Annotated in this window: 115 protein-coding genes and 1 pseudogene (1 of these 116 running past the window's edge); 53 read left to right on the top strand and 63 right to left on the bottom strand. The window is 29.4% G+C overall.

The window, feature by feature from the left end:
- On the bottom strand, nt 1-9 hold the 5' portion of the coding sequence (locus tag Q0997_RS13660) for a DEAD/DEAH box helicase (protein WP_299889795.1). It extends 1,302 nt beyond the left edge of the window; only the first 9 of its 1,311 coding nucleotides appear in the window; it begins with the start codon at nt 7-9; its stop codon lies beyond the left edge, outside the window.
- A gap of 142 nt (nt 10-151) precedes the next feature.
- Nucleotides 152-2,971: a pitrilysin family protein gene (locus Q0997_RS13655; protein ID WP_299889794.1), complete on the bottom strand. Its 2,820-nt coding sequence runs from the start codon at nt 2,969-2,971 to the stop codon at nt 152-154.
- A 112-nt stretch (nt 2,972-3,083) separates the two neighbouring features.
- On the opposite strand from Q0997_RS13655, the gene Q0997_RS13650 reads away from it, so the two are divergent.
- The 3 genes from Q0997_RS13650 (at nt 3,084) to Q0997_RS13640 (ending at nt 6,876) form a co-directional block, all read left to right on the top strand.
- Entirely contained in the window at nt 3,084-5,264 is a 2,181-nt protein-coding gene (locus Q0997_RS13650) for a T9SS type A sorting domain-containing protein (protein WP_299889792.1), read from the top strand.
- 5 nt (nt 5,265-5,269) lie between these two features.
- Entirely contained in the window at nt 5,270-5,551 is a 282-nt protein-coding gene (locus tag Q0997_RS13645) for a DUF3817 domain-containing protein (RefSeq protein ID WP_299889790.1), read from the top strand.
- 98 nt (nt 5,552-5,649) lie between these two features.
- The gene (locus Q0997_RS13640; RefSeq protein WP_299889788.1) at nt 5,650-6,876 is read left to right on the top strand and encodes a TlpA disulfide reductase family protein; all 1,227 of its coding nucleotides are present in this window, start codon (nt 5,650-5,652) and stop codon (nt 6,874-6,876) included.
- Between the two features lie 7 nt (nt 6,877-6,883).
- Here the strand turns inward: Q0997_RS13640 and Q0997_RS13635 are convergent, their stop codons facing one another.
- Entirely contained in the window at nt 6,884-8,578 is a 1,695-nt protein-coding gene (locus tag Q0997_RS13635) for an AraC family transcriptional regulator (RefSeq protein ID WP_299889786.1), read from the bottom strand.
- A 269-nt stretch (nt 8,579-8,847) separates the two neighbouring features.
- Here Q0997_RS13635 and Q0997_RS13630 point away from each other — a divergent pair, with 269 nt between their 5' ends.
- From Q0997_RS13630 to Q0997_RS13620, 3 genes are all read left to right on the top strand, one after another.
- A complete protein-coding gene (locus Q0997_RS13630) occupies nt 8,848-10,455 on the top strand; it encodes a vitamin K epoxide reductase family protein (RefSeq protein WP_299889784.1) in 1,608 nt (535 codons plus the stop codon).
- A gap of 143 nt (nt 10,456-10,598) precedes the next feature.
- A complete protein-coding gene (locus Q0997_RS13625; protein WP_299889783.1) occupies nt 10,599-10,772 on the top strand; it encodes a hypothetical protein in 174 nt (57 codons plus the stop codon).
- Between the two features lie 17 nt (nt 10,773-10,789).
- Nucleotides 10,790-11,026, top strand: a complete 237-nt coding sequence (locus Q0997_RS13620; RefSeq protein WP_299889781.1) for a hypothetical protein — start codon at nt 10,790-10,792, stop codon at nt 11,024-11,026.
- Between the two features lie 306 nt (nt 11,027-11,332).
- On the opposite strand, the gene Q0997_RS13615 is transcribed toward Q0997_RS13620, so the two are convergent.
- Together Q0997_RS13615 and Q0997_RS13610 are read right to left on the bottom strand one after the other, a co-directional pair.
- Entirely contained in the window at nt 11,333-11,719 is a 387-nt protein-coding gene (locus Q0997_RS13615; RefSeq protein ID WP_299889779.1) for a hotdog domain-containing protein, read from the bottom strand.
- Nucleotides 11,720-11,722: 3 nt separating this feature from the next.
- Nucleotides 11,723-12,628, bottom strand: a complete 906-nt coding sequence (locus Q0997_RS13610; RefSeq protein ID WP_299889777.1) for a DUF72 domain-containing protein — start codon at nt 12,626-12,628, stop codon at nt 11,723-11,725.
- 106 nt (nt 12,629-12,734) lie between these two features.
- Between Q0997_RS13610 and Q0997_RS13605 the strand changes: the two genes are divergently transcribed.
- The 3 genes from Q0997_RS13605 to Q0997_RS13595 all read left to right on the top strand — a co-directional run bounded on the left by Q0997_RS13605 (nt 12,735) and on the right by Q0997_RS13595 (nt 14,600).
- Entirely contained in the window at nt 12,735-13,151 is a 417-nt protein-coding gene (locus tag Q0997_RS13605; RefSeq protein WP_299889775.1) for a glyoxalase, read from the top strand.
- 68 nt (nt 13,152-13,219) lie between these two features.
- A complete protein-coding gene (locus Q0997_RS13600; RefSeq protein WP_299889773.1) occupies nt 13,220-13,801 on the top strand; it encodes a TetR/AcrR family transcriptional regulator in 582 nt (193 codons plus the stop codon).
- 49 nt (nt 13,802-13,850) lie between these two features.
- Entirely contained in the window at nt 13,851-14,600 is a 750-nt protein-coding gene (locus Q0997_RS13595; RefSeq protein WP_299889771.1) for an SDR family NAD(P)-dependent oxidoreductase, read from the top strand.
- A 56-nt stretch (nt 14,601-14,656) separates the two neighbouring features.
- Here the strand turns inward: Q0997_RS13595 and Q0997_RS13590 are convergent, their stop codons facing one another.
- Both Q0997_RS13590 and Q0997_RS13585 read right to left on the bottom strand, forming a co-directional pair.
- Nucleotides 14,657-15,340 carry a DUF2461 domain-containing protein gene (locus Q0997_RS13590; protein WP_299889770.1) on the bottom strand — a complete coding sequence of 228 codons (684 nt, stop codon included), beginning with the start codon at nt 15,338-15,340 and terminating at the stop codon, nt 14,657-14,659.
- A gap of 39 nt (nt 15,341-15,379) precedes the next feature.
- Nucleotides 15,380-16,168 carry a tRNA pseudouridine(38-40) synthase TruA gene (locus tag Q0997_RS13585; RefSeq protein WP_299889768.1) on the bottom strand — a complete coding sequence of 263 codons (789 nt, stop codon included), beginning with the start codon at nt 16,166-16,168 and terminating at the stop codon, nt 15,380-15,382.
- 84 nt (nt 16,169-16,252) lie between these two features.
- Here Q0997_RS13585 and Q0997_RS13580 point away from each other — a divergent pair, with 84 nt between their 5' ends.
- Nucleotides 16,253-16,675 carry a hypothetical protein gene (locus tag Q0997_RS13580; protein WP_299889766.1) on the top strand — a complete coding sequence of 141 codons (423 nt, stop codon included), beginning with the start codon at nt 16,253-16,255 and terminating at the stop codon, nt 16,673-16,675.
- Between the two features lie 62 nt (nt 16,676-16,737).
- Here Q0997_RS13580 and Q0997_RS13575 read toward each other — a convergent pair whose 3' ends face one another.
- The 10 genes from Q0997_RS13575 to hisG are packed head-to-tail and all read right to left on the bottom strand — an operon-like array spanning nt 16,738 to nt 25,496.
- Nucleotides 16,738-18,150, bottom strand: a complete 1,413-nt coding sequence (locus Q0997_RS13575) for a right-handed parallel beta-helix repeat-containing protein (protein ID WP_299889764.1) — start codon at nt 18,148-18,150, stop codon at nt 16,738-16,740.
- A gap of 54 nt (nt 18,151-18,204) precedes the next feature.
- On the bottom strand, nt 18,205-18,801 hold the full coding sequence (hisIE, locus tag Q0997_RS13570) for a bifunctional phosphoribosyl-AMP cyclohydrolase/phosphoribosyl-ATP diphosphatase HisIE (protein ID WP_299889762.1): 597 nt from the start codon (nt 18,799-18,801) through the stop codon (nt 18,205-18,207).
- Entirely contained in the window at nt 18,798-19,133 is a 336-nt protein-coding gene (locus tag Q0997_RS13565; protein WP_299889760.1) for a cyclic-phosphate processing receiver domain-containing protein, read from the bottom strand. Before Q0997_RS13565 ends, hisIE begins: the two co-directional genes overlap by 4 nt.
- Nucleotides 19,130-19,885 carry an imidazole glycerol phosphate synthase subunit HisF gene (hisF, locus tag Q0997_RS13560; RefSeq protein WP_299889758.1) on the bottom strand — a complete coding sequence of 252 codons (756 nt, stop codon included), beginning with the start codon at nt 19,883-19,885 and terminating at the stop codon, nt 19,130-19,132. The genes Q0997_RS13565 and hisF overlap by 4 nt, the downstream gene beginning before the upstream one ends.
- A 1-nt stretch (nt 19,886) precedes the next feature.
- Nucleotides 19,887-20,603 (bottom strand): 1-(5-phosphoribosyl)-5-[(5-phosphoribosylamino)methylideneamino]imidazole-4-carboxamide isomerase, encoded by a 717-nt coding sequence (gene hisA, locus Q0997_RS13555; protein WP_299889756.1) that lies wholly within the window; start codon nt 20,601-20,603, stop codon nt 19,887-19,889.
- A gap of 1 nt (nt 20,604) precedes the next feature.
- The gene (hisH, locus tag Q0997_RS13550; protein ID WP_299889754.1) at nt 20,605-21,186 is read right to left on the bottom strand and encodes an imidazole glycerol phosphate synthase subunit HisH; all 582 of its coding nucleotides are present in this window, start codon (nt 21,184-21,186) and stop codon (nt 20,605-20,607) included.
- A complete protein-coding gene (hisB, locus tag Q0997_RS13545) occupies nt 21,186-22,319 on the bottom strand; it encodes a bifunctional histidinol-phosphatase/imidazoleglycerol-phosphate dehydratase HisB (protein ID WP_299889752.1) in 1,134 nt (377 codons plus the stop codon). Before hisB ends, hisH begins: the two co-directional genes overlap by 1 nt.
- On the bottom strand, nt 22,320-23,354 hold the full coding sequence (gene hisC, locus Q0997_RS13540; protein ID WP_299889751.1) for a histidinol-phosphate transaminase: 1,035 nt from the start codon (nt 23,352-23,354) through the stop codon (nt 22,320-22,322).
- Nucleotide 23,355: 1 nt separating this feature from the next.
- Nucleotides 23,356-24,639, bottom strand: a complete 1,284-nt coding sequence (gene hisD, locus Q0997_RS13535) for a histidinol dehydrogenase (RefSeq protein ID WP_299889749.1) — start codon at nt 24,637-24,639, stop codon at nt 23,356-23,358.
- Nucleotides 24,639-25,496: an ATP phosphoribosyltransferase gene (hisG, locus tag Q0997_RS13530; RefSeq protein WP_299889747.1), complete on the bottom strand. Its 858-nt coding sequence runs from the start codon at nt 25,494-25,496 to the stop codon at nt 24,639-24,641. Before hisG ends, hisD begins: the two co-directional genes overlap by 1 nt.
- Nucleotides 25,497-25,762: 266 nt before the next feature.
- Between hisG and Q0997_RS13525 the strand changes: the two genes are divergently transcribed.
- The gene (locus Q0997_RS13525) at nt 25,763-26,281 is read left to right on the top strand and encodes a thioredoxin family protein (protein WP_299889745.1); all 519 of its coding nucleotides are present in this window, start codon (nt 25,763-25,765) and stop codon (nt 26,279-26,281) included.
- 72 nt (nt 26,282-26,353) lie between these two features.
- Here Q0997_RS13525 and Q0997_RS13520 read toward each other — a convergent pair whose 3' ends face one another.
- The 12 genes from Q0997_RS13520 to Q0997_RS13465 form a co-directional block, all read right to left on the bottom strand.
- Nucleotides 26,354-27,169 (bottom strand): prohibitin family protein, encoded by an 816-nt coding sequence (locus tag Q0997_RS13520; RefSeq protein WP_299889743.1) that lies wholly within the window; start codon nt 27,167-27,169, stop codon nt 26,354-26,356.
- A gap of 18 nt (nt 27,170-27,187) precedes the next feature.
- Entirely contained in the window at nt 27,188-29,221 is a 2,034-nt protein-coding gene (locus tag Q0997_RS13515) for a VWA domain-containing protein (RefSeq protein ID WP_299889741.1), read from the bottom strand.
- A gap of 3 nt (nt 29,222-29,224) precedes the next feature.
- Nucleotides 29,225-29,971: a 3-oxoacyl-[acyl-carrier-protein] reductase gene (fabG, locus tag Q0997_RS13510; RefSeq protein WP_299889740.1), complete on the bottom strand. Its 747-nt coding sequence runs from the start codon at nt 29,969-29,971 to the stop codon at nt 29,225-29,227.
- A gap of 155 nt (nt 29,972-30,126) precedes the next feature.
- The gene (locus Q0997_RS13505; RefSeq protein ID WP_299889738.1) at nt 30,127-33,099 is read right to left on the bottom strand and encodes a pitrilysin family protein; all 2,973 of its coding nucleotides are present in this window, start codon (nt 33,097-33,099) and stop codon (nt 30,127-30,129) included.
- 135 nt (nt 33,100-33,234) lie between these two features.
- Nucleotides 33,235-34,107, bottom strand: a complete 873-nt coding sequence (gene sucD / locus Q0997_RS13500; protein WP_299889736.1) for a succinate--CoA ligase subunit alpha — start codon at nt 34,105-34,107, stop codon at nt 33,235-33,237.
- Between the two features lie 62 nt (nt 34,108-34,169).
- Nucleotides 34,170-34,577 carry a nuclear transport factor 2 family protein gene (locus tag Q0997_RS13495; protein ID WP_299889734.1) on the bottom strand — a complete coding sequence of 136 codons (408 nt, stop codon included), beginning with the start codon at nt 34,575-34,577 and terminating at the stop codon, nt 34,170-34,172.
- Nucleotides 34,578-35,513 carry a UDP-3-O-(3-hydroxymyristoyl)glucosamine N-acyltransferase gene (locus tag Q0997_RS13490; RefSeq protein ID WP_299889733.1) on the bottom strand — a complete coding sequence of 312 codons (936 nt, stop codon included), beginning with the start codon at nt 35,511-35,513 and terminating at the stop codon, nt 34,578-34,580. It abuts the gene before it with no gap.
- Nucleotides 35,514-35,518: 5 nt separating this feature from the next.
- Nucleotides 35,519-36,085: an elongation factor P gene (efp, locus tag Q0997_RS13485; RefSeq protein WP_299889732.1), complete on the bottom strand. Its 567-nt coding sequence runs from the start codon at nt 36,083-36,085 to the stop codon at nt 35,519-35,521.
- Between the two features lie 17 nt (nt 36,086-36,102).
- Nucleotides 36,103-36,888: an acyl-ACP--UDP-N-acetylglucosamine O-acyltransferase gene (lpxA, locus tag Q0997_RS13480; RefSeq protein WP_299889731.1), complete on the bottom strand. Its 786-nt coding sequence runs from the start codon at nt 36,886-36,888 to the stop codon at nt 36,103-36,105.
- Between the two features lie 83 nt (nt 36,889-36,971).
- Nucleotides 36,972-38,384, bottom strand: coding sequence for a bifunctional UDP-3-O-[3-hydroxymyristoyl] N-acetylglucosamine deacetylase/3-hydroxyacyl-ACP dehydratase (locus Q0997_RS13475; protein WP_299889730.1), 1,413 nt, complete (start codon nt 38,382-38,384; stop codon nt 36,972-36,974).
- Nucleotides 38,371-39,399: a UDP-3-O-(3-hydroxymyristoyl)glucosamine N-acyltransferase gene (gene lpxD / locus Q0997_RS13470; protein WP_299889729.1), complete on the bottom strand. Its 1,029-nt coding sequence runs from the start codon at nt 39,397-39,399 to the stop codon at nt 38,371-38,373. Before lpxD ends, Q0997_RS13475 begins: the two co-directional genes overlap by 14 nt.
- A gap of 24 nt (nt 39,400-39,423) precedes the next feature.
- The gene (locus tag Q0997_RS13465; RefSeq protein ID WP_299889727.1) at nt 39,424-40,653 is read right to left on the bottom strand and encodes an HD domain-containing protein; all 1,230 of its coding nucleotides are present in this window, start codon (nt 40,651-40,653) and stop codon (nt 39,424-39,426) included.
- Between the two features lie 38 nt (nt 40,654-40,691).
- Between Q0997_RS13465 and Q0997_RS13460 the strand changes: the two genes are divergently transcribed.
- The 6 genes from Q0997_RS13460 (at nt 40,692) to Q0997_RS13435 (ending at nt 45,300) form a co-directional block, all read left to right on the top strand.
- Entirely contained in the window at nt 40,692-42,245 is a 1,554-nt protein-coding gene (locus tag Q0997_RS13460) for a bifunctional response regulator/alkaline phosphatase family protein (protein WP_299889726.1), read from the top strand.
- 107 nt (nt 42,246-42,352) lie between these two features.
- On the top strand, nt 42,353-42,766 hold the full coding sequence (tsaE, locus tag Q0997_RS13455) for a tRNA (adenosine(37)-N6)-threonylcarbamoyltransferase complex ATPase subunit type 1 TsaE (RefSeq protein WP_299889724.1): 414 nt from the start codon (nt 42,353-42,355) through the stop codon (nt 42,764-42,766).
- A gap of 174 nt (nt 42,767-42,940) precedes the next feature.
- Entirely contained in the window at nt 42,941-43,084 is a 144-nt protein-coding gene (locus Q0997_RS13450) for a hypothetical protein (protein WP_299889722.1), read from the top strand.
- Nucleotides 43,047-43,568 (top strand): hypothetical protein, encoded by a 522-nt coding sequence (locus Q0997_RS13445; protein WP_299889720.1) that lies wholly within the window; start codon nt 43,047-43,049, stop codon nt 43,566-43,568. Before Q0997_RS13450 ends, Q0997_RS13445 begins: the two co-directional genes overlap by 38 nt.
- A 65-nt stretch (nt 43,569-43,633) precedes the next feature.
- On the top strand, nt 43,634-44,833 hold the full coding sequence (locus tag Q0997_RS13440) for an alanine dehydrogenase (RefSeq protein WP_299889718.1): 1,200 nt from the start codon (nt 43,634-43,636) through the stop codon (nt 44,831-44,833).
- 92 nt (nt 44,834-44,925) lie between these two features.
- Nucleotides 44,926-45,300: a hypothetical protein gene (locus tag Q0997_RS13435; RefSeq protein WP_299889716.1), complete on the top strand. Its 375-nt coding sequence runs from the start codon at nt 44,926-44,928 to the stop codon at nt 45,298-45,300.
- Here Q0997_RS13435 and Q0997_RS13430 read toward each other — a convergent pair.
- Nucleotides 45,297-46,469 (bottom strand): proline dehydrogenase family protein, encoded by a 1,173-nt coding sequence (locus tag Q0997_RS13430; RefSeq protein ID WP_299889715.1) that lies wholly within the window; start codon nt 46,467-46,469, stop codon nt 45,297-45,299. The two genes, Q0997_RS13435 and Q0997_RS13430, sit on opposite strands and share 4 nt — an antisense overlap.
- Nucleotides 46,470-46,563: 94 nt before the next feature.
- Between Q0997_RS13430 and aroB the strand changes: the two genes are divergently transcribed.
- Together aroB and Q0997_RS13420 are read left to right on the top strand one after the other, a co-directional pair.
- A complete protein-coding gene (gene aroB, locus Q0997_RS13425) occupies nt 46,564-47,631 on the top strand; it encodes a 3-dehydroquinate synthase (RefSeq protein ID WP_299889713.1) in 1,068 nt (355 codons plus the stop codon).
- An 85-nt stretch (nt 47,632-47,716) separates the two neighbouring features.
- The gene (locus Q0997_RS13420) at nt 47,717-48,004 is read left to right on the top strand and encodes a hypothetical protein (protein WP_299889712.1); all 288 of its coding nucleotides are present in this window, start codon (nt 47,717-47,719) and stop codon (nt 48,002-48,004) included.
- On the opposite strand, the gene Q0997_RS13415 is transcribed toward Q0997_RS13420, so the two are convergent.
- The 3 genes from Q0997_RS13415 to Q0997_RS13405 form a co-directional block, all read right to left on the bottom strand.
- The gene (locus Q0997_RS13415) at nt 48,005-48,520 is read right to left on the bottom strand and encodes a DinB family protein (RefSeq protein ID WP_299889710.1); all 516 of its coding nucleotides are present in this window, start codon (nt 48,518-48,520) and stop codon (nt 48,005-48,007) included.
- An 84-nt stretch (nt 48,521-48,604) separates the two neighbouring features.
- The gene (locus Q0997_RS13410) at nt 48,605-49,084 is read right to left on the bottom strand and encodes a winged helix-turn-helix transcriptional regulator (RefSeq protein WP_299889708.1); all 480 of its coding nucleotides are present in this window, start codon (nt 49,082-49,084) and stop codon (nt 48,605-48,607) included.
- 72 nt (nt 49,085-49,156) lie between these two features.
- A complete protein-coding gene (locus tag Q0997_RS13405; protein ID WP_299889706.1) occupies nt 49,157-50,302 on the bottom strand; it encodes a M14 family zinc carboxypeptidase in 1,146 nt (381 codons plus the stop codon).
- Between the two features lie 304 nt (nt 50,303-50,606).
- Between Q0997_RS13405 and Q0997_RS13400 the strand changes: the two genes are divergently transcribed.
- The 7 genes from Q0997_RS13400 (at nt 50,607) to Q0997_RS13370 (ending at nt 55,388) form a co-directional block, all read left to right on the top strand.
- Entirely contained in the window at nt 50,607-51,071 is a 465-nt protein-coding gene (locus Q0997_RS13400; RefSeq protein ID WP_299889704.1) for a helix-turn-helix transcriptional regulator, read from the top strand.
- Nucleotides 51,072-51,357: 286 nt separating this feature from the next.
- Complete coding sequence (locus Q0997_RS13395; RefSeq protein ID WP_299889702.1) at nt 51,358-51,972, top strand: TMEM175 family protein; 615 nt, start codon at nt 51,358-51,360, stop codon at nt 51,970-51,972.
- A 68-nt stretch (nt 51,973-52,040) separates the two neighbouring features.
- The gene (locus tag Q0997_RS13390) at nt 52,041-52,430 is read left to right on the top strand and encodes a DNA topoisomerase IV (protein ID WP_299889700.1); all 390 of its coding nucleotides are present in this window, start codon (nt 52,041-52,043) and stop codon (nt 52,428-52,430) included.
- Between the two features lie 5 nt (nt 52,431-52,435).
- Entirely contained in the window at nt 52,436-53,047 is a 612-nt protein-coding gene (locus Q0997_RS13385; protein ID WP_299889698.1) for a hypothetical protein, read from the top strand.
- A gap of 407 nt (nt 53,048-53,454) precedes the next feature.
- A complete protein-coding gene (locus Q0997_RS13380; RefSeq protein ID WP_299889696.1) occupies nt 53,455-53,892 on the top strand; it encodes a hypothetical protein in 438 nt (145 codons plus the stop codon).
- A gap of 31 nt (nt 53,893-53,923) precedes the next feature.
- Complete coding sequence (locus Q0997_RS13375) at nt 53,924-54,760, top strand: hypothetical protein (protein WP_299889694.1); 837 nt, start codon at nt 53,924-53,926, stop codon at nt 54,758-54,760.
- A 52-nt stretch (nt 54,761-54,812) separates the two neighbouring features.
- Nucleotides 54,813-55,388, top strand: coding sequence for a hypothetical protein (locus tag Q0997_RS13370; protein ID WP_299889692.1), 576 nt, complete (start codon nt 54,813-54,815; stop codon nt 55,386-55,388).
- Nucleotides 55,389-55,486: 98 nt separating this feature from the next.
- On the opposite strand, the gene Q0997_RS13365 is transcribed toward Q0997_RS13370, so the two are convergent.
- From Q0997_RS13365 to ychF, 10 genes are all read right to left on the bottom strand, one after another.
- Nucleotides 55,487-56,149, bottom strand: coding sequence for an ATP-binding cassette domain-containing protein (locus Q0997_RS13365; protein ID WP_299889690.1), 663 nt, complete (start codon nt 56,147-56,149; stop codon nt 55,487-55,489).
- A 364-nt stretch (nt 56,150-56,513) separates the two neighbouring features.
- Nucleotides 56,514-57,203 carry an alpha/beta fold hydrolase gene (locus Q0997_RS13360; protein WP_299889688.1) on the bottom strand — a complete coding sequence of 230 codons (690 nt, stop codon included), beginning with the start codon at nt 57,201-57,203 and terminating at the stop codon, nt 56,514-56,516.
- 43 nt (nt 57,204-57,246) lie between these two features.
- On the bottom strand, nt 57,247-59,895 hold the full coding sequence (locus tag Q0997_RS13355) for a DNA gyrase/topoisomerase IV subunit A (protein ID WP_299889686.1): 2,649 nt from the start codon (nt 59,893-59,895) through the stop codon (nt 57,247-57,249).
- Entirely contained in the window at nt 59,895-61,754 is a 1,860-nt protein-coding gene (locus Q0997_RS13350) for a DNA topoisomerase IV subunit B (protein WP_299889684.1), read from the bottom strand. Before Q0997_RS13350 ends, Q0997_RS13355 begins: the two co-directional genes overlap by 1 nt.
- Nucleotides 61,755-61,880: 126 nt before the next feature.
- Nucleotides 61,881-62,735, bottom strand: coding sequence for a biotin-dependent carboxyltransferase family protein (locus tag Q0997_RS13345; protein ID WP_299889682.1), 855 nt, complete (start codon nt 62,733-62,735; stop codon nt 61,881-61,883).
- Nucleotides 62,728-63,456, bottom strand: a complete 729-nt coding sequence (gene pxpB, locus Q0997_RS13340; RefSeq protein ID WP_299889680.1) for a 5-oxoprolinase subunit PxpB — start codon at nt 63,454-63,456, stop codon at nt 62,728-62,730. The genes Q0997_RS13345 and pxpB overlap by 8 nt, the downstream gene beginning before the upstream one ends.
- Complete coding sequence (gene pxpA / locus Q0997_RS13335) at nt 63,457-64,191, bottom strand: 5-oxoprolinase subunit PxpA (RefSeq protein WP_299889679.1); 735 nt, start codon at nt 64,189-64,191, stop codon at nt 63,457-63,459.
- Nucleotides 64,191-65,417 (bottom strand): Nramp family divalent metal transporter, encoded by a 1,227-nt coding sequence (locus Q0997_RS13330; RefSeq protein WP_299889677.1) that lies wholly within the window; start codon nt 65,415-65,417, stop codon nt 64,191-64,193. The genes pxpA and Q0997_RS13330 overlap by 1 nt, the downstream gene beginning before the upstream one ends.
- A 51-nt stretch (nt 65,418-65,468) precedes the next feature.
- Nucleotides 65,469-65,918: an SRPBCC family protein gene (locus Q0997_RS13325; RefSeq protein WP_299889674.1), complete on the bottom strand. Its 450-nt coding sequence runs from the start codon at nt 65,916-65,918 to the stop codon at nt 65,469-65,471.
- A gap of 81 nt (nt 65,919-65,999) precedes the next feature.
- Nucleotides 66,000-67,094: a redox-regulated ATPase YchF gene (gene ychF / locus Q0997_RS13320; RefSeq protein ID WP_299889673.1), complete on the bottom strand. Its 1,095-nt coding sequence runs from the start codon at nt 67,092-67,094 to the stop codon at nt 66,000-66,002.
- A gap of 217 nt (nt 67,095-67,311) precedes the next feature.
- On the opposite strand from ychF, the gene Q0997_RS13315 reads away from it, so the two are divergent.
- On the top strand, nt 67,312-68,787 hold the full coding sequence (locus Q0997_RS13315; protein ID WP_299889671.1) for a carboxypeptidase-like regulatory domain-containing protein: 1,476 nt from the start codon (nt 67,312-67,314) through the stop codon (nt 68,785-68,787).
- Between the two features lie 54 nt (nt 68,788-68,841).
- On the opposite strand, the gene Q0997_RS13310 is transcribed toward Q0997_RS13315, so the two are convergent.
- Nucleotides 68,842-69,195, bottom strand: a complete 354-nt coding sequence (locus Q0997_RS13310) for a 4Fe-4S dicluster domain-containing protein (protein ID WP_299889669.1) — start codon at nt 69,193-69,195, stop codon at nt 68,842-68,844.
- Nucleotides 69,196-69,356: 161 nt separating this feature from the next.
- Here Q0997_RS13310 and Q0997_RS13305 point away from each other — a divergent pair, with 161 nt between their 5' ends.
- The 9 genes from Q0997_RS13305 to Q0997_RS13265 all read left to right on the top strand — a co-directional run bounded on the left by Q0997_RS13305 (nt 69,357) and on the right by Q0997_RS13265 (nt 77,849).
- Nucleotides 69,357-70,415, top strand: a complete 1,059-nt coding sequence (locus Q0997_RS13305; protein WP_299889803.1) for an acyl-CoA reductase — start codon at nt 69,357-69,359, stop codon at nt 70,413-70,415.
- A gap of 81 nt (nt 70,416-70,496) precedes the next feature.
- Nucleotides 70,497-71,558 carry a 3-phosphoserine/phosphohydroxythreonine transaminase gene (gene serC / locus Q0997_RS13300; RefSeq protein ID WP_299889667.1) on the top strand — a complete coding sequence of 354 codons (1,062 nt, stop codon included), beginning with the start codon at nt 70,497-70,499 and terminating at the stop codon, nt 71,556-71,558.
- Nucleotides 71,559-71,622: 64 nt separating this feature from the next.
- The gene (locus Q0997_RS13295) at nt 71,623-72,573 is read left to right on the top strand and encodes a D-2-hydroxyacid dehydrogenase (RefSeq protein WP_299889665.1); all 951 of its coding nucleotides are present in this window, start codon (nt 71,623-71,625) and stop codon (nt 72,571-72,573) included.
- Between the two features lie 123 nt (nt 72,574-72,696).
- On the top strand, nt 72,697-73,344 hold the full coding sequence (locus tag Q0997_RS13290) for a DUF937 domain-containing protein (protein WP_299889664.1): 648 nt from the start codon (nt 72,697-72,699) through the stop codon (nt 73,342-73,344).
- A gap of 99 nt (nt 73,345-73,443) precedes the next feature.
- Nucleotides 73,444-73,881, top strand: coding sequence for a DUF6146 family protein (locus Q0997_RS13285; RefSeq protein ID WP_299889662.1), 438 nt, complete (start codon nt 73,444-73,446; stop codon nt 73,879-73,881).
- 26 nt (nt 73,882-73,907) lie between these two features.
- Nucleotides 73,908-74,402 (top strand): DUF6787 family protein, encoded by a 495-nt coding sequence (locus Q0997_RS13280; protein ID WP_299889659.1) that lies wholly within the window; start codon nt 73,908-73,910, stop codon nt 74,400-74,402.
- A complete protein-coding gene (locus Q0997_RS13275) occupies nt 74,402-74,734 on the top strand; it encodes a hypothetical protein (RefSeq protein ID WP_299889657.1) in 333 nt (110 codons plus the stop codon). The genes Q0997_RS13280 and Q0997_RS13275 overlap by 1 nt, the downstream gene beginning before the upstream one ends.
- Nucleotides 74,735-74,766: 32 nt before the next feature.
- Nucleotides 74,767-77,205: a TonB-dependent receptor gene (locus Q0997_RS13270; protein WP_299889655.1), complete on the top strand. Its 2,439-nt coding sequence runs from the start codon at nt 74,767-74,769 to the stop codon at nt 77,203-77,205.
- A 35-nt stretch (nt 77,206-77,240) separates the two neighbouring features.
- The gene (locus Q0997_RS13265) at nt 77,241-77,849 is read left to right on the top strand and encodes a hypothetical protein (protein ID WP_299889653.1); all 609 of its coding nucleotides are present in this window, start codon (nt 77,241-77,243) and stop codon (nt 77,847-77,849) included.
- A gap of 209 nt (nt 77,850-78,058) precedes the next feature.
- On the opposite strand, the gene Q0997_RS13260 is transcribed toward Q0997_RS13265, so the two are convergent.
- Nucleotides 78,059-79,573 (bottom strand): hypothetical protein, encoded by a 1,515-nt coding sequence (locus Q0997_RS13260; protein ID WP_299889650.1) that lies wholly within the window; start codon nt 79,571-79,573, stop codon nt 78,059-78,061.
- Nucleotides 79,574-79,900: 327 nt separating this feature from the next.
- Between Q0997_RS13260 and gcvT the strand changes: the two genes are divergently transcribed.
- From gcvT to Q0997_RS13210, 10 genes are all read left to right on the top strand, one after another.
- A complete protein-coding gene (gcvT, locus tag Q0997_RS13255) occupies nt 79,901-80,971 on the top strand; it encodes a glycine cleavage system aminomethyltransferase GcvT (RefSeq protein ID WP_299889648.1) in 1,071 nt (356 codons plus the stop codon).
- Nucleotides 80,972-80,979: 8 nt separating this feature from the next.
- A complete protein-coding gene (locus tag Q0997_RS13250) occupies nt 80,980-81,894 on the top strand; it encodes a glutaminase (RefSeq protein WP_299889647.1) in 915 nt (304 codons plus the stop codon).
- A gap of 22 nt (nt 81,895-81,916) precedes the next feature.
- On the top strand, nt 81,917-82,750 hold the full coding sequence (locus Q0997_RS13245) for a sugar nucleotide-binding protein (RefSeq protein WP_299889646.1): 834 nt from the start codon (nt 81,917-81,919) through the stop codon (nt 82,748-82,750).
- A gap of 59 nt (nt 82,751-82,809) precedes the next feature.
- On the top strand, nt 82,810-83,100 hold the full coding sequence (locus Q0997_RS13240; RefSeq protein WP_299889644.1) for a 4a-hydroxytetrahydrobiopterin dehydratase: 291 nt from the start codon (nt 82,810-82,812) through the stop codon (nt 83,098-83,100).
- A gap of 61 nt (nt 83,101-83,161) precedes the next feature.
- A complete protein-coding gene (locus tag Q0997_RS13235) occupies nt 83,162-85,216 on the top strand; it encodes a carboxy terminal-processing peptidase (RefSeq protein ID WP_299889642.1) in 2,055 nt (684 codons plus the stop codon).
- Nucleotides 85,216-86,250, top strand: a complete 1,035-nt coding sequence (locus tag Q0997_RS13230) for a hypothetical protein (RefSeq protein ID WP_299889640.1) — start codon at nt 85,216-85,218, stop codon at nt 86,248-86,250. Before Q0997_RS13235 ends, Q0997_RS13230 begins: the two co-directional genes overlap by 1 nt.
- 128 nt (nt 86,251-86,378) lie before the next feature.
- Nucleotides 86,379-87,101 carry a YebC/PmpR family DNA-binding transcriptional regulator gene (locus tag Q0997_RS13225; RefSeq protein WP_299889638.1) on the top strand — a complete coding sequence of 241 codons (723 nt, stop codon included), beginning with the start codon at nt 86,379-86,381 and terminating at the stop codon, nt 87,099-87,101.
- Nucleotides 87,102-88,309: 1,208 nt separating this feature from the next.
- A complete protein-coding gene (locus tag Q0997_RS13220; RefSeq protein ID WP_299889636.1) occupies nt 88,310-89,341 on the top strand; it encodes a hypothetical protein in 1,032 nt (343 codons plus the stop codon).
- 230 nt (nt 89,342-89,571) lie between these two features.
- Nucleotides 89,572-90,177 (top strand): hypothetical protein, encoded by a 606-nt coding sequence (locus tag Q0997_RS13215; RefSeq protein WP_299889634.1) that lies wholly within the window; start codon nt 89,572-89,574, stop codon nt 90,175-90,177.
- Between the two features lie 65 nt (nt 90,178-90,242).
- Nucleotides 90,243-90,743, top strand: a complete 501-nt coding sequence (locus tag Q0997_RS13210) for a hypothetical protein (RefSeq protein ID WP_299889632.1) — start codon at nt 90,243-90,245, stop codon at nt 90,741-90,743.
- 193 nt (nt 90,744-90,936) lie between these two features.
- Here Q0997_RS13210 and bcp read toward each other — a convergent pair whose 3' ends face one another.
- Complete coding sequence (bcp, locus tag Q0997_RS13205; protein ID WP_299889630.1) at nt 90,937-91,392, bottom strand: thioredoxin-dependent thiol peroxidase; 456 nt, start codon at nt 91,390-91,392, stop codon at nt 90,937-90,939.
- A gap of 34 nt (nt 91,393-91,426) precedes the next feature.
- Between bcp and nth the strand changes: the two genes are divergently transcribed.
- Nucleotides 91,427-92,083: an endonuclease III gene (gene nth / locus Q0997_RS13200; RefSeq protein WP_299889628.1), complete on the top strand. Its 657-nt coding sequence runs from the start codon at nt 91,427-91,429 to the stop codon at nt 92,081-92,083.
- 32 nt (nt 92,084-92,115) lie between these two features.
- On the opposite strand, the gene Q0997_RS13195 is transcribed toward nth, so the two are convergent.
- Entirely contained in the window at nt 92,116-92,259 is a 144-nt protein-coding gene (locus tag Q0997_RS13195; protein WP_299889627.1) for a hypothetical protein, read from the bottom strand.
- 94 nt (nt 92,260-92,353) lie between these two features.
- Nucleotides 92,354-92,938, bottom strand: coding sequence for a sigma-70 family RNA polymerase sigma factor (locus Q0997_RS13190; RefSeq protein ID WP_299889625.1), 585 nt, complete (start codon nt 92,936-92,938; stop codon nt 92,354-92,356).
- 237 nt (nt 92,939-93,175) lie between these two features.
- On the opposite strand from Q0997_RS13190, the gene uvrA reads away from it, so the two are divergent.
- Nucleotides 93,176-95,962 carry an excinuclease ABC subunit UvrA gene (gene uvrA / locus Q0997_RS13185; RefSeq protein ID WP_299889623.1) on the top strand — a complete coding sequence of 929 codons (2,787 nt, stop codon included), beginning with the start codon at nt 93,176-93,178 and terminating at the stop codon, nt 95,960-95,962.
- Nucleotides 95,963-96,017: 55 nt separating this feature from the next.
- Here the strand turns inward: uvrA and Q0997_RS13180 are convergent, their stop codons facing one another.
- Nucleotides 96,018-97,097, bottom strand: a complete 1,080-nt coding sequence (locus tag Q0997_RS13180; RefSeq protein ID WP_299889621.1) for a DUF3667 domain-containing protein — start codon at nt 97,095-97,097, stop codon at nt 96,018-96,020.
- A gap of 173 nt (nt 97,098-97,270) precedes the next feature.
- Between Q0997_RS13180 and Q0997_RS13175 the strand changes: the two genes are divergently transcribed.
- Complete coding sequence (locus tag Q0997_RS13175) at nt 97,271-97,993, top strand: hypothetical protein (RefSeq protein WP_299889619.1); 723 nt, start codon at nt 97,271-97,273, stop codon at nt 97,991-97,993.
- Between the two features lie 80 nt (nt 97,994-98,073).
- Here Q0997_RS13175 and Q0997_RS13170 read toward each other — a convergent pair whose 3' ends face one another.
- From Q0997_RS13170 to Q0997_RS13130, 9 genes and pseudogenes are all read right to left on the bottom strand, one after another.
- On the bottom strand, nt 98,074-98,472 hold the full coding sequence (locus tag Q0997_RS13170) for a heme-binding protein (RefSeq protein ID WP_299889617.1): 399 nt from the start codon (nt 98,470-98,472) through the stop codon (nt 98,074-98,076).
- 130 nt (nt 98,473-98,602) lie between these two features.
- Nucleotides 98,603-99,442, bottom strand: coding sequence for an AraC family transcriptional regulator (locus Q0997_RS13165; protein ID WP_299889613.1), 840 nt, complete (start codon nt 99,440-99,442; stop codon nt 98,603-98,605).
- A gap of 131 nt (nt 99,443-99,573) precedes the next feature.
- Nucleotides 99,574-100,119, bottom strand: coding sequence for a DUF4287 domain-containing protein (locus tag Q0997_RS13160; protein WP_299889611.1), 546 nt, complete (start codon nt 100,117-100,119; stop codon nt 99,574-99,576).
- A gap of 3 nt (nt 100,120-100,122) precedes the next feature.
- Nucleotides 100,123-100,710: an SRPBCC domain-containing protein gene (locus tag Q0997_RS13155; protein WP_299889610.1), complete on the bottom strand. Its 588-nt coding sequence runs from the start codon at nt 100,708-100,710 to the stop codon at nt 100,123-100,125.
- 61 nt (nt 100,711-100,771) lie between these two features.
- Nucleotides 100,772-101,008: pseudogene (locus Q0997_RS13150) on the bottom strand (helix-turn-helix domain-containing protein); the annotation flags it as partial.
- 12 nt (nt 101,009-101,020) lie between these two features.
- On the bottom strand, nt 101,021-101,602 hold the full coding sequence (locus Q0997_RS13145; protein ID WP_367180220.1) for a DUF6597 domain-containing transcriptional factor: 582 nt from the start codon (nt 101,600-101,602) through the stop codon (nt 101,021-101,023).
- A gap of 74 nt (nt 101,603-101,676) precedes the next feature.
- The gene (locus tag Q0997_RS13140; protein WP_299889607.1) at nt 101,677-102,585 is read right to left on the bottom strand and encodes a radical SAM protein; all 909 of its coding nucleotides are present in this window, start codon (nt 102,583-102,585) and stop codon (nt 101,677-101,679) included.
- The gene (locus Q0997_RS13135) at nt 102,569-103,291 is read right to left on the bottom strand and encodes a DNA alkylation repair protein (protein WP_299889605.1); all 723 of its coding nucleotides are present in this window, start codon (nt 103,289-103,291) and stop codon (nt 102,569-102,571) included. Before Q0997_RS13135 ends, Q0997_RS13140 begins: the two co-directional genes overlap by 17 nt.
- A 109-nt stretch (nt 103,292-103,400) precedes the next feature.
- Nucleotides 103,401-104,012 carry a DEAD/DEAH box helicase gene (locus Q0997_RS13130; RefSeq protein WP_299889603.1) on the bottom strand — a complete coding sequence of 204 codons (612 nt, stop codon included), beginning with the start codon at nt 104,010-104,012 and terminating at the stop codon, nt 103,401-103,403.
- A gap of 127 nt (nt 104,013-104,139) precedes the next feature.
- Here Q0997_RS13130 and Q0997_RS13125 point away from each other — a divergent pair, with 127 nt between their 5' ends.
- On the top strand, nt 104,140-105,264 hold the full coding sequence (locus Q0997_RS13125; RefSeq protein WP_299889601.1) for a hypothetical protein: 1,125 nt from the start codon (nt 104,140-104,142) through the stop codon (nt 105,262-105,264).
- 59 nt (nt 105,265-105,323) lie between these two features.
- A complete protein-coding gene (locus Q0997_RS13120; RefSeq protein ID WP_299889599.1) occupies nt 105,324-105,773 on the top strand; it encodes a hypothetical protein in 450 nt (149 codons plus the stop codon).
- A gap of 102 nt (nt 105,774-105,875) precedes the next feature.
- On the opposite strand, the gene Q0997_RS13115 is transcribed toward Q0997_RS13120, so the two are convergent.
- The 4 genes from Q0997_RS13115 to Q0997_RS13100 all read right to left on the bottom strand — a co-directional run bounded on the left by Q0997_RS13115 (nt 105,876) and on the right by Q0997_RS13100 (nt 111,460).
- Nucleotides 105,876-107,330 (bottom strand): lipopolysaccharide biosynthesis protein, encoded by a 1,455-nt coding sequence (locus Q0997_RS13115; RefSeq protein ID WP_299889597.1) that lies wholly within the window; start codon nt 107,328-107,330, stop codon nt 105,876-105,878.
- 42 nt (nt 107,331-107,372) lie between these two features.
- Complete coding sequence (locus Q0997_RS13110; protein WP_299889595.1) at nt 107,373-108,662, bottom strand: glycosyl transferase family 1; 1,290 nt, start codon at nt 108,660-108,662, stop codon at nt 107,373-107,375.
- Nucleotides 108,655-111,114, bottom strand: coding sequence for a YfhO family protein (locus Q0997_RS13105; protein ID WP_299889593.1), 2,460 nt, complete (start codon nt 111,112-111,114; stop codon nt 108,655-108,657). The genes Q0997_RS13110 and Q0997_RS13105 overlap by 8 nt, the downstream gene beginning before the upstream one ends.
- Nucleotides 111,115-111,196: 82 nt before the next feature.
- Complete coding sequence (locus tag Q0997_RS13100; RefSeq protein ID WP_299889590.1) at nt 111,197-111,460, bottom strand: DUF4834 family protein; 264 nt, start codon at nt 111,458-111,460, stop codon at nt 111,197-111,199.
- A 117-nt stretch (nt 111,461-111,577) separates the two neighbouring features.
- Between Q0997_RS13100 and Q0997_RS13095 the strand changes: the two genes are divergently transcribed.
- Together Q0997_RS13095 and Q0997_RS13090 are read left to right on the top strand one after the other, a co-directional pair.
- The gene (locus Q0997_RS13095; RefSeq protein ID WP_299889588.1) at nt 111,578-112,651 is read left to right on the top strand and encodes a transporter; all 1,074 of its coding nucleotides are present in this window, start codon (nt 111,578-111,580) and stop codon (nt 112,649-112,651) included.
- Nucleotides 112,652-112,703: 52 nt separating this feature from the next.
- Nucleotides 112,704-113,825, top strand: coding sequence for a GTP cyclohydrolase (locus Q0997_RS13090; protein ID WP_299889587.1), 1,122 nt, complete (start codon nt 112,704-112,706; stop codon nt 113,823-113,825).
- 58 nt (nt 113,826-113,883) lie between these two features.
- Here the strand turns inward: Q0997_RS13090 and Q0997_RS13085 are convergent, their stop codons facing one another.
- Nucleotides 113,884-115,143 carry an aminotransferase class I/II-fold pyridoxal phosphate-dependent enzyme gene (locus Q0997_RS13085; RefSeq protein WP_299889585.1) on the bottom strand — a complete coding sequence of 420 codons (1,260 nt, stop codon included), beginning with the start codon at nt 115,141-115,143 and terminating at the stop codon, nt 113,884-113,886.
- Between the last annotated feature and the right edge of the window lie 200 nt (nt 115,144-115,343).

The raw sequence follows: 115,343 nt of genomic DNA, 5'->3' as shown, positions 1-115,343 counted from the left end.
ACTCATCATACTTAATATAATAGTTTACAAAGATACGCACACTTTATTCGTTATATAATAGTAAAAACAAATTCAATTTTATTATTCATAAAAAAAGGAGAAAATACCAATAGCTTTCTCCTTTCTCCATTTAATGTATAAAGTATATTAATTACTTTTCATTGCCATATATATCTAATTCTATAATGTTTTTACCTAATTGTTTAACTTCTTCAAATTGAGTTGCCTTATCTCCTACTACAACATATATCATATCTTCTTCATTTAAGTATTTTTTAATAATAGCTTTATAATCAGTTAAGGTCATTGCAACTAGTTCTTTTTGATCCTCTTCCGTAAAAGTATTAGACAAATTATACTTGCTAATATTTCTTAACATTCCTAATTGTGCACCTAAACTTTCATATGCTCTAGTACTTGCTTTTAAAACTTTATTTTTAGTTAATTCTACTTCAGTTTGAGAAAAATCGTCTGCATAATTAGTGACCATATCTTTAATAATATTTAAAGATTTTAAAGTAGCATTAGCTCTTACACTACTTCTAATTGTAAAAGGAGCTATCTCATTACTATTATTAATTCCAGAATATGCGCCATAAGTATAACCTTTCCCAATTCTTAAAGTTTGAAATAGCTTACCGCTAGAACCTCCACCAATAATTTCGTTTGCAAATCTCAAATTATTTGAATCATCATTTGTTCTTGATAATGCCAATTTTCCAATATTTAAAACAGATTGCTTTGCACCAGGAAAATCAATAAAATAAAGTGTGTTCTTTTTTGTTGTTTTTGGTAGCTCATATTTTGGCAATACAGAACTTTCAGTATTCCAATCATTTAAAGAAGCTAAAGATTTTTCTATTTTTTCTTTTTTAATCGCACCAGCTATATGAAAAACGGCTTTTTTAGGTGATAAGTTTTTATAATACTGTTTTAGATCTTCTAATGTTATATCTTTAGTTGTTTGAAGAGTGCCAGAACTTGGAATAGCAAAAATATGATCTGCTCCATATAACAATTGATTATAAATACTAGAAGCTATAAAGTTAGGATTAGCTTCTCTATCCTTTAAATTAGTTTCTAAAGCCTGTTTAATTCGATTAAACTCTTTCTCATCCCAACGTGGTTCTAATAAAATTTCTTTTACTAAAGCAATAGTAGCATCGAAATTTTTAGACAAACAAGATCCTGTTATATGAAAATCTTCTTTTGCAGAATATATACCAATACTAGCGCCTAGTAATCCTATAGCTTCTTCTAAATCTGCTGGTGTTTTATTAGCTGTACCTTCCATCATTAAATCACTTAACAAGTTTGCTACTCCAGACTTCCCTTTTGGATCTAGCAAATGCCCACCTGGAATTGTTACATCGAATTGTACCAAAGGCACTTCATTATTCTCAATACCATATATAGCCATTCCATTATTTAAATTCCCACTCCAAACAGTTGGTGATTTAAATAAGGGCAATTCTCCATAACCAGGTTCACTTCTATCATATTTTGAAGGTGTTTTTTCATAAACAGCTTCTGCCCCTTGACTTACTTCTTCATTAGCTACATCTTTCTTTACTTCTTCAATCCATACTTTTGCTTCTTCAGCATTGGTTATGGCTAAATCTAATGCTCCTTTAGGAACAACACTAGTCATCACGTAATTTTTATTTTTGATGTATTGGTTATATACTCGCATAACATCTTCTGGGGTAACAGCGTTTGTTAACTTTGCTGTTTGTGTAATATAACTTGGGTCTCCAATAAATTCATTATCCTCAACTAATTGAAATGCTTTATTTAGAACAGTACTAATTCCTCTATACAAACTTGTTTCAAGCTCAGCTTTAATACGTTTTAAATCATTTTCATTTACACCATTCTTTTCAAAACAATCTAAACCTTCATCTATAGCAGACTTTACATCATCTAAATCCTTACCAGCATTGGCACGTACTCTAAATATAAATTCTCCTGCTAATTCACTACTAAACTGAAAAGTTCCTATACTAGGCGCTAGTTTTTGTTCTTCTACAACAACATTATATAAAGGAGCTTTTTTACTTCCACTTAATAGTTGTCCTAAAATTTGTAATGCATAGCTATCCTTATGATATTCTTCTACTGAAGGAAAAGTAATTCGTAATTCTGGCAATTTAGCAAATCCATCTTCAAAATATAAAGATTTCGTCTTTTCAAGAGTCACAGGCATTGCTGGTAAATCTTCTACTTCTGGCCCACTAGGTATTTCTCCAAACCACTGCTCTACTAGTTTTTTAGTTTCCTCAATATCAATGTCTCCCGCAATAACTAAAGAGGCATTACTAGCACCATAATATTTTGCATAAAATTCTTTAACATCATCAATTGTAGCAGCTTGTAAATCTGGTAATGCTCCAATAACTGTCCAATTATAAGGATGACCTTCAGGATATAGGTTTTTTCTCTTTATCTCATCTGTATAACCATAAGCAGCATTATCAACACGTTGTCGCTTTTCATTTTTAACAACTTGTTTTTCTCTTTCTAAAGCTTCTTTTGTTACTGTATTAATCATATAACCAAACCGATCAGAATCAATCCATAAAATTTTTTCAAAAGCGTCTTTAGGTACAACTTCATAGTATACAGTATAATCATTAGATGTACCTCCGTTACGACTTCCTCCCCATTCTGGAATCATTTTACGGTTAGCACCTACAGGTACATTCTCACTATCATTAAAACTCATATGCTCAAAAAAGTGAGCAAATCCAGTTTTTCCTGGTTTTTCTCTATTCGATCCTACATGCATCATTGTGGCAACTGCAACAATAGGATCGCTATGATCTTCATGTAAAATAACCTCCAAACCATTATCAAGTGTGAATTTTTGATAATCAATTTTAAATTCTTTATCCTTTGCCTCTGAAAAATTTGAATTACAAGATGTAACAAGTCCTAAATAAAGAACAAAACTGAGCTTTAACAATCGCATACTATAAGTGGTTTTTTGATTAAACTTTAAAGATAATTATTATAATGAAATTGTTTCTAATCTTATGTCTTTTTATTATGTTTACTTAACCTATCATAACAAATAAAAACTTGTGAAAAAACTAATCCTATTTAATGTTGTTTTTTTAACAATATTAAACACACTAACCGCACAACAATCTATTGCTAGAGAATGGAATGAAGAGCTATTAAGTGCCATCCGTTTAGATTATGCAAGACCTACTGTACATGCTAGAAACTTATTTCATAGCTCTATAGCTATGTATGATACCTGGGCTCTTTTTGACTCAGAAGCTGAAACTGTTTTTTTAGGAAAAACATATGCAGGTTACACCTTTAATTTTAATGGCATTGCGACTCCAAGTAATCTTGATGATGCCAGAAGAGAAATAATGAGTTACACTCTATTTCGTTTGCTTAGTCATCGCTTTGCAAATGCTCCAAACGCAGCTACTACTCTAGCATCTTTATCATCATTTTTTGCAAACTTGGGGTATGATGAAACTATTACTACTACAGATTATAGTAATAATTCTTATGCTGCATTAGGTAATTATTTTGCTTCTGAAATAATTAATTTTGGATTACAAGATGGCTCTAATGAACAAAACGATTATGCAAATGAACATTATATAACTTCTAACCAGCCTTTAATATTAGAATTATATGAAGACAACACTTCTATAGACCCAAATAAATGGCAACCATTAGCATTTGATGTATTTGTTGACCAAAGTGGTAATACTTTTCCTTTAAACACTCCTGACTTCTTAAGTCCAGAATGGGGAGAAGTGATTCCTTTTTCTCTTAAAAATGAAGACTTAAACATTATAAATAATGGTTTTGATTGTTATGTGTATAATGATCCTGGAGCTCCAGATTATATTCAAAATTCTAATGAAGATGGTATTGACGACCCTTATAAATGGTATTTTTCATTAGTAATAGCTTGGTCTGCACACTTAGATCCTAACGATGCAACTACAATAGACATTTCACCTGCGTCTATTGGTAATGTTGATATATCAAATTATCCAGAAACATTTTCTGAGTATCAGGCTTTTTATAATTTCGCTAATGGTGGTGATTCTGGAATAGGACATTCTTTAAATCCAAAAACGGGCTTACCATACGCGGAGCAATTAGTTAAAAGAAGTGATTATGCCAGAGTTTTGGCTGAGTTTTGGGCTGATGGCCCAGATTCTGAAACGCCTCCTGGACATTGGTTTACAATTTTTAATTACGTAAGCGACCATCAAGCTACCATAAAAAAAATTAGCGGACAAGGTAGTATAGTAAGTGATCTAGAATGGGACGTAAAAGGTTACTTATCTTTAGGTGGAGCGATGCATGATTCAGCAATTAATACATGGGGCATTAAAGGTTATTATGATTATATACGTCCAGTTTCTGCAATTCGTTATATGGCAGGAAAAGGGCAAAGTACAGATGCTAGTTTGCCAAATTATGATCCACATGGTTTACCATTAATTTCTAATTTAATTGAACTTATTCAAACTGGAGACGCATTGGCTGGCACTAATGATGAAAACGTTAACAAAATAAAAGTTAGAGCTTGGAAAGGTCCTGATTACATAGTAAATCCAGATACTGATGCAGCTGGTGTAGATTGGATTCTAGGAGAACATTGGTGGCCATATCAAAGACCCACATTTGTTACTCCACCATTTGCAGGATATCTATCAGGACATTCTACCTTTTCTAGAGCTGCAGCAGAAGTTTTAACACTATTTACTGGAGATGCTTTTTTTCCAGATGGTATGGGGACATTTAATGTAACCCAAAATGATTTTTTAGTTTTTGAAGAAGGCCCAACTCAAGATTTTACTTTACAGTGGGCAACTTATAGAGATGCATCAGACCAAACAAGTTTATCTAGAATTTGGGGAGGAATACATCCTCCTATAGATGATATTCGCGGTAGACAAATTGGAGAACAAATAGGGATAGATGCTTTTAATTTGGCCATTACTTATTTTGATGCCACACTTTCTACTTCTGAACAAGAAATAAACGAGCCTATATTTAAATTATACCCTAATCCAGTAAAAGATAATTTGAGTATTAAAAATAACGAAAACTCTATCTCAATTCTAGAAATTTATAGTTTGAATGGAATAAAATTATTATCGCATAAAATTTCTGGTAATTCTAATATAAATATTTCGTCATTACAAAGTGGCGTATATTTGGCATCGCTAAAAAATAAAAACAATACCATTATTTCAACAGAAAAAATAATAAAAAAATAATATCAATGTTAAAGACTTTTAGAATCGTAGCCTTTTTAGAAGGTGTATCTTATCTCCTATTAATGGCTGCTTCAATATACAAGCGTATACCATCAGGAAGTGATGAATATGTAGAATTATTAGGTATGCCTCATGGTTTATTATTTGTAGCCTATATAGCTTTAGCTGTATTTTTACGATCTACATACAAATGGGATACAAAAACTTTTATTATTATCTTATTAGGTTCTCTTATTCCTTTTGGCACTTTTTATGTAGATAGTAAATACCTCAAACCATTATCATAATAACTTAAATGAGTTGTTTATTTCATGTTAACAAAAAAATACAGTTGATAAATATCTAACTTTAAAAAATTGTAATATAGTGTTATAATACACTATACATGTATAAACAAATTCATCTATTATTACTTTTTTTTAGCTTTTCTTTTTTTGGTTGTGACCAATTATCTAAGACCAAACAAGTACCAATTATAGACAATAAAGCTATTCTTAAAGACGACTCTAAAGAGCATAAATTAGAAGCAAATACTTTTTTAATTAGTGGAATTTCATTTACTCCTGATAACACTAAAATATTTTTATTTGAAACTAAAAATGGCTCATACAAATTAGCAGATTCTACTATTGTTTATAATTCTAAATTTAACTTTAAAGGTCGAATTGAAACACCAAAAATGTATCGTGTTTCTCAAATAAAAAATAAGAACAAAGGCTATCCTCTTTTAGTAGATAATTCTAGAATTCATGTCTTTTTGAATCGTCGAATAGACTTTTCAACTGCATACTCTAATTCTACCATTCAAAAAGAATATCGTGAATATACTTCTCAAATGACTACTTTTAAAGACAAAGGCATGTCACTTTATTATAATTTAAAAGGCAACTTTTCTTCAGAAAACATTAAAAAACTGAGAAAAGAACGATTAGAACTTTTTTCAAAACAAAATAACTATATAAGATCTTTTATAAATAAACATCCCAATTCCTATTTATCTTTAATATTAATAAAAGACAATATTAAAACCTATAGTTCTAAAACTTTAAGGGAGTTATATAGTGGTTTATCTCAAGATATTAAAGCTTTATCTTTTGCCAGTTCGATAGATTCTTTAATTAAAGGAAAAGAATCAAAAATTAAAGAAAGATTACCTGTAGTGGCAATAAAAAAAGTTTCAGAAAATTATAAAGGAGACTATAGACCATTGGCTTATAAAATTAATGGTTTAAATCCATATGGAGAATCTATATCCCTCAATTCTATACCTAAAGGAAAAGTAATATTAGTTGATTTTTGGGCAAGTTGGTGCGCACCTTGTAGGGCAACAAACCCAAATCTAGTAATATTACATCAAAAATATAAAAATCAAGGTTTTGAAATATTAAGTGTTAGTGAAGATAAAGGAGAATCTGAATGGCTTAACGCTATTAATAGTGATAATTTAACTTGGGATTATCATGTTATTGATAAAAATAAAATATTAGCGTTTCGTTATGGTGTTGAATCTATTCCTTTTAAATTATTAATTGATAAAAAAGGACGCATAGCAAGTGAAAATATTTCTGGAAAGGCTTTAGAACAAAGAATACAAGAGCTTTTAGCAGAATAGCGTTTCACTAAGCTTTATTATCATTTTTATTTAATTCTTTAATAAAATCAGAAGGGTTAACACCTGTGTTTTTTTTAAATATCTTTGAAAAGGAAGAAGCATTTGAATACCCTAAATCTTTAGAAATAGCATCTATAGAAAATTTTCTAAGAGATGGTTTTTCCTTCAATTCCTTCATAATATATTCAATTCTCAAGTTATTGATATACTGTTTGAAAGATTTCCCTCTATAATGATTAATAACTTTCGAAACATATGATGTATTGCTGTTCAACTTTTTTGCTATATATGGTAAATTAAAATCGTCATTTAGAAACTCTTTTTCTTTTTCAAGTTGTTCTAATCCTTTGATAATTTTATGTACAATATCTTCATTAATACTAATTTTAGATTGTCCTATACCTTTTATAAGGTCTTTCTTAACTATTAATTCGTTAGTAACACTCAATAAATTGTTGCTTTTAATCATTTTCTTATATATATAGTTGCGATATATAAAAACTAGTAAAACAATAACAAGAAGAGTTAACAACACTTTGTAAACACCCCATTTAATATTCTTTTTATTTAAAAATACTTGATTTTCATTATGTATTTTTTTTAAATTAATAAGGTTTAACTTTTCTATTCCATTCACTTTTAACCGCCCTATCTTCTTAAATTCATCTAAAGCAATGGAAGAATGTTCATAAGCTTTATTGTATTGTTTGTTTTCATTAAAAGAAGAAGCTAATATGTTATGTGTTTTTAACAGCAAATTATTATTTCCAGGATAATTATTATATTTTTTAAGAAATTGATTTGCATAGTAAATTGAAGAATCAAACTTATTTAAGTTATGGAAGGCTTCAGACATATAAAAATCTATCTCCTGATTGGTAAAATGCTTTTGTTCAATAAGATTTATACTCTTTGCTTTTCTTAAATAGTATAAGGAAGAATCATATCGACTATTATATGATGATATGATTCCTTTTTTTATGTTGTATAACTTTTGGGTATACTTAACTTGTGATTCAATTTGTGTTGATAATTCGTAATGTTTTTTATAATATACTCTTGCTGAATCTAAAAAACTTTTATTTAAATATTTTTCATAAAATTTTAAATATGAATCCCCTAAAGCTACATATATGGATGAATGTGTTAATTTATTATAAGCTTCGTGTGGAAAGCTCTTAATCTTATTAAGCAATGCTATAGCCTTTTTATATTGTCCAAGTTTAATATAGATTAATGCAGATTTATAGTTAAGCACCAGTTCATGGTTTTTAGAATATTGACTATAATGCTCATTTAAGACTCTACATTTAGAAATGTATTCTAAAGCTTTATGATAATTTCCTAAACATTTTTCAGCATATACAATTCTTCCTAAAACATTATATTTTAAAAAAAAATAACAACTATCACTTAATATTGATGCTTGCTGCTCTATCTTACTTAATGTTCTCAAACTCAGTTTTTTTGAAGAGTCACATTCCCTTTTAAAATATATACTATTAGCCTCATATGCTAAAGCATACATTTGTTCACAAGGAGAATTAGCATGCATTTGCATTTTCTTAGAATAAAAAATAGCACTATCATTATTAACTCTATAAAATTCTAGCACTTTTTTATGCCAAGGGAGCTTAAAAGATTCATTTTTTTGAGAATATCCCAAAAAAAAGAAAAGGAAAGCGAAGAACGTTAATTTCATATAAGCAAAACTGTATTTTTTAGTATAAAAGTACAACAAATGATGCATCAATAAGTAAAAAAACATCATGTTGATTTATAAATAGACATTCTTTTTCCTATGTCTATTTATGAATAGACATTACTGTCTCTTTCATTATCAATCAAGACGAAATAGATTTGTTTTGAATACCGGAATAAGTGTTATTAAAGTTTGAGCCCAAAAAAAATATTCATGTAATAACCATCTAGTTGAAAATTATAAATAAAGATTGATAATTCTATCCCTATATGGAAAACACATTAGTAAGCATATTAGAAAAGCTTCTGAAAAAAAATCAAATTCCTTTTGATAAAAAAGAATTATCGTTCCAGATTCAAAGCCATCCATCTTACCCTAGTTTACATGCTATAACTGGTGTTTTAGACCATTTTAATATAGAAAACATAGCAGCAGATGTACCAGTAAATGTTGATACATTATTGCAACTACCAAACTACTTTATTGCCCAAATAAACACAAATAAAGGGCAATCCTTAACTCTAGTAGAAAAAAAGAATCTAGAATATTATATTTTTAATACAGAAAGTAAAAAACAAGTAATAACAACTAAAGAGTTTTTAAATAAATTCACAGGTATTATTGTAGCTGTAGAAAAAAAACTTACTAATGAAGAAAAATCATCTAATAGAAATATTTTTAAACATCTAGGGTTTATTTTTATTTCTATACTCTCTTTATTTTTAATATTTAACAATTTAGCTTCAATAGGAACAGCTACTATTTTTCATTTAGGATTATCAATTATTGGTCTTATAACAAGTATTGCTATTGTTAAACAAGAATTAGGACTACAAACTTCAATTGGAGATGCTTTTTGTTCAGGTGCAGATGAGAAAAAAGATTGTGATGCAGTGTTGACTTCGAATGGTTCTAAAATTATTAAAGATTATAAATTAAGTGATTTTAGTATACTCTATTTTGCAAGCTTAACCTTACTAACTTGCTTTCAAATTTCTAATCCCGTAATTTCTTTTTCTATAAACTTACTAACAATACCTGTAACCTTATATTCAATATATTATCAATATGCTATTGTAAAAAAATGGTGCCCTTTATGTTTAGTTATAGTTGGTGTATTATGGTTACAAGTCACGACTCTAATAATAGCAAATACTTTTATAAGTGATTTTGTAATAAATGATTTTTTAGTTTTTGGATTAACGACTATAAGTGTCTATTTAGTTTGGAGTTATATTAAACCTATGCTTACAAGTATTAATAAGTTAAAAAAAGAACAAATTGAGAATGTAAAATTTAAAAGAAATTTTGCATTATTTGAAAACTTATTACAGAAATCATCTCAAGTAAGCACTACTATTAACGATGCAGAAGAAATTGTTTTTGGGAACCGAAGTTCTAATTTAGAAATCGTACTAATCACGAATCCTTTTTGTGGACATTGTAAACCAGTTCACAAACAAATAAATAACATATTACATAAATATCATGACAAAGTGAACATAAAAATTCGCTTTAATGTTAATGTGAAAAATGAAAATACCGATCTCTTAAAAGTCACAAGTAGACTACTTGAAATATATAAAGAAAAGGGAGAGCAACACTGCTTACAAGCAATGAATGATATTTATAAAAATGGAAATACTATTACATGGTTAAAAAAGTGGGGAGAAAATAAAATCATTTTCATGTCGGAATTAAAAAAAGAAGGAATTTGGTGTAAAAATAACACTATCAATTTTACTCCTGAGATTTTGATAAATGGTCAGGCTTTTCCCAAAGAATACAATAGAACTGATTTAATCTTCTTTATTGAAGAATTAGAAGAAAAGTACAATCAAACTTTAATTCCGGTTAAAAAGACACAAACAACTTAAACAAACATATTCACATTTACACAACATGTGATTTATAGTTTTTTAAACTCTAAAAACATAAAAGTATTCTCTCGCGAGGAATAGACATAATTCTTGAATGTCTTAAAATAATCAAGGAATTAAATTAATTAAAATACGTAGAAATGAAAAAATCAATTTTAAACTTAGGAAAAACTTTAAATAAAGCAGAACAAAAAGCCATTAATGGTGGCGGTATGGGAATGTCTTGTGAAGAACTGGGCTGGAATGAAACAACTTGTGCAAACGGCTGGGATCCAGAAGGCCAACCAGATAGTAATTACTTTAAATGTTGTTAATCTTTAATTATAAAAAAATGAAAAAATCAATTTTAAACTTAGGAAAAGTTTTAAACAAAGCAGAACAAAAATTAATTAATGGAGGTCAAGTACCTAACTACTGTTTTAATAACACTGCAGGATATGAAGCAGAGTGTAGAGAAATAGCTTTAAATAATTTTATGAGTGGTGACTGCCCTACTTGGAACCCTTGCTTTAGCTCTGGACCAATGGGTTGTACAGATATGTGCCTTAGTACTCCTAATCCAAGGTAAATAATTATACCGTATGATTGAATATTTTAAAAGCAAACCTAAGCTTTACACATTTAGATCATAGGTTATTTTATAATATGACTGTAGTTCCTTTTATAAAAAAAATAACTACAGTCATATTCAAAACATAATACCGTTTTAAAAATTGTTTCTCTTAATTTATACTAGAAATATATAAGCTACTAAAACTTATAGAAGAAAAAGAAAATTAAGTCACAAACAGTTATTTACTTGTTGTAACAATACCTTTATAATAGCTTTAGAAAAGTAAATTAACTCGCTATAAAAATATTGAACATTAAAAACCTATTTTAAACGATCTTTCACATATTCAATTTTAGTTTTACCATGAGCTTCAGGTTTTCCATTAACGCCTAAATTAACCATAATAATATTGTCTACAGTAATAATTGTTTCTCTAGTCATCATATTTCTAACTTCACATTTAAGTGTTAATGAACTATTTCCAAATGCTTTAACCTCCATTCCTATTTCAACAATATCTCCTTTCACAGCCTTACTTGTAAAGTTAATTTCAGACATATACTTAGTGACAATTTTAGGGTTATCTAATTGTACAATAGTATATAAAGCAGCTTCTTCATCTATCCATTCTAACAATCTACCTCCAAATAATGTCCCATTTGGGTTTAAATCTTCCGGTTTTACCCATTTTCTTGTGTGAAATCTCATATATTAAAATAAGTTTTGTTGTACATTATTGTTTTTCTCATCGTCTTCTTTCGGTACTTTTAAATTGCAATCTAATTCAGCGTTTAATTTCTTTATAAAATAAGCCGAAAGCAAAGGTGATTCTTTTTCAATATTTTGGTGAATAAAGAAATTAATTTCTTTAATACCACTGTCTTTCCATTCTTTTAAACGCAAGACCCAATCATCTAATCTAGAATAATCACTTGGATGGTTAGCGCCTACATAACGTACAAAAGCAGTGCTATTTGTTAAACGCATATGCATAATATCTCTTCTGCCTGCTGTATCAACAATAATATTAGAGATATTATTTTTTTCTAATAAATCGTACAACTCATTAGCAACACTTTCATCATTATACCAATTAGTATGTCTAAACTCGACAGCTAATGGTATTTCTTTTGGCCAACTTTCAATAAACTCTACAACTCTATTAAAATCTTTAGGAGCAAAATTACTATGCATTTGCAAAAAGATAGTTCCCAGTTTTTCTTTTAAATTAACAGCAGAATATAAATAGTTTTCAACTACTTCTTTTGTGTCCTGCAATCTTTTCCAATGACTTATCTCTTGATTAAGTTTAGGAAAAAATTTAAAATTAGCTGGCGTTTTTTCATACCACTTTGCAAATTGCTCTGGCGGAAAAATACGGTAAAATGTTGCATTCAATTCAATAGCATTAAACTGAGACGCATAATATATCAATTCGTCTTTAGTACCTCTTGGATAAAACCCTTTTAAATCTGCCCTATTCCATTTAGCACAACCTACATATATATCTGGTATATTATCGTCTTTTACTAAATTTAAAACACGTTTAGTTTCTTTATGATCCTTAGGAAATGTAAAATCTATTAGTTCTGGATTGTCTACGCTACCAAATTTCATTTCTTTTTTTATATAAAGATATATGTTCATAACACAGTTAACAAGTAAATTCTTAATGAAAATTTTAAACGGACTTTATGTCTATTTTTATTAAAACCCTACAAATATGAGTGCTAGAGATCAACATTTATTAGCCATTAGGCCAATTATTTCTTCGATAAGAATTTCTGATAATATGAGTAAAGATGAACGTTTTCAGAATATAACCTTACGACCAATTATTAAACTTCAAAACGATTTATTTATTGAAGTATTTAGAAATTATATTAAAAAGCACAAAAATGTGTTTTATGAATTAACCTTAGAAAGGAGACAACACTATATAGACAATGCCATACATAAAGACATAAAATTTAGAAATTCTTTAAAAGGGATGGTTATTGGACAATTTACAACAAATGAATATAGTATATATATTGAAAATTCTTCTGCACTAAATAAACGTATGATGAATATAGTAATACAGCGTTTACAGAGCAATATTCAATTGTTTGAAACTCCAGAAATGCTAAAAGCTGTTTAAATTTATTATTATTTTAACATTTAGATATTAATAATTACACTAATTTTGAAACGTTCATTTCAAATAAAATGCCAAAAGTAGAAGTATTTAATAAAGATTATGTTTTAGAACAAGCTAGTAATGTTTTTCATTTAAAAGGTTACAATGCAACCTCTATGCAAGATTTAGTTGATGCTACTGGTTTAAACCGATCAAGCATTTATAATTCGTTTGGTAACAAATTGAGTTTGTTTTTAGAATGCTTAAAAAACTATCAAAACAAGTACAGTAAAATAACTGCCTCTACACTTATCAAGTCTGAAAATTCACTTGAAGCGATTGAGTCTATTTTTAACCTGTATTTATCTGAAATATTATCTGACAAAGATAGAAAGGGATGTTTAATTACTAATTGTAAATCTGAAATGGCCAATCAAGATTTATTAATTAATAATTTTTTAAACAATAATCAAGAACAGACTTTACAGCTTTTTGAAAGTTTAATATCTCAAGGACAGAATGAAGGACTTATTAATAAGAATCAAACAGCAAAAAATTATAGTTTATTCTTATTTTCTTCTATTCAAGGATTTAGAATGACTGGTATTTTAATTAATGACAAAAAACAACTGCAAGGTATTATAAAAATGACTTTGCAGATATTAAATTAATTTTTTTTAACTCAATTTGAAACGATTGTTTCAAATAAAAACAAAAACTATGAATAAATTAAAAAACAAAGTAGCAGTAATAACTGGAGCAAATAGCGGTATAGGTTTAGCTACTGCAAAATTATACCTGCAAGAAGGCGCAAAAGTAGTGTTATCTGGAAGACGTCAAGAAGCATTAGATGCAATAGTAAAAGATCTTAGTGGTGATTTTATTACTGTATTAGCCGATGTATCTAAGCCAGAAGATAATGTTAACCTAATAAAAGAAGCTACAAATAAATTCGGAAAAATTGATATTCTATTTTTAAATGCTGGTATTGCGCCTCCTACACCAACAAATGAAATAACAGAATCTCATTACAACGAAATTTTCGATATTAATGTAAAAGGGCCTATTCTTGCTGTAAAAGAAGCCTTACCACATATTAATGATGGTGGTTCAATATTATTTACAAACTCAATTGTACATCAAAAAGGGTTTGATGGATTAGGTGTATATTCTGCAAGTAAAGGTGCTTTACGTGCCTACTCTAGAGTATTAACATCTGAAGTGAAATCAAGAGGCATACGTGTAAACTCTATTGCTCCTGGACCAATAGACACCCCAATATATGGAAAAATGGGATTACCTGAAGATGTTGTTGAAGACATGGGAAAAGGTTTTGCTCAACAAGTACCATTAGGTCGTTTTGGAAAATCTGAAGAGGTAGCTAACACAGCATTATTTCTAGCTTCGGATGAAGCCTCTTACATTAATGGAATTGAAATTGAAGTTGATGGTGGATTAAGTCAAGTATAAAACTAAATAAAAGTAAAATTAGATAAGGCTGAGTAAAAATACTCAGCCTTATCTATTTAGTCTTTAAGCATCGAAACACCATTTAAATCTGTAGTTAATACATCACTCATATAATCAAAATATGGCCGTATGGTTTTAAAAGATTTATTAACATCATCTATAAACCCTTTTGATAATACTTCTTTATCTGAATAGTTCTTAACGAAGATAAATTGTTTTTTTCTAATTAAATCTATAGCAGAATGCTCTTTATCAAAACCTTTAGGAGCTGTTTTCAATTCATCTCCAACAAAATCTCCCCAAATAGATTTAAACGTTTTGTCATTAATAATATCTCTAATCTCTTGATCGTCCATTTCAAACTCTTTACGAATACGCAATAAATCTTCTTTAGCTGGATCCCAAAAACCTGTAGCGATAAAACTCTTATTATTTGGTTGAATTTGCAAATAGTAACCACCTCTTAGTCTAGGCTTTGTGCGATGAAATGAACCGCCAAGATTGTTTTTGTAAGGCAACTTATTTTTTGAAAAACGTACGTCTCTATAAATTCTAAAAATCTTTAACTTGTCTATTTCATCATGACTGTTTAACTGCTCTAAAACAGTATTATAAAATGCTTTAGCTTCAGCTTCAATCCTTTTAAACTCTGGTTTGTTCTCTGTAAACCATTCACGGTTATTATTCTTTTCTAATTTATCTAGAAATGTTAAAATGTCTTTTGAAACTGTATTACTCATTATAATTGAAATTATTTTTTTAAATATAGTGGTTATTATCTATTCAAATTCAACTGATTTTAAAATTAGTCCAGAAGCTGGAGCTATATATTCCATTTTAACAGTGTTATCTGGTAACAATGAATTTTCAATATCCTTAAGTGATAATTTATTTTTCCCCAAATCGATTAATGTACCCATCATTAATCTAATTTGATTTCTCATAAAACCTTTACCTCGAATACGCAACAAATAACTCTTTTTAGGAAAAAAGTTTGCTGTATAAATAGTATTCTCTACAATTTCACAAGTTAAAATTTCACGTTTATAAATACCATTATCTGAAGGCTTATAACAATACGTTTTTAAATAATGTTCACCTTCAAACAATTTAGCGCCTTGTTTCATAAGGTTAACATCTAAATCATCTAATATTGTTGTTAATATTGGCGCGCAAAAAGGATGAAATTTATCGCCAAAAGCAAACAAATACAAGTACTCTTTCACTTTAGGGTTATTAATAATATTAAACTTCTCATCGACTTCTTTAATAGTTAATGCTCTAATATCTTGAGGTAAATTAGTATTAAATAGTTTTAGAAAAGCATTTTTATCTGTTATAGGTTCATATAGAAATAATTCAATGGCAGTTTCTTCTGCAGATACCATTGCATCTGTTCTTCCAGAGGCCAAGCTTTTAAAACGTTTTCCTTCTAGAATAAAGTTTAATGTTCGATCTACCATAAGATGTAATGTTTTTACATCTGGTTGCTTTTGCCAGCCATGAAAACGATAGCCTAAATATTGAATAGTAATAAGGTAATAGTACTTTTTATTAAATGCGCTCATAGAAGCAGCAAGTAACCCATTTTAACAGATATGACAAAATTTTTATACATTGTAGTTAAAATTAACCAACAAAACCTTAAAATTATGACAGAAAATGCAACACAAAAAATACCTGTATGGTATTGGATCGTAGCCGTTTTAGCCTTACTATGGAATGGACTAGGCGTTATGGCTTATGTAGGAAGGGCCATTATGACAGATGAAATGATAGCAGCTTTACCAGAAGAACAACAAGCAGAATTTTTAGTAGAATATCCAGCTTGGTATACTGCAGCATTTGCTTTGGCTGTATTTTGTGGCTTTTTAGGAGCAGTTTCTTTATTAATAAAAAAGAAATGGGCTTATATTCTATTTATAATTTCTGCTATTGCAGCTATAGTACAACATGGTTATATATTTGCAAATGTTGAAGTAAAGAGTTATGTAATGCCAATACTAGTTATTGTTGTTTGTATAGCTTTAGTATTTTTAGCTAAATCTGCTATTGAGAAGCATTGGATAAAATAAGATTAGTAACACTTAAATAAGAAAAAGGCATTAGAAATATTTCTAATGCCTTTTTTGCTATACTAATTTATCCAACATCCATCCCAAGGTATATTATCTTCTAATGGTATGCTAAAAGCTTCTCCGTTATATGTATTTCCCGATGCACTTCCACTAACTTCAAGAAAACGATATGCCCAACACTCATTTGGATGCTCTACTATATTATTTTCAAGAGTAAGATTATCCATTTTCCAAAACGCTAAATGCCCTTTATTAAAATAATTATCTCTTATCTCTAAATCTGCACCTTTATACATATACATTCCAGAATTATTTAGAGTATTATTATAGATAAAAGTTGTTGCAGGATTTGTTTTTGGGTTATCATTAGAATACATAATAATTCCATTCCAATTATTAACTGATACTGTACGCATAGTAATTGTATTATTTCTTATAGTCCAATCTGCATTTTTCCAATATACTATTGGGCCATCAATATACTCACTATCATCTCCTTGTAATAGAATATTATCCTCTAGCAAGACATTTTTGCCATCTGTATTTACAATATCTCCACCTCTATTATTATGAAAATAATTATTTCTAATAGTAATGTTTTCATTTAAACGTCCTGCGCCTTCTAAATCTATTCCAAATTGAGGAGATGTACCGTTTGTATGATGAATTTCGTTGTTTTCTATTAAAATTTCAGAACTTCCAACTAACGAAATACCTTGTCTCCTATTATCTGAAAAATTATTACGTCTTACAGTAATGTTTTTTAGGTTCTGCTCTAATGAACCACTTGGACTACCTACCATTAAAATCCCATCTCCATTTGCTTTGCCTAAGGTTACATTCTCAATAGTTACATATTCGTTTTCGCCTTCAATGCAAATTAAATGACCTTCGTCATGTGCAATTGCTCCATCACTTTCTCTAGGCGTAAATTCATGATTTTCTCTATCTCCAAGTATTTTACCTCCGGAAATTACGACATAAGATTTTCCGCGAACTGCTATTGCACAATAATTCCATTTATTATTTGGAGCCATTTCTATAATAGCATTTTGATCTAATAAAAAAGCCATATTACTTCGAAGCTCTATACCTGCCTGATAAATATCATTTCCATATTTACCAATTAAATAATGACCAGCTGGTAAACACACTTCTCCATAACCTTCTGCAACAGCCCAATCTATCGCTGCTTGAATATTATCTGTCGTTTTTATTGGTTCTGTTCTGTTATTTGGTATATCCCATACTTGCAAATCTATACAATAGCGATTACTTGATATTTGAGCATAAGGCATTGTTTCTATAGCAGGCATAACTCCTGTAAAAGGGTTTGGGTTATTAGGATCTGTTGCACTTAAAGGTGTATTTGTATTTGCAGATTGCAAATCATCTTCATCTTCAAAACAAGATGAAACAGAAACAATTAAACAAAAGATTAATAAGTAGTTTAATAAAGAGTGTTTAGTCATGTTAGAATGTATTTAATATTCTATTTACGAAGAATTACTACAAAAAGATTATACTTATTTTTCTCTATTTTTTAATACTTCTACAACATCGTTAAGTTTATATCCTTTAGCCTGTAAGAGCATTAAATAATGAAATAATAAATCTGCACTTTCATTTAGAAATAAATTGTCGTCATTATCTTTTGCTTCTATTACTACTTCTACCGCTTCCTCTCCTACTTTTTGAGCTATTTTATTAATTCCTTTTTCAAATAATGATGCAACATAAGATTTTTCACTACTAGCATTTGTTCTCCTATCTTCTATTACTGTTTCTAGCTTAGAAATAAAACCATAGTTCTCATTATTAGTTTCTGCCCAACAAGTATCTGTACCTTTGTGACACGTAGGTCCTTTTGGGCTTGCAGTAATTAATAATGCATCATTATCACAGTCATTTTTAATACTAACTAAATTTAAAACGTTTCCACTTTCTTCTCCTTTTGTCCACAAACGTTGCTTACTTCTACTAAAAAAAGTAACCAAATTAGTTTTTAATGTTTTATCTAATGCCTCTGCATTCATATAACCAAGCATTAATACTGCTTTAGTATTTTCGTCTTGTATTATTGCAGGGATTAATCCTTGTGTATTGTATTTTATATTCTTCATTTTTTATTTAAATATTCTATGTAATTATTTAAAAGCCCTTTTATTTGTTCTGCAGCTACTGGATTTGCAGAATGCACTTTATAATTTAATTTTCTTAAATCTAAACCAGAATCATATACTAACCATTTTGCAGCTGCATATCCATCTAAAGCAACGTTTCCCTGTTCATCTAAACCAAGGTCATTATCAAAGCTTATAAACTCTGGAAGCCCATTATTTATAATATATTCAACAAATGCATGATAGGTTCTAACAATATCAAATTCATTTTCTGTAGATTTATCATAAACCATTTCTATGGTTCTAATATCATCTAAAAATAATTTTTTCATAACCTTACTGGTATATCATTATTCTGTAATTCTTGTTTTAATTCTAGAATTGGTATTTCACCAAAATGAAATACGCTTGCAGCTAATGCCGCATCTGCTTTTCCTACTTTGAAAGTATCTATAAAATGCTGGATAGTTCCTGCTCCACCAGAAGCTATTATAGGAATATTTAATTCACTTGATAACTTTTCTAAAGCTTCATTAGCAAATCCTGCTTTAGTTCCATCATTATTCATTGAAGTGAATAAAATCTCGCCAGCACCACGTTGTTCTACTTCTTTAGCCCAAGTAAATAAATTTAATTGAGTAGGAATACTTCCGCCTGCCAAGTGTACAACCCATTCATTGTTAATTTGTTTAGCATCTATAGCTACAGTAATACATTGACTTCCAAATTTCTCTGATAATTCACTTATTAGTTCTGGTCGTTTTACTGCTGAAGAATTTATTGATACTTTATCTGCTCCAGATTTTAGAAGTCTATCTACATCTTCAATAGAAGAAATACCACCTCCAACAGTAAATGGAATATTAACTTGTTCTGCAACTTTAAGAACCATTTCTAATGTAGTATTTCTTCCTTCTAATGTTGCAGAAATATCAAGAAACACCAATTCATCTGCTCCTTCAAGAGCATATTGTTTTGCTAATTCTACAGGATCACCTGCATCTATTAAATTCACAAAATTTACTCCTTTTACTGTTCTTCCGTTTTTAATATCTAAGCAAGGGATTATTCTTTTTGTTAGCATATTAGATAAGTGTTTCTAATTGTTTTAAACTTATTTTATTCTCATATATAGCCTTACCAATAATAACACCTTCACAGCCCATTTCTTTAAGCTTTGGCAACTCATTAAAAGTAGATATTCCTCCAGACGCAATCAATTTAACATTATCTACATCACTTAAAATACGCGTATACAACTCAAAAGAAGGACCTTCTAACATCCCATCTTTCGCTATATCTGTACATATAACATAATCTATTCCTTTAGCTTGATAATTTTTAATAAATGGAATAACATCTAATTCACTCTCTTCTTGCCAACCATTTATGGCAATCTTTTCATTATTACAATCCGCGCCCAAAATAATTTTATCAGGTCCATATTTAGTAATCCATTTATTAAAGACCTCAGGATTCTTTACTGCTATACTTCCTCCTGTAACTTGATTTGCACCAGAATTAAAAGCGATATGTAAATCTTCATCAGATTTTAATCCTCCACCAAAATCAATTTTTAAATTTGTTTTTGTGGCTATTTCTTCTAAAACCTTATAATTTACAATATGTTTAGCTTTTGCACCATCTAAATCAACAACGTGTAAATATTGAATTCCTGAAGCTTCAAATGCTTTTGCTATTTCTAAAGGGTTTTCATTATATATTTTTTTAGTACTATAATCTCCTTTTGTTAATCTTACGCACTTCCCTTCTATTATATCTATTGCTGGTATTATTCTCATATTATAACTCTAAAAAATTCTTTAAAATTTGTTCTCCATCTATACTACTCTTTTCTGGATGAAATTGTACACCGTAAAAATTATCTTTTTGTAATGCGGAAGCATAATTCAACCCATAATTGGTAGTTGCTATACTTTGTGTATTAGCTTCTGCATAATAACTATGTATTAAATACATAAACGCATCTTCTTTAACATTTTCAAATAATTTAGACTTCAAATTTGTTACAGTATTCCAACCCATTTGCGGTACTTTTACTTTATTTGAAAATCGTTTTACTTCCACATTAAAAACTCCTAAGCCAATTGTATTTCCTTCTTCTGTAGATTTACAAAGCAATTGCATTCCTAAACAAATGCCTAAAACTGGTTGTTTCAATTTAGGTATTAATATATCTAAACCGCTTTCTTTTAGTTTTTGCATTGCTGAACTAGCTTCTCCAACACCAGGAAATATAACTTTATCCGCCCTTTTAATTTCTTTAGGGTCACTTGATAATATTGCCTTATAGCCTAAGCGTTTAAAAGCGAATTGAATGCTTTTAATATTTCCTGCTCCATAATCTATAATTACTAATTTCATTACAGCATACCTTTTGTAGATGGCAAAATCATTTTTTCTACATCTCGTTTTACTGCCATTTTAATAGCTTTTGCAAAAGCTTTAAAAATAGCCTCTATTTTATGATGTTCATTTGTGCCTTCTGCTTTTATATTTAAATTACATTTTGCGCCATCTGTAAAAGACTTAAAAAAATGAAAAAACATTTCAGTTGGCATTTTGCCTACCATTTCGCGCTTAAAATCTGCTTCCCATACTAACCAATTTCTTCCACCAAAATCAATTGCAACTTGAGACAGACAATCATCCATTGGTAAACAAAAACCATAACGTTCAATACCTAATTTGTTTCCTAGAGTTTCTGCAAAAACTTCACCTAAAGCAATTGCTGTATCTTCAATGGTATGGTGCTCATCGACTTCTAAATCTCCATCTACTTTAATATTTAAGTCTAATTGACCATGCCTAGCAATTTGATCTAACATATGATCAAAAAAAGCAATACCAGTATCAATTTTACTTTGTCCAGTGCCATCAAGATTTAAATCAATTTCTATTTTAGTTTCGTTTGTATTTCTAATAATACTTCCTGTTCGTTCTTCTGCTTTTAAAAACGTATAAATAGCTTCCCAATCATTAGTTTCTAAAGCAATATATTGCTCTAAAGCTTCGCGCTTAACAGTTATTTCATCTGTTCCTAAATTTGTATTATCATTAATAAAAACACCTTTAGAGTTTAAATTTTTAGCTAATTCAATATCTGTTAAACGATCTCCAATTACAAATGAATTTGCAAGATCGTATTCATTAGAAAAATACTGTGTTAATAAGCCTGTATTTGGTTTACGAGTGGGCGCATTGTCTTTAGCAAAAGTTCTATCTATAAATTGCTCCTTAAATTCTATACCTTCAGCTTTAAAAGTTTCTATTATAAAATTATGCACTGGCCAAAAGGTCTGCTCTGGATATACTTCTGTTCCTAATCCATCTTGATTAGTAATCATTACAATTTCGTAGTTTAATTCTTTTGAAATTCTAGCTAAATATTGAAATACTTTAGGGTAGAAAATTAACTTTTCAAACGAATCAATTTGTTCATCTGCTGGTTCTTTTATTATTGTTCCGTCCCTGTCTATAAATAGTACACGTTTCATTTATAATGTTTTTAGTTCTTTAATTAGTTTGTTATTTTCTATAGAAGTACCAACAGTAAATCTTAAGCAATTTTCGCATAAAGGCTGATTTGTTCTATTTCTAACAACAATCCCTTTTTGTATTAATTGATTATAGCGTTTATTTGCATCATCCACTTTTACTAAAAGAAAATTCGCATCTGAAGGATAGATCTTTTTTATTAAATCTATTGTTTCTAATTCTGAAACTAGCCTTTCACGTTCTTCCTTTACTATCTTAATTTCGTTTTTAACGCCAGAAATATAACTCATTCGCTTAATCGCGCGTTGTTGAGTAAGTTCATTTATATTATATGGCGGTTTTATTTTTTTTAAGGTATCAATAATTAATTCAGAACTATAACAAATCCCCAATCGTATTCCTGCTAAACCATAAGCTTTTGAAAGTGTCTGAGTTACTATTAGGTTTGGAAATTCATTTAATCTACTAATCCAACTGGCTTCATTAGAAAAATCAATATAAGCTTCATCTATAACAACAATACCTTTAAAGTTCATTAAAAGCTTTTCAACTTTATTACTATCAAAACTATTAGCAGTTGGATTGTTAGGAGAGCATAAAAACAAAATCTTAGACTTACTATTTGCGGCTTCTATAACAGCTTCATAATTAGGCTGAAAATCTCTAGTTAATTCAACTTTAATAACATCTACAGCGTTAGTATTAGCTAATACTTCATACATACCATAAGTAGGTGGCAAAGTGACTACGTTATCTTCTTTTGGTTCACACAAAGCTCTAAAAATAAGATCAAGAACTTCATCACTTCCATTACCTAACAATATGTTTTTTGATGACACTCCTTTTATCTTACATAGTAAGTCTTTAACTTTTATTTGATGTGGATCTGGATACCGATTAACACCATTATTAAAAGGGTTTTCGTTTGCATCAAGAAAAACCATAGCTTTAGTCACGCTATTATATTCGTCTCTTGCAGAAGAATAAGGTTTTAATGCCTTAATATTGTCTCTTATTAAGTTTTCTATATTCATATTACAATAGGTCTTTTAAACGAATTGATACTGCGTTTTTATGTGCTTGTAATCCTTCGGCTTCAGCCATTAATTCAATAGTATTACCTATATTGATTAAGCCTTTTTTAGTTATTTTCTGAAAAGTTATACTCTTAGTAAAACTGTCTAAATTAACTCCTGAATAGGCTTTAGAATAACCATTAGTAGGTAATGTATGGTTTGTTCCTGAAGCATAGTCTCCTGCACTTTCTGGAGTATAATTACCAATAAATACGGAACCTGCATTACTTATTTTATTAACATATAAGTCCTCATCTTCACAACAAATAATAAAATGCTCTGGCCCATATTCGTTTATTAACTCTAAAGCAGTATTATCATTTTCTACATAAATGAGTTTAGAATTTTTAATAGCTTGTTCCGCAATATCTTTTCTTGGTAATTCTACTATTTGTTTTTGGACTTCAATGTTTACGTTTTTAATGAGTTCTTTTGAAGTTGACACTAAAATCACTTGACTATCTGTTCCGTGCTCGGCCTGACTTAATAAATCTGAAGCGACATAACTAGCATTTGCTGTATTATCTGCAACAACTAATAACTCACTTGGTCCAGCAGGCATATCTATAGCAACACCATACTTTGTTGCTATTTGTTTTGCTACGGTAACAAATTGATTTCCTGGGCCAAAAATTTTATAAACTTGAGGTATTAACTCTGTACCAAACGTTAAACCAGCAATGGCTTGAATACCACCAACCTTTACTATTTTAGTGACACCACATAATTGTGCTGCATATAAAATTTCGTTAGCAATTTTACCTTCACTATTTGGAGGCGTACACAAAACTAATTCTTTACAACCAGCAATATTAGCAGGAACAGCCAACATTAAAACCGTTGAAAACAATGGTGCAGTACCGCCTGGAATGTACAACCCAACCTTTTCTATTGGTCTTTTTTCTTGCCAACATTGAACACCACTAATTGTTTCTACAGAAACTCTTTTTGTTATTTGTGCACTATGGAATGCTTCTATATTAGCTTTAGCTTGTTGTATTGCCGTTTTTAAGACATTAGAGACTTTATTTGAAGCGTTTTCTATTTCTTCAACAGAAACAATAGAAGTATCTAATTTAACACCATCAAATAACGCTGTGTATTTTGCTATAGCAGTATGGCCATTTCTTTTAATATCATCAAATATTTGATTAACCGTTGTTTCAATATCATCAACTGTTTGTGTTGGTCTTTTTAACACTTCTTTCCAATCACTTTTATTTGGGTTTTCTATTATTCTCATTACAATACCATTTTTTCTATTGGACATACTAAAATACCTTGGGCACCATTTACTTTTAATTCATCTATAACATCCCAAAATTGATTTTTATCAATTACAGAGTGTACAGAACTCCATCCTTCTTGAGCTAATGGTAAAACCGTTGGGCTTTTCATGCCTGGGAGAATGCTAATTATATCGTCAAGTTTTTCATTTGGAGCATTAAGTAATACGTATTTTGAATTTTGCCCTTTTAATACAGATTGAATTCTAAATTGAATTCTTTTTAATAAGGCATCCTTTTCAGAAGATAACTTTGGAGATTTTGCTAAAACTGCTTCCGATTTTAAGAGTACTTCTACTTCTTTAAGTCCATTTTTAAATAAGGTACTTCCACTTGAAACAATATCACAAATACCATCTGCTAAACCAATATTTGGAGCTATCTCTACAGAACCATTAATAATGTGAAGATTGGCCTTAATACCATTTCTATCTAAAAACTGATTAACCGTATTAGGATAAGATGTTGCAATACGTTTTCCTTCTAAATCTTTTAAACTAGTAGCGTTAGATATTTTAGGTACTGCAATAGATACTTTGCATTTTGAAAAACCTAAACGCTCAACAATTGGTAAATCATTGCCTTTTTCAATTAAAACATTCTCTCCAATAATAGCTATATCCACTACGCCATCTCTTAAATACTGTGGTATGTCACCATTTCGTAAATAAAAAACTTCTAAAGGGAAATTTTGAGCGGAAGCTTTTAATTGGTCTTTACCATTATCGATAGAAATCCCAATGTTTTTTAGGAGTTTCATTGAATCTTCATTCAATCTACCAGATTTTTGAACTGCGATTTTTAGTTTACTCATTTCTTTTTTTATTTGAATGAGCTAAATCAAAATAGGCTTATAGAAAATAAAAAACCCGTTTGATTTGCTCAAACGGGTTTAAAAATATGTTGATTTTATTCAATACACTTTCAGCTCGCTTGATTGCAAGTATGAAAATGATGATGATGTAATTGAATAAAGTTCATGTCTCTTTTTGTTCTTTACAAAGATTGTGAAATTAAATTTACAAATCCTAACATCTTTGAATTTAATTTCTATTTTTATGAAAATATAAATATATAACTATGAAAATTAAACATATTCTATTGGCTTTTACTCTAGTATTAAGTACTCAACTAATAACAGCTCAAGAAACTACCGAAAACATTATGAAAGCAGCTCAAGAAACTGCTAAAAAAGAAGGCAAAAATGTTTTTATTATGTTTCACGCTTCTTGGTGTACATGGTGTAAAAAAATGGATAATAATATGATGTCTAAAGCCACCAAAGAACTATTTGAAGAGTATTACGTTATTGAACATCTTGTTGTTAAGGAATCTAAAAAAAATAAAAATCTTGAAAACCCAGGAGCTTTAGAACTTTTAAAAAAGTACAAAGGAGAAAATTCTGGTATTCCTTTTTGGTTAATTTTTGATAGTGACGGAAGATTATTAACTGATTCTTATGATGTTAAAGGCAACAATTTAGGTTGTCCTGCAAGTCCGAAAGAAGTTGAACAATTTGTTGAAAAATTAAAATTAACTTCTGAATTAACTGATAATCAACTTAAAATAATAACAGAACAATTTGTTATAAAAAAATAACACCTGTTTATAATATCTCATAAAAAAAGCGCAGTTATAATAGCTGCGCTTTTTTTATCAAATTAGAAAACATTATTGGTTTCCTAATATAATAGGCATTCCACTATCTCCAGAGCCTATAACTATAACTTTACTGTTAGAAGATTCTGATAATTTAATTGTAGCTTCAATTCCTTTATCTTGTAATATCTTATCTGTTAAAGATGCACTTAAAATTTTATTAGCATCTGCTTTACCTTTAGCTTCAATAATTTGTTTTTCAGCTTCTTTTGCAGCAGTTACTAATCTAAATTCATACTCTAAAGACTCTTGTTCTTGACGCAGTTTACGCTCAATAGCTTCTTTAATTGTATTTGGTAATGTTACATCACGAACTAGTACTTCATTAAGCTGAACGTACTGTTTTTCAAGTATTTTCTTTGTTTCTGTAAAGATTTCATCTTGAATAGCATCTCGCTTACTAGAATATAATTGCTCTGGTGTATAACGACCAACAACACTACGAGCAGCACTACGAATAGCTGGCTGAATTACACGTTGTAAATAGCCTTCTCCTAGTGTTTGATGTAAGTTTCCTAATTCACCATAAACTGGTTGATACCATGCAGAAGCATCAATTTGTATTTCTAATCCATTAGATGATAACACTTTCATTTTTTCAAATAATTCTTGCTGTCTTACCTCGTAAACATGTACTTTATTCCATGGAGCAATAACATGAAAACCTTCTCCTAAAGGCGGTTCATCTGTAACTACACCTCCACCAAATGTTTTATATAATACGCCTGCTTCACCAGAATCTATAGTTACTGCAGATTTAGCCAAAAGAATTACTAGTATTATTACTACAATTAAAATTGGCAATCCTATTTTTGGTAATTTTTCCATAATATTTTTAAGTTAGTTTTATATTAATCCGTTATATTTTCTCATAAACCATTCTATAGCAAGAGTTAATGCTATAATAGCTAATAAGTATTTCCAATCTATTAAAGGTACAATATTTTTGCTGCTTTTTTGAATTGGTTTATAGCGCTCATCATTTATTAAGTCATTAACCAATACTTTATAATTATCTACAAAATAACTAGAACCTTTACTATTAGTAGCTACTTTACGTAACTTTGTTACATCTGCATTTAAAAATTGTTGTTCTACGTTGTATTCCAGTATTTTAAAAGTTCCCGATTTAGAAATGTTTTCACTCGTTGCTTTAACAGTGAAATCATAATCTGAAGCTGGTAAACTACTTAAGTCTACTTGATAATTATTATTTTTTAAAATAAAGGGAACAGTTTTTACTGTTTCAGAAATTTTATCTTTTAGGGTTATTTTTAAATTCTCTTTAGCATCAAATTCATAATTTTTATTAAAAAATTGGGCTGAGATAATTACATTATTATTACCCTCATAAAATGATTCATACTCTATATCCAACCTATTTTTTCGTTTGTTCGAAGCTAAATATTGAATTAATTTACCTATAAAATTGTCAAATTCATTAAACCCCTTATTATTCACATAGCTTTGAGCTCTCCATTTCCATATATTTTCACCAAATAAAACAGCCTCTCGTCTTCCTCCTATCTCAAATGTTGACAATAGTGGTTCTTCAGTCTCTATACTTCCTACTTTTTTATATAATATTGTTTCTACAGGTACAGAAAACGTTGGTTCTCCAAAACTTGATAATAATGGTGGAAAAGAATTAAAGTTTAAATTTTCAACAATAAATGTATTATAATTCGCATTTAAAGTTGCTTGATAATCTTCAGTCTGGTTAGTAATATCTAACTTATAAGATTCATTTACAGAGTTAAGAAAACTCCAATCTGTTTTTGGGCCAGAAACAATAAATTTATTTCTATTTTTAGTTTTTAAAACCTCAAAAACACTTTTAAACGAATTGTTTGGCTGATACAGCACAACCAATTGAAAATCATCAATTTGATCAATTAACTCACGAGGTTTCAACAACGTCGCTTTTCGTTGCTCATTGCTTTCTATTGATTTTTTTATCGCCCCCAAATCGGGATGTAAAATAGAACTAACTATTGCTACTTTTGTTTGCTCATCGATAACTTCAACTGCAAAGTTTTTACTGTTATTAACTTTATTTTTTTCATTAACCGAAGACTCTATACTTGCTCTATATGTTTTTACTCCAATAGTATTTGCCGGCAAATTAAAATTTAAAATCTCTGAGCTCTTTTCTTTTGAAAAGCGAACATTTTTAGAATACACTACAGTATTACCAGATTTTATCTCAAATTTTGAGTTTAATGATTCATCTCCGTTATATACTAATATTACTTCAACAGGAAACTTGTTTTTTAAATATGCATATTTATTTACATTAAGCTGTTTAATCTTTAAATCAGAATAACGTGTAGTATCGCCTAATACTACTGGAAATATAGCCTGTTTATACTTACTAACAACATATTCATAATCACTACCATACGTTTGGTTTCCATCTGTTATTAATAGAGTTGGAGACAATGTGTTTTTATAAATTTGATTTAACTCATTAAAAGCTTTATCTATATTTGTTTGCCTTTCATTAAAAACTAATGAATCTGTTGTATTTAAAGATTTACCAAAAGAAAAAACATCTATGTTAAATTTATTATTTAATTCCTCGCTATTTGATATGTAGTTAACAATTTCCTTAGCATTTCCTTCTTGATTTAATTGTACTATAGAATTAGAATTATCTACAGCAACTACTAGATTTGGTTTTTCATTATATACTGTAATTTGTTCAAACTTGGGATTAATTAATAGTAATAATACTCCAAAAATGCTTAAAAAACGTAAAAAAGCAAAAAGAGCATTGTTTTTAGACGCTCTTTTTACTTTAAATTTATATTGGAAAAGCGCTAGTAAAAGCGCTACAATTCCAGCTAATATTATATATAATAGTGTTTGTGTAGACATTAATTAAGTTAACATTCCTCCATCAACATTTAATGTCTGTCCAGTTACATAAGCAGACATATCACTTGCTAAAAACACACAGGCATTAGCAATATCTTCAGGGCTACCACCTCTTTTTAAAGGGATAGCACTTCTCCAACCTTTAACAGTTTCCTCGTCTAATTTAGCTGTCATCTCAGTTTCTATAAAACCTGGAGCAATAACATTACTTCTTATATTTCTTGACCCCAATTCTAACGCAACAGATTTAGAAAAACCAATGATTCCTGCCTTAGAAGCAGCATAATTTGTTTGCCCAGCATTACCTTTAACTCCAACAACAGAACTCATATTAATAATTGAACCCTTACGTTGTTTTAGCATTGTTCTCTGTACTGCCTTAGTCATATTAAAAACAGATTTTAAATTGACTTCTATAACTTTATCGAAATCTTCTTCACCCATTCTCATTAATAAATTATCTTTAGTAATACCTGCATTATTTACTAAGATATCTATACTTCCAAACTCTTTAAGCACCTCTTCTGCTAAAGTTTGTGCTTCATTAAAATCAGCAGCATTACTTTTATATCCTTTAACTTTTACGCCTAAATTATTTAAATTTTTTTCAAGCGCATTGGCTGCATCTACAGATGAACTGTATGTAAATGCGATATTTGCTCCATGTTGTGCAAATACCTCAGCGATACCTTTACCTATTCCTCTACTAGCTCCAGTAATTATTGCTGTTTTACCTTCTAATAACTTCATTGAAAATTAGTTTTATATTTCTTTAACATCTGCATTATATACAGATTTCATTTTATTAATTAGTCATTCAAATATAGTAATTACTATGTGTTTTGAATAAAAAAAACCTCACAAATTATACGATTGTGAGGTTTAATTCTATTAATAAATGTTTTCTACAACTTAACTTCTTGAGGCTTTTCGTAATTGAATAAATAATCGATATCCATTTCCTGTACATCTCCTAACTTTTTAAGCGACTTAAAATCAATATCTTTTTTATTACCAATAACCATTACATTATAGTTTTCTCCTTTAATATTTTCATTAAAGAACTTACGTAAATCTGCCATTGTCATATTCTTAATAGCATTATACATTGCTTCACGATTATCTTCATTAATACCTAATTTCTGAAGTCTTTCGTATGACCAAAACACATTAGATTTAGTAATTCGTTGAGACGCTAATTTCTTTAATGTAGATTCTTTTGCTGCATTAAATTGATCTTCAGATTCTGGCATATTACTCATTAAATCCATCATAGCATCTACTGCCTGTGGCATTTTATTAGCTTGAGTACCTATATAAGCCATTACATAATTTGCATCTTCTTTTTTACGTGCTGTTGAATAACTCGACCACGCTGAATATGCTAATGATTTTGATTCACGAATCTCCTGAAATACAATAGAAGACAAACCTCCTCCAAAATAAGTGTTAAATAAAGTAGAAGCAGCCATGTTTTCTGGCTTAAAAGGTTCTCCTTTTGCTAAAAACATCATTTCACTTTGTACCATATCATAATCTACAAAGTATACATTTCCTCCAGTTTCTTTTTCCATGTAAGCCATAGCTTCAGGATACTCAATAAGTTTATCAGTAATTTTATGATATGTGTTTAAAGCTCCAACCGCAGCATCAACATCTTTACCATAATAAAAAATACGCTGTTTATAATCTTTCATACTCTTAGTTAAATCTACTAACTCTTGAGGATTAATTTTTTGCATATCACTTACAGAAATAATATTACGCAATCTTGAATTCTCACCGTATTTTGCGTAGTTTAATAAACCTGAACGTAAAATTCTTCCTTTACTAGTTTTATTATTCTGTCTTCCTTTTGCAATAGATTCAACATACTTACCATAAGCTTCTGCATTTGGAACAGCATTTTCCCATAAATGCTCTAACAACTCTAACCCTTTAGGTAAGTTTTCTTTCAATCCACTTAAACCAACATAAGTTTGTTCTCCTTGAGCACTTACGTAATAATCAATACCTAACTTGTAAAACTCTTTCTTTAATTCTTCTGCTGTATACTTTTCTGTTCCTAAATACTCTAAATAACCAGCGGCTAAACCTAGTTTTTTATCGCTATCACTTCCCATATCAAAGATGATATTCATATCAAATAAGTCATTACTCTCATTTTCAATATAAGATACATCCAAACCACTATCTGTTTTTGTTTTCTTAATAGCTGAAGCATAATCAACATACTTAGGCTCTAATGGTTTAGACTGCTTAGCATTAAATGCCTTAATATAAGCTGAAGAATTCTCTCTATTTAAGTTAACTGGAGTTATTCCTGGGTTAGATACTTTTACAATACTATTATCCTCACCTTTTCTCTTATAAGTAACAACATAATTATCCTTATAAAAAGTATTTGCAAAATCAATAACTTCTTGTTTAGAAACGGCTTTTAAAGCATCTAAAAATTTAACTTTATCTTCCCAATTTTCATGATGAATAAACGCATTGAAATATGCTGATGCTAAAGCTGTACTATTCTCATATTGCTGTAATTGAGATTTTTTTAAATCATTTACAACAGCATCTATCATCCAATCATCAAACTCTCCTTTTTTTAATTTCTCGACCTGGCTTAAAATTAATGTCTTTACTTCATCTAAAGATTGACCTTCCTTTGGAGAGCCACTAAAACTATGGTAACCATAATCATTTAAAAAAGTTGTCGAACAACCTGCTCTCTGAACTAATTGTTGTTGGTTTAAGTTTAAATCTATTAAACCTGCGTTTCCATTTGCTAAAATCATATCGCAAAGTGTAACCATTATTTCATCTTTAGTATTCACACCACCAGACCTAAAAGCAATAGAAACACTTTCTGCTGTTGGCCCAAACACTTCATTTGTAACAACACTAGTAATAGCTTCTTCTTTAGGTAATACAGGATGCGTTACTTCTTTTTTCTTTAAATTTCCAAAAGTTGCATTTACCTTTTTAATAGTATCATCAAAATCTAAATCTCCAACTAGCACCATTGCCATATTATTAGGCACGTAATACTTGTCGAAATAATTATTAATATCTACTAAAGAAGGATTTTTTAAATGCTCTGCAGTACCTATTGTTTTTTGCTGTCCATATGGATGATTAGGAAATAATCCCTCTAACATTGCTGCATAACGTTTTCTCCCATCACTATCCTGGCCTCTGTTAAACTCCTCAAAAACAGCCTCTAATTCGGTGTGAAATAGACGTAATACTAATTGACTAAAACGCTCTTCTTCTAATTCTAACCACTTTTCTAATTCATTAGCAGGGATTTTATTCTTGTAAACAGTTTCTTCGAACCAAGTATGAGCATTTGTGCCTGTTGCACCAAGAGAGCTCGTCATTTTATCATATTCATTTGCAACAGAGTAATTTGACGCTTCTAAAGACACTTTATCAATTTCTCTGTACAGTTCTAATTTTTTATCAGGATCTGTTTCTGCTCTATGCTGCTCATATAGTGCTGAAATTTTATCTAGATATACTTTTTCTTTCTCCCAATCTACAGTTCCTATTTCATCTGTACCTTTAAAAACCATGTGCTCTAAATAATGAGCTAATCCAGTCGATTCTTTAGGATCGTAATTAGAGCCTGCTCTTACTGCAATATAGGTTTGGATTTTAGGCTCGTCTGTATTCTTACTTAAATACACCTTAAGTCCATTCTCTAAAGTATATAAACGTAACCCAGTTGGGTCATTATTTACTGTTTCGTATTTAAAACCACTAGCATCTGTTTGAGACTCGGTTTTAAAAGCTATTTCTTTGTTTACATTGCCTTCTTTACAACTGTAGACAAACGCTACAAGCATAAGCAAAACAACTAATTTTAAATGTTTCATTTTTAATTATTTTTGATTGAGTTTAGTTTAAAAAAAAAGTTCGTCAGCTAATTTACAGCCAACGAACTTATAACGTTAATATATTATATATATTTTAACAGAATTTAACTATTAAAATACTAACAGCAAGGTTGTTTACCCTAAAACCTCAGCTACTTTCTTTCCAATCTCTGCAGGAGAATCTACAACATGAATCCCACAACTTCTCATAATTGCCTTTTTAGCTTGAGCAGTATCGTCGCTTCCGCCAACAATTGCTCCAGCATGTCCCATTGTTCGACCTGCAGGCGCTGTTTCACCAGCAATAAAACCAATAATTGGTTTCTTACTTCCGCTTTCTTTATACCAGTTTGCTGCATCAGCTTCTAACTGACCACCAATTTCACCAATCATAACAACACATTCCGTTTCAGTATCGTTTATTAATAACTCAACAGCTTCTTTAGTTGTAGTTCCAATAATTGGATCTCCTCCAATACCAATGGCAGTAGTAATTCCTAAGCCTTGTTTTACAACTTGATCTGCGGCTTCATATGTTAATGTTCCAGATTTTGAAACAATACCTACTTTACCAGACTTGAATACAAATCCTGGCATAATACCAACTTTTGCTTCACCTGGCGTAATAACACCTGGGCAGTTAGGTCCTACTAAGCGACAATCTTTACCTTTTATATAGTCTGAAGCTTTAATCATATCTGCAACAGGTATACCTTCAGTAATACAAATAATAACTTTAATTCCAGCATCCGCAGCTTCCATTATAGCATCTGCAGCAAAAGCTGGCGGCACAAAAATAATAGTTGTATCTGCTCCTACTTTCTCTACTGCTTCTTCTACAGTATTATAAACTGGCCTATCTAAATGAGTTTGACCACCTTTTCCTGGAGTAACACCTCCAACAACATTTGTTCCATACTCAATCATTTGTCCAGCATGAAAAGTACCTTCACTACCAGTAAAACCTTGAACTATAATTTTTGAATCTTTATTTACTAAAACGCTCATTTGTATATTTTTTGAATAATGCCACAAAAGTAAGTTTTTGATAGCTATTTTTTTAATCTATTTTAAATTTTTATTTCTAAAAATGTATTTGATTCTAAAGTTTTTTCATCTGCTTGCTGACTAATTTCATAACAGCGATATAATTTATCTTCTTTAACCTCCCAAACAGCAGTAAAATGCGCCAAAGCAACTTCATTATCTGGGTTCTCAATTGTATGAGCATATAAAGTATGTCTACTTGTTACAAACTCATTATCTTCCAATAAATGACTAAACTGAAAACGAAGTGTATTGTATGATTCACGTGTGCCTTTAAAAAAATCTTCAATTTCTTTATATTTAAGAATCATAAACCCATGACTACTATTCCAATGTAATTCACAATCATCATGGAAAAATTTAGAAACTACAGATTCATCATTTGCTAAATCTGAATCATAAAATGCTTTAACTATTGCTTTAGATGACATCTATTTATTTTTTAATTGATCTATTATATTAGGAATCTGCTTAACATAAGCTAATTCTTTTAGTTTTACTCTAGATTCTTCAATAGGTGTTCCAAAATAACTCTTACCACCTTGAACGGATTTTGTTACACCTGTCTGACCTAAAATAACGGCTTTTTTTCCTATTGTAATTCCGCTGTTTGTACCTACTTGTCCCCAAATAGTAACCTCATCTTCAATAATACAACATCCTGCTATTCCAACTTGAGATGCTATCAAACATTTTTTACCAATAACAGTATCGTGACCAACTTGAATTTGATTATCTAATTTAGATCCAGCTCCAATAGTTGTGTCTCCAGTTACACCTTTGTCTATTGTACAAAGCGCACCAATATCTACATTATCTTCAATAACGACTCTTCCACCAGAAACTAATTGATCAAAACCTTCTGGCCTATTTTTATAATAAAAAGCACTTGCTCCTAAAATACTACCAGAATGAATTGTTACATTATTACCAATAATGGCATCATCATATATAGTAACATTAGCATGAATAATACAATTATCACCTATAACAACATTATTACCAATAAAACAATTTGGCTGAATAATAGTGTTCGTTCCTATTATAGCAGACTCAGAAATACTTGAGTTTGCTGCCTGAAAAGGTTTAAAATGATTTGTTAGTTTATTAAAATCACGAAAAGGATCATCACTAATTAGTAATGCTTTTCCTTCTGGGCATTCGACATTTTTATTTATTAATACTATTGTTGCTGCAGATTGCAAAGCTTTATCATAGTATTTAGGATGATCTACAAAAACAATATCTCCAGATTCTACAACATGAATCTCATTCATACCAAGAACAGGAAAATCTTCATTGCCAACATATTCACAACCTATAAGTTGTGCAATTGCTTTTAAAGTATGTGGTTTAGGAAACTTCAATAAAACTACTCTTTAACACGTTCTTTATAAGTACCCTTTTCTGTTTCTACTTTAATTTTATCTCCTTCATTAATAAACAAAGGCACATTAACCGTTGCACCTGTCTCAACAGTTGCTGGCTTAGTAGCGTTTGTAGCTGTATTACCCTTTACTCCAGGCTCTGTTGCAGTAACTTCTAATACAACACTTGCTGGCAAATCAACAGATAAAGGTGCATTATCTTCAGAGTTAATAATAACAGTAACAACTTCTCCTTCTTTCATTAATTCAGGCTTATCTAAAGCAGATTCTGTTAATTGAATTTGAGTATAATCTTCTTGATTCATAAAATGATAGAAATCTCCATCATTGTATAAAAATTGAAACTTATGTGTTTCTACACGTACGTCTTCTAGTTTATGTCCTGCAGAAAATGTATTATCAATTACTTTTCCATTAGTTACACTTTTTAATTTTGTTCTAACAAATGCAGGTCCTTTTCCTGGCTTAACGTGTAAAAATTCTATTATTTTATAAATATCATGATTATACTTAATACATAATCCGTTTCTAATATCTGATGTAGATGCCATAAATTTCTTGTCTTTTATTAATTTGATTTGAAGTAACCCTTCATAATTCCGCGATGTGAATTCTTTATAAATTGAAGAATTTCATCACGTTCGGTAGTTGCTTCCATTTCAGCTTCAATAATATTGTAAGCTTGAGTATTATTATAATTTTTTTGATATAATATTCTAAATATATCTTGAATCTCTCTAATTTTCTCTGTCGTATAACCTCTTCGTCTTAATCCAACAGAATTAATACCTACATAAGATAAAGGCTCTCTTCCTGCTTTCACAAATGGAGGCACATCTTTTCGTACTAAAGATCCTCCAGTTACAAAAGCATGATTACCTACCGAACAAAATTGATGGACAGCTGTCATACCCGCTAAAATAACATAATCACCTATAGTAATGTGTCCCGCAAGGGTACTATTATTTGAAAATATACAATTACTACCAACAATACAATCGTGAGCAATATGGCAATACGCCATAATTAAGCAATTATCTCCCACTACAGTTTTCATTCTATCTGTAGTACCTCTATTAATAGTAACACACTCTCTAATAGTTACATTATCTCCAATTTCTGTAGTAGTATCCTCATCATTATATTTTAAATCTTGAGGCACAGCAGATATTACTGCTCCTGGAAAAATGTTACAATTCTTTCCTATTCTAGCACCTTCCATTATAGTTACGTTACTTCCTATCCAAGTGCCTTCACCAATGGTAACATTATTATAAATGGTTGTAAATGGTTCAATAACCACATTTTTTGCGATTTTTGCTCCTGGGTGTACGTAAGCTAATGGTTGATTCATTTTTTGTTATAATAATTTTAAAATGCGTTCGCAATTTAATGCTTTAGTTTAAAATAAAAACGAAAGCCTCACTTGTTTCATTTTTATGATTCTTTCACTTTGGTAATTTGAGCCATTAATTCTGCTTCTGCACACAGTTTCCCATTAGCATAAGCATAACCTTGCATGTGACATATACCTCTTCTTATTGGTGTAATTAACGAACATTGAAATATTAATGTATCACCAGGAACTACTTTTTGTTTGAATTTTACTTTATCAATTTTCATGAAAAAGGTTAGATAATTCTCTGGATCCGGAACAGTACTAAGTACTAGAATTCCTCCCGTTTGTGCCATTGCTTCAACAATTAACACACCAGGCATTACTGGTGCTCCTGGAAAGTGACCTGCAAAAAATGGCTCGTTCATGGTAACGTTTTTCATACCAATTACATTTTTTTCGGTCAATTCAAAGATTTTATCTATTAACAAAAATGGCTGTCTATGCGGTAACATGTCCATAATTTGATTAACATCCATTAATGGTGCTTGATTCAAATCTATTTCAGGAACATTATTACGTCTTTCGTTTTTTATAATTTTAGATAGCTTCTTAGCAAATTGTGTATTCACAAAATGCCCTGGCTTATTAGCTATTACTTTACCTCTTATTCTAGTACCTATAAGTGCTAAATCACCTACAACATCTAACAATTTATGTCTTGCTGCTTCATTAGGGTGGTGCAATGTTAAATTATCAAGAATACCATTTGGTTTAACAGCAATCTTTTCCTTTCCAAAGGCTACTTTTAATTTTTCCATTGTGTCTGAAGATAATTCTTTATCAACATATACAATTGCATTATTTAAATCTCCTCCTTTTATTAAACCATGCTCTAAAAGTGATTCTAATTCATGTAAAAAACTAAAAGTTCTTGAGTCTGAAATATCTTTCTTGAAATCTGAAATATGATTTAACGTTGCATTTTGAGTCCCTAACACTTTAGTACCAAAATCTACCATTGTAGTAATTTGATACTCTTTTGCAGGCATCACTAAAATTTCACTTCCTGTTTCTTCATCTGTATATGAAATAACATCTTTTACTATAAATTCTTCTCTAAAAGCATCCAACTCAACAATACCAGCTGCCTCAATTGCTTCTACAAAAAATTTAGATGAACCATCCATAATTGGAGGCTCAGATTGATTTAATTCAATAACAGCATTATCAATATCTAAGCCTATAAAAGCTGCAAGAACATGTTCACAAGTTTGAATAGTAACCCCGTTTTTTTCTAAACAAGTACCACGTTGTGTGTTTGTAACATAATTAGCATCAGCCTCAATAATTGGCGAACCTTCTAAATCTATTCTCTTAAAAGCAAAACCTGAATTTTCAGGCGCAGGTTTAAAAGTTAAGGTTACATCTTTACCAGTATGTAATCCTACACCTTTTAAAGAAATTTCTTTTTCTATAGTTTTTTGCTTGACTTCCGAATTAACTATTGCCATGTTCTTTTTTTTCTAATTCGTTTATTGTTTTTGCCAATTTAGGCAAGTTTTTAAAGTATACATACGACTTGTTCCAGTCTCCATAACCAAATGCAGGTGAGCCTTGTAATATTTCATTGTCTTTAATATTCCTACCTATTCCAGACTGCGCTTGAATTTTAACACCATTACCAATAGTTAAGTGTCCTGCAAAACCTACTTGCCCTCCTATTTGGCAATTTTCTCCAATTTTTGTAGAACCAGCTATACCTGTTTGAGCTGCTATAACTGTATTTTTACCTATTTCTACGTTATGCGCTATTTGAATTTGATTATCCAACTTAACACCTTTTCTTATAATAGTAGAACCTAGAGTTGCTCTATCAATAGTAGTAGCAGCACCAATATCAACAAAATCTTCAATGACTACATTACCAATTTGTGGAACCTTAGTATATTCTCCAGATTCGTTAGGTGCAAAACCAAAACCATCAGCGCCAATTATTGCTCCTGAGTTAATAACACAATTACTACCTACGGTACATTCTGAATAAATCTTAGCACCTGAAAAAATCACAGTATTATCTCCAATTATTACATTATCACCAATATATGAACTTGGAAAAATCTTAACATTCTTTCCGATTTTAACATTATCTCCTACATAAGTAAATGCTCCTACATAAATATCTTCGCCTAAAATTGCAGATTGAGAGATATACGAAGGTTGTTCTACACCAAATTTATTAAGCTTTACTTGATTATAATATTCAAGTAATTTAGAAAAAGACTTGTAAGCATCTTCAACCTTAATTAAGGTTACAGAAACCTCTTGTTCTGGTTCAAAATCTTTTCCTACAATAGCTATAGATGCTTTTGTAGTATATATATATGGTGTGTATTTAGGATTAGCTAAAAATGTTAGCGCACCTTCTACTCCTTCTTCAATTTTAGATAGTTTAGAAACTTCAGTCTGTGGATTACCCACAATATCACCTTCTAATATACCTGCTATTTGTTCTGCTGTAAACTTCATCTGACGCAAAAATAGAAAAAATAATCACAATTTTTCCTTTGGATAACAGATATAATATTTAGTCACTGGTTTAGATAGTGCTTTGAGATTTAATTGATCTGAAGCTTTAACTATATCTTCAATTTTTCCGTTTTTATGCAAAATACTTATACCTTGTTTTTTTTGTGTGTAAGCTTGATTTGAAATTTCTCCTGTAAAAACAAAATAATCTGCTTCATCTTCAGATATAGAATATTTTTCAATTAAATCTTTTTTATGCTGTAACAACAACGCCGGTTTTATACTTTTTTTCTTTATTTTAACCTTAAGTAAGTCTCTATTAATAATCATATAGCACAAATTCTTTAAAACAAAATCATCATGATATTGCCAATCTTTCATTGCAGAAACAATATCATAATCATCTAGTTTTGAAAAAGTTCCTAATACTTCTAAAGAAAAATCTTTTATATTGATTTCATTATCCAAAAAGTATTTTAAAGACTTACTTGCTGGCAATTCTATTCCTTTTTTTGTTAATTCCTTAGCGCGTTTTAATACGCGAATAAGCAATTGTTCGGCAGATAAACTCGTTTTATGCAAATAGACTTGCCAATACATTAAACGTCTAGCAACAAGAAATTTTTCAACAGAATAAATACCTTTATCCTCTACTACTAACTCATCATTTTTAACATTAAGCATTGTTATTAAACGTTCACTATTAATGTTACCTTCTGCTACTCCGGTATAAAAGCTATCTCGTTTTAAATAATCTGCTCTATCCATGTCTATTTGACTTGATATTAATTGGCACATAAATTTCCTGTGATACTCTCCCTTAAATATTTTAATAGCTAAAGTTAAATCGTTGTTAAATTCTGCATTCAAAGCCTCCATAAAAAGCATTGATATATGCTCATGAGAAACACCATTAACTATACTATGTTCCATAGCGTGAGAAAAAGGCCCATGTCCAATATCGTGTAATAAAATAGCCACTAATAATGCATTTTCCTCTTCGTCGCTAATTTCAACACCCTTAAAACGAAGTACTTGAATAGCTTTTTGCATTAAATGCATACAACCTATCGCATGATGAAAACGTGTGTGATGCGCACCTGGATAAACCAGATAACTCATACCCATTTGGGTAATACGACGTAGTCGTTGAAAATATTTATGTTCTATTAAATCGAAAATTAAAGAATTTGGGATAGTAATAAATCCGTAAATTGGGTCGTTTAATATTTTAAGTTTGTTACTTGTCTGCAAACTGAGAATTTTTCAATGATTTATATAAACAAATATACATGGATAAAATAAATATACTTTGGGTTGATGATGAAATCGATTTATTAAAACCACATATTCTTTTTTTAGAGAAAAAAAATTATAATGTTTCTACTTGTAATAGCGGAACAGAAGCAATAGAAATTCTTGATGATCAAAAATTTGACATTGTTTTCTTAGATGAAAACATGCCTGGTCTTACAGGGTTAGAAACCTTACATGAGATTAAAGAAAAACAAGATTCTCTTCCTGTAGTTATGATTACTAAAAGTGAAGAAGAGTATATAATGGAAGAAGCCATTGGTAATAAAATTGCTGATTACCTTATAAAACCTGTAAATCCGAATCAAATTCTATTAAGCTTAAAGAAAAACCTTGATCATTCTCGATTAGTTTCTGAAAAAACAACTTCTAATTACCAACAAGAATTTAGAAAAATTGCGATGGATATGGCGATGGTAAATTCTTATGAAGAGTGGACTTCTCTATACCAAAAATTAATTTATTGGGAAATGCAACTAGAGGATATTGAAGATACTGGCATGTTTGAAATATTAGAATCTCAGAAGAATGAAGCCAATATTCAATTCGGTAAATTTATAGATAAAGAATACCCAACTTGGTTTGAACCAAATACAGATGCTCCAACATTATCTCATGTCTTATTTAAAGATAAAGTCGCGCCAGAACTTAGTAAAGAACAACCAACTTTATTAGTAGTTATTGATAATTTACGATACGATCAATGGAAAGCTTTTGAACCTATAGTGTCTAACCATTACAAAAAGAAAACAGAAATTCCTTTTTTTAGTATACTTCCAACTGCAACGCAATATGCTAGAAATGCCATTTTTTCTGGATTAATGCCTAGTGACATGGAAAAATTACATCCTGAGTATTGGAAAAATGATACAGATGAAGGTGGTAAAAACATGCATGAAGCAGATTTTTTAAATGCACAAATGAAACGTTTAGGCATTAATAATTTAAAACACGAATACTACAAAATAACAAACTTAAGAGATGGTAAAAAATTAGCCGACAACTTTAGAGGACTAAAAGACAACGATTTAACCGTTGTGGTATACAATTTTGTTGATATGTTATCGCACTCTAAAACAGAAATGGATGTTGTAAAAGAATTAGCCTCAAATGATAAAGCTTACCGTTCACTTACCCAAAGTTGGTTTAAAAATTCTCCATTACTAGAAATGATACAACAAGCTCAACAAATGGGGTTTAAACTTATTTTAACTACTGATCATGGCACAATTAACGTAAAAAACCCTTCAAAAGTAATTGGAGATAGAGATACTAGTTTAAATTTAAGATACAAAACTGGCCGCAGTTTAAGCTATGAAAGCAAAGATGTATTAGCTGCTAAAAACCCAAAAACCATTCATTTACCATCTTTATCAATGAATAGCTCTTTTATTTTTGCAAAAAGTGATTTGTTTTTTGCTTACCCAAACAATTATAATCACTACGTAAGCTATTATCGTAATACTTATCAACATGGAGGTGTTTCGCTAGAAGAAATGATTATTCCATTTGTAGTACTAGATCCAAAATAATACTACAAACTATAAACAACTATGGTTATATGCCAGATATTATAATTAAATAAAATTAGTATGAAATCATAGTTGTTATTACTTATTTTTGAAAAAAAAGTAAAACATTGGAAAGAATCTACACTTTAAAAGATATAGAAACTGTAGCAAAGCAAATAATTGATATAGCTACATCTAACATTTTTCTATTTCATGCAGACATGGGAATGGGAAAAACTACTCTAATTAAAGCAATAGTAAAAGCATTAGGTTCTAAAGATAGGGTTAGCAGCCCAACATTCTCACTAGTAAATGAATATAAAACAGAAGCAAATTCCATTTATCATTTCGACTTATATAGAATTGAGAATGAAGAAGAATTATATGACTTTGGAATTGAAGATTATTTAAATAAAAACGCCATTTTATTAATTGAATGGCCGGAAATAATTACTCCTTTATTAAATAAAAATTACAATATAATAGAAATTACCTCTCCAAATATTGAAGACAGAAAGCTCTCGTTTCTTAACATATGTTAAGGCTTACGGTATTTTTTCTTATCATTAAAAATTGTATTTTTGAAACATTACGGTTTTAGCCGTAATGAAATTTAAACAAAAATGTTTTTTTAACATATTTTTAACATATACAAGCAATATTGCTTAGTGATTTATATAAATTAGGACTATTAATTAATTTAAATCCCTAACATTATGAGAACTAAAAAGTATGTAATAGCTTTGGCTATTTTCGGTGGTGTTTTATTCACTGCAAACGCAACTAACATTATTGACTTAAATGACCAAAAAGAAACAGGAGTTGACAAAAGAAAAATCAAAGTTCCAACACACGGATAAAAACAATTTTATCAAAGGGTCAATTATCGCAACTATTATTGCCTTAACACCTTTGCTATTTCAAATTTATAAAAGTGTTCCAAAAACTAAAATTTGGGACACTTTTTTATTTACATATAATAGCGCATATTATGAAGATGCAAATGTTGCTTTTTGGGTGCTATCTGGTAAGTTAATACCTTTAATATTACTAATTATTTGGTTTTTTACTTGCCGACATTGGTGGCATCATGCAATAATAGTACCTATTACCCTTTATATTTATCAAGCGATAAATGCTATTAATGATGATTTAGTTTTTTTTGACGAAGTAAATTTCTTAGACTTACTACCTGTAATGATAATAATTATACCATCAATATACCTAGTACGGGCTAGAATTTTCTACAAACTAAACACTGTAAACAAAACAACTCAAGAATTAGAAGATGAGCTAACTTTTAAGCCTAGAACTATTTGGGAAAAAATCAAACAGTATTTTTAAGGATAATTCTACATTTCAATATTTTATTCGTAATTTAATTCCTTATAAAACTCGAATAATAAACAATGGCAAAATCCATTACCCCATTTTCTAAAGCACAATTATTACCACAGGAGGAAACTTTAGAAATTTTAAAACACAAAAGCTCTTTATTTATAGGTATTCCAAAAGAAACCTCATTTCAAGAAAAACGAGTATGCCTAACTCCAGATGCTGTTTCAGCAATTGTTAATAACGGCCATCGTGTACTAATAGAATCTGGCGCTGGTGAAGGTTCAAAGTTTAGTGATAGAGATTATAGTGAAAATGGAGCTGAAATCACTAATGATGTAGCTAAGGTCTATGGATGCCCTATGATATTAAAAGTTGAACCACCAACTATCGAAGAATTAAAACTAATAAACCCGCAAACGATATTAATTTCGGCATTACAATTAAAAACTCAGAACAAAAAGTATTTTGAAACTCTAGCTTCGAAACGCATAACAGCACTAGCTTTTGAGTTTATTAGAGATGATGATGGTGCTTATCCTGCTGTTCGTGCTTTAAGCGAGATTGCAGGTACGGCTTCCGTTTTAATTGCTGCCGAATTATTAAGTAATTCTAATAAAGGAAATGGTTTAATGTTTGGAAACATTAGTGGTGTACCACCAGTTGAAGTTGTTATTTTAGGAGCAGGAACTGTTGGCGAATTTGCAGCAAGAAGCGCTATTGGTTTAGGTGCAAACGTTAAAGTGTTTGACAACTCTATCACAAAATTACGTTGTATACAAACCAATTTAGGGCGCACTCTATACACCTCCACTCTACAACCTAAATATTTAAAAAAAGCATTGAGACGATGTGATGTTGTTATTGGTGCAGTTCGTGGAAAAGATCGTGCACCAATTATAGTTAACGAGGATATGGTTGAACAAATGAAAAAAGGTTCGGTTATTATTGACGTTAGTATAGACATGGGTGGCTGCTTTGAAACTAGTGAAGTCACTACACACAAACAACCTACATTTAAAAAGCATGGTGTTACACACTATTGTGTACCAAATATTCCTGCACGTTATTCTCGTACAGCTTCTGCTGCAATTAGTAATATCTTTACACCATATTTACTTAAGATTGCCGAAGATGGTGGTTTAGAACATTCTTTAAGAGTAGATCGTGGACTTAAAAATGGCCTATATTTTTACCATGGTATTTTAACAAATAGAGCTGTTGGCGAATGGTTTGACCTAAAATATAGTGATGCTAATCTTCTAATATTTTAATTCTTTTATTTTATTTAATAAACACTACTCTAAGTGAGAATAAATAACGAATTTTGCAGCTATTATAAATTAGAATAGTAAAGTTTTTTTCAATGAATTTACTTAAACGATTTGGTTATTATTTTGGCGGATTTGCCATTGGTTTAGTGCTATTAGCATTTTTTTTAAATGGAAAAAAAGTATCTTGTGATTATGGACCAGACGCTAGAGTTTTAAAAAATATAAACTCTAAAGAAATTGTTTATTCAAGTAGTGCTACAGAGTTTATTACATCAAAAAACATAGACACTACAGATATAAATTATATTCTATACAAAGGTGACATTAACTTTTCTAAAAGCGAAAGTAGAAAGAAACCATGTGGCATTTACCAAATTGAGGGAGAAATAAACAAAAAAGAAGCAGCAATCACTGTCGAAAACTGTGAAAAAACTGCAACTTTAAAATCTATTGAATTTTTAGATTAAGCCTTTCTGCGCTTACGTTCTTTTTTAATTAACGCTAATTCTCTTCCTGTTTGTCCTGCCACACTAGTATTTTCTTCTGCACGACGAATAAGATAAGGCATCACATCTTTAACTGGACCAAACGGTAAGTATTTAGCAACATTATACCCTAAATCGGATAAATTATAACTAATATGATCACTCATCCCATATAATTGTCCAAACCAAACACGCTCATCTGCTGATTCTATATTTAAAGTTTTCATTAATTGCATAGCAAGAAAAGTACTTTCTTCATTATGAGTACCAACAAAAATTGAAATAGTATTCAGATTATTCAAAATATACTCTAAGCAAGCATTAAAATTATCATCAGTATCTTGTTTGGTTTCACAAATTGGAGACTTATACCCTTTTTCACTAGCTCTTGTTCTCTCTTTTTCCATATAAGCGCCTCGAACAATTTTAAACCCCATTTTAAATCCTTTTTCTTCAGCTCTATTATGTGACGCTTTTAAAAATTCTAATCGATCCCAGCGATAAGTTTGCAAAGTATTATAAACAACTATAGCGTCCTTATTATAACGCTCCATCATTTGCTCAACCAACTTATCTGCTGCATCTTGCATCCAGCTTTCCTCGCCATCAATCAATACTTCCACCTTTTTTTCTTTAGCTAGTTTACATACTTGATCAAAGCGATTTACAATTCTACTCCATTCTTCTTGCTCTTCACTTGCTAGCTCCTGCTTCTCTCCTATCTTTTGAAACAATGCAAACCTTCCAAATCCAGTTGGTTTAAATACCACAATAGGAATTGCTTCTTTTTCATCAGCAAAATGAATAATATCCAATATTTTTTGTGTTGCATCATCAAAAAAAGCTTCTGTTTCTTTTCCTTCTACCGAATAATCTAAAACAGAACTCACACCTTTACTATACATTTTATCTATAGCCGGAATACAATCTACTTCTGTTACTCCTCCACAAAAATGATCAAAAACAGTAGCTCGTATTAAGCCTTCTATTGGTAAATTCGCTTTTAAAGCAAAATTTGTTGCAGCGGTACCAATACGAACCAAAGGTTCTTTTGAAATCATTTTAAATAAAAAATAAGCACGTTCTAGCTCTGAATCACTTTTCAAAGCAAATGCAACTTGGGTGTTATCGAATGTGTTTTCTGAAATCATTTAAATACAAAATAATATTTGCACAAATATAAATGAACAAAGTCTAAATTCTTTAAAAACTCCTTATTTTTACATCACATATAATACACTATTAATGACCTCAATTACAACCCAAGATTATACTATAGATTTTAATAACGCTGGTTACGAAGCTTTAAATAAGCATATAAAAAAATCTAACTATTCTAAAATCTTTATCCTTGCAGACGAAAACACCAATATAGATTGCGTACCACATGTTCTAGCAAATTTAAGTGCAGATATTGAATATGACATTCTTGAAATAGAACCTGGAGAAGAACAAAAAAACTTAGATATATGCTTAGGCCTTTGGGAAGCATTATCCGAATATGGCGCAGACAGAAAAAGTCTAATTATTAATATTGGCGGTGGCGTAATAACTGATTTAGGTGGCTTTATAGCCTCTACTTTTAAACGTGGTATAGATTTTATTAATATTCCTACATCACTTTTAGCAATGGTAGATGCTTCTATTGGCGGAAAAACCGGTATAGACTTAGGGACTTTAAAAAATCAAATTGGAGTTATAAACACGCCTGAATTAATTGTAGTGGATATCAACTTTCTTGAAACACTTCCTCCATTAGAAATTAGATCTGGACTAGCCGAAATGCTAAAACACGGTTTGATTTATTCTGAAGATTATTTTAATCGTTGCTTAAATATTAGAAATTTAAACCTTGAAGAATTAGGTGGACTAATTCATGAATCTATTACTATAAAAAAGAATATTGTAGACAAAGACCCTAAAGAACAGAATTTAAGGAAAACCCTAAATTATGGACATACGTTAGGTCACGCTATTGAATCTTACTTTATGGAAACAGAAGGCAAAGAAAGACTACTTCATGGAGAAGCTATTGCTATTGGAATGGTATTAGCCAACTACCTTTCTGTTGAAACACTTGGTTTTTCTGAAGAAAAAAACAAAAGCATTAAAAACAATCTTAAAGAATTATATGGTCATATTGAATTTTCTAACGAAGATTTACCTCCTATTATTGAACTTCTTAAGTATGACAAAAAAAACGAACACGGAAATATTAATTTTGTCCTATTAAAATCTATAGGCAATCCTAAAGTTGACTGTATAGTTGACAATGAATTAATTATTAAAGCCTTCAATTTTTATAGCAGTTAATTCATTTTAATTAAAAAAAATTGTAATTTTATAAGGACGCTTACTATCTAATCTAAACTTATCTATTAACATAAAATTTCTAGTTATGAAAAGAGTAATTGTTGATTATAAGAAGCTAACGCCTAACGTGTTAAATTTACTTACACAAAGATTCCCAGATGGTTATGGTGATAAAGACATTATTGTTTTTGACAACCATAAAAACGAAACTATTGAAGCCGTAGAAGTTAAAACAGAAAACACAATCTACTTAGTTAAAGTAAATAGTAAATTACATTACACTATGGCTAATTTTAATAAAGATGACGTTTTAGAACTTAACGATAATGGTCACATTATTGTTGACGAATCTTTACTAAAAGAAGAAGACTAATTATAAATATCTTTCTTCTATTATTCTGCAGTGATGTTTTTCGTGCCCAATAATTAAAAACCCTAAAGCACGAACAGACACTTCACCAGAACCTGCAATACCTTTATTTAACAGTGTCTTCCTAGCAAAGCTTTTAAACATGCATATTGTAGACTGTCTTAACACTACAAATTCTTCTATTAAGTCCTCGATGGATCTAGCATTAGACTCACTATTTGCAACATAGTCATCTTGCTCAAATCCTGAAACAGGCGTTTTATCCTTTCTTGAAAACCTTAAAGCGCGATAACAAAATATACGTTCTGTATCTAATAAATGAACTATAACTTCTTTAATAGTCCATTTACCTTCAGCATACCTATATTCTAACTTATCTTTTGGAATAGATTGATAAAATGTCTTTATTTCATGTAAGCCATTTTCTAAACCCTCAATCAACTCAATATTCCCAACTTGATTAATATAATTTTGAAAATATGGTAAATATTCTGTAGTACTTAAATCTTTAATAGTCATAGCCTGTATTTTTTCAAATAAATGTAATAAAAAAACCCCTATAGTATAGATACTAAAGGGGCTGATTTATAAAAATAATTAAAATTATAGTTTTGTAAAGATATCATGCATTAAACGCTTCTTATCGTTTAAGCTCTCTTCTAAAGAAATCATAGTCTCTGTTCTATAAACACCTTCTATATCGTCTAACATAAAGATAACATCTTTAGCATGCTCAGTGTTTCTAGCCCTTATTTTACAGAAAATATTAAATTTCCCTGTAGTTACATGTGCTACAGTTACATATGGTATTTCATTAATACGTTCCAAAACAAATTTGGTTTGCGAAGTGTTTTGAAGAAATACTCCTACATATGCAATAAAAGAGTATCCTAGTTTTTTGTAATCTAATGTTAATGAAGATCCCTTAATTATACCAGCATCTTCCATTTTCTTAACTCTTACATGAACAGTTCCTGCAGAAATTAATAATTTTTTAGCGATGTCTGTAAAAGGAACTCTTGTGTTATCGATCAACATATCAAGAATTTGATGATCAATCTCATCTAGTTTAAATTTAGCCATTTACGTTTGTTTTATTAAATAAAAAGCAAAAATAATACATTTACAATGAATTATCTACATTAAAAACTAAGATTAACCAATATTTAATGATAATTTTACATTTTCGATATATACGAAATCGATTTCGTTACCTACAAACAAATGCTCTTTTTTTAAGTTGTAAACACTGTTATTATTGGCATTTAAATAGTTATGAGCATAAAAGCCATCTAGTTTTTCGATTTTTTCAACTTTAGGCACAAAATGCAGCTTATTTTCTATTAATTTTTCTTGATACTGTATAGCCACATCAAGAATTTCTCCATTAAAATCTACATCTTGAATAATTATATCGTAAAACAGTTTTTCATTTTCTGGTATTAACAAATACAACTTATCATCATTTACATCTATAGTATTAAGTACAATTGCTTGTAAAGCTACTATGTAAGATTGAAAAATTAAACGCCTCACCTCTTCTCTATTATAGTCGTTAGCTAAATGACCGGCTTCAAAAAGCACAGTAGGCACATTAAACCTTTGAAAGGTATCTCCAACACAGTTAATATTAAAAGCATCATCATAAATACCAACTTTATTTGGTATTTCACTTTGTAACATAGTATTCATCTTAACTATTATAGACATTGCTTTTCTGCGATTATCTGTAATAGTACACTCAATATCTTGAGCAGGAGATAAAAAAGACAAAGCAGCTGTATTACTTGTATTACCAGCACTAAATATAGTACGTTGCCCATGTAAATTAAAGCAATAATCGGGCTGAACTTTATTATACAGATCTCTCAGCACATTACTTTCTGGCTGAGTTAAATCTTGTGCATCACGATTTAAATCAATTTTATTTGCATTTAAACGCGTATAAGCTTTAGCACCATCTGGATTTAAAATAGGTATTATAACAATTGTAATAGACTCTAAAATTGATCTAGAGTAATCTTTGTCTTCGCAAAAGAAGTTTAATAAGTCGAATATTGCCTTGGTAGTTGTCGATTCGTTTCCATGCATTTGAGACCACATTAACACTTTTTTGGATCCAGTACCTAAAGTAATAGAGTATATATTTTCTTTTAACACAGACTCACCAATCACTTCAATTTTAAAATGCTTAGTATGTTTTTCTAAAAGAGGTTTAATGTTTTTAGTATGTATATAACGCCCAAAAAGCGAAGCTTCGAAGTGCTGTTTATATAGTGATTTTAAATCTTCAATTGTCATATGTAAATTAATAGTGATACAAATGTAAACATTAATAAATTTACAATTGTAAACTCATTTGTTTACAATTGTTGTTTACATCTGTCTACAAATAATAGTCTTTTAATCTAGATTTGTTTATTAAAAGTATTTTGTGTTTTATAATTATTTAATTTTCTCTTTAATAATTTATAAATCAGATAACTATAGTTGTTTATGTAAAGTAAAAGTTTACAATTGTATCATATTTAATGTATTTATCTTGCATAGCAAAAACAATATGTTTACATTTGTAACGTTCTAAATTCAATAATCACTGTTTACAATGATAAACAACGAAGCATTTACTAAAAGACTCAAAAAAGTCATAGAATATTATGGAGAAAGTGCCTCTTCTTTTGCAGAAAAAATTGGTGTGCAACGTTCAAGTATATCTCATATTTTATCTGGTAGAAATAAACCCAGTTTAGAATTTGTTCTCAAAGTACTCTCCTCTTTTCCTGAAGTAGAATTGTATTGGTTAATGAATGGCAAAGGAAGTTTTCCTGCTAAAAAAGTTTCTGAAGAAAAAATAATAGAAAAACCAATTTCACAAAATCAAGATTTATTTTCTAAAACTGAAATTAAAATTGATCCAGATGAAAAAACAAAAACTGAAATAAAAACTGAAACTGAAAAATTTCAAAACCAAAATTCTGAAATAAAGCAAATAGTTTCAAATTCAAAAAAAGAAATTGAGCGTATTGTTATTTTTTATAAAGATGGTAGTTTTTCAAATTTTGAAAATTAAGTACTACGGATTAATAATTTTCAAATACGCGATTTATACGTAATACCAAATACAACACAAAATAAGACTAATAATTAATTTTATTTCCTATTTCTTCTTCGTTACAAAATTGAACAATAGCTAATGCTATTTTTAAATTTCACGCCTTGAATAAACGGAAATAAATTTCAATTCTATACGACTCATTTTATATTATATTTGGTATAATGTTTTTACATCTAAAATATTGCTTCAATAACTTTAGATAAACTTTTTTTTCGATTTTCATTTTATCTATATTCGACTCATGAATGATATAGTTTATGATAAAGGTCGAGTTGCTTCATTTTGTGATGCTGTTTTCTCTATTGCAATGACCTTACTTGTTTTAGAAATTGAAATTCCAGAAACTCAAAAAATATACGATGTTGGGATTATGGAATTGCTAAGTAATAGGATTCCTAGTTTTATTGGTTTTTTTGTTAGTTTTTTAGTAACTGCTCTTTACTGGGTTTCTCACTTACGTATTTTTAAATACGTAACAAAAATTAATGATAAACTGTTATGGATAAATATATTCTTATTATTGTTTGTTGTACTACTTCCATTCTCAACTGCTTTATATGTAGAAGGATTTAATACTAATGGACCATTTATTTTATATAGTATAAACTTGACTTGTATTGGTGTTTTTAATTTTTTACTAATTCAAAATATTTCTAAAAATGAAATGGGCAAATTAGGTATGACTCCAATATTAGCAAAGTGGTTAAAATTTCGTTCCTTAAATGCTATTTTTGTTTGGCTACTATCTATAATCATTTCGCCTTTATTACCTCTAACCGCTCGCATGCTATTTGTTTTAATTTTTGTTTTTCAAATATTTGCTGACCGCTGCTATTTTAAAAAGAGAATGGTTTAATATATTTTAGATTCTTTTTCAGTTTAAAAATTATAGTATTCATTAAATTTGTTAGAAATTATTAAGCTATGAAAAACATATATTTTCTAATTGTATTACTAGTAACTTTTACTAGTTGTTTGAATACATCAAAACGTGATTGCAAAGATTATAAAATTGGAACATTTACATTTGAATATATAGTAAATGGAGAATCTAAAACCGGGTATATTACTAGATCTAAAAACCTACAAATTGAAACTTACGATAACAAAATAGATTCATCTGAAGTTAGATGGGTAAACGATTGTGAGGTTATTTTTAAAACTATTAATCCAAAACGTATGGTAGATAAAAATGACATTCATTTAAAGATATTAACAACAACAGATTCTAGTTATACTTTTGAGTATTCGTATGTTGGGAAAACTCAAAAACAAAAAGGTATTGCTTTCAAAACAAAACTTAAAAAGAAATAATAATTATGAGCAAACTACTACGCTGTACATTTATATTTTTCTTTTTAGGGTGTTTCTTTTTATCTGCTCAAGAAAAACAAGACACTATTCTTAAATACCCAAAACATTGGCGTTATGAAAAAGTGAACTTACCTCTTGATTTTGCACCAAAAATGAAACACAAAGGTTTTGAAGAATTGCGCTTTGCTCCTGGTATGTTTGACACTAGTGCCGAAAAATATTTTACTTATGTTTTTGTAATTGCTATAGATGATGAAACTAATTTTTCTAAACGCAAAACGAAAAAACTATTGTATCAATATTACAGAGGTTTGTGTGCTATAGTAGCAAAATCGAGTAAGCAAGATGTAGATGTTTCTAAAATTAAAATTTGCTTAAAAAAAACAAAACAGCCTATAAAATCTAAAAAAACATATTTAGGAGAAATACAATACTTCGATACTTTTAACAAAGGAGAAGCCATTCTTTTAAATATAGAATTAGAAACTATTACCGATAAGCTAGCCAATAAAACTTACATAATAGGACTCGTTTCCCCTACAAAAAAGGATTCTGATGTTTGGAAAGAATTACATACTATTAGAAAAAATATATACTATTTTAAAGGAGGATTATAGTATGTTTTTTTTATCAGAAATGATGTTTTTAATAATTTTCTCCTAACAAAAAGCATATTTATTTTAGTATTTATTCTTTTTTATTAAAATCACTATTTTATAATAACAACAACGTTTAGCACATGTTTTTAATATGTCTAAATTCATGAATCTAGACATATGTTTCTTGATTTTAAACATTAAATTAATGTATGTTTGTTATAGATAGTAGTTTTAAATATTAAGTAACATATTTATAAAACTTTATACTAATAAGGTAAAATTAGTTCATTTTTTTTCTGAATTATATGCTTAATAAGCATATAAAATTTAGTTAGTTATGTTTTTTATTAAACAAGAAACAAAATTATAGAAAAACCCCTTTTCAAGTAGCCAAGACAATTATTCACGAAGCAATACACGCATATTTGTTTGTTAAAATACTAGATTGCGACCAAGGAAGCGCAATAACTCAAATAAACCAATCTACTTTTGAAGATTTACTAAATATTTACTTTGAAGACAATTGCACTCAAGACCAAGGACAACACGATTTTATGATTACTTCTATGTTGCCCGTTATGATGCAAATATTGTCCGAAGTAAAAGATAGTCTTATACCAGAAAATCAGCAAGAAAGTATAGAAGGATTTGATTTCTTATCACTAACAGAGAATCAAACAGACCCTCTTTTAACAGAAAGTACAATATTCAACTGGTCAAGCATGTACTATTATCTTTCTCTTACCGGTCTTCACACTGTTAATTCTTTTGATGAAATAATACCAGATGGTACAGCAAGTCATTTTTTATGGCAAGCTTATCGAGCAAAACTAAACACGTTAAGTAAAAATTGCTACGAATAAACTTTGGTTCGATTTTTGAAAAATATATAATATGAAAAAAACAACCCTAATATTTGTGTTACTATTTATATCAAGCAAATTGTTTGCTTGCGACTGTGAGACTCCTAAAATAGCTTTAGAAGCTTATAATTCAGACTATGTTTTTAAAGGAAAAGTTACTCAAAAATTTTTCAGCAAAGATTTATCTTTATATACTATAACTGTTAAGGTTCTTAAGCACTATAAGAATAGTGACAGTTTACCTCAAGAGTTTAAGTTCACATTGCCCTCTAGACACAACATAGAAAAAACTTCTTGCGATTATTTTATAGATAAATACGAAGAATTGTTATTATATATTAAGAAAAAAGAAGATTTATCTTACGGGTTCGATTTAATGTGTTCAAACTCTAAAAAAATAACAAATAAACAGATAAGAAAAACGGAGATGTTAATTTTAGAAAACATTAATCAATTTGATATAGATAACTATGTTTTAGAATATGCAAGAGGCTTTAACTCCCCAAAGCCTCTTGTTAATGTCGATTCAATCATTAATTTATTTAACGACAATAAAACCGAACCTCAAAAATTCTCGATTGTCACTATTGATTTAGACAAAGAAGGCAAACTAATTAAAGCCAACTTAACACACAGGGAAGGGCGAATCAAATACAATGTTGTTGACACAATTTTCGGGTTAAACTACATCAAGAATGAACAATACCACAAGCCTAGAAATAACTTTGAAGAATTAATTTTAAAAATTTCTGAAAAAATAACATATTGGACTCCATATAAAAACTTAAGAACAGGTAAAGCCGTACGTTTTAGAAAATTTCTCATATTTCAATCAAATAACAAAGGAGAAATAACAGTTGAATATTAAAGACACATACATATCTCTGTATATATACAACAGGGTTTTCCTCTTTCTTTTTATGAGTCTTGCGATTATTTTTTTGGGTTGCAATAAAGATAATGAGAGACAAATAGAACATGCTAAATGGGAATATTTAAATATTAAAATAATTTCATCTTTAGCCGAAGAGATATGTGCAAAACAATCAAGCAAAATAGATTCACTACATAATTATATTGAGATTGACGGAGGACGTATTGGTAATGAAATAAAGTTTAAAAGATTTATAGAAGCATATCGAAAAAAGGAAAACCCTGCTATTGCTTTTTATTCAGAATTAATAGACTCTATTTTTACAAAAGAAAATATAGATTTCTTTAAAACTCAATACTTGGTAAAAAAAAACTACATAAGTTTAATAAATGAAACTGATTGTATAAAAAACAGGCAAAAAGAGTTTCCAAACGAAAGAATAGAACACCTCTCCTTACTTAAAGTAAAAGGTTTCGGTAAAATTTTGTTTACTAAAGATTACAAATACGGGTTCTTAAATTTTTTTGATTACAATGGAGCAGGTTTTTATATTTTTAAAAAAAACGAAGATAACTATAAAGTATATAAAAGAACTTATACGGTATTTCATCATGCACAATAACTAAAAACAAAAACTCAAGTCTTATTTTTTTAGGGCTTGGATTTTATATAAATTAAAACGATATAAAAACTACTACTACCGTTACTTAGTCTTTTAAACTAATCCAATTTAACAAAATAACCAAGCTCAACTAATTGCTTTCTATCTTTAATTTCTCTTAAAAAACCATCTTTTAAAAACACTATATTATCTGCTAAATTTAGAACATTTTCATAATCATGATCGGTTATAACAACACCTTTTTCGTGTTTAACAGCATTAATACACTCAACTATATAGTCTTTAAGAATAGGACTTACGCCATTAAATGGCTCATCTAATAAAATGAATTTAGACTTTGAGTGTACTATTAATAATATCTCAACAATTCGTCTTTGTCCACTAGAAAGCTGTTTGCTTGTTTTACCCAGCAAAGGTTTAACAAACTCATTATTAATTAGTTTACGACTGTATTGTTTTACAAGAAATAGTTTTATTATCGTTTTTATTTTCACCCCATTTGGCAAAAAATGCTGTTGCGGCAAATAAGAAATTAATCCATTTGTATCTCCTACGGTTTTCACTAACTTATTACCAACCTTAACAAATTTGTATTCTGCACTTTCAACTCCAAAAATTACTTTTAGTAAAGTAGATTTCCCTGAACCATTTCTACCTATTAACCCTTTAACTTCTCCTCTTTTACAAGACAAGAAAACATCTGTCAATATTTTTTTATTGTCATACGCCTTTTCTATACTATCCACATACAACTCGCTCATAATAAAGAAAATAAAATTAAATTAAGAACGCCAAATACAATGGTAGAGCACCAAAGTTTAAGCTTTGTTAAACCTAGGTTATAATAATAGAAATACTCATTTTTTCTTTGTATTTCATAAACATAGAAATGCATCATTGGTAAGATGACTATAAATGCAACACCAATTAGCTTTATATTACCAAAAATTAAAGCTATTGGAGCAGATATTATATAAGAGATAAAGAATAATTTCTTTTGAAAAAGTAGTATGTTTTTAAAAAGCCTCAGTAGATAACTATTTTTTTAATAAAAATAATTATCGCCAATTTAAAACATCAAAATATTAAGTTAATTCTTTTACCTAAAGCAGTCTTGCTGCCTTTTTATTTTATGAAATCTAAAATAATATTCGATAATTGCTTTGGATCAATCTTTTCGATTGGGTGTTGGAAATTTTCTATAATTTTTAAGTTGCCATTATCTAAAATAGTGGCTATTTTTTCTGATTCTTCTATGGTAACCATTGCATCTAAAGTTCCAATTCCAATTAAAACAGAATGTTTAATTTGTTTAAAATCGTCATTGTTTAGCTTCTCTTTATCAGCTAATTGAATCATCATATCTGCAGTCTTATTTACAACATGTTTCCAATTATTTGCACGATGCAATTCATTAAGTCTATTTGCAAACTTTGGCACTTTTTCTTCTATAACATTAGGGTTTAACATTTTTACTTCGCGTTCTGCAGAATCCTTAGACCAATTAAATTTTGTTCCTAGTGTTACAATATTATCTACCATTTCTGGGTTTTGCAGCGCAAAATTTAAAGCCACATAGCCTCCCATACTATACCCAAAAATATTTATTTTAATAATGTTTAATTTAGAAAGGGTATCTAAAACATTTTTAGTAAATAATGCTATTGAAAATTTGTTGTTAGAAGCCTCACTGCCGTGACCTTCAAAATCTATACTATATACATTATAATTATTTGAAAGTAAGCTCTTTATTGATTCAAGTTGAACTTTACTTCCTAAAGCACCATGTAGTAATAAAAGGTTATTTTTTTTCATTTATTATAATGCGTTAATAATGCTTTTATAAACACAAAGTATATTAGAATAAAGTAACTTGTCCATCATCATCTTTATCATGATTTGAGTTTTCACTAGATTTAGTATCTTTATTTTCTTCTCCTGTAACCTCTGTTTCTTCTACTACTTCAATATCTTCAGCATGAACATCTTCAGGAGCTTCAAAAGGTAAAGGCTCTAATAAATTAATTGCATTTACTTTATATTTTGTTAATTGATTTCCTAATGCAGAAATACCTTTTACAGCTATAAACTCCTCTATATTAACTTCTTCATTATCTCTTCTATCCTTACCTCTTTCTTTGGCAAATACAATTTCGGCAATTGGCTTCCAATCTGTAGATACAATTTCTAATTGAGAGTTTTCATGATCTGTAATAAAGCTTTCTTCTTTACTTTCATTTTCAATTAAAAAACGCTTCACATAATATTTCTCATTCTTACCATCAAAATAAATGGCAGAAATTGGTTTTTTAGGAATCCATTTTTCAATTGTAATCATGTTATTATCAAAGTGAAGTGTTACTTCTGGAGTAACTGTTTTAACAATTCCTTTTTGACTAATGATTAATAACTTGTCTTCTCCTCTAAATTCGCCAATTAAATCTCCTCGACCATCAACGTTTATACGTTGCACAGTATCATCGAACCATATTTTTCGAGGTTTAAGTGTAGATACACCTTTTTCTTTTAATTCTATTTTTTTAATTGGGTATTTAGTAACTACATTACCTTTAGAAGCACGTCCTTTAATTAAAATATCTGCAAAATTAATATCCCATTTTAACTTCTTTACACTACCAACTTGACGTAAAAAAACAGAAATCACTTCTGCTTCTCCATTTGGATTAGCAGAGAAATACCATAATTTAGAGCTCTTATTGCCATTAGTTAAATCATACTCTTTATCACGTGTAATAGAGGTTACAGCAAAACGTTTAATATAACTAGTACCTTTTCCTCCATCTCTATAAATCAGATTATAAATGGTACGTTTGTCTTTCTTTTTAAACACTGCAACGTGTATAATATCTTTGCCTATAAAGGTTTTAGAATCTACTTTGGTTACCATCATTTTACCAGAAGCTGTAAAAGCAATAATATCATCTATATCACTGCAATCTCCAACATACTCATCGCGTCTTAAGGAAGTACCAACAAAGCCTTCTTCTCTATTAACATATAGTTTAGTATTACGTATTACTACTTTTGTAGCATCTACATCTCCAAACGTTCTTATTTCTGTTTTACGCTCTCTTCCTTCTCCGTATTCTTTCTTTAAACGTGTAAAATACGAGATAGCATAATCAATTAAATTTGCTAAATGATGCTTTACTTCTGCAATTTGTTCTTCTAAAGCGTCTATTTTTTGTTGCGCCTTATCTATATCAAATTTTGAAATTCTCTTAATTCGAATTTCAGTTAAACGTGTAATATCTTCAACAGTTACCGCTCTTTTTAAATGTTTTATATGTGGCTGAAGCCCTTTATCTATTGCATTAATTACACCTTCCCAAGTTTCTTCTTCCTCTATATCACGGTAAATTCTATTTTCAATAAATATACGTTCTAAACTGGCAAAGTGCCATTGTTCTTCTAATTCTCCAAGTTTTATTTCAAGCTCTTGCTTTAATAACTGAACAGTATTATCTGTACTTCTTTTAAGCATTTCAGAAACACCAATAAATAACGGCTTGTTATCTTCAATAACACAACCTAAAGGAGAAATTGAACTTTCACAACTCGTAAATGCGTATAAAGCATCTATAGTTTTATCTGGTGATAAACCTGAAGGCAAATGGATTAATATTTCAACTTCTGCTGCAGTATTATCTTCAATTTTCTTGATCTTGATTTTACCTTTATCATTCGCTTTTAAAATAGAATCAATAAGTGACGATGTGGTTGTTCCAAAAGGAATTTCTGTAATAGCTAATGTATTTTTATCGACTTGAGATATCTTTGCACGAACACGAACTTTACCACCTCGTAAACCATCATTATAATTAGAAAAATCTGCAACTCCAGCAGTTGGGAAATCTGGCACTATTGTAAAACGTTTGCCTTGTAAATGTTTTATAGAGGCATCAATTAGTTCTATAAAATTGTGTGGTAATATTTTAGTAGATAAACCTACGGCGATACCTTCGCCTCCTTGCGCTAACAATAGCGGAAACATTACTGGTAAATTTACTGGCTCTTTTCTTCTTCCATCATAACTTGCTTGCCACTCAGTAATTTTAGGGTTATAAACAACATCTAAACCAAACTTAGAGATACGTGCTTCAATATAACGAGATGCAGCTGCTCTATCTCCTGTTAATATATTTCCCCAGTTACCTTGGGTATCTATTAATAAATCTTTTTGACCAATTTGAACCATTGCATCTGCAATACTCGCATCACCATGTGGATGATACTGCATAGTATGACCTACAATGTTTGCTACTTTATTGTAACGCCCATCATCAAGGTCTTTCATAGAATGCATGATACGTCGTTGTACAGGTTTAAAACCATCTTCAATCGCTGGTACCGCACGTTCTAAAATTACATAAGACGCATAATCTAAAAACCACTCTTTATACATACCAGTAATTCTGGTAATAGTCTCTTGCGGTTCTTGATTTTCTATATTATCGTTAGTTAGGTCGTCGTTTTCTTCTATCATTATTTTTCCTCTTCAATTAAATCTAATTCCACTTTTAGATTATCAATAATAAACTCTTGTCTTGTTGGTGTATTTTTCCCCATATAGAATGACAATAATTCTTCTATAGACATATTGTCATCTAACATTACTGGATCTAAACGAATATCTTCACCAATAAAATACTTAAATTCATCTGGTGAGATTTCACCTAAACCTTTAAATCGTGTAATCTCTGGTTTTGGTTTTAATTTCTCAATTGCATCTCGGCGTTCGTCTTCAGAATAACAATAAATAGTTTCTTTTTTATTACGAACCCTAAACAAAGGTGTTTGCAATATATACAAATGCCCTTCTTTTATGACTTCTGGAAAAAATTGAAGAAAAAATGTTATTAGTAATAAACGAATGTGCATTCCATCTACATCGGCATCAGTTGCAATAACAACATTATTATATCTTAAATCTTCTAATGACTCTTCAATATTAAGAGCTGCTTGAAGCAAGTTAAACTCTTCATTTTCGTATACAATTTTCTTTGTTAAACCATAACAGTTTAACGGTTTCCCTTTTAAACTAAATACTGCTTGAGTATTAACATCTCGAGACTTTGTAATACTACCAGATGCCGAATCTCCCTCGGTAATAAACAGTGTAGATTCTAGGTTTCTTTCATGTTTTGCATCTCCAAAATGAACCCGACAATCGCGTAATTTTTTATTATGAAGACTCGCTTTCTTTGCTCTATCTTTAGCTAATTTTCTAATACCTGATAACTCTTTACGCTCTCGTTCTGCTTGAAGAATTTTACGTTGAATTTTCTCTGCAGTATCTGGATTTTTATGTAAAAAATTATCTAAATATGTTTTTAAGAAATCGTTAATATATGTTCTTACAGTTGGCAAATCGCCACCCATATCTGTAGAACCAAGCTTTGTTTTTGTTTGACTCTCGAAAACGGGCTCCATCACTTTTATTGCGATTGCAGATACTATTGACTTTCTAATATCTGAAGCATCATATTGCTTACCAAAAAAATCACGAATAGTCTTTACTATAGCTTCTCTAAACGCATTTAAATGCGTACCTCCTTGCGTTGTATTTTGTCCATTAACAAAACTATTGTATTCTTCGCTATATTGCGTTTTACTGTGAGTAATCGCTACTTCAATATCGTCACCTCGCAAATGAATAATAGGGTACAATAAATCTGTTTCCGCTATTTTTTCAGATAAAAGGTCCTTTAATCCATTTTCACTATAATATTTTTCGCCATTAAAAACTATAGTTAAGCCTGGGTTTAGGTATACATAGTTTTTAAGCATTTTTACTACGTATTCTGGTCTATATTTATAGTTTTTAAATATAATATCATCAGGAATAAAAGATACTTTTGTTCCTTTTCTCCTACTTGTTTCTTCTAAAAGCTCTTGATTTATTAAGTTTCCTTGCTCAAAATCTGCAGAAGCACTTTTACCATCACGAGATGATTCTACTCTAAAATAAGAGGATAAAGCATTTACCGCTTTTGTACCAACACCATTTAATCCAACAGATTTTTTAAAAGCTTTAGAATCATACTTTCCTCCTGTATTCATCTTAGAGACAACATCTACAACTTTTCCTAATGGAATACCACGACCATAATCTCTAACAATTACTTTAGCACCTTGAATAGAGATTTCTATCGTCTTTCCTGCTCCCATTACAAACTCATCTATAGAGTTATCTAAGACTTCTTTTAATAGAATATAAATACCATCATCTGGAGAAGAACCATCACCCAGTTTTCCAATATACATTCCTGGACGCATACGAATATGTTCTTTCCAGTCAAGTGAGCGTATATTATCTTCGGTATATTTGGTTTGTTCAGACATAGAATTGAGTAAGATTTCGTGATAGAATGCTAATATAATATATCACTTTAATAAATAAAATAGGCTTCTAGGAAAGTAATTAACAATAAAAATGCAATGTTGTTGAGAACATTGTGATTAAGGTAGTTAATTAAGATCTATTACATTAAATTTAACAGTATCATTAGTTGTTTTTTGAGACAACATATTAATTGCATTATTTTCAAGTTGCAAAACTCTAGGATAGCCACCAGTAACCTGACAGTCTCTCATTAAAACAATTAATTGTCCCGATGGTGTTAATTGTACTGTTCCAGATAATACTGCAGAAGTAAGCATTGATTTTAAATTGTTCTCTATGGTTTCGTTTAATTGATACGCCATTCTATTATTTGCCTTAGCTATAGTAAAAATAGTCTCCTCGAGTCTTTTCTTTTGAAAATGGGACAGCAAATTATATTCTGGCCCTTTATAACAATCGATTATTTTAGAATTAAAGTGATTAGCATTTTGTTTTACAGCAGTATATGTAGGTTCTAAAGAATCTTGTGGAGCATTAAAAGGAAGTAAATCTCCTTTTTTTACAATTGAAAAATTTGTGACACCTTGATAAAAGCTTTTACTATTTAAAACCACATCTGTTTGAAAGCCTCCAAGAACAGAAATATATGATCTCACCCCGAATTTATGCCTGCCAAATGATAATACATCATCTTTAAAGATTTTTATAACTGTATTTAGTACAATGGGCATTTTGTTTATTTCAGCACTGAAATCTGCTCCAGAAATACAGATATATGTTTCTTTTTCAAAAACAAATTTACAATGACCAAAAGTAATTTCAAGTACGGCTTCATTTTCATTATTATGGAGAATATTATTAGCCAATTTCATGGAATAATGGTCCATAGCTCCAGAAATAGGTACGCCAATATTTGCAAAACCTTTTCGTCCTAAGTCTTGAATACTTGTTAAAAAACCTGGAGATATAACTCTAATCATTTTCAATACACTTTAATTCATAAAGTCCATTTTTTATGCTTTCTTCTAAAAAATAATATTCCTTTTTAGTTATAGAAAAAAAATGAATTTTGTCTCCAGACTTAGCAAAACATGGTTCTTGTTTAGAGACATCAAAAAAAGAAATAGGTGTTTTACCTATAATATTCCAACCTCCAGCACTTTCACTAGGATAAATACCTGTTTGAGAGCCTCCAATACCTACAGAACCTTTACTAACAGTTAAACTTGGTGTATTTTTTCTATTACTATGGATTTTTCTATTTAATACACCTAAATAAAGGAAACCTGGAAGAAAACCAATAAAATAAATAGTATAGATAGTTTTTGAATGCACATCGATGATTTCTTCAATAGGTCTATTTTTATCATGAGAAATCTGTTTTAAATCAATACCAAATTCTTCGTCATAACACACAGGAATTAACCATGTTTTTGTTTTCTTGTCTAATCTTAAATCTAGCTTTATATAGGTAGCTTTTAAACGAGCTATTTCTTCTTGAAAATTTAAGACACTATTATTATATATTATAGTTAATGAGTTATACCCTATAATTAAGTCTTCAATCTTAATCGCTTGTTCAGATTCAATTTTATTTTTAAAAGACAAAATATCATTTAAAATAGCTTCATTAATTTTTTCTGGCCATTCGATTAATAGTGCTTGATTTCCATACTGCTTGTATTGTAAATCATAATTCATTTACGCTATTTTAATGCCTTTATTTTTTAAAGCTCTTGAAACATATTTTAATATATACTCCGCTTTTTCATTATCGCCATGAATACAAAAAGTATCTGCTTCAATTCTCACATTTCTGTTTAATACAGTATTAACTCTACCCTCATCAATCATTCTATATAGGTGATTAAATGCTTTTTCTGGTTTGCTAATTATTGCATTGCTTAAGTTTCTAGAAACTAACGTTAAATCTTCATTATAATTCCTATCTATAAATGCTTCGCGTTTAATAGGAATTCCGTTTTGTTTTGCAATAGTTTCAATAACAGAATTATATGGCACGTACAACAGGATATTCCCTACTGTGTTTTGCATTGCTTGTATAATAATATTTGCAATGTCTTCATCTACAGTAGATAAGTTATACAAAGCACCGTGTACTTTAACATGATTTAGTTTAACATTTTGTAAAGCTGCTCTTTCTACTAACAAATTAATTTGAAACTCTAGACTTTCTTGTAATTCTTTAGAAGACATTTCTACATACTTACGTCCAAAATTCTCTGTATCAGGAAATGAAGGATGCGCTCCAATTTTTACATTATTTTGTTTTGCTATTGCTATTGTTTCATCAATAGTTTGAATAGTTCCTGCATGACCAGTACAAGCAATATTACAAGATGATAAATAAGGCATTAGCTTATCCTCATTGTTAAAACCTTCTCCAACATCACAATTTATATCTATTGTTTGCATTATATTAAATTAAAGACTTTAAAAATACTTTTTAAACCTAGAAAGATACTAACAGCTAAAATAGTATAACCAAATATATTTTGAATTATACTGTTTTTATACTTCCCAAGAACAGATGTTTTATTCATAATCCAAAGTAAAATTCCTGCAATTATAGGTAATAACATCCCATTAGCAATTTGAGCGAATTTTATAATCTCTATTGGTTTTATTCCTATTGATGAAAAAAGAACACCTAATAGTAAAATAAACATCCAAACAGCTCTAAAACGTTTTGTTTTTAAACCACCAGACCAACCCAAACAACCTTTAGCAACATAAGCAGCAGCCAATGGCGCAGTAATTGCAGATGTTATACCTGCAGCAAATAAACCAATAGCGATAAAGTATTTTGAAAAATCACCATATAAAGGTGCTAAACTTTTTGCTAAATCGGCACCATTAGAAATCGTCATATTTTGTATAGACGCAGCAGAAATTATTATGGCTATTGATACCAATCCACCTAAAACAATCGATATAATAGTATCTTTTCTAGCATAAGCTAAATCATTAGTAGACTGCCATCTTTCTTTTACTAATGCTGCATGCAAAAACAAATTATATGGCACAACGGTTGTCCCAATTAAACCTATAATAGTTAATAAACTTTTTTCTGGAAACGTAGGTACAAATAAGCCCTTAATTATATCTAGAACATTGGGTTTCGTTATAATAGCTGTTATTATAAACGATACACTCATTAATATTACTAATGAAATTAAAGCACGTTCTAAAAACTTATAATTACCAATATATAATAAAGCAAAAGCAATTATCCCAATAACTAAGCTCATTATATTTAATGAAATACTTCCAATTTGGATAGTAGAGTATCCAAATAAGGTTTCTAATCCTAAAATACCACCACTAATATTTCCTGCTTCATATGAAGCATTTCCAATAACAATAGCCGCAAGTATTAAAACCGTGATACATTGTTTTATAAATGGGTGTTTTATTTCATTTCTTATAACTTCAGAAAGGCCTTTTTGAGAGACAATACCTAAACGTGCTGCCATTTCCTGTAAAACAATAGTAGCAAGTATAGACAAGAGCATTGCCCATAATAAATTAAGTCCAAAATTAACTCCTGCTAACGTACAAAGTGTTACTGTTCCAGGGCCAATAAATGCTGCAGCAACTAATGTTCCAGGACCAATATTTTTAAACCAGTTTTTTATCACAAAAAATAGACTTTAATTAATTAGTAAGAATATAAAAGTATTAAAAGGAAATTACTTTTCTGCTTTTAGTTTTAAAAACTGATTTCTAGTTTTAAGAAGATTAGTCATATAGCGTTTTAAAAATAATGCATTCGCTAATTTACCTAAGACTCCAAGAGGTGATTTAAAGTCAAATTTATCTGTCATTATTGTTTTTTCACCTTTAGAAATAAAAATATGTTCATGCTTAAAGCTTTTAAAAGCCCCAGAAACCATTTCATCAACAAAATAATTTGGTGGATCAAATTCTGTAATTTTAGACGTTAATTGTTGCTTAACTCCAAAATGAACAGCTTCCCATGTTACCCATTCGTTTAAACCGATTAATCCAGACGTTTTACCTGCAATTGCTTTTTCTTTAGAATGTTCTAAAGATTCTTTATGAAAATCAATATTACGAGATAGATCAAAACACGTTTGAATATTGGCGTTAATAACAGTTTTTAGTTCAATTAAAGGCATTCATTAAATTTATTATAAAAATACAAAAACGCCATAACGAAATAGATCATTATGGCGTTTGGTATTATAATTTAAACTGTTTTACACATTAAATAAGAAATGCATCACATCTCCATCTTTAACTGTATAGCCTTTACCTTCTACTCTCATTTTCCCTGCTTCTTTAACTTTAGCTTCACTACCAAGTTCAACATAGTCATTATATCCAATAACCTCTGCACGAATAAACCCTTTTTCAAAATCGGTATGTATAACACCAGCTGCTTGTGGTGCTGTAGATCCAATATTTATGGTCCAAGCACGAACTTCTTTAACACCAGCTGTAAAATATGTTTGCTGATTTAATAACTTATATGCTGATCTAATTAATTTAGCAGAACCAGGTTCACTTAAACCAATATCTGTTAAAAACATTTGTCTTTCTTCGTAATCGTCAAGTTCATTAATATCTGCCTCTGTTCCAACTGCTAATACTAAAACTTCAGCATTTTCATCTTTAACAGCTTCTTTTACTTGCTCTACATAATCATTTCCAGAAACTGCTGCATCTTCATCCACATTGCAAACATACATAACTGGTTTTTCAGTAATTAACTGTGCTGGCTTAACATAATCTCTATACTCATCTTCAGAAAATTCTAAGGCACGAACAGATTTACCAGCTTCTATACCTTCTTTTATTTTTAGTAAAACCGCTTCTTCTTTTTGAGCTTCTTTATTACCTGTTTTTGCAGCACGTTTAACTTTATCAAGCTTTTTTTCTACTGTGTCTAGATCTTTAAGCTGTAACTCTATATCTATAGTTTCTTTATCTCTTATAGGATCTACACTCCCATCAACATGAACAATATTATCATTATTAAAACAACGTAATACATGTAAAATAGCATCTGTCTCACGTATATTAGCTAAAAATTGGTTTCCTAAACCTTCACCTTTACTTGCGCCTTTAACTAAACCAGCAATATCAACAATTTCTACTGTTGCTGGTATCACTTTTTCAGGATTAACCAATTCTTCTAATTTAGATAATCTTGGGTCTGGTACATTTACAACACCTATATTAGGTTCTATGGTACAAAACGGAAAGTTTGCACTTTGCGCCTTAGCATTAGATAAACAATTAAATAATGTTGATTTCCCTACGTTTGGTAAGCCTACAATTCCTGCTTTCATATTGTATTTTATTGAAGCGCAAATATACTATTTCTTCTTAGTATTTTTCTACAATTATATAATTGATTTAAATAAAAGAGATAACAATTTCTTTTGTCTCTAATATTTTGAATTCAAAAATTTCAAATTCACTATAAAAATGCTATAAAATTATAATCTTAAATATTTTTTTGTAACAAAAAACGATCTCAATCGTTTTTAAATAAAACAAAACACAATGAGATTCTTATTTACTTTTCTTCTTATATCTATATCAATTCAAAATATCCAAGCTCAAGATATTAATGGGCAAATTATAGATAAACAAACCAAAGAAGCAATTCCATATGCATCAATACAGGTAAATAAGACAAAAGGTACAATTTCTAATGAAGAAGGTTTCTTTAATTTAGATATAGAAAACACTGCAAGTAAAACATTAACTATTTCATGCATGGGTTATTTACCTAAAGTAGTAACCCTAGAAAAATTAAAAGCCAACAATAATATCATTACTTTAGAAATGGCTATTAATACTCTCAAAGAAGTTGCTATTGATAACTCAATACCTAATGCAGATTCAATACTCTCAATGGTGAATTTAAAATTTAAGGACAACTATAATTACGAAAATAAAAATCATAAATTTTTCTATAGGGAAAGTAATGCTGCAAACTTTAAAGAAGTTGATTTTGAAGTAGAAAAAGCAAAACATCTTAGAAAAAAAACTATTGAAGATTTAAATAAAGATATAAAAGCATTTACTCAAAACGTAAAAAGTAGTGATGTTAAACATTATGTAGATCTTTTAGGTAATCTATATATAAATGAGTCTGACAAAACGAAATTAACTGTTAGCAAAGTCACCAATCTAATCGATAAAAACAAAAATTTTAATAGCGAATCTATAGAAGAAAAAGTTCAAATTGCTATGCTTAAAGTTTTAGACACCTCTAAAACATTCAAGTTAAAAACTGGTATTATTAAAATTGAAGATTCTATGTCTCTAAAAGACTCACAAAACAAAGAGGTTAAAGCAAATGAATACAATAATATTAAGTTAAAAGATGACCTATTAGATATTATACAGAAAACAAAATTTCATGATGATTCTTTTATTAGGAATATAATCGATACTGACCTATATAATTATGAATTTGAAGACTTTTCATTCTATAATAATGAATTAGTCTATATAATTAATTTTAAGCCTAGGCGATCTAAATCAAAATTTTCAGGAAAACTATATATCACTGAAGAGGATTATGCCATTTTAAGGCTCGATTATAGTTTTGCTAAAGGCAAAAGAGGCACTAAAGTTAATTTGAAGTTTCTTTTAGGAATTAAATATGTTGAAAATGTAAATGCAGGTACTATATTATTTAAAAAGAATGATAACGGTACTTATGTTCCAAGTTATATTAAAAAAGTTGATAATAAGTACTTTTATTTAAGTAGATCATTTAAACTAATAGAAAACAGTGACAAAAAACTTAAGACAAAGTTTGATCTAACTATGGAGTTAGACAATTTAATGAAAAGAGAAATATTATTTATAAATACTGAAGACATAAACAATAACGATTACGATACTATTCAAGAAAAAGAAAAAGTTCCATATATAAATATTGAAAAATACAATCCGGATTTATGGAAAAACGAAAAAATAATTGAACCTTTATTAGAAATGAAAAAATTTGGTACTGTAGAATAAAAAAAGATCCTGAGAAAAACTCAGGATCTTTTTTTATAAGTTGTATATAAGGTACTATCCTTCCGGATGCATAAATTTTTGTTTACCAAGTAATACTTCTTCAGTTTCCACATTATCTTCATCTGGTACACAACAGTCAACAGGACAAACAGCCGCACATTGTGGTTCTTCATGAAACCCTTTACACTCAGTACATTTATCTGGTACTATATAATATATCTCGTCACTAATTGGCTCTTGTGCTTCATCTGCATCAACAGCATTACCATTAGGTAACACCAAACTGCCTTCTAAACTTGTACCATCTTTATAACGCCAATCGTCTGCACCTTCATAAATTGCAGTATTGGGACATTCTGGTTCACAAGCACCACAGTTAATACATTCGTCTGTTATAATAATTGCCATAGTATTTTCTTTTTTAATCTGCCTTTAATAAAATTTTAATAGGTCAGGCTGAATTCGCTTTAAATAAAGTAATCAAAATGAAAATCTTTCGTTGCTCATTTCGTTTGCTTAACTTTGCAGCTGCAAAAATAACGCCAAATATAGTCTTACGCAAATACGAAATGGATTTACAACAAAGAATTAACGCTTTCTCTAAATTAGGAACTTTTTTAAGTCAATTTTCTTCTGAAGACTTTCAAAAACAAGATGGCGTTGAGCATAATGATTTATTTTTTGATGGCTTTAAGCATCAATTAAAATTAGCACAAGAACATAATGGTTGGTTTACAAAAAGTAATATCGTTTTTGCCTTAAATGGTTGGTCTAAACAATTAACTAAGAATCAGCTATCAAAATGGACCTCTCATTATAGTTTTGATGATGTCAATTCTCTAAAAGTGGCTATTATAATGGCTGGTAATATTCCCTTAGTTGGTTTTCATGATTTTTTAGCTGTTTTAATTTCTGGCCACAATGTTTTAGTAAAACAATCTACAAATGATAAACAACTGCTTCCTTTTCTAGCTAAATATTTAGAATATGTAGAACCAGAATTTAAAGGAAAAATAAACTTCACTGAAGAAAAACTTAACGGCTTTGATGCCGTTATAGCAACAGGTAGTAATAATACGGCGAGATATTTTGAATACTACTTTAAAGATAAACCATCAATTATTAGGAAAAATAGAAACTCTATTGCTGTACTAACTGGTAATGAAACAAAGGAAGACTTAGAGAATCTATCTGAAGATATTTTTAGATATTATGGATTAGGCTGTAGAAATGTCTCTAAATTATTTGTGCCAGAAAATTATAACTTTGACTCGTTTTTTAAAGCCATCTACAAATGGCACCCAATTATTAATGAAGCTAAATATGCTAATAATTATGATTATAATAAAGCAGTGTATTTAATGAGTGAATTTAATATGCTAGAAAATGGTTTCCTCATGATTAAAGAAGATAAAAGTTTTGCTTCACCAATAGCTACAGTCTTTTACGAATATTATAATAATAAACAAGCGCTTAAAGAAACATTAAATGCTGAAAATCAAAATATACAATGTATAGTTTCTAACAGCTTTTCATCTAAAGAAATTAAATTTGGAAATACCCAAAAACCAGAGCTTTGGGATTATGCAGATAATGTAGACACTATTTCATTTTTGTTAAAAATCTAGTGGATAAATTATTAATTTAATAACAAAAAAATGAATAGTATTTATCACCTTTGTAACGCTAAAAAAATACATTAATTTATTATGAAAAAACATAACTTTAGTGCTGGACCATGTGTTTTGCCAAAAGAAGTCATTTTAAAAGCCTCTGAAGCTTTATTAGATTTTGATAACGGACTATCTTTAATAGAAATATCTCACAGAAGTAAACCTTTTGTTGATGTTATGGAAAAAGCTCGAGCATTAGCGCTGGAACTATTAGGACTTGAAGGAAAAGGCTATAAAGCATTGTTTTTACAAGGTGGTGCAAGCACGCAATTTCTAATGGTAGCATTAAATTTATTAGAAAAAAGAGCTGGTTATCTAAATACAGGAACTTGGTCTGATAAAGCAATTAAAGAAGCAAAAATATACGATGACATCTACGAAGTTGGATCTTCAAAAAATGCAAACTTTAACTATATACCAAAAGGTTATGATATTCCTTCGGATTATGACTATTTTCATTGCACTTCAAACAATACCATTTTTGGTACACAAATGAAACATTTTCCAAAGGTCGATATTCCTTTTGTTTGTGACATGAGTAGTGACATTTTCTCTCGTACTCTAGATTTTTCTCAGTTTGATTTAATATATGCAGGTGCTCAAAAAAATATGGGTCCGGCTGGAACAACTTTAGTTGTAATTAAAGAAGATATATTAGGAAAAGTATCGCGTAAAATCCCTTCAATGATGGATTACAAAACGCACATAGAAAAAGGAAGCATGTTTAATACGCCTCCAGTATTTGCAGTATACACATCTATGTTAACTATGGAATGGCTTAAAAACCTTGGTGGTATAAAAGCGATTGAAGAGGAAAATGAAAAGAAAGCACGTTTAATGTATTCTGAAATTGATTTAAACCCATTATTTAAAGGTTACGCTGCTAAAGAAGACCGTTCAAATATGAATGCTACATTTACATTAGAAAACGAAAATCTTAAAGAGACTTTTGATACCATGTGGCAAGAAGCAGGAATAAATGGCCTAAATGGTCATAGAAGTGTTGGTGGTTATAGAGCCTCTATGTATAATGCATTATCATTAGATAGTGTAAAAGTATTAGTTGAGGTTATGAGCGAGTTAGAAAGCAAGGCCTAAAAAATTAGTTTTAAAATAAATAATAAAAATTTCTGCTACCATGCAGAAATAAAAAAGTGTTTAAATGAAAGTATTAGCAAACGATGGTATTTCTCAAAGCGGAATTGACGCATTAGAAAGTGCAGGATTTGAAGTTTCTACAACTACCGTAGCACAAGAACAATTAATCAACTATATAAATGAAAACGAGGTTACAGTACTCTTAGTAAGAAGCGCTACAACTGTTCGTAAAGATTTAATTGATGCCTGTCCAAGTATAAAAGTTATAGGTCGTGGTGGTGTTGGTATGGATAATATAGATGTACAGTATGCTAGAGATAAAGGATTGAGTGTTATTAATACGCCAGCTGCATCGTCACAATCTGTGGCAGAATTAGTTTTTGCACATCTTTATGGTGGTGTTCGCTTTTTACATGACTCTAACAGAAATATGCCTCTAGATGGCGACAGTCAATTTAAAAAATTGAAAAAAAATTATGCAAAGGGTGTAGAGTTAAGAGGGAAAACTATAGGTATTATTGGTTTTGGTCGTATAGGTCAGGAAGTAGCTAAAATAGCTATAGGTGTTGGAATGAAAGTTATAGCTGCAGATAAATTTATAGATGCCGCAGATATAAAATTAGATTTCTTTGATGGCCAGTCTTTAAGTTTTAATATCAAAACGCAAGCTATGGAAGTTGCTTTAAAAGAATCGGATTTTGTTACACTTCATGTTCCTGCACAAAAAGATTATGTTATAGGAAAAGCTGAGTTTGACATGATGAAAGAAGGTTCTGCTATTATTAATGCTGCCCGCGGTGGCGTTGTAAATGAGGTAGAATTAGTTAATGCTTTAGAAAGTGGAAAACTAGCATTTGCAGGATTAGATACTTTTCAAGATGAACCAACTCCAGCTGTTCAATTACTTATGAATGGAAGAATTTCGTTAACACCTCATATTGGTGCTGCTACAAACGAAGCTCAAGATAGAATAGGTACAGAACTAGCTACGCAAATCAAAAAAATACTTGTTTAACGATAAAAAACAACACTTTATCGATAAAATTTAATAAAATATTAAAATATTAAAGCCTCATTTTAAACGTTGAGGCTTTTTTTATGTACCTTATACTTCCAATTTAAACTTAAACAATAAAAAATGTCAGGAATTTTAGACTTATTAGGAAGTGATTTAGGAAAAACCATTATTAGTGGTGTTGCTGGATCAACAGGAAACGATACTTCAAAAACAGGAAGCGTATTAACAATGGCTTTACCAGTGTTAATGAAAGCAATGGAACGTAATGCTTCTACCCCAGAAGGAGCACAAGGATTATTAGGTGCTTTAAACAAACATCAAGGTGGAATTCTAGATAACCTTGGTGGTTTATTTGGAGGTGGCGTAGATGAAAGCGTTACTAATGATGGTGGAAAAATTCTAGGCCATATCTTAGGAAGTAACCAAGGGAACGTTGAGAAAGTAATCGGTCAAAAATCTGGCCTTGATGCTGGCGGTGTTGCAAACATTTTAAAAACGGCAGCTCCTATCTTAATGGGATTACTTGGTAAACAAACATCTCAAAATAATGTAAGTGACCAATCTGGACTTATGGGTGTTTTAGGAGGTTTACTTGGTGGTGCTAGTCAAGCAGGTGCTGTAACTAAAGAACAAACTTTCCTTGAAAAAATGTTAGATAGTGATGGTGATGGTAGTGTTATTGATGATGTTGCTGGTTTAGTATTAGGTCAAGCGACAAAAGGAAAAGGTGGTCTTGGTGGATTACTAGGAGGTCTTTTTGGTAAATAAAATAATTTACAATGAATTATAGAAGAGCCAAGCTTATGTTTGGCTCTTTATTTTTTAAATAGCATCTTGAAAATTTGTATTTTTAACTAAAATTGAGTTATGAAAAATTTGTATTTATTATTCTTTATTATAGCTATTATATTTAGTTGTAAAACCTCAAAAAAATCAATTGACAGTATTGAAGATAAACCTCAGGCTCAAGTTGGAGATACACTTACAATTTCAAGCGACAAACTTGAATACGACATTATTATTATAGAACCAGGTTTTAGTACTTGGCTAGCCTCTCAAGCGAAACCTGAAGGTTACTATTCTCAAACCTATTTAGAGAATAAAAATAGACGCTATGTAATTGAATGGAATACTCGAGTATTAAACCCACAACGCTATAGTACAAGCCTTTACGAAATGCAAATAAACTATCAATACAATATAGATTATGGCTATGATGTAAACTATAAATTATACAATTATTTTATTTTCTTTCAAAATCGTTACAGACAAAATCTTTTAGGTACTATAGTACCTACTAATTAATTACCTTTGCATCCAAAAATTGAAATATGGAGCAATTTAAATTAAGATGGAACATTCAAAAAAATTGGCAGCTTATCTTCCCTTTACTTGGACTTGCTGGCTTATTTTATTCTGGATATAAACTAGCTAATTTATTTTCAAAAGACTACCATATAAGCATTACAATAGCTTTAGCATTACTTATTAGTTTTTTTCTTCTTAAAGGAACACTTTGGTTATTTAAAAAATTAGAAAAAAAATGGATTGTTGAATACCGCTGGGAAATGATACGAATTTTTATCGTCTTTGCTATTACAGGATCTTCTTCCGTTTTTATAGGTAGACCAATTATAAAATATTTAGGAATTACTAAAGAAAACTTAAATATTGCTGTATATTGGATTTTATATATTATTATTGGCCTTATTTTCTATCAAATTCTTTTGGTAACATTAGGTTGGCTATTTGGTCAAGGTAAGTTTTTCTGGGAGTTTGAAAAGAAAATGTTACGCCGTTTTGGTCTTGGAAGGTTTTTAAGTTAATGATTAATAACAAATTAAATATAATTTCAAAAATAGTAACCTTGTTACTTTTAGTTGCTATTGCTACTCCAACAGCAATAAAACTAGCTCATGTTTTTGAAGATCATAAACACGAGGTTTGTAATAATCATTCTACTTTTCATTTTCACCAAAACGAAACAGAATGTGAGCTCCATAAATTTAAGCTTAACAATCCTTTAAATTTTGCAGTTCAAAATTTTGAACTATTTTCTTCTGAAATACCTTCAGAAAACATAGTCTCTCAATATCATTTTGTAAGTAATTATCAACGCTTATCATTTTCACTTCGTGGCCCTCCAATTTTAGTTTAAAATAAGTAATTATTTAAACTAAACTCTTTACAATGAAATATTATGTATTGATTATTATGTCTTGTTTTATAAACATGACTTATAGTCAAAATTGCAAATCCAAGTTTTTTGGAGAAGTTCATGATTTTCATGATGGAACACCTATGATAGCAGCTTCCATCTATATTGAAAATCTTGATAAATACACATCTACTGATATCGATGGGAATTTTTCCTTTGATAACCTTTGTGATGGTAAAATAACCGTCGTAGTTTCACATTTATCATGTGAAACCAAACGCTTTGATATTCAAATTAGCGGCGATACATTTTATGAAGTTAATTTAGAACATCATATAGAAGAACTTAACGAAGTTAAAGTTAAGGGAGCATCAAATTCTAAATTAACTAAAACCTCACAAGAAACCATTATAAAGGCTAAAACTATAGAACGTTATAGTGCTTCTAGTCTTGGTGATGCCTTAAAAGAAGTAGCTGGAGTATCTTCAATAAATACGGGAAATACTATTGTAAAGCCTATGATAAATGGTCTACATAGTAGTAGAATTTTGATTCTTAATAATAATGTACGTCAACAAGATCAGGAATGGGGTGTTGAACATGCACCAAATATTGATATTAATAGTGCTGGTCAAATTTCTGTTATAAAAGGATCTGGTACTTTAGCATATGGTGGTGATGCTATTGGAGGTGTAGTAGTTATTAACCCTAATAGGGTTATTAGTAATGATACGCTATACGGGCGAACTATTATTGGTGGACAAACTAATGGTCGAGGTTATAATATTTCTTCAACGCTAAATAAAAATTACAGTTCTGGATGGTTTGCGCAAGTTCAAGGCTCTTACAGAAAGAATGGTGATTTTAAAGCTCCTGACTATAATCTTACAAATACGGGATTAGACTCAAAAGGCTTAACTACAAGATTTGGTAAAAAGAAATTTAAATCGGGGTTTGAAGTATACTATAGTTATTTAAATAATGAAATTGGTGTTTTAGGGACTTCGCATATTGGCAGTACTTTTGATTTAGTACGTGCTATAAATTCTGGTCAGCCAATACTTATTGAAGATTTTAGCTATGATATTAATACCCCAAAACAAAATGTAACACATCATTTAGCCAAAGTAAACTATTATAAACGCTTTCAAAACTTTGGTAAAGTCAACCTGCAATATGATTATCAACACAATCAACGTTTAGAATTTGATGTTAGAATAGGTGACAGAAAAAATATTCCTGCCATTGATTTAACATTACAAACTCATACCATTTTAGCAGATGTAAATTTAGATTCAAATTTAAATCAAAAAGTGAATTTTGGTCTTATGGGACGTTTTCAAGATAATTTTGCAAATCCAGACACAGGTGTTAGGCGTTTAATACCAGATTATGAAAAATACGACTTTGGAATATACTCTACCGCCGAATGGAAATTAAACGATGATTTAATTGTTGATGCAGGTATACGCTATGATTTTAATAAGATAGATGCTAAAAAGTTTTATCGTAAATCTAGATGGGAAGAACGTGGTTATAATATAGATTTTCAAAATATCATTATTGCATCTGTTATTGGTTCACAAGTATTTAATGGTGTTATAGATCCTAATGCACAAGAGTATTTAACAAATCCTGTATTTGATTACCATAACATTTCTGGTTCGGTAGGTGCAAAATATAGCATTAATGATAATAACCAAATACTATTTAATTACAGTTTAGCAAGTAGACCGCCAAACGCTTCAGAATTATTTAGTGATGGACTGCATCATTCTGCTGCAAGGTTTGAACTAGGTAATATTAGGTTTGATAAAGAAATTGCTAATAGAGTTTCGGGGTCTTACACATATAACAATTCTAAATTTAGTTTTTTAACTGAAGTATTTTACAACAGAATTAAAGATTACATATATTTAAAGCCTTTAGATTTTATACTTACTAATAGAGGTCCTTTTCCTATATGGGCATATGAACAAACCAATGCTGAATTGTTTGGAATTGATATCTCTGCAACCTATAACTTTACTGATACTTGGCAATGGAAAAATAAAACCGCATTTATTAAGGGCTATGATTTAAAAGCAGATTTGCCTTTAATTGATATACCTTCATTTAATACCATGAATCAAATTACATATAATCACGAAGCATGGCATAATTTTTCTGCTAGTCTAAAATCTGAATGGGTTTTTGAACAAAACGAATATCCAGATTTTAATTTCGAAATAGAAAATCAACTTACCGAAGAAATAATTAGTGTAGATATTAGCAGTCCACCACCTGCTTATCATTTATTGCATTTCTATAGTGAAGCAACTTTTGCTCTAAGTAAAAAAACTAATCTAAATATAGCTTTGGGAGTTAATAATCTTCTTAATACATCTTATAGAAATTATTTAAATCGCTTGCGGTTTTTTGCAGATGATTTAGGAAGAAATATAACATTACAATTACAACTCAAATATTAAACAAAAAGAATAAAAACAATTAAAAATATAATACAATGAAAACTATAAATTTAAACTTTCTTAAAAACATCAATTTTTTTATAAGTGCATTTTTTTGCCTAATGCTTGTTACATCATGTTCAAATGATGATGATGTTAATAATCCGCCTCCAGTTAATGATGAAGAGTTAATTACCAATGTTACATTAACATTTACTAATAATGCAGATGCTACAGATACAGTTGTATTAGCTAGTATTGCACCAGACGGTCAAGATGGAACTTCAACAGAAGATGTTACAGGGAATTTTACTTCTGGAGCAACATACTCATTAAGTCTTGCAATAACTAATGCATCAGAAACTCCTGCAGATGATGTTTTAAACGATGACATTATAGTAGAAGCAGATGAGCACTTTTTTACGTACGCAGTAAACACAATTAATTTAACTATGTCTAGAGATGCTGATGATACAGATGGTGCAGATGGTAGTAAATTAGGAGTTAAAACAACTTGGGTAGCTGGCGCTGCAAGTACTGGAAATGTGCAAATTTCGTTAATACATCAACCAACTAGCACAGACGATTCTGATGGATTTGGTTCTTCTACTGGTGGTTCTGAAGATTTAAGTATCACTTTTAGTGGAGTGAATATTCAGTCGTAGAGAGAGTTTTATAATAAACAACCGTATAAAAAAGCCTTTCAAAACATAATTTGAAAGGCTTTTTTTATTACCAATAATAATAATTTACCCGAATACAATTTTTAAGCCATATTGTATTCTTAATATCAATACTATGCATAGTATACCTATCTGGATTAGTAAATACAAAATTGAAATAAAACTGTATACTTCTATTGGAAGCTGTAAGTTTATTTATTAATTAAGATATAAAGAGTATTTAATTCTTCTTTAGATAAAGACTTCATAATAAGCTTCTCACCTTCCCACTGCGGGAAAAAACTATTATTATAATATAACTTAATATCGTGCTTTGAAATTGCAGGAAAAGGTACATCTAACAAATACGGATAGTTATTTGGCGAATTAAATTCTAGATTACCAACTTTATATTTTGAATAATCTGAAATACTATAACGTACTGGTTTGTATAGTTGCGATTGCTTTACACTTTGCATCATATTTCCAACATTAAAACTAGGTATGTTTTTTTGAATAAGTTGAGGAAAAGCTAAACCTATTACTACTAACAATGCTATACAAAATGCAAATACAGTAATTCGCTGCTCTTTTATTTTTATATGTAAAAAGAAAAGCATTATACAGACTAACACAGCGTCTAACATAAATCTATATTGGCCAGAGAACCAAAACACTACTATTAATTTTAATAAAAGTAGCATTGATAATATTATGTAGGTTTTATGCTTCTTAAAAAAACTAAAAATTATAAAGCTGGCAGAAACTAAAATAATAAAAATATGAATACTGTTTTTCACACCTTTTAACGTAAACCAATTTATTACATAATCAAAAAAAGAAAACTCATTAATTTCTGCTATATTATATTGAAAATCGTACGTTTTTTGTGCTGCAATATTAGCCGATTCTTCTATTAACACTCTGTTTGGTTTCCAATCTACATTGAGGTATAATTGTTCTACTGGAAATAAAACATTTCCAGTAGATGTAATATTTTTTGCAACAAATAATAGTATTAAAAGTGCCGGTATTGCATAGTTCTTAACTGTAAACTTTTTATTTAAAATAGCTATTATAAAAACAAATAACGATAACCAGAATACTGTTGGTTTTATTACACAAGCAAAAACAGATAATGCAAATAAAAATCCAAAATTGGTCTTTTCGCGTTCCCAGATAGTTTTATAAACAACAATGATACTTAGAATGAAAACTGGTAAATCTGGCGATGGCGATTGTACAAATAAGAAGAATAATGGTATAAAAAATAGCAGTACAAATCGCTTACTTTCGTAAACAAAAAGGACGTATGTAAAAAGTAAAAACACATTTAAATTTAAGTAAGTATCAAAGGTGTTATTTGTAAAAGCTTGTAAAATATGCCATAAAGAATTCTGCCCAAGAACCATTTGTAAGTTCTCAATACCAGTAACAATTCCTTTACTATCTAGAACAGTAATTGTAGGGATATAATAACCATAATGATCTAAAATAAATGGTGAAAAACTCGCCGCAAATAGTAATATTACTAGATACAATAAAAAGCTCCGTTTTTGATAATAGTATTTTTTAAAAGAGAAATAATATACTAGATATTTTCTGCCTAAAACCAAGCCTACGCATGACATTAAAACACCTAGCATCTCAATATAACTATCTAAAGGAAAGAAAAAGGCAAGTAATCCAGAAAATAGACTTGCAGACAACATTCCTGCTAAAAACAACTCGCTAAAAACTAATAATTTTAACTTGGTAAACCGTTTGCATAACAAACCCCAACCTAAAAAATAGAATAAATATAAAATTATAACAAAAAGAGAAACAACCAAGTTAAGTGGAATTATTTATACCAAACTTAACCAATAAAAATGAATTTAGAAACTAGAGTTTACAATTACACAACTTAGTATTAAAACAGTAAATAAATTATTAAATTATTAATCGGTTTTCTGTTAAAAACGAATCAATATTTTCAATACTTTTGTTTTTCAAATTATCAACTATAATTAATTGAGGTTTCCGCTTTTTATGGAAACAAAAAACTTTTTTTGATGAAAAACACAGCTTTAACAGCAACACATGAAGCATTAAATGCTAAAATGGTTCCTTTTGCAGGATATAATATGCCAGTACAATACGATGGTGTAAACATAGAACATGAAGCCGTAAGAAAAGATTGTGGCGTTTTTGACGTCTCACATATGGGGGAATTTTTAATAGAAGGCCCTAATGCTTTAGATTTAATACAAAAAGTATGTAGTAACGATGCTTCTAAGCTTACAATAGGTAAAGCACAATATTCTTGTTTACCAAATAACGATGGTGGTATTGTAGATGATTTAATCGTTTATAAAGTAAAAGAAGAGACTTACTTATTAGTAGTAAATGCCAGTAATATTGAAAAAGACTGGAACTGGATTTCTTCTAAAAATGATGTAGGTGCAGAAATGAAAGATATTAGTGAAGACTACTCTCTTTTAGCTATACAAGGTCCAAATGCTGTAGAAAAAATGCAAGCTTTATCTAGTCATGATTTAGCAGAAATTAAATTTTACAATTTTGTAGTTGGTGATTTTGCTGGTATAGATAACGTTATTATTTCAGCAACTGGTTATACAGGAAGTGGTGGATTTGAAATCTATTGCAAAAACAGTGAAGTAAAACAAGTATGGGACAAAGTAACCGAAGCTGGAGCAAAACCAATTGGTCTTGCAGCTCGTGATACTTTGCGTTTAGAAATGGGGTATTGTCTATATGGAAATGATATTGATGATACAACATCTCCACTTGAAGCTGGGTTAGGTTGGATTACAAAATTTACTAAAGATTTTACTAACTGTGAAGCCCTAGAGGATCAAAAACGTCGTGGTGTAGAACGTAAACTAATTGCTTTCGAACTAGATGAAAGAGGTATTCCAAGACAAGGTTATGATATTGTTGACGGACAAGGTAAAAAAATAGGAGAAGTAACCTCTGGTACTATGTCTCCAAGTATGGGTAAAGGTATTGGTTTAGGATATGTACCTAAAGTATTTGCAGATGTAAATAGTAAAATCAATATTCAAATTCGTAAAAATGCTGTACCAGCTACAGTAGTAAAATTACCTTTTTATAAAGGATAAACTATTTTATGATAGATTTTCAAGAGACTATTGAAGCCATTTACTATGAGTTAAAACAATCTCAGAACAAAGGTGTTGTAGCTTCTTATATTCCTGAGTTATCTAAACAAAATAAAAATAGTTTTGGTATTCATATACAACATATAGATGGGCGCACATTTCAAATTGGAGATTGGAATGTGCCTTTTTCTATTCAAAGTATTTCTAAAGTATTAGCATTATCAAAAGCAATTGCTTTTGAAGATAACCGTATATGGGATCGTATGGATGTAGAACCATCTGGAAATCCATTTAATCATTTATCGCTACTAGAATTAGAAGCTGGAATACCAAGAAACCCGTTAATTAATGCTGGAGCAATAGTAGTAGCAGATATTTTAGTAACACATTTAAAACATCCCAAAACAGATTTCTTAAACTATGTAAGAATCATTACAAATGATAATAGTATAAATTATAATGTAGATGTTGCTGCATCAGAAAAACGCACAGGTTTTAAAAATTATGCAGCAGCAAATCTTTTAAAATCATTTGGCAATCTTAATAATGATATAGAAGTAGTTTTAGACTTTTATTTTCATCAATGTGCATTAGAAATGACTTGCTCGCAACTCTCAAAAGCCTTTTTCCTTTTTGCTAATAAAGGAAAATGTATTAATAATGTACAACATATTTCTTCAAGCCATACAAAAAGAATCAATGCTATAATGCTTACTTGTGGCTTTTATGATGAAGCTGGTGAATTTGCTTTTGAGGTTGGCTTACCAGGTAAAAGTGGTGTTGGTGGTGGTATTGTTGCATTACTTCCTAACGACTTTGTAATCTCTACATGGGCACCAGGACTTAACCCTAAAGGCAACTCTCTTTTAGGTATGCAGGCTTTAGAATACTTTACTACCAAAACTGGTCGTTCTATTTTTTAATTAGACTTTTAATACATTTTGAATGAAAAAAATTGTCGATAAAAAAAATAGAATCCTTGTTTTAGGCGCCAGTGGTTTTTTAGGAGAAGCTATTTATAAAGAGCTATGCTCCTATTTTAGAACTTTTGGCACTTATAGAACAGACAATTATAATTATGATAAAAATCAACATTATTTTCAATACAATGTTGAAGAAGATGATATTTTCGAAATTCTAGAAGCCATAAAGCCTACAGTAATTGTTTCGGCACTTCGTGGCAACTTTTCTGCACAAGTTATTACTCATGCTCATATAATTGAATACCTAGTAGCTAACGATGCAAAACTTATATACTTATCATCTGCTAATGTTTTTGATGCCTATAGTAAGTTTCCTAGTTATGAAACCGATAAAACCCTAAGTCACAGCATGTATGGTCATTTCAAAATTAAAATTGAAAATATGCTATTACGTCTACAAAAAAAACAAATAGCAATTATACGCTTACCAATGGTTTTTGGTTCGCAGTCTCCAAGAATAAAAGAAATAAAAGCTTTTTTAAAAGAAGGACTACCTATTGAAGTATTTCCAAACTTAATAATGAATGTAACTACAGAGTCTAAAGTAACACAACAAATACATTATATTATTAATCGTAATAAATCTGGAATATTTCACTTAGGAAGCAACGATTTGGTACATCATGACGATTTTATAAAAGAAATTATTGAAACATTAGGAGATTATAAACCTACTTTTAAAAATGTTTATACAACAAATAACGATCGTTATTTAGCAGTAATGAGTAAGCATAATAAACTACCAAAACATCTACAATTAATAAGTAGTGAGGTTCTAAATGAATTAGAAGTTTAATAGAATGTCTCTCTAGAAATCATTAAATTACAAACTAAGAAAACTAAAATAAAAAAAAGATGGAAAAGCTATCAGAAAAAGAAATAGAAAAGCATTTAGAAAAATTACCAGAATGGGATTATGTGGACAATGCAATTCATACAGAATACGAATTCAATAACTTTAAAGATTGTTTTAGTGCTATGAGTCGTATTGCTTTTGAGTGTGAAGCCCTTAACCATCATCCAGATTGGTCTAACACTTATAATATTTTAAACATATCATTATCTACACATGATGCAGACGGTGTTACTATAAAGGATATAAATTTAGCATTAGCCATAGAAGGTATTGTTGAAGAAGAAGAATAAGTCTTATTTAATTTATTATACTTCTCTAATTTTAGTATTTTACATGTTCTAGCTAATAGAAATGATTCATAGATTTTTTTCGCTCTTCATCTTTTTATTTTCACTAAATGTTTTTAGTCAAGATACACCGCTTTTTTGTGAGCAAGTTTCTGCATTAAACGTTTTAATTAAGAATCAACATTACGCTCCAAAACTATTAAATGATGAAACATCAAAAGGTATTTTTGATTTATTTATTAAACAACTAGATATTGAAAAAGAAATATTTCTTAAAACAGATATTGAATTGTTTAAAGCTGAAGCATATAAATTCGATGATTATATTAAAGATTCAAATTGTGATTTTATTACAAATTATACTTCGGTTTTAAAAACGCGAATTAATACTATTAAATCTAAATTAGAAGCTCTAAAAACAAAACCTTTAGACTATTCAGGATCTCAAACACTTCAGTTTACCCCAAGAAAAGAATTTACCTATAGTAAAGACGAAGCTGAACTTGATAAAAGACTACGCAAAAAAGTAAGCTATAAAGTAATTATAAAACTTATTGATGAATATAAAGATATAAGCACCATAGAAGGTGACTTTAAAACATTAGAAGTAGAAGTTAAAGAAAAAATTATAAATAATGAGCTCTGCTTACTTGATGAAATTGGTAATAAAATAGGCGGAATAAAACGTCTAGTTGAAGAAACGTTTTTAAATGCTTTGGTTCTAGTAAATGATCCAAATTCTACTTTTTTTAATGATACCGAGAAAATAACTTATGAAAATCAATTATCTAAAAGTCAATTATCTTTTGGAATCATTACTAAAAAAAATAAAAACGGTGACATTGTAGTTGCACATATAATCCCTGGAGGTGCAGCATTTAAAAATGGAAAAATTGAAAAGGATGATATATTAAAAACCTTAAAAACATCAAAAAGTTCTTTAGAAATGTTTTGCGTTTCAAATGAAGATGTTAAACAATTCACTAACAAAGAAGAGCATAAAACTATTACATTTTCAGTTAAAAAGAAAAACGGAACACTACAAAACATTACACTCACAAAAAGCAAAATAAGAGTTGAATTAAATTCTGTTAGAGGTTATTTAATTAATGAAACACAAAAATACGGCTATATAAAAATTCCAAGTTTTTATACTAATCTAGAGTCGCCAAATGGCCGTGGATTAACAACAGATATTGCTAAAGAACTCTATAAATTACAAAAGGAAAACATTGAAGGTTTAATACTAGATTTACGTTTTAATGGTGGTGGTTCTATGCAAGAAGCCATAGAATTATCTGGTATGTTTATAGATCGCGGTCCTGTAGCAATTATTACATCTAAAGCTAACGAAAGTTATACCGTTCGTGATAATAAACGTGGTAGCCTATTTAATAAACCATTAATCATTTTAGTAAATGAGTTTAGTGCTTCGGCATCAGAGTTTTTTTCAGCTGCAATGCAAGATTATAATAGAGCTATTATAGTGGGATCTACAACTTACGGAAAATCAAGTGCACAAACTATTCTTCCGTTACATAAAAACAAAAATCTTGGGTTTAGTAAGCTAACCAAACAAGTGTTTTATCGTGTAACAGGCAAAAGTCATCAATCTTTAGGTATAACACCAGATATCGTTTTACCATCGCTTTATGATAATTTTGAAACGGCTGAGCGTTTTAACCCAAATGCATTAAAAAATGATTCAACTGAAGTTACTCTTAAACATCGCCCATTAAAACCATTAAATTTAAAAGAAACGATTCAAAAAAGTTTAAAAAGAGTAAATGAAAGTGTTACATTTAAAGATATTAAAAAAGCAAATTCAACATTCTATAATATCCTATTCAATAAAGGGAAGCGCTATAAATTAACACTTAAAAGCATTGCTAAAGAAATGGATGCTAGAAAAGCCATCATGAATTCTATTTTTAAAGAAGAGAATCAAGAAACAAGCTTATTAAAAATAGAAAACACAAAATCTACATTAGAACTTTTAGCATATAACGAGGATGACAAAGAAGAAAATGATAAAATAATTAAAGAACTATCACTAGACATCTATATAAAAGAAGGTCAAAACATACTAACCGATTACCTAAATTCAAACAATAACTAATGAGAATACTAACAAAATTACTTTTCGCTTTATTATTAATCGCTTCATTTCAATCAAACGCGCAAAGTTTTGATACCGCAGTAGAATACTTAGACTTTCTTAGAAAAGAACAAGAAATCGTTACAAAAAGCACATGGAAATATACTAAAGCTGTAGCACATAGTAAAAGCGATAAGAATATTAATAAAAAAAGGAAAGTATTAATAAAAACAGTTGAAAGAGCTATTGCAAAAATAGAAAGAGCACAAGGGTTTGATGGTGACGATTATAAAAACAATGTATTAAAACACATGCGTTTAAATGAAAGCCTATTAAAACAAGATTATGCAAAAATTATAGACATGAAAGCTGTTGCGGAGCAGTCATATGACTTGATGGAAGCTTATATTATTGCTCAAGAATTAGCCGATAAAAAAATGGCTGATTCTCAAGCAGAATATGAAGCTAATTTTTATGCTTTTGCTGCTAAGCATAAAATTAATGTTATAGAAAGTGATGATGATTTAGGGAAAAAAATGGAAATTTCTAATCAAGTATTCAACCATACAAATGCACTTCACTTAATTTTCTATAAAGTATATATTAATGAAGTCTATTTGTGGGATGCTATTAACAATAATGATGTAAGTGGTATACAACAAAATACTAATGCATTAAATGAAACAGCAAAGGAAGGTTTAGAAATTTTAAAAACGCAAAAAACTTATAAAACAGATAAAAGCCTTATTGCTGCAACAAAAACTGTTTTTGAATATTTTATTGATGAAACCGAAAATAAAATTTCGCAAATTGCCGATTTCTTAATTTTGCAGGACGATTTTCAAACTATAAAAAACACTTTAGAAAAAACACCAGAAAAGAAAAGGACTAAAGAACAAGTTGATGCTTACAACAAAAAAATAAAAGAAATCAATAAAGCTGGTGCTAGTTATAATAAAGTAAGTGCTAGTTTAAATACAAATAGGCAGAAAGTCTTAGAAAAATTAGAAACTACAAAATCTAAATTTTTAGATAGACATATACCAAAAGACTAATACTTTGGTAGATTTTTTTAAATTTGTCAAAATACATTAAAAAATTAATAACATTATCATTTCTGTTTTTGCAGAAATAAAAAATATAATTAGATTTTCACATCTGTGAGAATGAAAAAAGATTAAGTATGGGAAGAGCTTTTGAATTCCGTAAAGCACGAAAAATGAAACGTTGGTCTGCTATGAGCAAGGCCTTTACACGTATAGGAAAAGATATAGTAATAGCTGTCAAGGAAGGCGGACCAGATCCAGCTAGTAATTCGCGATTACGTGCAGTAATACAGAATGCAAAGGCTGTAAATATGCCTAAAGACAATGTTGAGCGTGCTATAAAAAAAGCAAGTGATAAAAGCCAAGGTGATTTTAAAGAGGTTCTTTTTGAAGGTTATGCACCACATGGTATTGCAGTACTTGTAGAAACGGCAACAGATAATAACACCAGAACTGTAGCAGATGTTCGTAGCTATTTTAATAAGTGCAATGGAAGTTTAGGAACTTCTGGTTCTGTAGTTTTTATGTTTGATCACACTTGTAATTTTAGAATTGCTGCTGAAGGTTTAGATCCTGAAGAAGTAGAATTAGAGTTTATAGATTTTGGAGCAGAAGAAGTTTTTGCAGACGATGATGGTATATTAATTTATGCCCCTTTTGAAAGTTTTGGAGCTATTCAAGCTGAATTAGAAAGACGTGACATTGAAATTTTATCCTCTGGATTTGAACGTATACCGCAAGTAACAAAAGCATTAACACCAGAACAACAAGCAGATGTTGAAAAGCTTCTAGAAAAATTAGATGATAATGACGATGTACAAAACGTATACCACACAATGGAAGAAAGTACAGAAGAGTAAAATCTTCAAAAGAATAATAAAAAAAGGCACTATCAACTTGTAATTAAGTTTTTAGTGCCTTTTTACTATATATAAATCCACCTTAATGTCTTAAGCTATTTATAGCTATTTTAATTTTATTGATAGCAAAAGTAACTAAAAAACAAACCAAAAAATTAGAGTTTATCCTAGGCTAATTAAAACGGAAACAGTTACTTACTCATAATTCAATATAATTACATTCTACTTTTCCTATTCTATAAGTAGGGTTTTTGTCTACTCGCTTGTTATATATGTGTAAATTCTTATGAAAAAGAAAGATTTATTTAATGGTTATAAATCAATCGTTTACACTAAAACTGCTTAATTAGGGGAATTAAGCAGTTTTTATTTACTACTGTTTTAATTTTTATTCACCTATACTTTTTATTTCATTCATCTTAACCAAACTGCAGGTTAACTAAATCTATCTGCTAGTTTTTAAATTAAAAATTACATTTGAATTATGAATAATTAATGAAACATAAAGTAAATTCATAGCCAGAGCTAAAGGGTCACTAAAAAGAAACATTGATTGTATCATAACAAATAAATTACTTAAGCCGTTTTGTTAGCATTAATAAAATGATTTAACTACTATTTTTATAGTTTATATTATCTTAATAACTATTAATCTTAATTCAATTATTATGTTAGAAAAATTTAAAAAACATAAATGGTATTTTATAAAATTTTAGGTAGTTAGTTTTTTTGTAATTCTCACTATACATTGAAATAAACATATTGATTAACTACTGTTTTTTTTTTGATTATTAATACATTTTTATAATTAATAGTTAGGGTATTATACATTATAGTTGTTTCTATTATATAGATATGTTATTTATTAAATTGTTTTGGTTAAATTAATTAGTAATAACATTTTAAATTAAAGGCTGCTTATAAATTAGCAGTCTTTTTTTCTACATTTTGGTAAATACTTTACTATTGCCCTTATATTATATCTCTGATTATTTTTAATATGTATTTTATCCATATCACTAGCTCTGTGAGGATTAGATTAACTATTGCATAATTGTATTTAGCTTGCTTTTATTCATTATCGCATTTCATTTTTATAGCTATTTTATTTATTTGTAACATTTCTTTAAAATAGCTGTCTAATTATGCTATAAAGATTATATACAATTAAACACATCTCTAATATTAACAAGACCGTTAAGCAACATATGAAAAAAACACTCGGAATAGCATTAATAACCTGTCTTTTATTGTTTGGTTGCTCAAAACCAAATGCTGGTCCTCAATATAAAAACGACGTGTCTAACTATGGCATAAACGGAAAAGTAAAATCTGTAAAATCTGAGGTTTTCAGCTTGATTGTAGAAAATGACGCTTTCAAAATAGGTGAGAAAATTAATTCCCTTCCGTTTGACAGAAATTCACTTTTAGAATTCAACAAACTTGGTAATTTAACTTCATCAAAAGAATTTTATTCTAATGGAAAAATAAGTGATGAAATTATATACTCTTACGATGAGCAAGATCGTTTGATTAAAAGAAAAGAAATTGACAATTATTATGGCAAAAGGTCTTTTTATGACAATGAGTTTATATATGATAATAAAGACAGCCTCTCTCAATGGATAATTTCAGATAAGGATTTTAAAAGAATTCATAAAATTCAACGAGATGAGAATAATCGACCAATTAAAAGAGAAGTGATTCAAAATGACACCATTTTCAATACTTACATTGTGAAATATGACAAAAATAATAATGTGATTTCGGAAAATGAATTTAAACTTAACAACATTCCTATTAAACTATTAGAAAGAAAATTTAATAACCAAAATCTTAAAGAGAAAGAACAAATAATTGAATATAAAACTTGGGATACTTTAAATTATGAGAACAAATACTTTTATGACAATAATAATAATTTAATTCTAGGAAAATTTATTATTGAAAATGATTCAACGTATGAAGAAAGGACATATAGTTATCATAATAATGGAGAACTCAAAAAAGTTGTAAATAAACCAAAAGGAAATTATACTTATTTTACTATCCAGACGGAAAAATATAATGAAAATGGTAATATAATTGAAAGATTAAATGAGCCAAGTGACAGTAAACCAAAAGCAATTTGGAGTTATCAATATAAATATGATTCAAAGAAAAATTGGATAGAAAAAGTAAATTACAAAGACAATAAACCTTTAGTAATAGTAAAACGAAAAATTGAATATTACGAATAAAATACGTTCTTACTATTGTATATAAAAAATAGCGCAAGTTATTTCTAACACAATAGCTTGGGCATTTTTGGCAAAGTCTATAAATTTTTAAATTTGACGATTTCCAGTAAAAAAGATAAATAGTAAAATTTGAAAATTCGACCTATGTATCACCAAAAAAACAATAGCTTTTCAGCGCTATGTTTCGTACACAAGTCTGTTATACCAATAAAAACCAAACTTAAATTTGAATGTATAGTGTCGAGGAAATAAGAGAAAACTATAAAGGATTTTCCAATTCAAAAATCGAGAATATTGCTAAAAACGAATCGAAAGGTTTAAGGAAAGATGTACTCGGAATTTTAAAAGACGAAATTGAAACGCGGAATCTTGACATAAACTTGATTAACTGGGTTGAAACTGAAACCAAAAGTTTTGACGGAATTGAACGTGATTCTCTAATAACTAAAATTCAAAATCTAAATTGCCCTAAATGCTCTATAAAGAAAGATAAACTTTACGGATTTGAAATTAACCAAATCGTATCGGTCTTACTTTTTGCAAACGACACTCGAAAAGAAAAAATATTGTGTTTAAATTGTGGAAAAAAAGCGAAATTAAAGGCTATTTTGATTACTTTTTTTGCTGGTTGGTGGTCAAGACGTGGTATTTTTTTAACGCCATTTACTGTTTTAAAAGATTCATTTAACTTTCTCTTTATCGATAAAATTAGTGACAGGATAATCAACCGAGTAATTGATGAAAACACAGGTCATTTAAGAAGAAAAGGAACTGAAAATAAAACTTTAAACCTATTGATAAAGCGAAGGAATCAAAAGGAAATTTTGGAAGACTAAGATTATGATTTTACTTGATAAAATAACTAAGTACCTAGCCCTTATTAACAACTAAAATCAAATAATTGAGAACAGGAAAATTACAAATAACCAACAAAAATAAAATTGCAAAAATTTTAAATAGAAATAATTATTTATTGATTATGATTGGAATAGTTTTCTTAATTATTGATTATGACTTATTCCATTCTGAACCAAAATTTCTGGTTACTGAAGGATATTTTTGGAAGGGAATTGCTATAGTGTTTCAACTAACATTTATTGCTATTTTAATACAATGGGACAAAAAAAAGAAAAGAATTATTAACATCTTATCTAAAGGAATAATTACAGAAGGAAAATTGAAAATGAGTGAGAGAATAAAACCGAATAAATTTTCCACATTTTATATCCATTTATTTGAGTATTATGTATTTGATAAAAAATACGAGATAACGATAAAAAACAAAACAAATAGTATAAAATCAAATTATATAATTTATGAATCAAATAACCCAAAAAATGGAATTTTATACGAAGATTTAAAAAGCGAATTAAAACACCTAATAAAAAAGAAACATAAGTGAATTTTCCAAAGAACAAAAATAAATTTGCAAAAGAACTAGCAAATATAAACCCAGAAATTGAAAACAAGTTAACCAAATAAAATAATTACGGCTGTATTTCTTCTAAGAAAGGCATTCTTATAAAACAATAAAAAAGGCACTATCTACTTAAAATCAAGTTTTTAGTGCCTTTTTCGTTAGTTATATAAATAAACTACAATTCTAATATTTGCGCAGCGTGATCTTTTGTTTTCACTTTATCAATAACGTGCTCCACTACTCCATTTTCATCTATTAAAAACGTTTTACGATGAATACCATCAAATTCTCTCCCCATAAATTTCTTTAAACCCCAAACTCCAAAAGCATTAATAACTTCTTTTTCTGTATCTGCTAATAAAGGATAAGGGAAATTAAATTTATTTTTAAAATTAGATTGTTTCTTTTCTGTGTCTGCACTCACTCCTAATATAAAATACCCTTTATCCTGTAACAATTTATAATTATCACTTAAATTGCACGCTTCTGCTGTACAACCAGGCGTATTAGCTCTGGGATAAAAGAAAACCACTAATTTTTTCCCTTTATAATCACTTAAAGAAATAGCATTACCATCTTGATCGTTTACTGTAAAATTTGGAACTTTATCACCTTGTTTTAATGTATTCATAGTTGTATTTTGGCTTTATTCAAAAATACAACTAATGACTAAGCAAGAAAAGGTAGATTTTGTTATAAATACGTTAAATTCATTATATCCCGAAATTCCAATTCCATTAGACCATAAAGACCCATATACATTATTAGTAGCCGTCTTATTATCTGCGCAATGTACAGATGTTCGTGTAAATCAAATTACGCCTTTGTTATTTGCAAAAGCAGATAATCCATACGATATGATTAAAATGTCTGTAGAAGAGATAAAAGAAATTATAAGACCTTGTGGTTTATCTCCAATGAAGAGTAAAGGTATTCATGGCTTATCCCATATTTTAATAAATGAGCATAATGGTGAAGTACCTCAAAGTTTTGAAGCTTTAGAAGCATTACCCGCAGTAGGGCATAAAACTGCAAGTGTAGTTATGTCTCAAGCTTTTGGTGTTCCTGCTTTCCCTGTAGATACACATATTCATAGATTAATGTATCGTTGGAATTTAACTAATGGTAAAAATGTGCAGCAAACAGAAAAAGATGCTAAACGTTTATTTCCAAAAGACACTTGGAACGATTTGCATTTACAAATTATATGGTATGGACGTGAATATTCCCCAGCCAGAGGTTGGGATTTAGACAAGGACATTATAACAAAAACAATAGGACGAGTCTCTGTTTTAAATGATTATAATAAAAATAAGAAATAAAAAAGCCCTGATTGAATCAGGGCTTTTTCAGTCTAATTCAGGAGTGCTTCAAACTCCATTTTATTTATTTTTATAACACTTAAAGCCTTAGAATAATTAAGAATAAAACTCACAGTTTCATCTTTTGGGTTCAATTTTTTGTTTTTTTCGGGATTCTTAGAGTAAAGTTTTGCCATCTATATTTTTTTGGTTATAAAATGATAACGGCTCTTTTATCCTGTTATTGTATAGTTTATTTTTTTACCCTACTAATATTCGATAAAATGCAAATTAATTCGTTAAAATAATATTATGCTTTTCAATAACTTTACGCATATTAATTAAAGCATAACGCATTCTCCCTAATGCAGTATTAATACTAACGCCTGTACGTTCTGATATTTCTTTAAAACTCATATCTTGATACATACGCATTACTAACACTTCTTTTTGATCTTCAGGTAATTCTTCAATTAATCGTCTTACATCACTTTCAACCTGGTTTTTTATAATGGTTTTTTCAGCATTTAGACTACTATCACTTAGTACAGAAAAAATACTAAACTCACCACTATTATCAAAAGTTGGCATACGATTACTCTTTCTAAAATGATCTATAACTAAATTATGAGCAATACGCATTACCCATGGTAAAAATTTACCTTCTTCGTTATACTTACCTTTTTTTAATGTTCTTATCACTTTAATAAAAGTATCTTGAAAAACATCTTCAGCAATATCTCTATCATAAACTTTAGAATAGATAAAACTATAAATGCGTTGCTTGTGTCTTTTTATTAATATTTCTAGTGAAGATTCGTCGCCTTTAATGTAGCTACTAACTAACGTAGCATCTTTGATAAGTTCTTGTCGCATAGTCATTACTTTTTTTTCTGCAGAAGATAGGGCTTCAGCTTTAGGTTTATAAATTAAAAAAGTAATTGTATGCTATAGGCTTGCTAATTAAATAGTTATTGTTTGAGGTAAATATAACAAGAATCATTCCGAAAAAACAAAAAAAAATGATTTTTTTAACATTTAATTACACAATAATCCTTTTTATAAGATGCATTATAAGTGTTATCTTTGCCTTTCTCAAGACACAAAACACCTATGAACACTAAGCTTTCCGAAGTAAATCCTAAACAAAATATTATTATTAAAGGTGCAAAATTGCATAATTTAAAAAATATTGATGTTGTAATACCAAGAAATAAATTGGTCGTTATTACAGGATTATCGGGTTCTGGGAAGTCTAGTTTAGCTTTCGATACATTATATGCCGAAGGTCAAAGACGCTATGTAGAAAGCTTATCTAGTTATGCTAGACAATTTTTAGGAAGGCTAAATAAACCTAAAGTAGATTATATAAAAGGAATTGCACCTGCTATTGCAATTGAGCAAAAAGTAAACTCAACTAATCCGCGTTCTACAGTAGGCACTACAACAGAAATTTACGACTATTTAAAATTATTATTTGCTAGAATTGGAAAAACATACTCTCCTAAATCTGGAAAGGAAGTAAAAAAAGATACAGTAACCGATGTTTTAAATTATATAAAAACAATTCCTGAAGGAGAAAAACTACTCCTGCTCGCTCCTATTCACTTAGAAGAAGGAAGAGTTATGAGTGATAAACTAAAAGCTTTAAATGCGCAAGGTTATGCTAGAATAAAAGCTAATGGTGAAGTTTTACGTATAGATGCTACAGAAGGCGTTACAGAAAAAACTAAAGACCTCTTTTTAGTTGTAGATAGAATTGTAACAAAAAACGATGAAGATTTTTTTAATCGTTTAGCTGATGCTATTCAAACAGCTTTTTTTGAAGGTAAAGGCGAATGCTTTATAGAATCATTAAATGATAAAACAACTAGGCAATTTTCTAATAAATTTGAATTAGATGGTCTCTCTTTTTTAGAACCTAACGTACATTTATTTAGTTTTAACAACCCATACGGTGCTTGTCCTAAATGTGAAGGCTATGGAGATGTTATTGGTATTGATGACGATTTAGTTATTCCAAATACAGCATTATCTATCTATGAGAATGCTATTTTTCCTTGGCGTGGAGAAAGTATGAGTTGGTACAGAGATCAATTAGTAAACAATTCGCATCATTTTGATTTTCCTATTCATAAACCATATTTCGAATTAAGTCAAAAACATAAAAATTTAATTTGGACTGGTAATAAACATTTTGAAGGCTTAAGCGCTTTTTTTGCAGAACTAGAGAGTAAAGCCTATAAAATTCAAAATCGTGTGATGCTTTCTCGCTATCGTGGGAAAACGAAATGTAAAATTTGTAATGGTAAACGCCTTAGACCGGAAGCAAATTATGTAAAAATAGCAGGTGCTACTTTAACCGATTTGGTAGAGATGCCTTTAGATAAACTCTCTAATTTTTTCAAGCAATTAGAACTTAATGACCACGACACAACTATTGCTAAAAGATTATTAAAGGAAATTTCTAATCGTTTATCTTTTTTATCTAACGTAGGCTTAAACTATTTAACGTTAAATAGAAAATCTAATACCCTTTCTGGTGGTGAGAGTCAACGTATAAATCTAGCCACATCATTAGGTAGTAGTTTAGTTGGTTCTATGTATATCTTAGATGAGCCAAGTATTGGTTTACATCCTAAAGATACAGAACGACTAATATTAGTTTTAAAAGCACTTCGTGATTTAGGAAATACAGTCATTGTTGTAGAACATGATGAAGATATCATGATAGAAGCCGATGAAATTATTGATATTGGACCAGAAGCCGGTACTTTTGGTGGACATGTAGTGGCTACAGGAACTTACAATGACATTTTAGCATCTAACTCTTTAACAGCTAAATATTTAAATCAAACTTTAAAAATTGAAATTCCTAAAAAACGACGAGTTTCTAAATATAGTATAGATGTTATAGGTGCTAGAGAAAATAATTTAAAAAATATAGATGTAACTTTTCCTTTAGGTATGCTTACAGTAGTTACTGGTGTTTCTGGAAGTGGAAAAAGTACATTAGTTAAAAAAATATTATTTCCTGCCATTCAAAAAAAACTAACTGGTTTTGGAGATAAACCTGGACAGTTTTCAGAAATAAAAGGCAACTACAGCAATGTAAAACATATAGAATTTGTAGATCAAAACCCTATTGGGCGATCTTCAAGATCTAATCCAGTTACTTATATAAAAGCTTACGATGATATTAGAGCTTTATATAGCAAACAAAAATTAAGTACTATTAGAAACTACGCTGCCAAACATTTTAGTTTTAATGTAGATGGCGGGCGTTGTGAAACCTGTAAAGGAGAAGGCCAAGTAACTATAGAAATGCAATTTATGGCAGATGTGCATTTAGAATGTGAAACCTGCAAAGGGAAACGCTTTAAAAAAGAAGTTTTAGAGGTTACTTTCGCAGATAAAAATATTGATGATATTTTAAACATGACCATAGATGATGCCATAACGTTTTTCGATGAGAATCATGTTACAAAAATTAAAACAAAATTGCAGCCTTTACAAGATGTAGGTTTGGGATATGTAACACTTGGCCAAAGTTCTTCTACCCTTTCTGGTGGTGAAGCACAACGTATTAAATTGGCTTCGTTTTTAGGTAAAGGAAACACTAAAGAAACTGCTTTATTTATTTTTGATGAACCAACTACTGGCCTACATTTTCATGATATACAAAAATTATTAAAATCATTTAACGCGCTTATAGATAAAGGACATTCTATTATTGTTGTTGAGCATAATCTAGAACTCATTAAATGTGCAGATCATATTATAGATTTAGGTCCAACAGGAGGTGAAAATGGTGGTCATTTAGTTGCTTCTGGAACACCTGAAGAGATTGTAAAGAACAAGGCTTCTGTTACTGGTCAATATTTAAAAGAGAAACTCTAACCAATTGGATTAAAAAACATTGAGGGTATAAACGTTCCAATTTAGCACACCGAGTCTAATAAAACATAAATGCGAATAGGCCAATTATTACTGCAGCTAAAGGTGTGACTACAACTAGAAATAAAAATGTCGTTATTCCACTTTTTAAGAAACTCATAAACCAACCTTGTTGATAAAATTGTTTTAATGCTATTAACAAATAAATAAATGTCGAGAGCATTATTAAAAAATCTACCCAATTAGGTATATCTACAATAAAGTTTACACCTAGAATAATACTAAAAACAGTAAATAAAAATGCGAAATAATAGAAACTAAACACTAAGTGATGCGCATAACGCCCCTTTTTGAAGTATAGAAGTTTTAAAATTAATGCAAAAATTGGTAACAAAAAGAACATTGCTATAGGTATAGTGTCATAAAATGCTTCTAAAATACTACCTCCTTTTTTAGACTTATAAAACTTGAGCACTTGAGCATATAAACGTCTTTTAAAAGCGCCATCATCTTCTTTAAGCCCCATTTCTTTATATATCTCTGCATCGGTAGCCTTAGCTGCAATTAATGAATCTACTTTAAACTCATTAAAATCAAAGCTCATAGCTCCATTTTTCTTGAAGTTATCTGTTTCAACCAAAGAATCTATTTGCTTTTCTGTCATTCCTGTTAAAAAAGCATTCTTTTTAAGAGCTTCCCTTACTTCTTCTCTTTTAATAGAATCTTTAACTTTTATAGCCTTCAAAGCTTCTGCATCTAATGAATCCTTTTTAACTGATGTTCTATTACTAAAAGCATCTGCTATGTTATTGTCTATGTCACTAACTTGTTTTCTTGTACTAAAAGAAAATAAAAAGAAAAATACAACAGATACGAATAGATATAATTGCGCTGGATGGAGGTATAATAAGCGCTTTCCACTAATAAATTTTTTTGCTAAATAACCTGGTCTAAATAATAAAGGCAAAAAACTTTTAAAAAAACGAGCATCAAAAGAAAAGTAATTACTTATAGTGTTATAGAAAAGAACACCTATAGTTAGTTCATCTTTATCTTTTTGTCCACAATATGGGCAATATTCGTAAGCCTCATCAAATGGTTGTTCACAATTTTTACAATCTTTTATTTGCTTAGACATGAAATAGCGGTTAGTTGGTATAAAAATATAAAAAAGAATCCACATAATAAACATCAATAAACCCTAGTAAAAACAGCACTTAAGAGTTTTGGCACGCTAATTGGAACTTACAATTACAAATAGCGTAAGCCGAAAAGCTAAAGAGTAGGCAAAAAATCTAAAACCGTAATACTATGAAAAAACTAGTACTATTATTTACAGGATTGTTAATGGGATTAACAACTGTAACAGCAGCAGAAAAAGTTGAATCTGCACTTAAAGGTGAAGATTTAACGACAAATCGCTATCGCTTCAATCAACCAATACAGTTTATTGAGCGTGGTGTAGAATTTTTAATTTTTCCAGATGGATCATTTGACTTTAATACGCATATTGAAGACAATCATTATAATCATGATGATGGTTATTACAGAAGATCTAGAAGCAAACGAAGAAGTATTAATACTACTTTTGGAGCTCCAGGAACACGAGTTAAGTTTTCTACTCCTAGATCTAGAGGCATAATAATTACTCATGATTTTGATGGAAAAGTAAGACGTATAGGTAATGTGTTTGTAAACTATAACCGTTATGACCAAGTTAAACGTTTAGGTTCTGTTTACATGAGATACAATCGCAATGGCTGGTTAACTCGAGTTGGAGGTTTACATATTAAATACAACCGTAGAGGACATATTATAAATGTATTTGGGCATGTAAACTTTAGAAATCAAGGTTGTGGTTTTTGTGGCGTAACCGGTTGTACTGTTACTCACTATGGAAACGATTCTCACCAAGATAACGATTGGGATGATGATTGGAATGACGATGATGACCATTATTACTATAAGAAAAATGGTAAACTTAAAAAGCAAAAAAAGCTAAAGAAAAGAAAAACCTATAGAAAAGACGATTAATATAAAATCCCGCAAACCAAATGTTTGCGGGATTTTTTGTTAGCTATTTTTTTAATGAAAATAGAGTAATCATTAGTCTATTAAATTGCTAATGCTCCAGCTTCTGCAACTGCATGGTCATTTTCAACAGAACTACCACTAACTCCAATAGCGCCTATAATTTCACCTTCAGTGTTTTTAATTGGTACGCCGCCAGGAAAAGTAATAAGTCCATTATTTGAATGCTCTATATTATATAAAGCGCCTCCTGGTTGAGATAATTCTCCAATGATTCCTGTATTCATATCAAAAAAACGTGCCGTTTTTGCTTTTTTAATAGAGATATCAAGTGAGCCTAACCAAGCACCATCCATACGGCCAAATGCTACTAAATTTGCTCCTGCATCTACAATTGCAATATTCATTTTTGTATCTATTGCTATAGATTTCTCTTTTGCTGCTGAAATAATTTTTTCTGCTTGTGCTAATGTAATATTCATGATTTCAAGTTTTAGTATTAATAATAATTTAATACAAATGTACATAGAGGCTACTTTTATCAAGTTACCAAAACAGGCCAATAACTTATGAAAAAAGGTCAGATTTAAATAGATGTACAATTGAAAATTATTACCTAAGAATTTTCTTTGGACTATATCCAAATTTATTTTTAAAAGCTGTACTAAAGTTAGAAAGGTTGTTATAACCAAAATCTAAATAAATGTCTGAAGGTTTTAAATCTCCTTTTTCTAATGTTTCCTTAGCTTTTTGAAGTCGTTTACTTTGCAACCACTTTCCTGGCGATACGTTATATTCTTTAATAAAATGACGCTTAAAAGTAGATAAACTCATATTGCATAAAAATGCAATTTCCTCTAATTTAAGATTAGAATGAATTTTGCTTTCAACATTTTTTTTAAATGGAGAGCTTTCTTTAATAATTAAAGAATGTAAATATATTTCAAATTGTTTTCCGTATTTCTGTAGCAGATAAAGCATCAATTCTTCAAATTTTACTGAAAGTAAATTTTGCATAAAAGCCATTGGAGCTTCACTAATTGTTGATAATGAATTTAAATATGATCTAATATAGTCATCATTCTTAATTATAAAATATGGCGTTTCATCTTTTACTATTAGATTGTTACCTGCATGCTTTTCAATAAATTCTTTTAATTTTTTTTCTGAAAAAAAAAGAAGCTTACAATAATAAATAGCTTCTATATCTAATAGCTCTGTCCATAACCAGTTTCCTTTTTTAAGCAATAACGATTGGTCTTTATTTACAGCTACAGATGTTCCCGCAAAGTGTACTTGTTTTTTTCCAACTTGCAAAAAACTAAACATATTCATGCTTAAATTAACCTTGCTTTTAACAACATCATTAGTCATTTTAAAATCGTAGACATATAAATCAGGACTAACATTTTTATCTTTAATATAACTTTCAGGTATGTTTTCTATTGGCATTGTAATGTAGACTTTAAACTTACGCCTATTCTATTTGTATATCGTTACTAGATTGGCAAGAACTAAATTAATAAATAGAAAACGAACAAAAAGGAGAATTCGTTTAATTTTAAAAACACTAGATGCTTTTATTATAAAGCCTTTTGATAAGATTCTTTTAACCATTCTATTAACTCTACATCAATTTCATCAAGCATAGAAAGTCTTACACGATGCGTACACATTGTACCAAAAGGACCTGAATTTTCTAGCCTTGTAGTTGTTGGTTTATCTTTTAATTTTAAACCTAAATCAATTCTTGTTTTAGTAGCAGGTTTTATTAAAGCAAATTGTTTTTTTCTAATAATACTTACGCTTGTCTTTTTGGGTGTAATTATCACATCGGTTCCAAAAGTTTTCACAACAGATAAAAGCTGTTCATAAATTGGAAATAAATTCTCTTTCCCTTTGTATTGATTAGTTAATAAATCATCTAACGTTTCAGAATCGTCTTTATTTGTTAGACTTACTATAGTATTAGCAAAACCGTGAGTAACAGCATATTCAGTTTTTAAATACTTTACTGCTTCTCCATGTTTTGCAAAAGCTTTTGCTTTTAATAGTTTTTTCCATTCGTCTAATGATTTACCTGTTTTTTCAGGCATATTATCAATCATTGTTTGTAATGCTTTATCCATAGTTTAATATTTAACCGAAGGTATTCCTGTTTCCAAATAGGCTATTAGATTTCGATAAGATTCTGCATTGCCTTGAATAAAAAATTTCATCAAAGGCTTATATTTTTCATTGTTTTTATAACCTATACCGTAAGATATTACTTTTGTTTTTATTGCACTTATAGATCCAAAAAGAATCATATTAAACAACTCTTTTTCATCATCTTTCATGAAGCTAGGAAAATTTTTAGTGATCTCAGCTTGAAGTGTTAGCATTTGCTTTGGAATATAATTTACTACATGCAAAGTAATAGTTGAATCGTCTCCAATTTTACCATTTTTATTGTAATTGGTTTTTATAATTCCATTAATTTTAAAATCAATTTCTGCCATTGCTGTAGCCCAACTTTCCCATCCTTTTTTAGTTGTATAAGCATTCCAAACCGAATCTTTAGGCACATTTACTACAAAAGATTGTTTTAAGACCATATTATTGGCATGCGTAGAATCTATTACAGAGATGATTCTGTTTTCTGAATCGTTATTAGTATTTTGAGCTAATACTACTAATGGCATACACAAAACTATAATTTGAAATAGAAGTTTTTTCATAGTTATAAAAATAAGTGAATTACAAAGGAATGAACTTAAAGGTTAATGTAATAGTAAAAAATTAACCTTCATTATCTAATGGGAAAAAATTAGGTTCTCCTTTATGATAATCTGAGTTTATAAACTCTTGAGGATTAAACCCTGAAAACGCCTTAAATTCTTTTATAAAATGTGATTGATCTGAATACCCAAATTGATATGCTATTTGTGGCCAATCTATTTTTTCTTTTAAATGAATTTTATTTAAAATTTCATTAAAACGAAATATTCTATGCAAAACTTTAGGTGTAAGACCTACATATTTTTTGAATTAACTTATTAAATGTTTTTGAGTTTTTGGATAGGATTCAATTATTTTATGATGTTCAATAAAGGGGTTGTTTTTTAATAAATTGACAATTTTTAATAAATCTTGACCTGCAATATCTTTACTATTAATTCTATTTAATAACCAATTTTGAACGACTTCAAACTTTTCAATTGAAGTTTTATTATATAGAATTTGTTTATGTAACTCAATTATTTCAATACCCAAAATGTCTTGAGCTGCACTAACTTGGTCATTAAGCTTATAGATTGGTTGATAAAAAAAAGGGAAAGCACCAGCGCACTTGAATTGAATAACCAACATTTCAGAATTTGGATGCGCAGAAATTGAAAGGTAATTTTTATGCATACCAGAAACCCAAACTTTAGAAAACGTACCATTGGGTTTTAAAGTGTTATTATTAAAAGTATGTCTTTTAATACCATCTAATTCAAAAATGATAAAAACATGCCCTGTTGGCACTACTCTTTCAATAGAATGTTCAGGCATAAACCCCTTAAAATAAAATATGGATTCAATATAGTTTTCTAAGGTTTTAGGTAATATGTGAGTTTCAAATATCAAATTTATTCTATGTTTCGTTTATAGATTCTAGAATTCTTATAGTTGTTTAATGAAAGTATAATTTAGTATTATTTTTACACATTATCATCTATCTTTTTTTCAATCAAATTTTTTAAATTGTATTCTTGACAAAGCGCTTTCATTTTTTTTGAAAAGGCCTTTTTATAAAATTGAGGCATTTGAGAACCATTTTTAAAATAGTTTAAATACTTATTTTCTAATTCTGGATAGTATTTTTTTATTGCATTTAACACTAATGTCTTACTATCTGCCTTCCCATTTCCAAATAAAGTTATAGTTGCTGGCAAAACATAATCTACATTGCTTTTGCTAAAGGTAGCAAAGAATAGATTTAAATGTTCTGTTGTATCTGATATAAAAGGAAGTAATGGCATTAAACTAACTCCTGTTAAAAAACCCTCATCCAGAGTTTTATTCAAAGCAATTAATCTGTTTGATGGTTTTGTTGCTCCTTTTTCAAATATTTGTGATACTTTATTATCTAGTGTTGAAAAAGAAAATGAAACTATAACACCATTATCTAATCGCTGAGAAAGGTCTTTAGGAATAATTGCTGTTTTATTTATTTCGTGTAATAGATCAAAATCTCTTTCTATTAAATCAGATTTTGTAATAATATGTACAGGAAATTTATGTTTTGCTATTACTTTTAAAGCATTACGTGTTAATTGGTATTGTTTTTCTATATGGAGATATGGATCTGTTGCAGAAGAAAGCGCAATAATTCCGTATTCCCCTTTTTTGGCTCTATTGAAAAGCTGACGATCTAGTATTTCTATAGCATTTGTTTTAACAGATAAACTTTCTTCAAGATTAGTACCATATTTACTACCTCTTATATAGCAATATAAACAGTTAAAGGAGCAACTACTATATAAATTAAGAGTATAATCGTCTAAAAACCAGTCGTCTCTTTTTTTAGTTTTATTTAATACAGATTTGACTTCAATTTCCTTTGGCATAATTATTTCTATTTAGTCCAATTTCTATTTTTGCTCTAAACCAATTTGCTACTTGATGTTCGTTTTGAATTTCGTTTTGAAAATATTGAATGACTTCTGGATGAAATTTTGCTGTTGTTTTTGCTGCCCAACCAATACCTTGCCTTATTTCTTTATCTTTTGTGTTTGCAATGGTTAATAACAATTCAAAAACCGTTTTTACATCGTTTTTATCAAGCCCCTTTTTTATTGCATAATGAACACCAGCACCTAAAGAACGAATCACCCAATTTATTTGGTGTTTCGACAATTTTAAGATTTGAGGAATAGTAATTTTTGGATTATGTAATAAAGAAAAACCAAAAACACGTTCTCCAATAATATCACATACATACCAAATATCTGCAGCCGCAATATATTCTGTTGCTTTATTTATAGATTCAATAAAATTATCTTGTAATCTTTTTTGTAACATAATACCTAAAATAACATTACCTCCTTCTGTTTTTAAAGATTCTATTTTATCACAAAACTGCAGCTGTTGGTTTTTAGGCAATCTATTATAAAACTCTTCACCGCAATATTCAAGAAGAGGAAATTTTACTTTTTGAGACAATATTAAGATGTTTAATTCTTCAACACATCTTAATAATCCATTAGAGTTATATTTAACAAAGCACTTGTCTAAAAGCTGTTTAATTTCTGTTTTTTTTGTTATAACTCTCAACGTTTTTTATAATTACAATTAACTTATTTCTGCTACTAATTTAGCAAATAAAAAAACTTAAAGTATCAATTGTTTATTAAGCTATTGCCTTTAAATATTACATTTATTCTTAGCCTTTTACTATAAAACTACGATACATAAAAGTATCTTCAAAACGTTGTAATCGAGGCGTTAATTTTTTAGCAAAAACAAGGTATTGGCACTTATCTATACTTTCTGGTATTCTATTAATATTAGCAAAATGCATCCCTTTTTCTGCAAATTCTGCATCTTCAAGAATATAAAGTTTTAATTGGCTTAAATCTAAGCTGTTCAATAAATACAGTTTATTTAATCGTTTTGGTGTTGCTATAAGTATATCTTGACCATAATACACTTCTTCACGCTGTTGATCTAGCGTTTGCTCATCGTAGGCTGTATATATTCTTAAATCTGTATATTTTGTAAATACCTCAAAAGCCTCTTTAAGTTTTAGCGCTTCTGCTTTAGTTTCAACTATAATAATTGCTCTAACAGAATCTCCTATTGCTTTACTCTCTAATTTTTGCATCGTAGCAATAATAATAGCTGTCGTTTTTCCGCAGTCTTTATCTCCTATACAAAATACATTTGCGCCGCTTTTAATTTTTGGTAAAACTGCTTTTTGAAATGCAGTTGGCTCTGTAAAATTATTATTTTCCAAAGCTTCTTTTAGTTCAAAATTTAATTTTTTAAAAGACATTTTATTTTTGCTTATGTTAGGTATAATGCGAAACTAACAGTTATTTACCAGCTTACAAAACTTAATTAAAATAGTTTTGGCACGATGCTTGTATTTCTGTTAGTGTTCAATCTTAAAAACGAATATTATGAAACGATTTATGTACCTATTTTCAGCTTTACTTCTTGCAAGTTTTACTGTAAATGCAGACGCTATTAACAACCTAGATGAATCTACAACTACGACTTCTAATTATTATAGAGGTTACGGAAAATCTTTTATTTTTAATGAGCAAGGCATTGAGTTTTCTGTTTATGCAGATGGTCAATTTGATTTTTATATGCCAAATTATGGTCCTAAAGTAAATGTTTCAATTGGAAGCCCAAATGTAAATATTAGTTTTAATTCTGGTTATGATTATGGATCTTATGTTCAATATGATGAATATGGTGCTGTAATACAAATTGAAAACACACCTATTTTTTATGATTATTATGGTAGAATAATACAAGCAGGTGATGTATGCATAAACTATAACAACAGAGGTTATATTACTCGTGTAGGAGGATTATATGTACACTATAACAGATACAATGCTTTCGATTATTGTTCAGGATATATTAACATATACAATAGAGCTTATGTTTTTAGACCATGGCACAGATACTATGCTGTACCAGCATATAACTACTGTGTAGTATACAACAGACCTTACAGACAATACTATACTCCTATTCGTTACAGATACGATAGGCCATATAGAAACAATTACCGCAGAACTACAGCTGTAGCTAGTAGAAGAGGCAACAGAGTAATAAGAAATAGAAGCTACGCATCAAGAACTAATGGTAGAACGGTTGCAAACCATACAAGAACTAGAACTCGCAATTCTGTAGCTAATAACACGAGAACACGTACACGTAGTAATGCAAATACATCTACTCCAAGAACGAGAACAAGAAATAATAGTGCTACAACACCTAGAGTAAGAGATAATAATACTCCTAGAACTGGAGGTAATAAAATAAGAACAACAAAGCCTAGAGTAAAATCTACTCCTAGAACTGGTGGAAACAAAATAAGAACAACAAAGCCTAGAGTAAAAAAGAACTCTACTCGAAGAACTGGTGGAAATAAAGTAAGAACAGCATCAAGAACACGACCTAATACAAAATCGCGTTCTTCAAAACCTAACAGAACTGTATCTAAGTCTTCAAAGTCAAGATCAAGAGGCAACTCTCGTTCATCTGGATCTAGAAGAAGTGTTAGATAATAACATAAGTTTTGTCAGATAAACATAAATATAAAAATCCTAATTTAAAACACTTAAAAATGAGAAAAAAACCTACTTTACTTAGTATTCTTTTCGTACTAATGGTGAGCATTTGTTTCGCTCAAAAAAAGACCCCATTAACAATTATTAGCGGAAAAGTTTCAATCTCTCAATACCATGAGAAAGAAGATTTAGAAACACTTCCAAAAGGAAGATTGTTAACTCTATATAGAGAACGTATAGAAGTAATAGTTAAAATATTACCTAATATAGCATTTGCTACTAAACCAGGAGTAACTATGGCATCATTAGGAATTCCAGATACTAAAGAGCACAGAAAAGCTTTAGAAAAGAATATTGAAGCTTCTAATAGTTATTTTGACAGTACTATTGAATTTCAAAATAAAGTATTGCCTTATTCAGATAAATCGAACTTAATAGCTGCTATATTATTTTATGAAGACACTTTAAAATCACTTCATACTTATAGCGAATTTAATAGAATATAATTTACTAAGTTAGTTTTTTTCCGGTGCCAAATCTGGGAAATTTCAATCCTGTTATCTTGTTTTCCCAAGCAAAATAGCAGGATTTTTTATGTGTATATACTTTTAACGTTTTATAAGCTTATTTATTAAGCTGGTTATATCATGAGAAATATTAAAATAATAAATAAAAAACCCATAAGATATACTAACAATTAAAGATTTCACAATAATATTGAGCATTGGGTGAAAGTTAAAATTCAAGAAATAAAATCCAAAGCCACACACTATAATCAATGATAATGTTTTTAAAGTACTAGACGTAAATGGTTGCATTTTAAACTTTGCACGTACAAATATTATTTTTATAGTATTATATAAAGTCATAGCAATACATGTTGCATACGCTGCTCCATTAATACCAAAGTTTGGAATAAAATACATATTAAGTATTACTGTCATAATTGCTAAAAACACACCCATTAAAAGCACTACTCTATAATAATCACTATTAAATAAAATAGAATTATTATTCCCTAAAAGTGTATCAGATAGTTTAGAAAAACCTATAACAAAAACAACAATAAATCCATCTGAATAATCTTGAGGCAACAGTTTATACAATTCGTTTATATTAAGTATTATTAACAAAAAAATAAATCCACCAATAATAAATAGACTAAGAGAACTTTTTTGATATAGACTTTTTAATTCTACCATACTATTTTCATTTAACAGTTTTGCTGTTAAAGGATAAGTAATTTGATGCATAGCTCTAGAAGGTACACCAATAACAGTAGCAATATAAATAGCTACACCATAATATGCGACATTTTCAATAACAACATATTTACCTATCATGAATTTATCAATTTCTAAAATCATGTTAGCAACAGATCCTGCAATAATTATTAAACATGCATATTTAATAATAGCAGAAATGTTAGACACTCTTATACGCTTAAACGAAGGAAATCTTAAACTAAAAGCATAAACCATCATAATTACCATTCGTAATACATAAACACTTACCATTCCTAGAACTAATTGTTCTACAGTTATGTATTTAAAATATAAACTGATTAATAAAATACTAGTACATAGTCTATGAAAAACCTCTTTCATAAAGTTACCAAAGACACTTTGTAGTTGTACTTTACTCCAAGCATAAAACACTTCAAAATAACCAAAAACAATTGCTGAAATGGCTATATACCATGTATAATCCTTTACTATTGCATTTTCTGAAGATATCCAATCGCTAATAAAACTAAAGGCTAGCTTCGTTATTATTATTCCAGGAATAATAATAACTAAAGGCAATAACAACATTAAACTTAAAAAGCTGTTTTGAGATTGTCTAGTTTTAAATGTAGAGTAAAATTTTACAATGGTATTATGAGTTCCAAACGCCATTAATGGCATTAAAATGTTAGCAGTAGAAAAAATAAAAGTTATAAGACCAAAATAAGTATCGCTAACAAAATTAGTAAACAAAAAGAGAATGTTAATGGCACCAATACCAAAACCCATATAGGTTATCAAGGTATTTTTGATAGATTGATTAACGACTATTCCCATATATTTATAATGCTCTAAATATAAATTAAAAATTTATACTATTTATTCTTTAGCTATTAAAGACGCTAATGTTTTTGTTAAATTAAGTCTACTATATTTTTGTAGTCCAATTGGATTTGTGTTTAGGTTCTTTTGCTTAAACGCCTCAAAATGCTGCTTTATTTTAGATTTTAAACTATCATAATCATGATAATTAAAATAATCACCAGTATTTGTTTCTTTTAAAATAACTTCTACATCTGTAGCTTCTGGCCCAATTGCAATTATTGGTCTTTGTGAAGCCATGTATTCAAATAATTTACCTGGAATTATGACCTTAGTATCTTCCGAATCTATTTCTATTAATAGTAATAATTGAGATTGTTTTTGATATTTAATAGATTCAATATGCGATACATAACCTACATTATTCAAGTACTTTGTTAGTTTATATTTCTCTATAGATTTTAAAATTGATTCTCCTACATTACCTACCAAAGTAAGTTGAAAAAATGCAGAAAACTCATCGTCCATAGCTATTAAATCACTTAAGACTCGCCATAGTATTTCTGGGTTTCTCTTAGATAACAATGAACCAATATGTGCTATGGTAAAGTTTTTATCTAAATTAACAGGCTTCACTTTTTCCTTATCATAACCATTAGTAATTACAATTATTGGTTTGCTAGTAATAGCTTCAAACTCTAACTTAGTATTGTTACTTGTTACAATAATTTTATCTGCAGTATTTAAAACTTGTTTCTCTAATAGTTTATGCTTCTCTTGAGAAGTTTTTGTTAATTTTAATTGTTTATGATAACCAATAGTAGTCCATGGATCTCTAAAATCTGCTAACCAACAAATATCTTTAAACTGCTCTTTTAATTTAAAACCAATTAAATGCAAACTATGAGGTGGTCCAGATGTAATAATTGTATCTATTTTATTATCTAAAATGTAATTAGACAAGTAGTTAACAGAAGGTTTTACCCATTTTTTTCTAGCATCTGGGATAAAGAAATTACCACGTACATAGAGCATTAATTTTTGAATAATACCTTGCTTCTTTTCTTCTGGAATAATACCCTTACTAATTGTTTTAGTGTTTTTAGATAGTAAACTCGCCAACTTATAGGGTTCACTTATTGGTTGTTTTAAAATTATAGTATCTTTTGACACTTGATCTAGCAAACTTTTGTCAACTTGAGGATATACTGGGTTTTCAGGGCAATATACTATAGGTTCAATATTAAATTGAGGTAAATATTTAACAAATTTCAACCAACGTTGTACACCAGGTCCACCAGCTGGAGGCCAATAATAAGTAATGATTAAAACTTTTTGCTTAGTCATTTTTACTTTTGAAAGTATAAAATAAACCTCCTAAAATTAATAGCAACAACAGTCCAGAACTTGCGAGTGAAATTGTACTTCCTGTTTCTACAACTTCTGGTTCAAATTTAAATTCAACAATGTGTCTTCCTTTTGGTGTCTCTATAGCACGAAGTACATAGTTTACACGATAGATAGGTGTTGGTTTTCCATCTATATATGCATGCCATCCATTTTTATAATACACTTCAGAAAAAACAGCTAAACCTTCATTTAAATTTTTAGACTCATATTTTATATAGTTAGGCTTGTACTCTAATACTTTTATTGATGCTAAAGAATCTACTATATGGTTATAATTAGTGATTTTAGTTGTAGGATTTGTATGTCTAAAACTTTCAAAATATTCAGTTTGAGCTTTATCAATAATTGCAACACGTTTAGTATTTAAATTTTCTAAAGCTTTAATTTCCGCATTTGCAGAATTTACAACCTTTAATTCTTCAACAAACCAAGCATTACCATTAGCATCTTCATTTAAATAAGGATACGGTTTTTGCGCTTCATCTTCAGCAATTATATATTTAGTATTTAACATGTTAAGAACATTCATGTTATTTCTTGCAATATAAAAATCGAATAACTCATCATAGCGTTTTAATTTTGCAGCATGATAACCCGTTAACGAATTATGAAAAAACGATGCTTTCGCACCTCCAGAAGTTAAATCTAAAACTCTAAAATCACCTTTATCTTTTTCTATTTGCGTATCGGCAGCATTTTTTTGAAAAGGTTGAGAGACTTGTCTAGCAGAAACAAAATTTTCAGTATTAACATAACGTCTATCAACACCTACTAAATCAAAAACAATTAATATAGCAAACACTATAACAACTTTAGCCTCTGATAATTTTTTCTTTAAAAATAAATAAACGGTTCCTGCTGAAAGTAAAACCAGAAATAATGTTCTAAGTGTATCTTTTGTAAATATTGATTTTCTATCTTGTACAATAGCATTTAAAAAATCTGGTCCATAATTGTCTCTAAAACTAGTGTCCCTTATCCCTTCAAAATCTAAAACTCCAATATATCTAAACACTAAAAATAGTATTGCAAAACCTGCAGTGATTCCAAAAGTAAATTTCAATGCTTTTAATTTATCTTCTGTCTTTTCATAATCATTAAATAGTCTTACTAAAGCAAAAATTGCTAAAACTGGAATACATAATTCTAAAATTACTTGAATAGAAGTGACTGCTCTAAATTTGTCATAAAACGGAACAAAATCAATAAAAAAATCGGTTAGAAAACTTAAATTCTTTCCGTAAGATAATAATAGAGACAATATGGTACCTCCAACTAACCACCATTTCAATCGTCCTTTTACTAAAAATAAAGCTAAAACAAATAAGAATAGAACCACTGCGCCAATATAAGCTGGTGCTTCAACTATAGGTTGATCTCCCCAATACATGGGACTACTTTTAACAGCATCTTTTGCTTGTAATGGTGATGCGCCTTGCGCTATATAAAAATTATAAAAAGCAGAATCTTTACCTACATCTTCACTCATTCCACCTCCTAAAAATCTAGGAATATATAGATTAAACGTTTCCCAAAAACCATAACTATATTCTGTTATTTTTTCTTTTGGCAATCCAGTTTCTGCAATTTTTGTAGAGCCATTTGGGTTTATAGTCAATTCACTTTTACCTCTTGTACTTTCTTTTACATACTCTTGAGTTGCCAATATATTTGTAGCATTTAATCCTATAGCTAAAACTACAGCAGCAACTAAAACACCAACAGATTTAAAAAAGTGAGGTAATAATTGTTTTTTGTAAGCATCAATTAAGTAAACCAAACCTAAAACAATTACTAGAAGTAATAAATAATAGGTCATTTGAAAATGATTAGATACTAGTTCTAGCCCCATTGCTAATGCAGTAATTATAAAACCTACAATATATTTACGCCTAAAGGTTAGTATTATTCCACTTAAAACCAATGGCATATATGCAATTGCATGTGCTTTACTATTATGTCCTACTCCTAGAATAATAACTAAATATGTAGAAAAACCAAAAGCTAGAGCTCCAAGAGCTGCCAGTTTAAAATCTACTTTTAGGCTTAATAATAAAATATAAAAGCCTAAAAAATATAGAAAAAGATAATCGGCTGGTCTTGGTAAAAACCGTAACGCTAAATCTAGTTTTTTAATATAATTATGTGGATACCTTGCCCCTAATTGATATGTAGGCATACCACCAAAAGCACTATTAGTCCAATAGGTTTCATTACCAGTAGTTTCTTTAAAATCGCGTTGCTGTTTTGCCATACCACTGTACTGTACAATGTCACTTTGCAAAATTTGTTTCCCTTGTAATACAGGGCTAAAATAAGCTAACGAAAGAATTATAAAACCTACAAATACTAGAAAATGTGGTAAGAGTTTTTTTAAAGTTGATTGCATAAAATGGTTTAAAATTATGAATGTGAAAATTAATCATAATTTTTTAGAAAAACAGAATAGAAAAAAAATGAATTTAAAAGGATTACTCAATCTCCTCGTAATCTACATATTCTCCAACAGAATTATTAGATTTTTTGTTATTAGGCATCTTATCTATAGTGATTTCACCTTCTTTTTGTTTTGGTTGTGGTTGCCTTTGATTTCCAAAGTCACGAAACTGACCACCAAAACGTTGTTCAGCTTTTTTACTTAGGTATTTTAGCATTAAAGGTGCGAATAGTCTAGATAGCACTTTAAATCCATAGTAAAATAATAATATTATAAGTAAGGTCTTTAAAAGTCCCATGTATAGTAAATTCAAAAAATTAATATTACAAAAATACAATACTCTAACTGTAATTTCAGTTTTAATTACTTAAAAAAAATATAAAATCTCTATATTTGGAGCTAAACCTTTTTACTTATGTTTTTAAGACAAGTCTACTTTTCAATCTTATTAATTGCGATTAGTTTAAACGCAAATGCACAATACACAGAAGTAATTAATTCAAATCGACCAGGTGTTTCTCGTTCGGCTTTTTCAGTTGGTACTAATGTAGTACAGTTTGAAGCTGGTCCATTCACTGTTAAAGAAGAGCATACTCCTCTAAAATATGAAGTTAAAGGCTTTGGTGTTGATTTTGCTGCTCGTTATGGCTTATTATTACCGCAATTAGAGATTAATTTAGAAGGGACATATCAAAATGATACTTTTACAGATAACCGTTCGTTTTTAAGCTCTGAATCTAAAAGAGGTAATTTTAGAAACTTAACCATAGGTGCTAAATACTTAGTATTCGATCCTTATAAAAACAAGGAAGAGGAAAAACCTAACTTATATAGTTATCATGCGAACAAACGTTTTAAATGGAAAGATTTAATTCCTGCTGTAGCTGTTTATGTTGGCGCAAATTATGATACTAAAGACAATCCATATACACCACCTGGAATCGATGGTTTTAGCCCCAAATTAATGGTGGCAACGCAAAATAATTTTGCAAGTGGTTGGGTTTTTGTTATGAATTTTGTTGGCAATAGGTTATTTAAAAAGAGTAAAGATAATGATGGAAATGAAGTTATTATTAATGGCGCTCCAGTAAAAGCATTTGAATTTCAATATATTTTTACTTTAACAAAAGCAATATCAGACCAATGGGTTTTATTTGGAGAAACTCAAGGCATAAAAAATGACTTCTATTCTGATAACTTATTTAGATTTGGAGGCGCTTATTTATGGAATAAAAACTTTCAATTAGATACTGGTTTAACCTTTAATACTAAAGATACTCCATCTGTATTCAATATAACGCTTGGAGTTTCTTATCGTTTAGACTTCCATAAAGATCCGCAAATTGACAATGGCACTTCTGCTGAAGAAGAAGCTGAACGTAAGGCAAATAAAAAAAGAAAAAAGAAAAAAGGTGATGATGATGATGACTCTAATGATGATAAAAAACGAAAAAAGGAAGTACAAGAAATAGATTTTGATGATGATTAACCTAAAAAAGAATTAATCTAGAATAGAAGATGTTGATGATGAAAACTAATATATGATAACCATACAACAAGCCACAACTAAAAAAGAGCTTAAAGCTTTTGTTACTTTTCCTTTTTCGCTTTACAAAGATTCTAAATATTGGGTACCTCCTATTATTAATCAAGAATTAGCGACTTTTGACAAAGAAAAGAACCCTATTTTTAAAGATGCTGAAGCTACTTTCTTTTTAGCCTATAAAAATGGAAAAATTGTAGGCCGTATTGCTGCAATTATTAATTGGTTAGAAATAAAAAATCAAAATCAACGAAAAATGCGTTTCGGTTGGTTTGATTTTATAGATGACATTGAAGTCTCAAAAGCTTTATTAGATAAAGTTGTTAGCATAGGAAAACAGCATAATCTAGAATATACAGAAGGACCTGTTGGCTTTTCAAACTTGGACAAAGTAGGTGTTATGACTGAAGGTTTTGAAGAAATTAGTAGTATGATTACTTGGTACAACCATAAATATTATGTTAATCACTATGAATCTTTAGGATACAAAATAGAAAAATCATACTCTGAAAGTAAATTTCCTTTTGAAAACGTAAAACCTGAATTTTTTAAAAAAGCACAAGAATTAATAAAACGCAGGTATAAATTAAAGGCTTTAAAACTTACAAAAACAGCAGAGGTTATGCCTTATGTAGATAAGATGTTTGATTTATTTAACGCATCGTATTCTTCATTATCCTCTTTTGTTGAAATTACAGATATACAAAAAGCATATTTTAAAAAGAAATTTATATCGTTTGTAAATCCAGAATATATAAAATTTGTAATTGATGAGCACGATGAAATGGTGGCCTTTGCCATAGTAATGCCAAGGTTTGCCTATGCTCTACAAAAAATGAATGGTAAATTACTTCCGTTTGGTTTTTTAAAATTACTGAAAGCTAAAAAGCAAAGTAAAGATGTTGTTTTTTATTTAATTGGAGTACATCCAGATTATCAAAATAAAGGTGTTCATGCTGTTATTTTTAATGAATATTATGAAACGTTTAAAGAGAAAGGAATTATCAACTGTTACAGAACACCAGAGTTAGAAGATAATGATGCTATTCAAAAAATATGGAAACACTTTGATCCTAAAGTTATAAAAAGGAGAAAAACTTATAGAAAATCAATTATATAAAACAAAAATCCGATTCATAATGAATCGGATTTTTGTTTTATATAATAAATAATAAGTTTTATTCTCCCATAGCTTTAATTAAAGCAGCAGACATACGTTTATATGTCCCATTTTCTAACCTTGTTCTAATTGCATCAAAAGCATCTAATGTTTCTGTAACATCTTCTAATGTATGAGTTGCAGTAGGAATCATTCTTAATAGAATTAATCCTTTTGGAATTACAGGATATACAACTATAGAACAGAATATACCATAATTCTCTCTTAAATCTTTAACTAATGCCATTGCTTCAGGAATACTTCCGTTTAAATATACTGGTGTTACACAACTTTGTGTGGTACCAATATCAAAACCACGCTCTTTAAGGCCAGATTGTAATGCATTAACAATCTTCCATAAATTTTGTTTTAGTTCTGGCATTGTACGCAACATATCTAAACGCTTTAATGCACCAACAACTAATTGCATTTGTAATGATTTTGCAAACATTTGAGATCGTAAATTATATTTTAAATAATCCATAATCTCTTTATCTCCAGCAATAAATGCGCCTGTACTGGCCATTGACTTAGCAAAAGTTGCAAAGTAAACATCTATATCGTCTTGAACTCCTTGCTCCTCTCCTGCACCTGCTCCTGTTTTACCTAATGTACCAAAACCATGTGCATCGTCAACAAATAATCTAAAATTAAATTTCTTTTTAAGCGCTACAATTTCTTTTAATCGCCCTTGCTCTCCTCGCATACCAAAGACACCTTCAGATATCACTAAAATACCACCACCAGTTTGCTCGGCCATTTTTGTTGCACGCTCTAAGTTTTTCTCTAAACTCTCAACATCATTATGCTTATATGTAAAACGCTTACCCATATGTAAACGTACACCATCAATAATACAAGCGTGAGCATCAACATCATATACAATAATATCGTCTTTAGACACTAATGCATCTACCGTAGATACCATACCTTGATAACCAAAGTTTAATAAATAAGCAGCTTCTTTGCTTACAAAATCGGCTAACTCGTTTTGTAATTGTTCATGTAACTCTGTATGCCCAGACATCATTCTGGCTCCCATTGGATATGCTGACCCGTATTGTGCAGCAGCTTCTGCATCAATTTTACGTACCTCTGGATGATTTGCTAAACCTAAATAATCATTAATACTCCAAGTTATAACATCTTTACCTTGAAATTTCATTCGGTTAGAAATCTGTCCTTCTAATTTTGGAAACACAAAGTAACCTTCTGCTTGCTCTGCCCATTTTCCTAATGGTCCTTTATCTCTATATATTTTTTCAAATAAATCTTTCATGTAAGCTCTTTCATTAGTTTAGAATGGACAAAATTACACATTTCTTAGTTTTTTGCATAATGTTTTCTCTAGTATTGTTAACAAAAAAAAGCTGATGTTGTTCACATCAGCTTTTTTTCTATTTTTGTCCCGTCCTGAAATAAGTTGACAAAAAATCGACTTATTAATGAAAAGTAAAGAGAACAAAAGAGTTAAACGAA

It is taken from the genome of uncultured Lacinutrix sp., assembly GCF_947500325.1.
Taxonomy (GTDB): Bacteria; Bacteroidota; Bacteroidia; order Flavobacteriales; family Flavobacteriaceae; genus Lacinutrix.
This window is presented reverse-complemented; position numbering and strand designations above follow the sequence as displayed.

What these genes read in the sequence shown, in the direction of transcription:
- Q0997_RS13655 (WP_299889794.1), bottom strand. Translation starts at nt 2,971, where the DNA reads ATGCGATTGTTAAAGCTCAGTTTTGTTCTTTATTTAGGACTTGTTACA.
- Q0997_RS13645 (WP_299889790.1), top strand. Translation starts at nt 5,270, where the DNA reads ATGTTAAAGACTTTTAGAATCGTAGCCTTTTTAGAAGGTGTATCTTAT.
- Q0997_RS13640 (WP_299889788.1), top strand. Translation starts at nt 5,650, where the DNA reads ATGTATAAACAAATTCATCTATTATTACTTTTTTTTAGCTTTTCTTTT.
- Q0997_RS13635 (WP_299889786.1), bottom strand. Translation starts at nt 8,578, where the DNA reads ATGAAATTAACGTTCTTCGCTTTCCTTTTCTTTTTTTTGGGATATTCT.
- Q0997_RS13630 (WP_299889784.1), top strand. Translation starts at nt 8,848, where the DNA reads ATGGAAAACACATTAGTAAGCATATTAGAAAAGCTTCTGAAAAAAAAT.
- Q0997_RS13625 (WP_299889783.1), top strand. Translation starts at nt 10,599, where the DNA reads ATGAAAAAATCAATTTTAAACTTAGGAAAAACTTTAAATAAAGCAGAA.
- Q0997_RS13620 (WP_299889781.1), top strand. Translation starts at nt 10,790, where the DNA reads ATGAAAAAATCAATTTTAAACTTAGGAAAAGTTTTAAACAAAGCAGAA.
- Q0997_RS13615 (WP_299889779.1), bottom strand. Translation starts at nt 11,719, where the DNA reads ATGAGATTTCACACAAGAAAATGGGTAAAACCGGAAGATTTAAACCCA.
- Q0997_RS13610 (WP_299889777.1), bottom strand. Translation starts at nt 12,628, where the DNA reads ATGAAATTTGGTAGCGTAGACAATCCAGAACTAATAGATTTTACATTT.
- Q0997_RS13605 (WP_299889775.1), top strand. Translation starts at nt 12,735, where the DNA reads ATGAGTGCTAGAGATCAACATTTATTAGCCATTAGGCCAATTATTTCT.
- Q0997_RS13600 (WP_299889773.1), top strand. Translation starts at nt 13,220, where the DNA reads ATGCCAAAAGTAGAAGTATTTAATAAAGATTATGTTTTAGAACAAGCT.
- Q0997_RS13595 (WP_299889771.1), top strand. Translation starts at nt 13,851, where the DNA reads ATGAATAAATTAAAAAACAAAGTAGCAGTAATAACTGGAGCAAATAGC.
- Q0997_RS13590 (WP_299889770.1), bottom strand. Translation starts at nt 15,340, where the DNA reads ATGAGTAATACAGTTTCAAAAGACATTTTAACATTTCTAGATAAATTA.
- Q0997_RS13585 (WP_299889768.1), bottom strand. Translation starts at nt 16,168, where the DNA reads ATGAGCGCATTTAATAAAAAGTACTATTACCTTATTACTATTCAATAT.
- Q0997_RS13580 (WP_299889766.1), top strand. Translation starts at nt 16,253, where the DNA reads ATGACAGAAAATGCAACACAAAAAATACCTGTATGGTATTGGATCGTA.
- Q0997_RS13575 (WP_299889764.1), bottom strand. Translation starts at nt 18,150, where the DNA reads ATGACTAAACACTCTTTATTAAACTACTTATTAATCTTTTGTTTAATT.
- hisIE (WP_299889762.1), bottom strand. Translation starts at nt 18,801, where the DNA reads ATGAAGAATATAAAATACAATACACAAGGATTAATCCCTGCAATAATA.
- Q0997_RS13565 (WP_299889760.1), bottom strand. Translation starts at nt 19,133, where the DNA reads ATGAAAAAATTATTTTTAGATGATATTAGAACCATAGAAATGGTTTAT.
- hisF (WP_299889758.1), bottom strand. Translation starts at nt 19,885, where the DNA reads ATGCTAACAAAAAGAATAATCCCTTGCTTAGATATTAAAAACGGAAGA.
- hisA (WP_299889756.1), bottom strand. Translation starts at nt 20,603, where the DNA reads ATGAGAATAATACCAGCAATAGATATAATAGAAGGGAAGTGCGTAAGA.
- hisH (WP_299889754.1), bottom strand. Translation starts at nt 21,186, where the DNA reads ATGAAATTAGTAATTATAGATTATGGAGCAGGAAATATTAAAAGCATT.
- hisB (WP_299889752.1), bottom strand. Translation starts at nt 22,319, where the DNA reads ATGAAACGTGTACTATTTATAGACAGGGACGGAACAATAATAAAAGAA.
- hisC (WP_299889751.1), bottom strand. Translation starts at nt 23,354, where the DNA reads ATGAATATAGAAAACTTAATAAGAGACAATATTAAGGCATTAAAACCT.
- hisD (WP_299889749.1), bottom strand. Translation starts at nt 24,639, where the DNA reads ATGAGAATAATAGAAAACCCAAATAAAAGTGATTGGAAAGAAGTGTTA.
- hisG (WP_299889747.1), bottom strand. Translation starts at nt 25,496, where the DNA reads ATGAGTAAACTAAAAATCGCAGTTCAAAAATCTGGTAGATTGAATGAA.
- Q0997_RS13525 (WP_299889745.1), top strand. Translation starts at nt 25,763, where the DNA reads ATGAAAATTAAACATATTCTATTGGCTTTTACTCTAGTATTAAGTACT.
- Q0997_RS13520 (WP_299889743.1), bottom strand. Translation starts at nt 27,169, where the DNA reads ATGGAAAAATTACCAAAAATAGGATTGCCAATTTTAATTGTAGTAATA.
- Q0997_RS13515 (WP_299889741.1), bottom strand. Translation starts at nt 29,221, where the DNA reads ATGTCTACACAAACACTATTATATATAATATTAGCTGGAATTGTAGCG.
- fabG (WP_299889740.1), bottom strand. Translation starts at nt 29,971, where the DNA reads ATGAAGTTATTAGAAGGTAAAACAGCAATAATTACTGGAGCTAGTAGA.
- Q0997_RS13505 (WP_299889738.1), bottom strand. Translation starts at nt 33,099, where the DNA reads ATGAAACATTTAAAATTAGTTGTTTTGCTTATGCTTGTAGCGTTTGTC.
- sucD (WP_299889736.1), bottom strand. Translation starts at nt 34,107, where the DNA reads ATGAGCGTTTTAGTAAATAAAGATTCAAAAATTATAGTTCAAGGTTTT.
- Q0997_RS13495 (WP_299889734.1), bottom strand. Translation starts at nt 34,577, where the DNA reads ATGTCATCTAAAGCAATAGTTAAAGCATTTTATGATTCAGATTTAGCA.
- efp (WP_299889732.1), bottom strand. Translation starts at nt 36,085, where the DNA reads ATGGCATCTACATCAGATATTAGAAACGGATTATGTATTAAGTATAAT.
- lpxA (WP_299889731.1), bottom strand. Translation starts at nt 36,888, where the DNA reads ATGAATCAACCATTAGCTTACGTACACCCAGGAGCAAAAATCGCAAAA.
- Q0997_RS13475 (WP_299889730.1), bottom strand. Translation starts at nt 38,384, where the DNA reads ATGGCAATAGTTAATTCGGAAGTCAAGCAAAAAACTATAGAAAAAGAA.
- lpxD (WP_299889729.1), bottom strand. Translation starts at nt 39,399, where the DNA reads ATGAAGTTTACAGCAGAACAAATAGCAGGTATATTAGAAGGTGATATT.
- Q0997_RS13460 (WP_299889726.1), top strand. Translation starts at nt 40,692, where the DNA reads ATGGATAAAATAAATATACTTTGGGTTGATGATGAAATCGATTTATTA.
- Q0997_RS13450 (WP_299889722.1), top strand. Translation starts at nt 42,941, where the DNA reads ATGAGAACTAAAAAGTATGTAATAGCTTTGGCTATTTTCGGTGGTGTT.
- Q0997_RS13440 (WP_299889718.1), top strand. Translation starts at nt 43,634, where the DNA reads ATGGCAAAATCCATTACCCCATTTTCTAAAGCACAATTATTACCACAG.
- Q0997_RS13435 (WP_299889716.1), top strand. Translation starts at nt 44,926, where the DNA reads ATGAATTTACTTAAACGATTTGGTTATTATTTTGGCGGATTTGCCATT.
- Q0997_RS13430 (WP_299889715.1), bottom strand. Translation starts at nt 46,469, where the DNA reads ATGATTTCAGAAAACACATTCGATAACACCCAAGTTGCATTTGCTTTG.
- aroB (WP_299889713.1), top strand. Translation starts at nt 46,564, where the DNA reads ATGACCTCAATTACAACCCAAGATTATACTATAGATTTTAATAACGCT.
- Q0997_RS13420 (WP_299889712.1), top strand. Translation starts at nt 47,717, where the DNA reads ATGAAAAGAGTAATTGTTGATTATAAGAAGCTAACGCCTAACGTGTTA.
- Q0997_RS13415 (WP_299889710.1), bottom strand. Translation starts at nt 48,520, where the DNA reads ATGACTATTAAAGATTTAAGTACTACAGAATATTTACCATATTTTCAA.
- Q0997_RS13410 (WP_299889708.1), bottom strand. Translation starts at nt 49,084, where the DNA reads ATGGCTAAATTTAAACTAGATGAGATTGATCATCAAATTCTTGATATG.
- Q0997_RS13405 (WP_299889706.1), bottom strand. Translation starts at nt 50,302, where the DNA reads ATGACAATTGAAGATTTAAAATCACTATATAAACAGCACTTCGAAGCT.
- Q0997_RS13400 (WP_299889704.1), top strand. Translation starts at nt 50,607, where the DNA reads ATGATAAACAACGAAGCATTTACTAAAAGACTCAAAAAAGTCATAGAA.
- Q0997_RS13395 (WP_299889702.1), top strand. Translation starts at nt 51,358, where the DNA reads ATGAATGATATAGTTTATGATAAAGGTCGAGTTGCTTCATTTTGTGAT.
- Q0997_RS13390 (WP_299889700.1), top strand. Translation starts at nt 52,041, where the DNA reads ATGAAAAACATATATTTTCTAATTGTATTACTAGTAACTTTTACTAGT.
- Q0997_RS13385 (WP_299889698.1), top strand. Translation starts at nt 52,436, where the DNA reads ATGAGCAAACTACTACGCTGTACATTTATATTTTTCTTTTTAGGGTGT.
- Q0997_RS13375 (WP_299889694.1), top strand. Translation starts at nt 53,924, where the DNA reads ATGAAAAAAACAACCCTAATATTTGTGTTACTATTTATATCAAGCAAA.
- Q0997_RS13370 (WP_299889692.1), top strand. Translation starts at nt 54,813, where the DNA reads ATGAGTCTTGCGATTATTTTTTTGGGTTGCAATAAAGATAATGAGAGA.
- Q0997_RS13365 (WP_299889690.1), bottom strand. Translation starts at nt 56,149, where the DNA reads ATGAGCGAGTTGTATGTGGATAGTATAGAAAAGGCGTATGACAATAAA.
- Q0997_RS13360 (WP_299889688.1), bottom strand. Translation starts at nt 57,203, where the DNA reads ATGAAAAAAAATAACCTTTTATTACTACATGGTGCTTTAGGAAGTAAA.
- Q0997_RS13355 (WP_299889686.1), bottom strand. Translation starts at nt 59,895, where the DNA reads ATGATAGAAGAAAACGACGACCTAACTAACGATAATATAGAAAATCAA.
- Q0997_RS13350 (WP_299889684.1), bottom strand. Translation starts at nt 61,754, where the DNA reads ATGTCTGAACAAACCAAATATACCGAAGATAATATACGCTCACTTGAC.
- Q0997_RS13345 (WP_299889682.1), bottom strand. Translation starts at nt 62,735, where the DNA reads ATGATTAGAGTTATATCTCCAGGTTTTTTAACAAGTATTCAAGACTTA.
- pxpB (WP_299889680.1), bottom strand. Translation starts at nt 63,456, where the DNA reads ATGAATTATGATTTACAATACAAGCAGTATGGAAATCAAGCACTATTA.
- pxpA (WP_299889679.1), bottom strand. Translation starts at nt 64,191, where the DNA reads ATGCAAACAATAGATATAAATTGTGATGTTGGAGAAGGTTTTAACAAT.
- Q0997_RS13325 (WP_299889674.1), bottom strand. Translation starts at nt 65,918, where the DNA reads ATGCCTTTAATTGAACTAAAAACTGTTATTAACGCCAATATTCAAACG.
- ychF (WP_299889673.1), bottom strand. Translation starts at nt 67,094, where the DNA reads ATGAAAGCAGGAATTGTAGGCTTACCAAACGTAGGGAAATCAACATTA.
- Q0997_RS13315 (WP_299889671.1), top strand. Translation starts at nt 67,312, where the DNA reads ATGAGATTCTTATTTACTTTTCTTCTTATATCTATATCAATTCAAAAT.
- Q0997_RS13310 (WP_299889669.1), bottom strand. Translation starts at nt 69,195, where the DNA reads ATGGCAATTATTATAACAGACGAATGTATTAACTGTGGTGCTTGTGAA.
- Q0997_RS13305 (WP_299889803.1), top strand. Translation starts at nt 69,357, where the DNA reads ATGGATTTACAACAAAGAATTAACGCTTTCTCTAAATTAGGAACTTTT.
- serC (WP_299889667.1), top strand. Translation starts at nt 70,497, where the DNA reads ATGAAAAAACATAACTTTAGTGCTGGACCATGTGTTTTGCCAAAAGAA.
- Q0997_RS13295 (WP_299889665.1), top strand. Translation starts at nt 71,623, where the DNA reads ATGAAAGTATTAGCAAACGATGGTATTTCTCAAAGCGGAATTGACGCA.
- Q0997_RS13290 (WP_299889664.1), top strand. Translation starts at nt 72,697, where the DNA reads ATGTCAGGAATTTTAGACTTATTAGGAAGTGATTTAGGAAAAACCATT.
- Q0997_RS13285 (WP_299889662.1), top strand. Translation starts at nt 73,444, where the DNA reads ATGAAAAATTTGTATTTATTATTCTTTATTATAGCTATTATATTTAGT.
- Q0997_RS13280 (WP_299889659.1), top strand. Translation starts at nt 73,908, where the DNA reads ATGGAGCAATTTAAATTAAGATGGAACATTCAAAAAAATTGGCAGCTT.
- Q0997_RS13275 (WP_299889657.1), top strand. Translation starts at nt 74,402, where the DNA reads ATGATTAATAACAAATTAAATATAATTTCAAAAATAGTAACCTTGTTA.
- Q0997_RS13270 (WP_299889655.1), top strand. Translation starts at nt 74,767, where the DNA reads ATGAAATATTATGTATTGATTATTATGTCTTGTTTTATAAACATGACT.
- Q0997_RS13265 (WP_299889653.1), top strand. Translation starts at nt 77,241, where the DNA reads ATGAAAACTATAAATTTAAACTTTCTTAAAAACATCAATTTTTTTATA.
- gcvT (WP_299889648.1), top strand. Translation starts at nt 79,901, where the DNA reads ATGAAAAACACAGCTTTAACAGCAACACATGAAGCATTAAATGCTAAA.
- Q0997_RS13250 (WP_299889647.1), top strand. Translation starts at nt 80,980, where the DNA reads ATGATAGATTTTCAAGAGACTATTGAAGCCATTTACTATGAGTTAAAA.
- Q0997_RS13245 (WP_299889646.1), top strand. Translation starts at nt 81,917, where the DNA reads ATGAAAAAAATTGTCGATAAAAAAAATAGAATCCTTGTTTTAGGCGCC.
- Q0997_RS13240 (WP_299889644.1), top strand. Translation starts at nt 82,810, where the DNA reads ATGGAAAAGCTATCAGAAAAAGAAATAGAAAAGCATTTAGAAAAATTA.
- Q0997_RS13235 (WP_299889642.1), top strand. Translation starts at nt 83,162, where the DNA reads ATGATTCATAGATTTTTTTCGCTCTTCATCTTTTTATTTTCACTAAAT.
- Q0997_RS13230 (WP_299889640.1), top strand. Translation starts at nt 85,216, where the DNA reads ATGAGAATACTAACAAAATTACTTTTCGCTTTATTATTAATCGCTTCA.
- Q0997_RS13225 (WP_299889638.1), top strand. Translation starts at nt 86,379, where the DNA reads ATGGGAAGAGCTTTTGAATTCCGTAAAGCACGAAAAATGAAACGTTGG.
- Q0997_RS13220 (WP_299889636.1), top strand. Translation starts at nt 88,310, where the DNA reads ATGAAAAAAACACTCGGAATAGCATTAATAACCTGTCTTTTATTGTTT.
- Q0997_RS13215 (WP_299889634.1), top strand. Translation starts at nt 89,572, where the DNA reads ATGTATAGTGTCGAGGAAATAAGAGAAAACTATAAAGGATTTTCCAAT.
- bcp (WP_299889630.1), bottom strand. Translation starts at nt 91,392, where the DNA reads ATGAATACATTAAAACAAGGTGATAAAGTTCCAAATTTTACAGTAAAC.
- nth (WP_299889628.1), top strand. Translation starts at nt 91,427, where the DNA reads ATGACTAAGCAAGAAAAGGTAGATTTTGTTATAAATACGTTAAATTCA.
- Q0997_RS13195 (WP_299889627.1), bottom strand. Translation starts at nt 92,259, where the DNA reads ATGGCAAAACTTTACTCTAAGAATCCCGAAAAAAACAAAAAATTGAAC.
- Q0997_RS13190 (WP_299889625.1), bottom strand. Translation starts at nt 92,938, where the DNA reads ATGCGACAAGAACTTATCAAAGATGCTACGTTAGTTAGTAGCTACATT.
- uvrA (WP_299889623.1), top strand. Translation starts at nt 93,176, where the DNA reads ATGAACACTAAGCTTTCCGAAGTAAATCCTAAACAAAATATTATTATT.
- Q0997_RS13180 (WP_299889621.1), bottom strand. Translation starts at nt 97,097, where the DNA reads ATGTCTAAGCAAATAAAAGATTGTAAAAATTGTGAACAACCATTTGAT.
- Q0997_RS13175 (WP_299889619.1), top strand. Translation starts at nt 97,271, where the DNA reads ATGAAAAAACTAGTACTATTATTTACAGGATTGTTAATGGGATTAACA.
- Q0997_RS13170 (WP_299889617.1), bottom strand. Translation starts at nt 98,472, where the DNA reads ATGAATATTACATTAGCACAAGCAGAAAAAATTATTTCAGCAGCAAAA.
- Q0997_RS13165 (WP_299889613.1), bottom strand. Translation starts at nt 99,442, where the DNA reads ATGCCAATAGAAAACATACCTGAAAGTTATATTAAAGATAAAAATGTT.
- Q0997_RS13160 (WP_299889611.1), bottom strand. Translation starts at nt 100,119, where the DNA reads ATGGATAAAGCATTACAAACAATGATTGATAATATGCCTGAAAAAACA.
- Q0997_RS13155 (WP_299889610.1), bottom strand. Translation starts at nt 100,710, where the DNA reads ATGAAAAAACTTCTATTTCAAATTATAGTTTTGTGTATGCCATTAGTA.
- Q0997_RS13140 (WP_299889607.1), bottom strand. Translation starts at nt 102,585, where the DNA reads ATGCCAAAGGAAATTGAAGTCAAATCTGTATTAAATAAAACTAAAAAA.
- Q0997_RS13130 (WP_299889603.1), bottom strand. Translation starts at nt 104,012, where the DNA reads ATGTCTTTTAAAAAATTAAATTTTGAACTAAAAGAAGCTTTGGAAAAT.
- Q0997_RS13125 (WP_299889601.1), top strand. Translation starts at nt 104,140, where the DNA reads ATGAAACGATTTATGTACCTATTTTCAGCTTTACTTCTTGCAAGTTTT.
- Q0997_RS13120 (WP_299889599.1), top strand. Translation starts at nt 105,324, where the DNA reads ATGAGAAAAAAACCTACTTTACTTAGTATTCTTTTCGTACTAATGGTG.
- Q0997_RS13115 (WP_299889597.1), bottom strand. Translation starts at nt 107,330, where the DNA reads ATGGGAATAGTCGTTAATCAATCTATCAAAAATACCTTGATAACCTAT.
- Q0997_RS13110 (WP_299889595.1), bottom strand. Translation starts at nt 108,662, where the DNA reads ATGACTAAGCAAAAAGTTTTAATCATTACTTATTATTGGCCTCCAGCT.
- Q0997_RS13105 (WP_299889593.1), bottom strand. Translation starts at nt 111,114, where the DNA reads ATGCAATCAACTTTAAAAAAACTCTTACCACATTTTCTAGTATTTGTA.
- Q0997_RS13100 (WP_299889590.1), bottom strand. Translation starts at nt 111,460, where the DNA reads ATGGGACTTTTAAAGACCTTACTTATAATATTATTATTTTACTATGGA.
- Q0997_RS13095 (WP_299889588.1), top strand. Translation starts at nt 111,578, where the DNA reads ATGTTTTTAAGACAAGTCTACTTTTCAATCTTATTAATTGCGATTAGT.
- Q0997_RS13090 (WP_299889587.1), top strand. Translation starts at nt 112,704, where the DNA reads ATGATAACCATACAACAAGCCACAACTAAAAAAGAGCTTAAAGCTTTT.
- Q0997_RS13085 (WP_299889585.1), bottom strand. Translation starts at nt 115,143, where the DNA reads ATGAAAGATTTATTTGAAAAAATATATAGAGATAAAGGACCATTAGGA.